At 61.9% G+C, this 102,579-nt stretch carries 83 protein-coding genes and 1 riboswitch (1 of these 84 only partly in view); of the genes, 46 read left to right on the top strand and 37 right to left on the bottom strand.

What is annotated here, in order from left to right; genetic code table 11:
• The first annotated feature begins 271 nt into the window (after positions 1 to 271).
• Genes PQQ52_RS12335 through PQQ52_RS12320 form a run of 4 tightly spaced genes read left to right on the top strand, consistent with a single transcriptional unit; the run spans position 272 to position 6,443 of the window.
• Complete coding sequence (locus tag PQQ52_RS12335) at positions 272 to 3,805, top strand: response regulator (protein WP_408211027.1); 3,534 nt, start codon at positions 272 to 274, stop codon at positions 3,803 to 3,805.
• Between the two features lie 18 nt (positions 3,806 to 3,823).
• The gene (locus PQQ52_RS12330) at positions 3,824 to 4,669 is read left to right on the top strand and encodes a CheR family methyltransferase (RefSeq protein WP_408211025.1); all 846 of its coding nucleotides are present in this window, start codon (positions 3,824 to 3,826) and stop codon (positions 4,667 to 4,669) included.
• A 10-nt stretch (positions 4,670 to 4,679) separates the two neighbouring features.
• Positions 4,680 to 5,306: a chemotaxis protein CheB gene (locus PQQ52_RS12325; protein ID WP_408211022.1), complete on the top strand. Its 627-nt coding sequence runs from the start codon at positions 4,680 to 4,682 to the stop codon at positions 5,304 to 5,306.
• A 9-nt stretch (positions 5,307 to 5,315) separates the two neighbouring features.
• Complete coding sequence (locus PQQ52_RS12320; protein ID WP_408211019.1) at positions 5,316 to 6,443, top strand: hybrid sensor histidine kinase/response regulator; 1,128 nt, start codon at positions 5,316 to 5,318, stop codon at positions 6,441 to 6,443.
• Positions 6,444 to 6,503: 60 nt separating this feature from the next.
• Here the strand turns inward: PQQ52_RS12320 and PQQ52_RS12315 are convergent, their stop codons facing one another.
• Together PQQ52_RS12315 and PQQ52_RS12310 are read right to left on the bottom strand one after the other, a co-directional pair.
• Positions 6,504 to 7,382 (bottom strand): alpha/beta fold hydrolase, encoded by an 879-nt coding sequence (locus PQQ52_RS12315; RefSeq protein WP_408211016.1) that lies wholly within the window; start codon positions 7,380 to 7,382, stop codon positions 6,504 to 6,506.
• 32 nt (positions 7,383 to 7,414) lie between these two features.
• Complete coding sequence (locus PQQ52_RS12310; RefSeq protein WP_408211013.1) at positions 7,415 to 8,641, bottom strand: MFS transporter; 1,227 nt, start codon at positions 8,639 to 8,641, stop codon at positions 7,415 to 7,417.
• Positions 8,642 to 8,748: 107 nt separating this feature from the next.
• On the opposite strand from PQQ52_RS12310, the gene PQQ52_RS12305 reads away from it, so the two are divergent.
• On the top strand, positions 8,749 to 9,639 hold the full coding sequence (locus tag PQQ52_RS12305) for a LysR family transcriptional regulator (RefSeq protein WP_408211010.1): 891 nt from the start codon (positions 8,749 to 8,751) through the stop codon (positions 9,637 to 9,639).
• A 143-nt stretch (positions 9,640 to 9,782) separates the two neighbouring features.
• Entirely contained in the window at positions 9,783 to 10,601 is an 819-nt protein-coding gene (locus PQQ52_RS12300) for a helix-turn-helix transcriptional regulator (protein WP_408211059.1), read from the top strand.
• 116 nt (positions 10,602 to 10,717) lie between these two features.
• Here PQQ52_RS12300 and PQQ52_RS12295 read toward each other — a convergent pair whose 3' ends face one another.
• Positions 10,718 to 11,659, bottom strand: coding sequence for a LysR family transcriptional regulator (locus tag PQQ52_RS12295; protein ID WP_408211007.1), 942 nt, complete (start codon positions 11,657 to 11,659; stop codon positions 10,718 to 10,720).
• 228 nt (positions 11,660 to 11,887) lie between these two features.
• Here PQQ52_RS12295 and PQQ52_RS12290 point away from each other — a divergent pair, with 228 nt between their 5' ends.
• The 3 genes from PQQ52_RS12290 (at position 11,888) to PQQ52_RS12280 (ending at position 14,985) form a co-directional block, all read left to right on the top strand.
• A complete protein-coding gene (locus PQQ52_RS12290) occupies positions 11,888 to 13,087 on the top strand; it encodes an amino acid aminotransferase (protein WP_408211004.1) in 1,200 nt (399 codons plus the stop codon).
• A gap of 58 nt (positions 13,088 to 13,145) precedes the next feature.
• Complete coding sequence (locus PQQ52_RS12285; protein WP_408211002.1) at positions 13,146 to 13,937, top strand: class II aldolase/adducin family protein; 792 nt, start codon at positions 13,146 to 13,148, stop codon at positions 13,935 to 13,937.
• A 64-nt stretch (positions 13,938 to 14,001) separates the two neighbouring features.
• Complete coding sequence (locus PQQ52_RS12280) at positions 14,002 to 14,985, top strand: 2-dehydropantoate 2-reductase (RefSeq protein WP_408210999.1); 984 nt, start codon at positions 14,002 to 14,004, stop codon at positions 14,983 to 14,985.
• A 104-nt stretch (positions 14,986 to 15,089) separates the two neighbouring features.
• On the opposite strand, the gene PQQ52_RS12275 is transcribed toward PQQ52_RS12280, so the two are convergent.
• From PQQ52_RS12275 to PQQ52_RS12260, 4 genes are all read right to left on the bottom strand, one after another.
• Positions 15,090 to 15,281, bottom strand: a complete 192-nt coding sequence (locus tag PQQ52_RS12275) for a hypothetical protein (protein ID WP_408210996.1) — start codon at positions 15,279 to 15,281, stop codon at positions 15,090 to 15,092.
• 19 nt (positions 15,282 to 15,300) lie between these two features.
• A complete protein-coding gene (locus PQQ52_RS12270; RefSeq protein WP_408210993.1) occupies positions 15,301 to 17,019 on the bottom strand; it encodes an FAD-dependent oxidoreductase in 1,719 nt (572 codons plus the stop codon).
• Between the two features lie 172 nt (positions 17,020 to 17,191).
• A complete protein-coding gene (locus PQQ52_RS12265) occupies positions 17,192 to 19,144 on the bottom strand; it encodes an AI-2E family transporter (RefSeq protein ID WP_408210990.1) in 1,953 nt (650 codons plus the stop codon).
• Positions 19,145 to 19,279: 135 nt separating this feature from the next.
• Positions 19,280 to 20,560 (bottom strand): DUF445 domain-containing protein, encoded by a 1,281-nt coding sequence (locus PQQ52_RS12260; RefSeq protein WP_408210987.1) that lies wholly within the window; start codon positions 20,558 to 20,560, stop codon positions 19,280 to 19,282.
• Positions 20,561 to 20,750: 190 nt separating this feature from the next.
• On the opposite strand from PQQ52_RS12260, the gene PQQ52_RS12255 reads away from it, so the two are divergent.
• Complete coding sequence (locus tag PQQ52_RS12255) at positions 20,751 to 21,893, top strand: metallophosphoesterase family protein (RefSeq protein WP_408210984.1); 1,143 nt, start codon at positions 20,751 to 20,753, stop codon at positions 21,891 to 21,893.
• Positions 21,890 to 24,514 carry an AAA family ATPase gene (locus PQQ52_RS12250; protein ID WP_408210981.1) on the top strand — a complete coding sequence of 875 codons (2,625 nt, stop codon included), beginning with the start codon at positions 21,890 to 21,892 and terminating at the stop codon, positions 24,512 to 24,514. Before PQQ52_RS12255 ends, PQQ52_RS12250 begins: the two co-directional genes overlap by 4 nt.
• A gap of 43 nt (positions 24,515 to 24,557) precedes the next feature.
• On the opposite strand, the gene cobJ is transcribed toward PQQ52_RS12250, so the two are convergent.
• From cobJ to PQQ52_RS12230, 4 genes are read right to left on the bottom strand one after another with little or no spacing between them, the layout of a single operon-like run.
• Positions 24,558 to 26,339, bottom strand: a complete 1,782-nt coding sequence (cobJ, locus tag PQQ52_RS12245) for a precorrin-3B C(17)-methyltransferase (RefSeq protein ID WP_408210978.1) — start codon at positions 26,337 to 26,339, stop codon at positions 24,558 to 24,560.
• Positions 26,336 to 27,067, bottom strand: a complete 732-nt coding sequence (locus PQQ52_RS12240) for a precorrin-2 C(20)-methyltransferase (protein WP_325044175.1) — start codon at positions 27,065 to 27,067, stop codon at positions 26,336 to 26,338. Before PQQ52_RS12240 ends, cobJ begins: the two co-directional genes overlap by 4 nt.
• Complete coding sequence (locus PQQ52_RS12235) at positions 27,068 to 27,694, bottom strand: precorrin-8X methylmutase (RefSeq protein WP_408210975.1); 627 nt, start codon at positions 27,692 to 27,694, stop codon at positions 27,068 to 27,070. It lies immediately after the preceding gene.
• A complete protein-coding gene (locus PQQ52_RS12230; protein WP_408210972.1) occupies positions 27,687 to 29,342 on the bottom strand; it encodes a ferredoxin-like domain-containing protein in 1,656 nt (551 codons plus the stop codon). The genes PQQ52_RS12235 and PQQ52_RS12230 overlap by 8 nt, the downstream gene beginning before the upstream one ends.
• Positions 29,343 to 29,425: 83 nt before the next feature.
• Positions 29,426 to 29,604: riboswitch (cobalamin riboswitch) on the bottom strand.
• Positions 29,605 to 29,688: 84 nt separating this feature from the next.
• On the opposite strand from PQQ52_RS12230, the gene cbiE reads away from it, so the two are divergent.
• Genes cbiE through cobM form a run of 4 tightly spaced genes read left to right on the top strand, consistent with a single transcriptional unit; the run spans position 29,689 to position 33,494 of the window.
• Positions 29,689 to 30,912, top strand: a complete 1,224-nt coding sequence (cbiE, locus tag PQQ52_RS12225; RefSeq protein WP_408210969.1) for a precorrin-6y C5,15-methyltransferase (decarboxylating) subunit CbiE — start codon at positions 29,689 to 29,691, stop codon at positions 30,910 to 30,912.
• Positions 30,912 to 32,000 carry a cobalt-precorrin-5B (C(1))-methyltransferase gene (locus tag PQQ52_RS12220; protein ID WP_408210966.1) on the top strand — a complete coding sequence of 363 codons (1,089 nt, stop codon included), beginning with the start codon at positions 30,912 to 30,914 and terminating at the stop codon, positions 31,998 to 32,000. The genes cbiE and PQQ52_RS12220 overlap by 1 nt, the downstream gene beginning before the upstream one ends.
• The gene (locus PQQ52_RS12215) at positions 31,997 to 32,719 is read left to right on the top strand and encodes a cobalt-precorrin-6A reductase (protein ID WP_408210963.1); all 723 of its coding nucleotides are present in this window, start codon (positions 31,997 to 31,999) and stop codon (positions 32,717 to 32,719) included. The genes PQQ52_RS12220 and PQQ52_RS12215 overlap by 4 nt, the downstream gene beginning before the upstream one ends.
• A gap of 46 nt (positions 32,720 to 32,765) precedes the next feature.
• Positions 32,766 to 33,494 carry a precorrin-4 C(11)-methyltransferase gene (cobM, locus tag PQQ52_RS12210; RefSeq protein WP_408210961.1) on the top strand — a complete coding sequence of 243 codons (729 nt, stop codon included), beginning with the start codon at positions 32,766 to 32,768 and terminating at the stop codon, positions 33,492 to 33,494.
• A 75-nt stretch (positions 33,495 to 33,569) separates the two neighbouring features.
• Here the strand turns inward: cobM and metE are convergent, their stop codons facing one another.
• Entirely contained in the window at positions 33,570 to 35,861 is a 2,292-nt protein-coding gene (gene metE / locus PQQ52_RS12205; protein WP_408210958.1) for a 5-methyltetrahydropteroyltriglutamate--homocysteine S-methyltransferase, read from the bottom strand.
• A gap of 135 nt (positions 35,862 to 35,996) precedes the next feature.
• On the opposite strand from metE, the gene PQQ52_RS12200 reads away from it, so the two are divergent.
• The gene (locus tag PQQ52_RS12200; RefSeq protein ID WP_408210956.1) at positions 35,997 to 36,914 is read left to right on the top strand and encodes a LysR family transcriptional regulator; all 918 of its coding nucleotides are present in this window, start codon (positions 35,997 to 35,999) and stop codon (positions 36,912 to 36,914) included.
• 53 nt (positions 36,915 to 36,967) lie between these two features.
• Here PQQ52_RS12200 and PQQ52_RS12195 read toward each other — a convergent pair whose 3' ends face one another.
• The gene (locus PQQ52_RS12195; RefSeq protein WP_408210954.1) at positions 36,968 to 38,083 is read right to left on the bottom strand and encodes a polyamine ABC transporter substrate-binding protein; all 1,116 of its coding nucleotides are present in this window, start codon (positions 38,081 to 38,083) and stop codon (positions 36,968 to 36,970) included.
• Between the two features lie 40 nt (positions 38,084 to 38,123).
• The gene (gene speB / locus PQQ52_RS12190) at positions 38,124 to 39,071 is read right to left on the bottom strand and encodes an agmatinase (protein ID WP_408211056.1); all 948 of its coding nucleotides are present in this window, start codon (positions 39,069 to 39,071) and stop codon (positions 38,124 to 38,126) included.
• Between the two features lie 230 nt (positions 39,072 to 39,301).
• On the opposite strand from speB, the gene PQQ52_RS12185 reads away from it, so the two are divergent.
• A complete protein-coding gene (locus PQQ52_RS12185; protein ID WP_408210952.1) occupies positions 39,302 to 40,189 on the top strand; it encodes a LysR substrate-binding domain-containing protein in 888 nt (295 codons plus the stop codon).
• A 25-nt stretch (positions 40,190 to 40,214) separates the two neighbouring features.
• On the opposite strand, the gene PQQ52_RS12180 is transcribed toward PQQ52_RS12185, so the two are convergent.
• A complete protein-coding gene (locus PQQ52_RS12180) occupies positions 40,215 to 41,762 on the bottom strand; it encodes a rhomboid family intramembrane serine protease (RefSeq protein ID WP_408210949.1) in 1,548 nt (515 codons plus the stop codon).
• Positions 41,763 to 41,949: 187 nt separating this feature from the next.
• Positions 41,950 to 43,443, bottom strand: coding sequence for an MDR family MFS transporter (locus PQQ52_RS12175; protein ID WP_408210947.1), 1,494 nt, complete (start codon positions 43,441 to 43,443; stop codon positions 41,950 to 41,952).
• Positions 43,444 to 43,667: 224 nt separating this feature from the next.
• On the opposite strand from PQQ52_RS12175, the gene PQQ52_RS12170 reads away from it, so the two are divergent.
• From PQQ52_RS12170 to PQQ52_RS12160, 3 genes are all read left to right on the top strand, one after another.
• Positions 43,668 to 43,928, top strand: a complete 261-nt coding sequence (locus tag PQQ52_RS12170) for a DUF1488 family protein (RefSeq protein WP_408210945.1) — start codon at positions 43,668 to 43,670, stop codon at positions 43,926 to 43,928.
• 319 nt (positions 43,929 to 44,247) lie between these two features.
• Complete coding sequence (locus tag PQQ52_RS12165) at positions 44,248 to 44,883, top strand: carbonic anhydrase (RefSeq protein ID WP_408210943.1); 636 nt, start codon at positions 44,248 to 44,250, stop codon at positions 44,881 to 44,883.
• 101 nt (positions 44,884 to 44,984) lie between these two features.
• Complete coding sequence (locus tag PQQ52_RS12160) at positions 44,985 to 45,668, top strand: type 1 glutamine amidotransferase domain-containing protein (RefSeq protein WP_408210940.1); 684 nt, start codon at positions 44,985 to 44,987, stop codon at positions 45,666 to 45,668.
• Between the two features lie 185 nt (positions 45,669 to 45,853).
• Here PQQ52_RS12160 and PQQ52_RS12155 read toward each other — a convergent pair whose 3' ends face one another.
• A complete protein-coding gene (locus PQQ52_RS12155) occupies positions 45,854 to 46,435 on the bottom strand; it encodes an alpha-ketoglutarate-dependent dioxygenase AlkB (protein WP_408210937.1) in 582 nt (193 codons plus the stop codon).
• Between the two features lie 99 nt (positions 46,436 to 46,534).
• Positions 46,535 to 47,590, bottom strand: a complete 1,056-nt coding sequence (locus PQQ52_RS12150; RefSeq protein WP_408210934.1) for a helix-turn-helix domain-containing protein — start codon at positions 47,588 to 47,590, stop codon at positions 46,535 to 46,537.
• Positions 47,591 to 47,943: 353 nt separating this feature from the next.
• Here PQQ52_RS12150 and PQQ52_RS12145 point away from each other — a divergent pair, with 353 nt between their 5' ends.
• Positions 47,944 to 49,920 (top strand): glycoside hydrolase family 3 protein, encoded by a 1,977-nt coding sequence (locus tag PQQ52_RS12145; protein ID WP_408210931.1) that lies wholly within the window; start codon positions 47,944 to 47,946, stop codon positions 49,918 to 49,920.
• 82 nt (positions 49,921 to 50,002) lie between these two features.
• Here PQQ52_RS12145 and treA read toward each other — a convergent pair whose 3' ends face one another.
• On the bottom strand, positions 50,003 to 51,670 hold the full coding sequence (treA, locus tag PQQ52_RS12140) for an alpha,alpha-trehalase TreA (protein ID WP_408210928.1): 1,668 nt from the start codon (positions 51,668 to 51,670) through the stop codon (positions 50,003 to 50,005).
• Positions 51,671 to 51,891: 221 nt separating this feature from the next.
• Positions 51,892 to 54,213 carry a PA14 domain-containing protein gene (locus PQQ52_RS12135; RefSeq protein WP_408210926.1) on the bottom strand — a complete coding sequence of 774 codons (2,322 nt, stop codon included), beginning with the start codon at positions 54,211 to 54,213 and terminating at the stop codon, positions 51,892 to 51,894.
• A 345-nt stretch (positions 54,214 to 54,558) separates the two neighbouring features.
• Here PQQ52_RS12135 and PQQ52_RS12130 point away from each other — a divergent pair, with 345 nt between their 5' ends.
• The 5 genes from PQQ52_RS12130 (at position 54,559) to PQQ52_RS12110 (ending at position 61,622) form a co-directional block, all read left to right on the top strand.
• Positions 54,559 to 55,458, top strand: a complete 900-nt coding sequence (locus tag PQQ52_RS12130) for a DMT family transporter (RefSeq protein ID WP_408210924.1) — start codon at positions 54,559 to 54,561, stop codon at positions 55,456 to 55,458.
• Between the two features lie 285 nt (positions 55,459 to 55,743).
• Positions 55,744 to 56,724 carry a hypothetical protein gene (locus PQQ52_RS12125; RefSeq protein WP_408210921.1) on the top strand — a complete coding sequence of 327 codons (981 nt, stop codon included), beginning with the start codon at positions 55,744 to 55,746 and terminating at the stop codon, positions 56,722 to 56,724.
• 480 nt (positions 56,725 to 57,204) lie between these two features.
• Entirely contained in the window at positions 57,205 to 58,350 is a 1,146-nt protein-coding gene (locus PQQ52_RS12120) for a porin (protein ID WP_408210918.1), read from the top strand.
• 312 nt (positions 58,351 to 58,662) lie between these two features.
• Entirely contained in the window at positions 58,663 to 59,817 is a 1,155-nt protein-coding gene (locus PQQ52_RS12115) for an epoxide hydrolase family protein (RefSeq protein ID WP_408210915.1), read from the top strand.
• A 449-nt stretch (positions 59,818 to 60,266) separates the two neighbouring features.
• Entirely contained in the window at positions 60,267 to 61,622 is a 1,356-nt protein-coding gene (locus PQQ52_RS12110; RefSeq protein ID WP_408211054.1) for a sigma-54 dependent transcriptional regulator, read from the top strand.
• A 186-nt stretch (positions 61,623 to 61,808) separates the two neighbouring features.
• Here PQQ52_RS12110 and PQQ52_RS12105 read toward each other — a convergent pair whose 3' ends face one another.
• Positions 61,809 to 61,931: a hypothetical protein gene (locus PQQ52_RS12105; RefSeq protein ID WP_408210913.1), complete on the bottom strand. Its 123-nt coding sequence runs from the start codon at positions 61,929 to 61,931 to the stop codon at positions 61,809 to 61,811.
• 73 nt (positions 61,932 to 62,004) lie between these two features.
• Between PQQ52_RS12105 and PQQ52_RS12100 the strand changes: the two genes are divergently transcribed.
• Positions 62,005 to 62,979, top strand: a complete 975-nt coding sequence (locus PQQ52_RS12100; RefSeq protein ID WP_408210910.1) for a hypothetical protein — start codon at positions 62,005 to 62,007, stop codon at positions 62,977 to 62,979.
• A gap of 39 nt (positions 62,980 to 63,018) precedes the next feature.
• Here PQQ52_RS12100 and PQQ52_RS12095 read toward each other — a convergent pair whose 3' ends face one another.
• Both PQQ52_RS12095 and PQQ52_RS12090 read right to left on the bottom strand, forming a co-directional pair.
• The gene (locus tag PQQ52_RS12095) at positions 63,019 to 63,786 is read right to left on the bottom strand and encodes a YkgJ family cysteine cluster protein (RefSeq protein ID WP_408210907.1); all 768 of its coding nucleotides are present in this window, start codon (positions 63,784 to 63,786) and stop codon (positions 63,019 to 63,021) included.
• 93 nt (positions 63,787 to 63,879) lie between these two features.
• Positions 63,880 to 64,791 carry a patatin-like phospholipase family protein gene (locus PQQ52_RS12090; protein WP_408210905.1) on the bottom strand — a complete coding sequence of 304 codons (912 nt, stop codon included), beginning with the start codon at positions 64,789 to 64,791 and terminating at the stop codon, positions 63,880 to 63,882.
• Positions 64,792 to 65,564: 773 nt separating this feature from the next.
• Here PQQ52_RS12090 and PQQ52_RS12085 point away from each other — a divergent pair.
• Positions 65,565 to 67,739, top strand: a complete 2,175-nt coding sequence (locus PQQ52_RS12085) for a M1 family metallopeptidase (protein WP_408210903.1) — start codon at positions 65,565 to 65,567, stop codon at positions 67,737 to 67,739.
• 172 nt (positions 67,740 to 67,911) lie between these two features.
• Here PQQ52_RS12085 and PQQ52_RS12080 read toward each other — a convergent pair whose 3' ends face one another.
• Together PQQ52_RS12080 and PQQ52_RS12075 are read right to left on the bottom strand one after the other, a co-directional pair.
• On the bottom strand, positions 67,912 to 68,646 hold the full coding sequence (locus PQQ52_RS12080; protein WP_408211052.1) for a hypothetical protein: 735 nt from the start codon (positions 68,644 to 68,646) through the stop codon (positions 67,912 to 67,914).
• Between the two features lie 105 nt (positions 68,647 to 68,751).
• Positions 68,752 to 68,940: a hypothetical protein gene (locus PQQ52_RS12075; RefSeq protein ID WP_408210900.1), complete on the bottom strand. Its 189-nt coding sequence runs from the start codon at positions 68,938 to 68,940 to the stop codon at positions 68,752 to 68,754.
• Positions 68,941 to 69,174: 234 nt separating this feature from the next.
• On the opposite strand from PQQ52_RS12075, the gene PQQ52_RS12070 reads away from it, so the two are divergent.
• The 3 genes from PQQ52_RS12070 to PQQ52_RS12060 all read left to right on the top strand — a co-directional run bounded on the left by PQQ52_RS12070 (position 69,175) and on the right by PQQ52_RS12060 (position 72,828).
• The gene (locus PQQ52_RS12070) at positions 69,175 to 70,143 is read left to right on the top strand and encodes a metallophosphoesterase family protein (RefSeq protein ID WP_408210897.1); all 969 of its coding nucleotides are present in this window, start codon (positions 69,175 to 69,177) and stop codon (positions 70,141 to 70,143) included.
• Positions 70,144 to 70,176: 33 nt separating this feature from the next.
• A complete protein-coding gene (locus PQQ52_RS12065) occupies positions 70,177 to 70,521 on the top strand; it encodes a cupredoxin domain-containing protein (protein ID WP_408210894.1) in 345 nt (114 codons plus the stop codon).
• Positions 70,522 to 71,682: 1,161 nt separating this feature from the next.
• Positions 71,683 to 72,828, top strand: a complete 1,146-nt coding sequence (locus PQQ52_RS12060) for a diguanylate cyclase (protein ID WP_408210892.1) — start codon at positions 71,683 to 71,685, stop codon at positions 72,826 to 72,828.
• Positions 72,829 to 72,837: 9 nt separating this feature from the next.
• On the opposite strand, the gene PQQ52_RS12055 is transcribed toward PQQ52_RS12060, so the two are convergent.
• Positions 72,838 to 73,035, bottom strand: coding sequence for a DUF1289 domain-containing protein (locus PQQ52_RS12055; RefSeq protein ID WP_408210890.1), 198 nt, complete (start codon positions 73,033 to 73,035; stop codon positions 72,838 to 72,840).
• Positions 73,036 to 73,236: 201 nt separating this feature from the next.
• On the opposite strand from PQQ52_RS12055, the gene PQQ52_RS12050 reads away from it, so the two are divergent.
• Positions 73,237 to 74,079: a phytochelatin synthase family protein gene (locus PQQ52_RS12050; RefSeq protein WP_408210888.1), complete on the top strand. Its 843-nt coding sequence runs from the start codon at positions 73,237 to 73,239 to the stop codon at positions 74,077 to 74,079.
• A gap of 104 nt (positions 74,080 to 74,183) precedes the next feature.
• Here the strand turns inward: PQQ52_RS12050 and PQQ52_RS12045 are convergent, their stop codons facing one another.
• Complete coding sequence (locus PQQ52_RS12045; protein ID WP_408210885.1) at positions 74,184 to 74,831, bottom strand: glutathione S-transferase family protein; 648 nt, start codon at positions 74,829 to 74,831, stop codon at positions 74,184 to 74,186.
• 20 nt (positions 74,832 to 74,851) lie between these two features.
• Positions 74,852 to 75,241, bottom strand: a complete 390-nt coding sequence (locus tag PQQ52_RS12040; RefSeq protein WP_408210883.1) for a VOC family protein — start codon at positions 75,239 to 75,241, stop codon at positions 74,852 to 74,854.
• A gap of 40 nt (positions 75,242 to 75,281) precedes the next feature.
• Here PQQ52_RS12040 and PQQ52_RS12035 point away from each other — a divergent pair, with 40 nt between their 5' ends.
• A complete protein-coding gene (locus tag PQQ52_RS12035) occupies positions 75,282 to 75,944 on the top strand; it encodes a BBE domain-containing protein (protein WP_408210880.1) in 663 nt (220 codons plus the stop codon).
• Positions 75,945 to 76,020: 76 nt separating this feature from the next.
• Here the strand turns inward: PQQ52_RS12035 and PQQ52_RS12030 are convergent, their stop codons facing one another.
• Positions 76,021 to 77,493: a sodium:solute symporter family protein gene (locus PQQ52_RS12030; RefSeq protein ID WP_408210877.1), complete on the bottom strand. Its 1,473-nt coding sequence runs from the start codon at positions 77,491 to 77,493 to the stop codon at positions 76,021 to 76,023.
• Positions 77,490 to 77,705 carry a DUF3311 domain-containing protein gene (locus PQQ52_RS12025; protein ID WP_408210875.1) on the bottom strand — a complete coding sequence of 72 codons (216 nt, stop codon included), beginning with the start codon at positions 77,703 to 77,705 and terminating at the stop codon, positions 77,490 to 77,492. The genes PQQ52_RS12030 and PQQ52_RS12025 overlap by 4 nt, the downstream gene beginning before the upstream one ends.
• Positions 77,706 to 78,057: 352 nt before the next feature.
• Here PQQ52_RS12025 and PQQ52_RS12020 point away from each other — a divergent pair, with 352 nt between their 5' ends.
• The 3 genes from PQQ52_RS12020 to PQQ52_RS12010 all read left to right on the top strand — a co-directional run bounded on the left by PQQ52_RS12020 (position 78,058) and on the right by PQQ52_RS12010 (position 80,511).
• Entirely contained in the window at positions 78,058 to 78,735 is a 678-nt protein-coding gene (locus tag PQQ52_RS12020) for a MarC family protein (protein ID WP_408211049.1), read from the top strand.
• A 75-nt stretch (positions 78,736 to 78,810) separates the two neighbouring features.
• A complete protein-coding gene (locus PQQ52_RS12015) occupies positions 78,811 to 79,644 on the top strand; it encodes a class II glutamine amidotransferase (protein WP_408210872.1) in 834 nt (277 codons plus the stop codon).
• Positions 79,645 to 79,650: 6 nt separating this feature from the next.
• Positions 79,651 to 80,511: an MBL fold metallo-hydrolase gene (locus PQQ52_RS12010; protein ID WP_408210870.1), complete on the top strand. Its 861-nt coding sequence runs from the start codon at positions 79,651 to 79,653 to the stop codon at positions 80,509 to 80,511.
• 4 nt (positions 80,512 to 80,515) lie between these two features.
• On the opposite strand, the gene PQQ52_RS12005 is transcribed toward PQQ52_RS12010, so the two are convergent.
• A complete protein-coding gene (locus PQQ52_RS12005; protein ID WP_408211047.1) occupies positions 80,516 to 82,258 on the bottom strand; it encodes a cobaltochelatase CobT-related protein in 1,743 nt (580 codons plus the stop codon).
• Between the two features lie 53 nt (positions 82,259 to 82,311).
• Positions 82,312 to 83,538, bottom strand: a complete 1,227-nt coding sequence (locus PQQ52_RS12000) for an AAA family ATPase (protein ID WP_408210867.1) — start codon at positions 83,536 to 83,538, stop codon at positions 82,312 to 82,314.
• Positions 83,539 to 84,030: 492 nt separating this feature from the next.
• Here PQQ52_RS12000 and PQQ52_RS11995 point away from each other — a divergent pair, with 492 nt between their 5' ends.
• The 4 genes from PQQ52_RS11995 to PQQ52_RS11980 all read left to right on the top strand — a co-directional run bounded on the left by PQQ52_RS11995 (position 84,031) and on the right by PQQ52_RS11980 (position 88,750).
• On the top strand, positions 84,031 to 85,137 hold the full coding sequence (locus PQQ52_RS11995) for a porin (RefSeq protein WP_494478223.1): 1,107 nt from the start codon (positions 84,031 to 84,033) through the stop codon (positions 85,135 to 85,137).
• 251 nt (positions 85,138 to 85,388) lie between these two features.
• A complete protein-coding gene (locus PQQ52_RS11990) occupies positions 85,389 to 85,838 on the top strand; it encodes a sugar dehydrogenase complex small subunit (protein ID WP_408211045.1) in 450 nt (149 codons plus the stop codon).
• Positions 85,839 to 85,841: 3 nt separating this feature from the next.
• Positions 85,842 to 87,452 carry a GMC family oxidoreductase gene (locus tag PQQ52_RS11985; protein WP_408210862.1) on the top strand — a complete coding sequence of 537 codons (1,611 nt, stop codon included), beginning with the start codon at positions 85,842 to 85,844 and terminating at the stop codon, positions 87,450 to 87,452.
• Between the two features lie 2 nt (positions 87,453 to 87,454).
• Positions 87,455 to 88,750 carry a cytochrome c gene (locus PQQ52_RS11980; RefSeq protein WP_408210859.1) on the top strand — a complete coding sequence of 432 codons (1,296 nt, stop codon included), beginning with the start codon at positions 87,455 to 87,457 and terminating at the stop codon, positions 88,748 to 88,750.
• Here PQQ52_RS11980 and PQQ52_RS11975 read toward each other — a convergent pair.
• Positions 88,747 to 91,062, bottom strand: a complete 2,316-nt coding sequence (locus PQQ52_RS11975; protein WP_408210856.1) for an FdhF/YdeP family oxidoreductase — start codon at positions 91,060 to 91,062, stop codon at positions 88,747 to 88,749. The genes PQQ52_RS11980 and PQQ52_RS11975 overlap by 4 nt on opposite strands.
• A 222-nt stretch (positions 91,063 to 91,284) precedes the next feature.
• Here PQQ52_RS11975 and PQQ52_RS11970 point away from each other — a divergent pair, with 222 nt between their 5' ends.
• A complete protein-coding gene (locus tag PQQ52_RS11970) occupies positions 91,285 to 91,530 on the top strand; it encodes a DUF6723 family protein (RefSeq protein ID WP_408210853.1) in 246 nt (81 codons plus the stop codon).
• Between the two features lie 109 nt (positions 91,531 to 91,639).
• On the opposite strand, the gene PQQ52_RS11965 is transcribed toward PQQ52_RS11970, so the two are convergent.
• A complete protein-coding gene (locus tag PQQ52_RS11965) occupies positions 91,640 to 91,876 on the bottom strand; it encodes a hypothetical protein (protein ID WP_408210850.1) in 237 nt (78 codons plus the stop codon).
• Positions 91,877 to 92,046: 170 nt separating this feature from the next.
• On the opposite strand from PQQ52_RS11965, the gene PQQ52_RS11960 reads away from it, so the two are divergent.
• The 3 genes from PQQ52_RS11960 (at position 92,047) to tkt (ending at position 95,402) form a co-directional block, all read left to right on the top strand.
• Positions 92,047 to 92,310, top strand: a complete 264-nt coding sequence (locus tag PQQ52_RS11960) for a hypothetical protein (protein WP_408210847.1) — start codon at positions 92,047 to 92,049, stop codon at positions 92,308 to 92,310.
• A 186-nt stretch (positions 92,311 to 92,496) separates the two neighbouring features.
• The gene (locus tag PQQ52_RS11955; RefSeq protein WP_408210844.1) at positions 92,497 to 93,051 is read left to right on the top strand and encodes a cupin domain-containing protein; all 555 of its coding nucleotides are present in this window, start codon (positions 92,497 to 92,499) and stop codon (positions 93,049 to 93,051) included.
• A gap of 266 nt (positions 93,052 to 93,317) precedes the next feature.
• On the top strand, positions 93,318 to 95,402 hold the full coding sequence (gene tkt / locus PQQ52_RS11950; protein ID WP_408210841.1) for a transketolase: 2,085 nt from the start codon (positions 93,318 to 93,320) through the stop codon (positions 95,400 to 95,402).
• Positions 95,403 to 95,511: 109 nt separating this feature from the next.
• On the opposite strand, the gene zapE is transcribed toward tkt, so the two are convergent.
• From zapE to PQQ52_RS11935, 3 genes are all read right to left on the bottom strand, one after another.
• The gene (gene zapE / locus PQQ52_RS11945) at positions 95,512 to 96,618 is read right to left on the bottom strand and encodes a cell division protein ZapE (RefSeq protein ID WP_408210838.1); all 1,107 of its coding nucleotides are present in this window, start codon (positions 96,616 to 96,618) and stop codon (positions 95,512 to 95,514) included.
• A gap of 90 nt (positions 96,619 to 96,708) precedes the next feature.
• Positions 96,709 to 99,039, bottom strand: coding sequence for a hybrid sensor histidine kinase/response regulator (locus PQQ52_RS11940; RefSeq protein WP_408210835.1), 2,331 nt, complete (start codon positions 99,037 to 99,039; stop codon positions 96,709 to 96,711).
• Positions 99,040 to 99,484: 445 nt separating this feature from the next.
• Positions 99,485 to 100,387, bottom strand: coding sequence for a YihY/virulence factor BrkB family protein (locus PQQ52_RS11935; RefSeq protein ID WP_408210832.1), 903 nt, complete (start codon positions 100,385 to 100,387; stop codon positions 99,485 to 99,487).
• Between the two features lie 170 nt (positions 100,388 to 100,557).
• Between PQQ52_RS11935 and PQQ52_RS11930 the strand changes: the two genes are divergently transcribed.
• Positions 100,558 to 101,592, top strand: a complete 1,035-nt coding sequence (locus PQQ52_RS11930; protein WP_408210829.1) for a ligase-associated DNA damage response exonuclease — start codon at positions 100,558 to 100,560, stop codon at positions 101,590 to 101,592.
• Positions 101,589 to 102,579, top strand: the 5' portion of a protein-coding gene (locus tag PQQ52_RS11925; RefSeq protein WP_408210826.1) for an ATP-dependent DNA ligase. It continues 686 nt past the right edge of the window; 991 of the gene's 1,677 nt are visible here — the first part of the coding sequence; the start codon lies at positions 101,589 to 101,591; its stop codon lies beyond the right edge, outside the window. The genes PQQ52_RS11930 and PQQ52_RS11925 overlap by 4 nt, the downstream gene beginning before the upstream one ends.

Raw genomic sequence — 102,579 nt, 5'->3', positions numbered from 1 at the left:
TCTTTGCTTATCTTTCTTTGCGGCGGCAAAGAAAGTAAGTGCCGCCCGCACAGGGGCAAACGCTAATAGACCACTAAGAAATCAGGCAAAGGCCAACGCCGCAGGAAAAACTCACAACCCAAGCCCAGCAAGGACCACAGCCCCCAAAACCTCAAAAAACCACCCTCATCCTGTATCATCACCACCAGCCGCCCAGCGACATAAAAAAACTGATACAAAAAACCGAAAAAAATTCCGAACCACCTCGCTTCCCGAGCCGAAGATAGAAAAAATGACCGCACCTCAGGCCGTCGATCAGAACCGTTTTCGCACCATCATCCGCCGCAACATCGCACTGCCTTTAGGCGTCGGCCTGGTGACGATGGTCATGTTCGTCGCATTGATCGCCTATCTGGTTTCGACCATGAACTGGGCGGAGCACTCCGAGCGCGTTATCGGTCAGGCGAATGAAATGCTGCGTCTCGCGGTCGATCGCGAATCGGCGATGCGCGGCTTCCTGATTACGGGTGACGAAAGCTTCCTCACGCCGTATGAAACCGGCGGTCCGAAATTCAAGGCGCAGATCGAAGCACTGCAGCAACTGGTCTCCGACAATCCTCCGCAAGTCGAAAAACTCAAGCAGATCGAAGCGATCCAGCAACGCTGGAGCAACTTCGCCGAGGGCATGATCGACGCGCGCCGCAGGAATCAGGACTTCGAAAAGGCGGTGGTGAGCGGTCGCGGCAAGATCGAATTTGACGAAACGCGCCGCGAATTCGGTGATTTTCTCGATGCCGAATTGCGCCTGCGGCAGGAGCGTGTCGAGGCGACGCGCCGCGTCACCATCACATTGGTCAGCGTATTCCTGCTCTTCAGCCTGAGCGTGAGCGGCCTGCTTGCATGGGCGGGGCGCCGCGAACTCATGGGACTGTCGTCCACCTACGATGGCGTGTTGCGCAAGCAGGCCGAACAGACCGACGCATTGCAGGGGCAAGTGTGGTTGCGCTCTGGCCAGCGCCTACTTGCTGAAAAGGTCGTCGGCCAGGTGACCCCGCAACTGGTCGGCCGTGCGATGCTTGACTTCCTCGCGCAATACCTCGATGCCGCCGTCGGTGCGCTCTACGTACGCGACAAACAGCACGGCACGTTGCGCCGCATCGCCGCCTATGGTTTCAGCCGCGAAAGCGAGCAGGCTGTCGCGCGCAATTTTGAAGAATCGGAAACGCTGATCGGGCAGGCGGCAGCCGCGCGTCGCACGCTAATTCTGCGCGACGTGCCGGACAACTACGTGCAAGTGGTTTCCGCCACAGGTAAAAGCGCGCCGAAGAATCTGCTGATCATGCCGATCGAAAACGACGGACAGGTCAACGGCGTCCTCGAACTGGGCTTTATCCGCCAACTGACAGAGCGAGATCAGGCGTTCATGGAACTGATCGGTAACAGCATGGGCGACTTCGTTGAAGCCGCGCTGTATCGCGAACGTCTGCAGGACGCGCTTGCCGAAACGCAACAGTTGAACGAAGAGCTTCAGGTTCAACAGGAAGAATTGCGCGTCTCCAACGAAGGCCTGGAAGAACGCGGCCGCGCGCTGATGGAGTCGCAGCGGCGCCTCGAAGCCCAGCAGGCTGAACTGGAGCAGACCAACGTACAGCTCGAGGAATATGCGCAGCGTCTCGAGCGGCAGAAGTCGGACCTGTTGCGCGCGCAGGACGATCTCGCTGCCAACGCGGCGCGCCTCGAGCAGTCGAGCCGCTACAAGTCCGAGTTCCTCGCGAACATGTCGCACGAATTGCGCACCCCGCTGAACAGTTCCCTGATTCTCGCGAAGCTGCTGCAGCAGAACCGCACCGGCAATCTCAGCGAAGAGCAGGTGCGCTATGCCGAGACGATTCACGCGTCGAATAGCGATTTGCTGGTGCTGATCAACGACATCCTCGATTTGTCGAAAGTCGAGGCCGGGCAGGTGACGGTCGAACCAGAAACGGTATCGGTCGACGCGACCCTGCAGTCGTTGCAGGAAATGTTCAAGCCGATGGCCGCCGCCAGGCATTTGAGCCTCGCCTTCGACCGTCTGCCGGGCACGCCCGACACATTCATCACCGACGGCCAGCGGGTGACGCAGATCCTGCGCAATCTGCTGTCGAACGCCGTCAAGTTCACCGAGCATGGCGAAGTGGCTCTGTCGGTCGCGCCGGCTGAAGGCAATATGCTGCGGTTCGACGTGCGCGATTCCGGCATCGGCATTGCTGCAGACAAGCTGGAAATGATCTTCGAAGCATTCCAGCAAGCCGACGGGTCCACCAGCCGCCAATACGGTGGCAGCGGTTTGGGCCTGTCCATTTCACGCGAATTTTCCCGTCTGCTAGGCGGCCGGATTACGGTATCGAGCGAGGTGGGCAAGGGCAGTGTGTTCACGCTCTGGCTGCCGCTCGACGCCGGGACGGCACTGGCGGGCAGGCAGGATGCGCGGACTCGGGCGCCCGTAGCCGTAGCGGCTTCGGTCCCGGCGGCGTCGGAGCCGCGGCTACGGCCACCCTTGAACAGCCCTCATCCGGCCGTCATAACTGCCGCCAATGGGCTGTCGGAAGGCAGAGCATCCGCCGCCACCAGCGGCCCGATTGCCGACGACCGCGACAACCGCACGCGTGCCGGCCGTCTGATCGTCGCCGTGGAAGACGATCTTGCCTTCGCCGAAATTCTGCGCGACCTGACGCACGAGCTCGATTTCGATTTCGTCCACGCGAGCAGCGCGGCCACCGGCCTCGCGCTGGTGCGCGACATGCGCCCGGCCGCGGTGCTGCTCGACGTCGGTTTGCCGGACCGCTCCGGCCTGACCGTGCTGGAGTGGCTCAAGAGCGATCCGCTCACGCGTCACATCCCGATTCATATCGTGTCGGCCACCGACCACGTCGACACGGCACTGCACCTGGGCGCCATCGGCTATACGCTCAAGCCGACCGCGCGTAGCACGATGGAAACCGCGATCCGCCGTCTCGAAGCGCGTCTGCAACAGCGCCTCAAACGCGTGCTGGTCATCGAGGACGATGCGCCGATGCGCGAAAGCATCCGCGCGCTGCTGCAGAGCGACAACACCGAGATCGTTGCGGTTGCAACCCTGGCGGACGCGTTCGAGTATCTGTCGAAATTCACCTTCGATTGCGTGGTGACCGACCTCGCGCTGCCCGACGGCACCGGCTACGATCTGCTCGAACGGCTTGCCGCGAACGCCGCGCATGCTGCGCTGCCGGTGATCGTCTACACCGGCCGCATGTTGTCAGACGAAGAAGAGCACCGCCTGCGCCGCTATTCGAAATCGATCATCATCAAAGGCGCGAAATCGCCCGAGCGCCTGCTCGATGAAGTCACGCTGTTCCTGCACAGTGTGGAGTCGTCGCTAGCGCCTGAGCAGCAGCGCATGCTGCGCACCGTGCGGCAGCGCGACAATGCCTTCGAGGGCCGCACCATCCTGCTGGCCGAAGACGATGTGCGCAATATTTTTGCGCTCTCGCACGTACTGGAACCGCTCGGTGCGCAACTGCAGATAGCGCGCAACGGACGCGAAGCGCTCGACGCGCTGGAGAACGGCCCTGAGGTGCATCTGATCCTGATGGATATCATGATGCCGGAGATGGACGGTTTGACCGCAATGGGCGAGATCCGCCGCAATCCGCGTTTTGCGCATCTGCCGATCATTGCGCTGACTGCCAAGGCAATGGCGAACGACCGCACCCGCTGCCTCGAAGCCGGCGCCGACGATTACGTTTCCAAGCCGATCGACGTGGACAAGCTGGTTTCGCTGTGCCGCGTGTGGCTGCGGCAACGGTAGTGGGGAAACAGGAACACGATGAGCCAGTCCGAGTTTGACGTGCCGCAGCGCATCAGCGATTTCGACATCGAGTTGAAACTGCTGCTGGAGGCGATTTACCTTAAATACCAGCACGATTTCCGGCACTACGCGATGTCGTCGCTGCGGCGCCGCCTTTCGCAGGCGCTCGATGAATTCGGACTGAGGTCGCTGTCGCAGTTGCAGGACCGCATCATGCGTAACGGCGACGAGTTTTCGCGCCTGTTCCAGTACCTGACGGTGCAGGTCAGCGACATGTTCCGCGATCCGTCATATTTCCTCGCTTTGCGCGAACATGTGCTGCCGCGTCTGCGTACCTATCCGTCGATCAAGGTGTGGGTGGCGGGATGCAGTACGGGCGAGGAATTGTGGTCGCTGAAAATCCTCTTCGATGAGGAGGGTTTGACCGAGCGTACGCTATTTTACGCGACCGACATCAGCCCTGATGCGCTGGCGCGCGCGGAGTCGGGCATCTACGCACTCGACCGGATTCAGGGTTTCACGCAGAATTATCTGGCGGCTGGTGGCAAGCGTTCGCTATCGGATTACTATCATGCGGCGTACGGCGGCGCGCGCTTCGCTGGTTCATTGAAGGACCGCGTCGTTTTCGCTGACCACAGCCTGTCCACCGACGAAGTCTTTCTGGAGGCGCACCTGGTGTCGTGCCGCAACGTACTGATCTATTTCGATCGCGGCTTGCAGGATCGCGCGCTGGGTCTGTTTGAAAACGCGCTCGTGCGGCGCGGTTTTCTTGGTTTGGGCAGCAAGGAAAGCTTGCGTTTTTCCCGTCACCACGAAGCGTTCGACGAGTTTCGTCCGAGCGAACGCATTTACCAGAAGCGCTAGCACGGACATCATGTCTCGCTCAATCGCCCAACCAGCCGTCGAGTCCCAGCCGGGTGCCGCCGAAGCACGCGGCTTCGAGCTCGTGGTGATCGGCGGCTCGGCCGGTGGCATCGAAGTATTGAACGTGCTGCTCAGCGCGCTACCCGCGAGCTTTGCGCCGGCGGTGATGATCGTCACCCACCTGCCGCCGGATTCGCCGAGCTATCTCGTGCACGCGTTCGCGCATCGTTGCGTGTTGCCCGTGCTCGAACCCGACGCGGGCGAGCGCATCATGCCGGGCCGCGTACATGTCGCGCCGCCTGGCTATCACATGCTGGTGGAAGTGGACCGCACCGTCGCGCTTTCGACCGACGCCGCCGTGCGTTTTTCGCGGCCGTCGATCGACGTGCTGTTCGAGTCCGCGGCCCCGGTATATGGCGAGCGTTTGCTGGCGATTCTGCTCTCGGGCGCCAACGACGACGGCGCAGAAGGCCTGAAGCATGTGCAGGCGCGAGGCGGTACCACATGGGTGCAGGTGCCCGATAGCGCCAGTTCTCCAGAAATGCCGCGTGCGGCGATCGAGCGCAGCGCGGCCGATCACATTTACTCCCCCGAAACTATGGCCCGGCGGCTTGCCGCATTGCCGGCCTCTCTCTGACCCGATGCCATGACGCATTCACCCGTGAAGATCCTGATCGTCGACGACATCGTCCACAACATTACCGCGCTCGAAGCCCTGCTGGCGCGGCCGGATCTTGCCGTGCTGGTAGCCGATTCGGGCACGGCGGCGCTCGATCTGCTGCTCAAGCACGAAGTGGCGCTGGCGATTCTCGACGTCAACATGCCAGGCATGAACGGCTTCGAACTGGCTGCCTTGATGCGCGGCAGCCCGCGGACTTCGCATGTGCCGATCATCTTTCTGACCGCTACGGCGCAGGATGCATCGCGCACGTTTCGCGGCTACGAGGCCGGCGCGGTCGATTTCCTTTACAAGCCATTCGACCCGCGGATTCTGCAATCGAAGGTCGATGTGTTCGTGCAGCTCGAGCAGCAGAAACGCCAGCTTGCGACACAGCTCGTGACGACGCGGCAGATGCTCGAAGCCAACGAAATGCTGATGGCGGTGCTGAGTCACGATTTGCGCACGCCGCTCGGCGCGGTGCTGGCGTCGGCAGAATATCTGATGCGTACGGCGGCCGATGAGCAATCGGTGACGGTAGCGACGCGTGTTAAAAATAGTTCGCTGCGCATGGCACGAATGGTCGATCAGTTGCTCAATCTTGCTCGCTTGCAAGGGGGGCGTTTGCCGTTACAGCCGCGCTCGATCGAATTGGCGAACTTGTGCAAATCGGTGATCGACGAGTTCGCTTCGCGAGAGAACGGCAAGCGGATCGTGTTTGCCAGCCGGGGGAATACCGCAGGTGCCTGGGATACGGATCTGATCTGGCAGGCGGTGTCGAATCTGGTCAGCAATGCGTTGCATCACGGTGCGCAGGGCGGGGATATCGGTGTGGAGGTGGATGGCGAATCCGTCGAGTCTGTGCGGTTGAAGGTCGCCAATCGCGGCACGATTCCTTCAGAGGTGTTTCCGCATCTGTTCAAGGCCTTTGGGCCAAATACCAGTGGTGCGCGGTCGCGGGAAGGGTTAGGGCTGGGCTTGCATATCGTGCAGGAGATTGCACGGATGCATGGGGGGAACGTCAGTGTCAGCTCTGACGAGCTTATCGGAACTGTTTTTACGATTGAATTGCCGAGAATGGTGACGTTGGTGCGCGGGTCCTTTACCGGGCGATAGTCGGTGTCTTCCGCGGTCGTTGCGCAGATAATCAGACCACCGCCCAAGGAGTAAAGCGGCTTAGCGCGCCAACCGCGCACCCAGAAACTGGACCATCAGCGCCGCAACCTGATCGACTGCTTCATCCAGCACGAAGTGCCCACCGTCAAGCAGATGCACTTCGGCGCCAGATACATTGCCGCGATACGCATGTGCGCCCTCCACCTCGAATGAGGGATCGTACTTCCCCCACAGTACGAGCAGGGCGGGCTGACGTTCTTCCAGATACCGCTGCCACAGCGGATATCGCTCGACATTCGTCCGATAGTCGTAGAAAAGCTCGGTCTGAATATCGATCCGGCCGGGCCGCGATAAAAACGCGAATTCATCCGTCCAGGTATCCGGATCGTAACGATCGACATTCGGACTGCGCCCAACATGCCGTAACCGCGTCGCCTCAAACGAGAGCAGATTTGCCCTTAGTGCCGCTTCATGCGCTGCGCGATCGTTCCAGAAGGCCTTACGTGTTTGCCATAGCGGACCGAGGCCTGCTTCGTGAGCAACGGCGTTTTGCACCACCAGGGCCTCGATTCGCTCAGGGTTTGAAAGTGCAAGCCGAAACCCCACCGGACCGCCGTAGTCCTGCATGACGAGCGTATAGCGTTTCAGTCCCAGTGCATCGGTGAAACGCGTCATCACCTCGGCGAGATGGTCGAATGTGTAGTGGAACGCGTCGGGCGAGGGTGCGCTACTGTGCCCGAAACCCGGGTAGTCCGGCGCGATCAGCCTGTAATTTTGCGCGAGCAGCGGCATCAGCGTCTCGTACATTCGCGACGACGACGGGAAACCGTGCAGCAACAGAATCACAGGCGCATCGCGTGGTCCCGCCTCGCGGTAGAAAATGTCGAGTCCGTCGATTTCGATGCGGCGATAGCGCATTCCGGTGCGTGTGGATGTCATGACCGTGCTCCTCCAGTCTTTCGTAAGTTCGTTCATGCGCCGCGCGAACTGTCACGTAAATGCAGGGCCGCTGCCGCGGCGAAAAAGCCCAGTGCCGCGATACATACACCCGGCCAGCCCCAATGCGCGAGCGCCGGCCCGGCGATGGTGGCGCCCACCGCACTGCCGATGAAAAAGAGTCCCGTATAGAGTCCGTTCACCCGGCCACGCGATTCGGGCGCAAGCAGATTGATCGCGCGCCGGCCGAGCGCCTGATCGGCAATGACGCCACCGTCGATAAAAAATGCTGCCACGGCGAGCATAGCGATCGATGCGGCGCGCGATACCCCCGACGTCAACGCGAATGCCGCCATCAGGGCGGCCGCGATGGCGACCGCGTGAGCGAGCATGCTGGCGGGCTTCGACCAGCCCCTGTCGCCGGCCCGGCCCGCTAACGGTGCGATGAACACGCTGCCGCCGCCGGCTAGCGCGAACAGTGCGATCGCGGTGCTGCTCAAGCCGAGCGGCGCGCGTGTCAGCACAATTGCGACGCTACTCCAGAACGCATTGAACCCGGCCATGAGCAGGGCTTGATATAGCGCCCGGCGGCGCAGCACGGGCTCATGCGCGACCAGGCGCGCCATCGACGCCAGTAACGCGGCATAGGGCGGCGCGCCGACAGGGCGAACATCCGGCAAACGCGGCACCACGGCAAGCGTGACAATGGCGAGCAGCAGGGCATCGGTGGCGTAAAACGCGCGCCAGCCGAATGCGCCGCCTATCACACTGGCGAGCGGTCGAGACAAAAGAATGCCGAGCATCAAACCGCTCATCACATTACCGACGACTTTGCCGCGCGAAGCCGGCGGCGCGAGCGATGCGGCCGCGGGCACCAGCATCTGCACGACGCTCGACGTCACGCCGACGGCGAACGAAGCCGCCAGAAACACGGGCGCCAGCGGCGCGATAGCGGCCAATACGAGACACGTGATCTGCGCCAACAACGTCGCCGCAATCAGGGGCCGATTGGGCAAGCGATCGATCAGCGGCACAAGTCCGACCAGGCCGGCCGCATAGCCGAGCAACGTCAATGCGGTGACGAGCGTGGTCCATGCGCCGAGATGCAGCGAGGTGTTGAGCGGGCCGATCAACGTTTGTGACGCATACAGGGGCAGCACAGCGACCGCGACCATCGCGGCGAACCGGGCGGTCGGAACGCTCTGTGCCGGCGGCGTAGCCGTTTGGGCAGTGCTCGGGCATTGAATCATGGGAGAGTCCATCGTCGGGCTGTCCATCAAGTGAAGTTGAATCGATGCTACTCTCACGTCAGACAAACACAATTCGCACTGAATTGGATACATCCTCACGAAAAACGGGAGAATCGGCGATGGATGCATTGCGCGATCTGGAAACTTTGGTGGCGATCGTCGAGGAGGGCAGTCTGACAAGCGCCGCGCGCCGGCTTGGCCGGTCGTTGCAGGCCGTCAGCCGGTCGCTGCAGGTGCTTGAGCGGGCCCACGGGTCAACCTTGATCGTGCGAACCACGCGCACTTCGCAGCCAAGCGCAGCCGGCATGCGCTTTTACGAACGCGTCAAAGGCGCGCTGACCGAACTGGAGCTGGCGCGCACGGAACTGGCCGAGGAAGCACACCGGCTCACCGGTCGATTGCTGATCAATGCGCCCACGCTGTTTGGACCGAAATTCATCGCGCCGCTTGCCGCGGAGTTTTTGCAGCGTCATCCGCAACTCGAGTTGTCGCTCGATCTGAGCGACGCGTATCGCGATCCGGTAGAGACGGGGGCGGACGTGACGATCCGCATTGGCGAAATGCCTGATTCACGGCTCGTGGCGCGACGGATCGGCACGCTTCGGCGAGTGGTGTTCGCCGCCTCGGCTTATCTTGCCGAGCACGGTAGACCGTCGCATCCGCGGGATCTGACGAGACATGATTGTGTCGTTCGAACCGGCGTGCCGCATCCAGGCCGTTGGGCGTTTACCTCGTCCGATGGACACGAGATTGCCGTGAACGTAGCAGGGCGCTTCGACAGCAATCAGGTCGCTGCGGTGAATGCGGGCGTGCTGGGCGGCATGGGAATAGGGGTCGCTGCTTTCTGGCAGATTCAGGAATGGGTCGAAGCAGGGAAGGTAGAGGTATTGCTGGCGGACTTTCAGCTTACGCCCTTGCCGTTGCATGCGATGTGGGCGAAGACGCGGCGCTTGCCACAGAGAACTCGGCTGCTGGTCGATTTCCTCGCTGTCAAACTGGGGACGCTGTAGTTTTTGGGTCCGCCGCAGGGTTTTCCGGGTGCCCTGACGGCGTGAGCGAGCTTTGCCATGAAAGCTGAGCGGCAGCAGATGTAATGCTTCATTGTGCTACGCTTGCCAGACCGAAAACCCCGTACCGTGACTCCACCATCATCATGCGTTCCTGGCGCATATCCACGCCGCCCCGCAGCGGGCACATCAACACGTCGCGTGTTACCGACCTCGTCATGTCGATCTCGCATGCCGACCCGGACGCGCTCGCCGCAAGCATTCTGAAAACTGTTGGCGACACGCTTCCTGTTTCGCAGTGCACGATCTTCGCTTACGAATTCGACGCGAGGCCGCGCACCGTCTCCGCCGCGGACCATCGCGGCGGCCGTTTTCTGCGTGACGTCGCCGACCGCTACGCCGCGCACTTTTATGCCCTCGACGGCAACCGCGCCATCGTCGGCGGCCCGCCAGCGAAACAGGCGCGCGAGGCATTAGTGCTGCATCAGCAGCAAAGCGTAGAAATCGAAAGCGAAGCCTATCGCGCCGCGTGCTACGCACAGCCCAACGTGTCCGACCGCCTATCGTTGCTGCTGCAACCTATGGAAAGCGTCTGGCTGTCGATCAATCTGTATCGCGATAGCGCCTACGGCATGTTCCAGCCAGGCGAACTTGAGCGCGTGGAAAGCGTGGCGCATCTGTTCGCGCACGCCGCGAAAAGCCATTACGCAATCAACGGGCAGCATCAGCAAGGTACGGCAGCCGCGATGCTGGCTCGTGTCAGACGTGCATGTCCGGCGCTTACGCCGCGCGAGATCGACGTGCTGCGCGGCGTGCTCGAAGGCGCAAGCGCCACCGAGATCGCCGAACAAATGGGCGTCAAGGCTGCGAGTGTGATTACGTATCAGAAACGCGCTTACGCGCGCCTGGGTATCTCGAGCCAGCGCCAGTTGTTCTCGCTATGTTTGCAGCCTGAACGGTCCTGATTCGACGCGCCGAAGTTGCGGCCGCAGATTCACCGCGGCGCAGCCAATGAGCATCCGAGGCTTAGTCGACGAACGGCCGAAACACGGTCGACGCATAATTCAGCTCGCACTGGAAATCACCCGCGCTTCGCCCGTGCATCGGCCTGCGTCTCACGATCCCAGCGCTTCAGCCACGGCATGATGAACTCCGCGAATCCGTCCGCGGGCGGCGACAGTGCACGCTCGGTCGAGCGATACACGCACACCTCGCGGATGGTTTCCGGATCGACGATCCGCTTCATCACCAGCCCGAAGGTTCGCGCGAGCGGCGCGACGTAGGCGGGCGCGAGGGTCACGGCAAGCCCCTGTGAAGCGAGACCGAACGCTGTAGTGACGTTGTCCACCACGTCCACGGGAATGATGCGCGCCTCCACCGGCAGATTAGCCAGCATCTGTTCGACTGCGCGTTCGTGATCGCGGCCGGTGGCGACAATCGGCACGTCGCGTAAATGCTGCCACTGCACGCGGCGCCGTGCGTTCAGCGGATGCGCCGGCGCGCACCACATCACCCACGGGCTTGCAAAGGCCGGATCGCAACGCACTCGTGTGCCGCTCTGGCGATCCGGGCCGATGGCGAGATCCACGTCGCCACTTTCCACGCGCTCCACCAGTTGTTCGACCACGGTGTCGCAAATGCGCACGACCACCTTCGGTTTGTCGCGTGCATATTCGGCGATGGCCGCCGGCAGCGCGGTCGCCGCGAGCACTAGCGGCGCGCCGACTCGCACGATGCCGGCCGCGCGATTGCGGATGTCGTCGGCGGATTGGGCCGCGGCGCGCACATAGCGCAACACGGATTCGGCGGACGAGAGAAAATCCTGCCCCGCGCTCGACAGATTGACGCGCCGCGTTGTACGGTCGAAGAGGCGAAAGCCCAGCTCCGTTTCCAGTTCGGCCAGCAACTGGCTGACCGCCGACGAGGTCAGCCCGAGCCGTTCCGCCGCCGCGCCGATACTGTGCAAATCGACGATGGCGAGAAACGCTTCGAATTGGCGAATGGTGACGCGTGTGAGTGGCATCAGGCGATTCTAAAGAAAAACTTACTAATCGTGAAAAATCGATTGATTGTATGTCGTGCGCCGTTGGCCGACACTTGTGCTGGTCGACGCGAAGCTGGAAACCCGCTTAGACTTCCGTCTCGTTCACGCGGCCACGATCAGGTTGCAGCAGCCCACCTCCAGGGTATACGTAGGCCACGGCGTAGACCACAGTTAAGCCCCATGCAGAGCCCCACTCAAGGAATTGCCATGTTCGACCACATTCCCGCCTATCCGGGCGACCCGATTCTGAGCCTGAACGAGGATTTTCAACTCGATCCGCGGCCCAACAAGGTCAATCTGAGCATCGGCATCTATTTCGACGACGCGGGCAAACTGCCGGTGATGGACGCCGTACGGCGCGCCGAAACCGCGTTGCTCGATTCGATCGGCCCGCGCTCCTATCTGCCGATGGCGGGCTTGCCGCTTTACCGCGACGCGGCACAAGCGCTGGTGTTTGGCGCGGACAACGAAGCGCGTGCAGCGGGCCGGATTGCGACGTTGCAAACAATAGGCGGCTCAGGTGCGCTGAAAGTCGGCGCGGATTTTCTGAAGCGCTATTTCCCGGCCTCACAGATCTGGATCAGCGATCCGAGTTGGGAAAACCATCGCGTGGTATTCGAAGGCGCGGGTCTCACGGTCAACACGTATCCGTATTACGACGAACACACCGGCGGCTTGCGTTTCGCCGACATGATCGACACGATCGGCCGCTTGCCGGAACAGAGCATCGTGCTGCTGCACGCGTGCTGCCACAACCCGACCGGCGTCGATCTGAGTCCGGCGCAATGGGCGGAGCTGGTGCCGGTATTGCAGCGCCGCAAACTGATTGCGTTTGTCGATATGGCGTATCAGGGTTTCGGCGCGGGTCTTGAGGAGGACGCCGCCTGCGTGCGCCTGCTGGCCGATGCGGGTGTGCCGCTGATTGCCGCCAATTCGTTCTCCAAGAATTTCTCGCTGTATGGCGAGCGGTGCGGCGCGTTGAACGTGGTGTGCAAGAGCAAGGAAGAGGCCGCGCGCGTACTCGGTCAATTGATGTCGACGGTGCGCGCCAACTACAGCAATCCGCCGACGCATGGCGCGCGCCTCGTGGCTAACGTGCTGTCGGACACGTCCTTGCGCGCTTTGTGGGAGGCGGAACTTGCTACCATGCGCGAACGGATTCTGGCCATGCGCGGCACGATTCACGAAGGCCTCGCAGGCCGCGTCGATGAAGTGATGCGAGCGCGTTACGTCGCGCAACGCGGCATGTTCACCTACACGGGTTTGAGCGAAGCCCAGGTCGAGCGTTTGCGCGGCGAATACGCGGTGTATGTGCTGCGGTCGGGGCGCATGTGTGTCGCCGGATTGAATGCGCGCAACGTTGACTATGTGGCGTCGTCGATCGCGGCGGTGGTGGCGGGCGCATAGCGGCCGTTACCCGCAACGTCGACCATAACGATAGCAAACGATAACAACGGAGACCCTGATGACGACTCTTGAAATGCAAGCCGTGACCCCGCCGAAGCGCGCCGCGATGCATCCCGACGAATGGCGGGCGCGCGTGCAACTGGCCGCGTGCTATCGCATCTTCGATATGCTCGGCTGGACCGAGATGATCTACAACCACATCACGTTGCGCGTGCCGGCGAGCGTCAGCGGCGGCGAGCGCCAGTTCCTGATCAATCCATTCGGTCTGCACTACAGCGAAGTGACGGCGAGCAATCTCGTGAAGATCGACGGGCAAGGGCGCGTGCTCGATAATTCGCCGTATCCGGTGAATCCCGCGGGTTTTGTCGTGCATGCGGCGATTCACGAAGGCTTGCCCGATGCGCACTGCGTGATGCACACGCATACTACGGCCGGCGTCGCAGTGGCCTGCCTGGAAGACGGCTTGCAGCAAACCAACTTCTATAGCGCGCAGTTGCACGACCGCATCGCGTATCACGACTTCGAAGGCATCACGGTGCATGCGGAAGAGGGGCCGCGTCTGCTCGAACACATCGGCAACAGGCAGGCGGTGATTTTGCGCAACCATGGCCTGCTTGCATGGGGCCACACGTTGCCGCAAACTTTCGCTGTTCTGTGGACACTCAACCGCGCGTGCGAAATCCAGATGGCCACGTTCTCGATGGGCCGCGCACGCGTGGTGCCGGAAGAGGTGGCGATCCGTTGCTCGCGCGACTCGTTGCAGTTCGATCCGCGTCACGGTGCGGGACAGGACGTGTTCGACGCGCTCGTGCGGCGGGTGGATCGCATTGACGCGAGCTACAAGGATTGACGCGAGGACTAACGCGAAAATCGAGGCAAAGATTGACCCGAGGATTAACGCAAGGATTGAAGCGATGAAAGTAGGAATCTACGGTGCAGGCGCAATCGGTGGCTGGATGGGGGTGAAGCTTGCACAGGCCGGCCACGACGTGAGCGTGGTGGCGCGCGGCGCGACGCTCAGCGCGTTGCAGCAGCACGGCTTGCGTCTGATCGAAGGCGGTGTAACGCACACCGTGAAGGTGAATGCGAGCGAGCAGCCGGCGGATCTCGGCGTACAGGACCTCGTCGTGGTGGCGGTCAAGGGCCCGGCGATGGCGTCGGTGGCTGCGCATATCGCGCCGCTGCTGAATCCGCAGACAATGGTGCTGACGGCAATGAATGGCGTGCCATGGTGGTTCTGCGACGGGCTCGGCCGCGATTTCGCCGGCAAGCGGTTGAAGTCGATCGATCCCGACGGTGCGATCGCCGCCGCGATTCCGACCGCGCAGACGGTGGGCTGCGTGGTGCATGCCAGCTGTCTGGTCGACTCGCCTGGTGTCATCAAGCATCATCAGGGCAACGGGCTGATCGTCGGCGAGGCGTCGGGGCAACCGAGCGAACGCGTCAAGGCGCTAACGGCTACGCTGGCCGCGGCCGGCTTCAATGCCTCGATGTCGGAACAGATTCAGCGCGACGTCTGGTACAAGCTGTGGGGCAACATGACAATGAATCCGATCAGCGCCATCACCGGCGCGACCACCGACCGGATACTCAGCGACGAACTGGTGCGCAACTTTGTCACAAGCATCATGCTGGAAGCGAAGGAGATCGGCGCGCGCTTTGGCATTCCGATCGAGCAGGCGCCGGCCGATCGCCACGAGGTCACGCTCAAACTCGGTGCGATGAAAACCTCGATGCTGCAGGACGTGCAAGCGGGCAAGGCAGTCGAACTCGACGCGCTGGTAGCCGCAGTGCGTGAACTGGGGCAACTGACCGATGTACCGACACCGTACACGGACGCGTTGCTCGGGCTCGCACGCCTGCATGCGAGCACGTTGGGCTTGTATCCGCGACAGTGAACGTTGCAGCGAAAAGGAGCCGCCCCGCGTTATCAACGGGGCGGCTTTTTTTGTCCTGTGTCTTACTTCTTTGTTCTTTGGCGTCGCGCCATACTTCTGCCGCGTTACGTAGCCACTGCGCAAGCGTGCGGCAGCTTCGCCGCGTCGATCAACGACAACGCTCGCTGCACGTCACCAAGTTCCGTCATGGAGAGCAGCGCAAGGCGAGCCAGATACAAGGGGGCTTGCGCTTCGCCTTCAGCGGTCAGCGTTTTGCAGAGCGTCGTGTAGACGAGGTCGAGTTCGCTATCGGTCATGGTTGGGGCTCCTCTTGCGTCAGTTCGTCAGGCAGGCCGTCACGGCGCTTTGCACGTTCGCCGCGCTGCCGCTGCGCCAGCGGGCGAGCACATGACCGTCCGGCCTGATCAGATAGACGGTACCCGGCGTCGCGTCGAGCATCTCGTGCAAGCAACCCTCTGGATCGACCACATAGGGGCAGGTGGCACGCGGCGCGCCGCCGGTCACCAGCGTGACCGCTTTGAACGGAATGCTGTGTTCGCCAAGCGCATGTTGCAATTGCTGCCATGCTTCGTCGTGCGCCAGGTCTGCGCCGAAGCGCAGTGCGGTGAAGCAGGGGCCAAGCAGATCGGTGAGGTGAATATCGATTGTCACACCGTCGCACCTGCGCTGAAGGCGGCACTCCGGCAGCACCGTGCCTGGGGCCGGGCCTGTGGCGAACGAGTCCGATGCCAGGTCTGCAACCTGATTAAGCGGTGACTGGGCATACGCAATCGCATGCGTCTGCCGCGGGTTGATCAGTGGCCGCACAGCAGGATGATGTTCGGCAAGTCCTAGCACTGCGTTACGCATCAGATCGAATGCGAACGAGGGCGGCGCCATGAACTCCGTGCTCTTCATCCCATAGCTCAGGTTTTCACGGGCCGCGAAAACGCGCTCGTCGCTGTAGCTATCGAGCAAGCGGTCCGACGCGATGCCGTTCACCACGCAACCGAGTTTCCAGCCGAGATTGTCGGCGTCGTCGATGCCGGAATTCGCGCCGCGCACGCCAAAAATCGGCACGAGATGCGCGGCATCGCCCGCGAACAGCACCGAACCGTGGCGGTAGCGTTCGAGCGTCAATGCGTTGGCCTTGTAGACGGTGATCCAGATCGGTGACCATTCGCCCGTTTCGCCCATGGAGTCGAGCACGCTCCGCACACGTGGCATCACGTTCTCCGGCTTGACCGCGGCCTCGGGATCTTCATCGTCGCGAAGCTGGTAGTCGATGCGCCAGACATTGTCGGGCTGCTTGTGCACCAGCACCGTCGAGCCGGGATTGGAGGGCGGATCGAAATAGGCGAGGCGCTCGGTGGCGCGCGCGCTCTTCAGTTCGATATCGACGATGACGTAGCGGCCCTCGTACGTCGTACCGGTGAGCTTGAGGCCGAGTGCCTCGCGAATCGTGCTGCGGCCGCCGTCGCACGCGACAACCCAATCCGCGCGCATTTTCCAATCCGTGTCGCCGGTGCGCAGGTCAAGTGTGGCGCCGGCCGTGCCGTTGCCGGTATGTTGTTCGATGCCGCTTACGCGGGTTTGCCAGCGGATTTCGATCAGATCGGCGTGCTGCTCCACTTCGTCGAGCAGAAACTGTTCGATCTGGTATTGCGCGATGTTGATCATCGGCGGCAGCGATTGCTCGTCGTCCTGATGCATGGCGAAGCGGAACACTTCGGCGTCGCGGTAGAAGCTGCGGCCGCCCGTCCATGGCAGGCCCTTTTGCAGGAAGCCATGCACCGCGCCCAGGCGTTTGAATATCTCCAGGCTGCGTCGTGAAATGCAGATCGCGCGGCTGCCGGTGCAGACGCCGTCGTCCGCTTCGATCAGCACGGAGCGCACCCCCTGGCGGGCCAGCGCGAGCGCCAGCGTCATGCCTACCGGACCGCCTCCGACGATCGCTACGGCGCGCCGTGCGGGGTCGCGCCCGTCGACTAGCGGCGGCACCACGCCCGGGTAGTGGCGAGGCGTGAACGGATAGGGTTTGAAGCTGCGGCTCATGCGTGTCTCCTGGATCTTCGATGCAGATGGATTGCCCGCCGGGGCGTGGACGCTCTTTGGAGGCGGTGCGAATCGACACATGAAGTATGAAGGAGGGGTGGCGCGCGGCTGTCCTCATTTTGGGTACGACGGGATGGGATTCCGGCCCGCCCAGCGGACCGAGCCGACCCGCCTAGTCCGCCCCAGCCGTATGCGAAGGCTGGCGTGTGTGCTGCAGGCTCGCTCCCACCTGACATTCCTCGATCATTGCGCGGAATGTCGGCGCCGCGTGCGAAGCGCCGGTCGCGCCCATCTCCGAGCCGCCTTCCGGCGCTCCGCCAACGCCGACCACTACCGTCGCCCTGGGCCGCCATTCCCGCGTGCGCCGCAGCATATTGCGCAGATACGGTGGCGACTCCGGCGCGTCGAGCGAGATGATGCAGATGATCGGTGCGTCCTTGAAGCTCGGTTCGTCGGCGTGCGCGCTGCGATAACCCGAGTGCGTGGCGATCATCGGCGCGAGCCCCTGGCGCCCGAGCAATTGCACGGCGATCGCGGCGGAAACCTCGTCGAATGCGCCGCGCCCAGGCACACACAGCACCGAGGTCTTTTCGGTTTCATGGCGCAACGGTGGGCGCGCCGAAATGTGGCTGTCGTGCCGCTCCGAAAGATCCGCGGACGCCGAGGCCAATTGCGCCTCGGCGGAGTCGCCCGGATCCGTGCGCGACAGGCGATCAGGCAGTCCGTCGGCGATTTCCAGGTTTTCCACAATGTCGACCAGCGCGTCATTGATGCGCGCCAACTGCTCAGGCATCAACACGCCGCGCATCGCATCGTTGCGCGCGAGCTTGAGGCCTTCCAGCGCGACGTTGTCGTAGTAATCGACCAGCGACATCTCGCGCAGCAGGCGCTCGGCCTGCACGATGGCTTCGTGCGGGTCGTCCGCCAGAAGGCGCTGATAAAAATTCTGCGCGGGCGTCAGCGCCGGCTGGTCGCCCAGCAGCACCGTGAGAAAGTTCAGACGGTCGGCGTAACGGCCCAGCGTGACCACGCACAACGTAAGCGGTGTGGACAGCACGAGGCCGATCGGCCCCCACAGCCAGCTCCAGAAAATCGCCGCCACCACCACCGCCAGCGGCGACAGCCCCGAACGATGACCGTACAATAGCGGTTCGGCAATCTGCCCGGCCACCACATCGACAACGATGAACAGGATCAGCGTATAGACCGCCATCGTCCATTGAGGCTGGATGGCGGCGGCGAGAAACACGGCAAGAATCGCGGCGATCCAGATGCCGATGTACGGCACGAAGCGCAGCAAGGCAGCAATCACGCCGAACAGCAGCGCGCCGGGCACGCCGATGATGGCCAGACCGATTGCAATGATCCCGCCCGCGCTGAGGTTCACACCCAGTTGCGCGACGAAGTAGCGGCTCAGACGTCCGGCGGCGTCGTTGATCGCGGTGGTGGTGCGGTGCAGGTCGCGCGAACCGAAAAGACTGATCAAACGGTCGCGCAGATCCTCGCGCTGCAACAAGATGAAAATCGTGACGACCAGCACGATGAAGGTGGTCTCAATCGGCGCGATCGCCGGCGACAGTGCGCGTTGCGCGAGTTGCATCGGCGTGGGCGACGGCTCGTGCACTTCGACGGGTGTCGGCACGGCGGGCGCATTGCGCGCCGCGCGTCCGGTGAGACGCGGCGGGGCCGGCTTGGTCGGCGCAACGCGCTGGAGTGTGGCGGCAGCGCGGCTCATCAGCGAATCGGCCCGGCCGACGGTTTTCTCTTGCACCGTCTCGATCTTTTGCTCGATCGCAACCTGATACTGCGGCAGATCGCCCGCCAGTTGCACCAGTTGCGCGCCGATCAACGCGCCAACGGCCAGCAAGGCGGCAAGGGCGAACAGCACGGCAATAAAGATCGATGGCAGTTGACCCATGTGCAAGCGCCGCAACGCCTGCACCAGCGGCGCGAGCAGAAAGCTGAGCAGCACGGAGAGCGTGATGGGGATCAACACTTCGCGGCCGAAGTAAAGCGCGCACACCACCACCACGCCCGTGATGATCGAGGCCAGGCCATGCAGACTGGGGGTGCCGGGCGGGTACACGCGGTTCGGCGTTCCGCGCGGCGGTAACGATATTTTCATGAGCACACTTCTCGATGTTGTGGCGCAGTCGCTTTTATTGAGGGCGCGCGTAGGGGGCGGCAGCAGTCAATGAAAGCGCGTGAGCAATTCATATGCCCGAATTGTAGGCGCTTTGACTCGCGAAAGACTTATCCCTCAGCCCATGTGCAAACGCAACAGCGCGAACAGCTGCGAGCTTGCATAGAGCAGCAAGCCAATAAAGCCGCCCACAATCGTTCCGTTGATGCGGATGTATTGCAAATCCTTACCGATATTCAGCTCGATTTGCCGTGACATTTCGCGCGCGTCCCAGTTCTTCACGGTATCGCTGATATGGCGCGTGAGGAACTGAGCGAAATCCGGCGCCATGGCGCGCGCCGCTTCTTCCAGGTGATCGTTCAGCGACTGGCGCAGCGCGGGATCGTGCGCCAGTTCGCGGCCGACCCATTGGCCCATCGCCATCACTCTCGCGTGCAGGGCCGAATCGCTGCTTTGCAGATCGCGTTTGAGCCATCCGCGCAATTCGCCCCACATGTCCTTCACATAGGTGCTGAGCGCTTCGCCTTCCACCAGGTAACGCTTCAGTTCCTCGCCTTTTTGCAGAAACGCCGGATCGCTCTTGAGTTTGACGATCAGCTTCTGCGCCGCGTCGTCGAATTTCTGCCGAAGCTGATGGGTTGGGTTCTCGCTGATCTGCTCGAGCATCCGGTTCACCGCGTTGGCGATCGCGTCCGCGCCTTTTTCACCGAGCCACGCCGACGGCAGGATCATCTCCATCTTGGGATATTCGCTCTTCACCCACTCGACGATGCGCTCGGCGATAAACTCGCGCGCCTGCGGTTCGCGCAGCAGCGCCACGACCTGTTCGATGCCGGCGTCGAGCAATTCCTGATGACGGCCGTCTTTGGTGAGCGTGTCGAGAATTGCACCCATCGATTGCGATAGATCGACTTTGGCGAGCACGTCGCGCAACGCGTCCTTGATGAAGACCTGGATGCGCACGTCGTCGGTCAATTCGAGAATACCGCCCGTCAGTTTGACGACGTAGTCGCCAAGACGGGCGGTATTGGCCGGCTTCGTCAGCCAGCCGGTGATACTTTGCGCCGGGTCGTGTTTCTGGATCAGGCCGACCAGCGACTGTACGTCCAGAAACTTGTCCTGCACGAACACCGCGAGGTTGTCGGCGATCTTGTGCTTGTTCTTCGGAATGATCGCGGTGTGCGCGGAGACGATTGGAATCGGCACGCGGCGAAACAGCGCGACCACGGCGAACCAGTCGGCCAGCGCGCCGACCATGGCGGCTTCGGCGACTGCCTTGATGCCGTCCACCCAGATGCCGCGCGGCATGAACGCGGTCACGACGAAAACACACGCGGCGGCCGCCAGCAGCAGTAACGGCGTGCGCTTGGCCTTTTTCAGTTCGGTCTCTTTGTTCATCGGCAGCAGGGCGGCGGGGTTCGATTAGATTGAAATGTTGCGGTGCGATTGGCGTGCTCACCTGGAAACGCGAGTGTAGCGCTGCTGTTCCAGCCGTGTGACACCGGTTTTGGACATTCGTTGGGCTGCCGGCGCGGTAACATCTACGGTTAGACTGCGAGTCGATGCAATTGAACGGAATGGAGGCACAGTGATCAGGTTTCTGCACACCGCGGATTGGCAGATAGGCACGCAATTCGGTCAGTTCGAACCGGACGAAGCCGCGCATCTCGCGGAGGCGCGCTTCGACACCGTGCGCCGGATCGCTGAGGAAGCGGCCGCGCGCAAGGTCGATGCCGTGCTGGTCGCCGGCGACGTATTCGACCTGCAGACCGTTTCGGACACGGTGATCCGCCGTTTGTTCGGCGCGCTGCAAGCGTTTTCCGGGCCGTGGATCATGCTGCCGGGCAATCACGATGCCGCGCTGGTCGAGAGTGTGTGGACCCGTGCGCAGCGCCTGAACTGCATTGCGCCGAACGTGCGGGTGGTACTCGAACCCGGTGTGGTGACGCTCGACGCCTGCCAGTGCGCTTTGCTCTGCGCGCCGCTCACACAACGTATCACTTACGACGACACCACGGGCTTCTTCGACACAACGCAGACGCCGGGCGGCTATCACCGCATCGGACTCGCGCATGGCAGCGTGAGCGGGATTCTGCAGGAGGGCATCGACTCGTCGAACCCGATTGCCCCGACACGTGCCGCGAGCGCGCGTCTGGACTATCTTGCGCTCGGCGACTGGCATGGTCATTTGCGCGTCGACGAGCGCACCTGGTACGCCGGCACGCATGAGCAGGACCGCTTCCGCGCCAACGATCCGGGCTTCATGCTCGACGTCACGCTGAGCGGGCCAGGCGCCGTGCCGGCAGTTGAGGCGGTGCGGGTGGGTAAATATCAATGGCATCGCTGGGAAGAGACGATCTCGGTGCCGACCGACGTGGATTCGCTCAAGATGCGCCTCGGCGCGTTAGGCAGTCACGACGTGCTGCGGGTTACCGTAAGCGGCACGACCGCACTGGCCGAGGCCGAAGCGATTCACGTCGCGGTGGAAGAGACCCGCGCGCGGGTGCGTGCGCTACGTGTCGATCTGAGCGGCCTGCAGGTGCTGCCCACCGCCGACGACCTCGCGGAACTCGGCGCGCAGAGCGGCTACCTGGCGAAGGTGGTGGCGCGATTGCGCGACCTGCAGGAGGATCCGCAGTCCGACCCGCAGCAGGTCAAGCGCGCGGCCGAGGCGTTATTGCTTCTGGCGCGTTTTCAACGTGAACTGCCGCGCGAAGCGAGGTCCGCATGAAGCTGGAAAGTATCGCGATTCAGGAGTTCAAGCAGTTCGCCGGACGGCTCGTGATCGACGATCTGCAACCGGGACTCAATCTCTTCACCGGCCCGAACGAGGCCGGCAAGAGCACGATCGCCGAAGCCGTGCGAGCGGTGTTCCTCGAACGCTACAAGGCTTCGCATCTGAAAGATCTGTTGCCGTGGGGCAAGGCGAGCGGGCAGCCATCGGTTGAAGTGACGTTCGATATGAACGGTACAGCGTGCAGGCTCTCGAAACAGTTCGTCACGCGGCAGCGCTGCGAGTTGAAGATCGGTCAGGCGGTGTTCGGCGAGGACGAAGCGGAAGACAAACTCGCCGCATTGCTCGGTTTTTCGCGTGCCGCGCGTGGGCCGCTGAAGGCCGAAAACGCCGGCGTTCCTGGTTTGTTGTGGGTGCAACAAGGCGGCACGCAGGAAGTGCGCGATTCCACCGGGCACGCGGCGCAGTATCTGCGCGATGCGCTTTCGCAACTCTCGGGCGGCAATGAATCCGCTGGCGAGGATGCGCTGATCTCGGCGGTGCAGCGCGAGCTTCGGCAATTGCTCACGGCGCGTACGCAGAAGTCCACCGGGCCGCTGGCCGAGGCGGAACAGACATTGACGGCGCTAATCGCGGAGCGTGACGAGCTCGAGCAGCAGCGTCAGCAGTTCGACGAGAATATCGGGCGTCTGGCCACGCAACAGGAAGCCTTCGACGAGGCGCAGCGTAAGCGCCCCTGGGAGGTTCACGAGCAGAAAGCCCTGCAGGCGCAAACGCGCGCCGATGCCGCGGCGGAACTCGAGCGTACGCTTCAGGGGCTCTCGCAGTCGCTGCAATTGAGCGAGGCCGAACTGGCGTTGTCCTTGCAACAGGAACAGGCGGCGAACGAACTGGAAGCGGCCGTTGCACGCGATCGGCAGCAACTCGACGCCACGCGGGTCAACGTGTCGGCGGTTCAGAACGAACATGCGCAGGCTCAGGCGAGCGTGGCGCAATTCGAGCAGGCGTACGCCGATGCCAGCCGCGCGCTCGAACTGGCGAACGCCGCGGTGACCGCGGGCGATCTGCGCAGTCAGATTGCGCTGCATGGCACCGAGAGCGAGCGGCTTGAAGCGGCTATCGCTGCCGCCGGCAAGGCAAACGAGGCCGTGCTGGAAGCGACGCGTGCCGCGGCGGCGGTCGAAATCGACGGCGCGCAATTGAAGCGGCTCCAATCGCTTGATGCTGAGTTGACTGTGTTGCGCGCGCGGACCGAGGCGGCGATGACACGTATCGAATACCGGTTGAATAGCGCGATCACCGTCGGCGATGCGAAGGTGAGCGGCGAGGGCGTGCTGCGGCTCGATGAGGAAAAGCTGATCGGCCTTGGCGAGCTCGGGGAATTGCGAGTCATTCCGGGCGTTTCCGATCTGTCGGCGCGATTGTCCGAGTTGGCGTCGCTCGAAACCCGGCATGCGCAGTTGTTGCAGACGCTGGGCGTGGCGTCGTTGGGTGAGGCCGAGGCCAGGCACGAGCAGTGGAAGGCGTTGGTCGCGCAGCAGAAAAGCCAGGCGAAGATTCTTGAGGTGCATGCGCCGCAGGGTAGCGACGCGTTGAGGGCTGCGCTGGCTTCGGCGGATGCGCGATTGCAATCCGCTAACGGACGGCTTGCGGCGTTGCCTGACGTCTCCGCCGCGCCACCGCTCGACGAGGCTCGCCGTAACGCCGATATTGCGCGAGATACATTGGAAGCCGCCAGAAAAGTACTAACGCAGACCGCGGAAAAAAAATCCACCGCCACGGCGACGACAGAATCGCTCGCCGCGCAATTGCAACGCAAGGAAGCGCAACTGGCCGACGAAGCGTTTTGCCGCAAGCGTGCGCAGTGGCAAACGAAAATCGTCGAACAGCGTGTGCAGGTCGAGGCGCTGAAGAGGCAGCGCGAAGGAAGAGCGCGCGAGCTGGACGCGGCGCGTCTCGACGACCCGGTGGCCGAAGCAAAGCGTTATCGCGCGTCGGCGGAGCTGGCGCGTAACGAACAGCACACGCGGCAACTGCGGATCGCTGAGTTGCGCAGTCAACTTGAGACGGTCGGCGCGTCTGGGCTCGGGGAACGTCTCGCCACAGTGAATGCTTCAGTCGAACAGGCTACGCGTCGCAAGGACGAACTCAGCTTGCGCGCGAGCGCTTTGAGTCTGCTCGACGAAGTGCTTGTCGACGAACGTGATGCAGCCGTGGCGCAACTGCGTGCGCCGCTAACGGAGCGGCTCGGGCACTATCTGAAGCGCATTTTCCCGCAGTCGACGATTGCACTCGGCGACGATCTGAGTCCCGCGACTTTGAATCGGTATGGGCGCGCGGATACGCTCGATGCGTTGAGCTTCGGCACGCGGGAGCAATTGGGCATTCTGACGCGGCTGGCGTATGCGGATCTGTTGAAGGCATCCGGCCGGCCGACTCTGCTGATGCTCGACGATGCGGCCGTGCATACCGATGCGGTGCGGCGCGACGCGATCAAGCGCGCGCTGATCGATGCGGCCACGCGGCATCAGATTCTGGTGTTCACGTGCCATCCGGAGCTGTGGGACGATCTGGGCGTGAGGCAGCGGGCGATTGAAGATTTGAAGGTCGCGGCCTAGCGAGCTTGCGACGCATTGAAAAAGGGCGAAGCGAGCAGAATGCTCACTCATACCACCGCGGCGTATAAACCCATTCACCACCGTCGACGCCGTTAGCAAACGCCCGCGTCGTCGACGATCCTACGATCACCATCGTCCGCATATCGACATCGGAAGAACGCAGTTCGCCGAGCGTGATCGTACGCAGCGAGCTGCCCGGTCTGCCGATGTCGCGTCCGAGCACGACTTTCGTGGCGGCGGTGCGGTGTTCGCGCACGATGTCCAGTGCCTTATCCAGTTGCCACGGCCGTGCGCGAGAGATGGGGTTGTAGAACGCCATCACCAGATCCGCTTCGGCCGCATGCCGGAGGCGCTTTTCGATAATGCTCCACGGTTTCAGATTGTCGGATAACGACAGCATGCAGAAGTCATGGCCCAACGGTGCGCCGGCTTGCGCCGCGGTGGCCATGGCCGCCGACACGCCCGGCACGATGGCGAGTTCGACCGCGCGCCAGTCTGCGTTCGTCGAACCGCCTTCTTCGAGCGCTTCAAGCACGGCAGCCGCCATCGCGAACACGCCGGGGTCGCCCGACGACACCATCACCACTGATCGTCCAGTGCTGGCGAGTTCGAATGCATGACGCGCACGCTGCATCTCTTCGCGATTGTCTGTACCGTGCACGCGTTGATCGGTGCGCAGGGGGCCGGCCATTTTCACGTAGGTTTCGTAGCCGAGGATATCAGTGGCTGCGTTCAGCGCTGTCCGGGCGGCGGGTACCATCAGGTCGGCATTGCCGGGGCCAAGGCCGATCACCGTCAGGCGGCCGCGTGCGCGGCCAATCGTGTCCGGGTCGATCGCCAACGCGGTTAACGCGAGCGCAACGCCCGCGTTTGCGTCGTCATGCAGCGTTTGGTAAGGAATACGCAGCGCGGCATGCAGCAAGTTGGCGGGTGGTTCGCCGTCTTCGGGACGCGTTTGTGTGAAACGCAGCGGCACGTTCAAATGCTTCGCGGCGTCGATCAGAGCCGGGTCGGGCATTCGATCGGCTGAAGCCAATAGTGCCGCTAGTGAAAGCGCGGCGAGCCCATGCGCGTCGAGCGCCTCGCGCACACGTGCTGCAATCTCTGCACCAGCACCAGCACCAGCACCAGCACCAGCACCAGCACCAGCACCAGCACCAGCCACCACCGCTGCCGTTGTAGCAGCACCCATCACCGCCGCCACCACACTCCGCGGATGAATCACTAACTCATCATCACGGCCATCCCAGGCACGCGGCGTCACGCGAATGGCCAAACGGGCCGATTCAGAGCGCGGCAGTTGCGCCTCGTCGAGCCACGGCGCTTCGCCTTCGATTCGCGTGCTTTCGCCCGCCAGCAGATCCGAAACAAAGCGCTTGCCTTGCGCTATATCCGCGAGCGCATAGCCTTCAGGTGGATTGAGCACGCATGTGCCGAAACGCAGTTCGCCGCTCGTCGTAATCGCCGGCGGCACAGCCAACGCAGCCGCAATTTCACGCGCCATCACGTTGACGCCTGCAAGTCCGCCAAGCAAGGGCACGACCGCGCTGCCATCCTCTGCGACGGCCAGCAAGGGCGGCTCGGTGCCCTTGTTCGACAACAGCGGCGCAACGCAACGAATTACGATCCCGGCGGCGCACAACGCGACAATCGGCGTGCCGCGTGCGTACAGATCACGCAGATGAGCGCCAAGCTCCGTATAAGAGACATCGGCTTCGACTCGCCCCTGCAAGGCGTGCACCTGGCAACCCGCATACAACGCCTGGATACGCCGTGCGGTCGCCAGCGCGCCCGCGCCGAGAATCACAATCGCGGGTGGCGTCATGCTTGCCATTTTTCCCCCGGCACGACGAGCAACGAAAAATACGGCGACGCCATCGGATCGACTTCGGCGAGCGGCACGATGCGCTGATTGCCCATCGTCGCACGTTCGACGTAAAGCGCGCGATGCGCGAGGCCTAGTTCGCCGAGCACACGCCGCACCTTATCGAAATTGCGGCCGAGTTTCATGATGACGGCAGCGTCCGCATCGGCGAGGCGCCGGCGCAATTCGTCTTCGGGCAATACGCCGGAAAGCACCGACAAACTCTGATTGCGATACACCAGCGGCGAACCGAGCACCGCTGCGCCGCCGAGCATCGAGCACACACCGGGCACGACTTCAGCTTCGAAGCGTGCCGCGAGGCGGTCGTGCAAATACATATACGAGCCATAGAAAAACGGATCGCCTTCGCAAATCACCGCGACGTCGCGGCCCGCATCGAGGTGACCGGCAACGATCTGCGCAGCGGTGTCGTAGAAGTCGGCGATGATCGCTTCATACGAAAGCGGCGGCTCGAGCGCTTCAGTCGTGACGGGATAGACGAGCGGCAGATGCTGCTGGGCGTCATGCAAATGCGCCTCGATGATGCTGAAGGCGTTGCCCTTCTTACCCTTCGCAACGAAATACGCGACCACGGGGGCCGCTTTCAGCAAACGCAGCGCTTTCAGCGTGATGAGTTCCGGGTCGCCGGGGCCGACGCCCAGTCCGAATAAACGTCCTTGCACAGTCATTTATTCGACCTCCGTTGCCAGCGCATTCACAGCGGCGGCGGCCATCGCACTGCCGCCGCGTCGGCCGTGAACCACGACATAGGGCACACCGCGGCTGTCTTGCGCAAGCAGCGCTTTCGATTCGGCCGCGCCGACAAATCCGACCGGAAAACCGAGAATCAGCGCGGGCTTCGGCGCACCGGCATCGAGCATGTCGAGCAGATGAAAGAGCGCGGTCGGCGCGTTGCCGATCACGACGACACTGCCGGCCAGATGCGGCCGCCACAGTTCGAGTGCGGCAGCCGAGCGTGTATTGCGGAGTTCACGGGCCAATCCAGGCACGTCCTCGCGCGTGAGCGTGCAGATCACTTCATTGTTCGCGGGTAGTCGGGCGCGTGTGATGCCTTGCGCCACCATGCCGGCGTCGCACAGGATTGGCGCGCCTTGTGCCAGCGCCATGCGCCCCGCGGTACCCGCGCCTTCAGAAAACTGAAGATCTTCGATGACGTCGACCATGCCGCATGCGTGGATCACACGCACCGCGAGTTTTTCGAGGTCGGCGGGAATACGCGAGAGATTGGCCTCCGCACGTATCGTCGCGAAGGATTGGCGATAGATTTCCTGACCGTCGCGAATGTAATCAAGCATCTGAAGGGCTCCGGGCCGGGTGTGCCGGGTATGCCGGGCGTGTCAAAAGGTCGAGCATGTCGGCGGCCTGTTCGATCGTGAGTTGGTGCGCGACACACGAGCCGAAATCCGGCTGGCCGTCGCGTCGATAAAGGTCGTAGATGCCGGGCGCCGCGGCCAGCAGCGTATATGGCGCGCAATGTGCGGCGGCGCATGAGCGCGGGCAGCCGCTCAGATGGACGTCGACGCCGGCGGGCAAACGATCCGCTAGACGCAGTGCGTCGGCTTTTGTATCGGCGAAGCTTTTTACGCAGCCTGTGGAACCGGCGCAGGCGATCAAGCGTGTAAGCGGCTGAGCGGGATCGCAGGCCAAGCCTAGCGTGTTCATTTCGGCGAGCACGGCGGGTGCGGCATTCGCAGCGACATCGGGCAGCAACACGCTTTGCCAGGGCGTCAGGTGTAGCGTGCCGTTGCCTTGCTGTCGCGAGAGCGTGGCGAGGCCGCGCAAGGTGATCGCATCGAGGCGTCCGAGCGGCGGTTGGCCGCCTACGTGCTGCATCCCCACCACGCGCTGTGCATGCGCGCCGAGCCGTAGCGTCGCATCGGCAGGCATGCCGCGTTGCCAGTTTGCGAGCGAGGTATCGCGCGACAGTGGGAAATCGACATACGCTTGAGCGTGCTGCAATAGCGCATCGATGGAATGCGTGGCAAGCAGATGACGCATGCGCGTGGCATCGGCGGCGGCCAGATCGAGGAACGTGTGCAGCAGTGCGCGGACTAGGTCTGTGACTTGCGCGGGGAGCACGGCGGCGACGGCGCCTGTGTCATTCGAGCGAGAATGCTCAGCGGAGCCATCCGTGTCGTTCGAGCCAGAATGCTCAGCGGGGCCATGCGAGTTGGGATGTTTGGCATGCTGGAATGCATCGGCATCGGCATCGGCATCGGCATCGGCATCGGCATCGGCATCGGCATTCGTCACTACAGGCGGACAACCCGCCAAACCAAACACAAACCGCACGCCGTCTTCAGCTTGCGTCGCCGCCAGCCAGACATCGTGCGGATGATCGAGCCTCGCAAGGCGCTCACCACCGTCCAGCAGCATCGCAAATTTCGGCGACAGCGCCGCGAAATGCGCTTCGGTCTGCAGCAAGGTGAGCAGTTCGGCGCAAAGTGGTCTCGTGTCGAACAACGCGAACGGATCGCGCCCGGCTGCAGGGCTGATCATGATGTTGCGCACGTCGTCGGCGGCGGACGCCCGTTGCAGACCCGAAGAAGCGTGCGGTGAGTCCACGGACCGTGCCGTTGAAGGCACCGCTTCGCCCGCTGTCAATTCGATAGATGAATTTGCTGCGCACGTCGTCGGCATCGGCCCGAGTCCCGCATCCACCAACGCCGCGATCAAGGCCGCCTCATGCCCGCTTCGCACGCCACGCACCTGCAGATTCGCGCGATTGGTCAACTCGACCACGCCGGCCGCATGCTGCTCACTCACGTCGGCAATCACCTGGGCCTGCGCCGCGCTCAGCTCGCCGCCGGGCAATTTGATCCGGCAAAGCCCACCGTCGCGCGCGCCGACGATGCGCAGCAGCCCCGGGCATGCCGAGGGCCGCAGCGCCTGGGCCGCGTCGGGCAAAGCAGTGGAGGGCGAAGCTTGATTCAAGACGGACACCGGGTTTAGCGTCGCGCGACGGCCCGAGCAAGCCGTAAGGCGGCATTGCTGCGGCATCGGTACACCCCGCCCGATGTAGGCTGGCACGAACAGTCTCGCCGGCAGGTCTCCTGGCTGGCAGGTCGTGGTCCGCCGCGGCCTTCCCGGTCGAACCAGTGGCGCGGAGCGCAGGCGGACTCGCTGCATACAGTTGCGGGGGCAGCCACAGTGGCACTGTGTTCCCTCTTCGGCCCCGAAGGGCACCGGCGGCTGTATTATGCCTTTTTTCGAACAGCACAACGAGGCTGGACGCTTTGATCGGCGTGGCACAGCGCAATATTTGAAGATAAAGAATGAGGATGGATGCATGCCGGCGTGGCTGACCGTAGTGGGCATAGGCGATGACGGCTTCGCCGGCTTGGGGAGGCCCGCGCGGCGCGCTTTGCTGGAAGCGTCGGTGGTCTACGGCGGCGAACGGCATCTGGCGATGCTGCCTGCGCGCCTCGCCGCGCGGCGTGAGCCATGGCCGCGACCGTTCGATCTCGCGCCTTTGCTGGCGGAGCGTACCGGGGCTGTGTGTGTGCTGGCGAGCGGCGATCCGATGCTGTTTGGCGTCGGCGCGACGCTGGCGCGGCAGTTACCGCCAGGCGAGTTGCGGGTGCTGCCCGCGCCTTCATCGTTGTCGCTGGCGGCCGCGCGGCTTGGCTGGCCGCTGCAGGATGTCGCGACAGTTTCGCTGGTCGGCCGGCCGTTGCCGACGCTGAATGTTCATTTGCACGACGGCGCGCGCGTCTTCGTGCTGAGTGCCGACGGACGCACGCCCGCAGCACTGGCCGAATTGTTGAATGCGCGTGGTTTCGGCGCGAGCCGGATGACCGTACTGGAGCATTTGGGCGGCGATCTGGAACGGCGCATCGACGGACGCGCTGACCAATGGTCGGCACAGGAAGTCGCGGCACTGAACCTGATTGCGCTCGAATGCCGTGCAACGGAAGGCGCCCCGCGTTTACCGCTGACCGCCGGTTTGCCCGACGACGCCTTTCGCCACGACGGTCAGTTGACCAAACGCGACGTCCGCGCGATCACGCTGGCGCGCCTCGCGCCGACGCCCGGTGAATTGCTGTGGGACGTGGGCGCGGGCAGCGGCTCGATTGGCATCGAATGGATGCGCGCGCATCCGACCTGCCGCGCGATCGCGATCGAAGGGCACACGGAGCGGCAGCGCTTCATCGAACACAATCGCGATGCGTTGGGCGTGCCGGGTTTGCAGCTGGTGGCCGGCCGCGCGCCCGATGCGCTGGAAGGATTGGCTGTGCCCGATGCCGTGTTCATCGGCGGCGGCGTGACGGTGCCAGGCGTGCTCGAGGCCTGCTGGGCACGTCTGCGCGACGGCGGGAGGCTGGTCGCCAATGCGGTCACGTTGCAAGGCGAAGCGGCACTCGCGGTGTGGCGGGAGCAACATGGCGGCACGTTGACCCGCATCGCGCTTGCCGACGCGCAACCGCTCGGCGGCTTCGATACGTGGCGCCAGGCGCTGTCGATCACGCTGCTGGATGTCACCAAGCCGGCCGGCTCACCCCCCGAACCCTGATGCGCGAAGAAACGCCCGAACAACCCGCGCCGCTGCGTAGCGGCTACACGACCGGCAGTTGCGCTACCGCGACGTCGCTCGCAGCCGCGCGCCTGTTGCTTGCGGGTATCGTCAGCGAGGTCGCGGAGATTGTGCTGCCGAAGGGCCAGCACGTGCCGATGCCGCTGGTGTTCTGCCGCCGGACCGCCGACGGCGCGGAAGCGGGCACCATCAAGGATGCCGGCGACGACCCGGACGTCACACACGGCGCGATCGTATTCGCCCGCGTGCGGCTCTGTGCCGAACCGGGCGTGATATTCCGTGCAGGGCCAGGCGTTGGCACGGTGACGCGCGCCGGCCTCACGCTGCCGGTCGGCGAACCGGCGATCAATCCCGTGCCGCGCAAGATGATGACCGAGCATCTGGCCGATCTCGCGGCCGAACACGGATACGCCGGCGGTTTCGACGTGACGATCGGCGTCGAGGGTGGCGAAGCGCTCGCGCTGAAAACGATGAACCCGCGCCTTGGCATTCTCGGCGGCTTGTCGATTCTCGGCACCACGGGCATCGTGCGGCCGTTCTCGTGCTCAGCTTATATCGCATCGATTCATCAGGGCATCGATGTCGCGCGTGCCAACGGTTATGTGCACCTCGCGGCCTGCACCGGCAACGCAAGCGAAGACGCGATGCGCGCGCATTACGGTCTGCCGGATATCGCGCTGATCGAAATGGGCGACTTCGTCGGCGCCGTGCTCAAGCATATGAAGCGCGCGCCGGTCGAGCGCCTGAGTGTGTGCGGCGGGTTCGGCAAACTCAGCAAGCTGGCAGCCGGGCACCTCGATCTGCATAGCCGGAATTCGAGCATCGATCTGGAGCGGCTTGCCACGTGGGCGGCCGAGTGTGGCGCTGACGATGCGTTGCAGGTGGCGATCCTCGCTGCCAACACAAGCCAGCAGGCCGTTGCATTGGCGCACGCGCAACACGTGCCGCTCGGCGATATCGTCTGCCGTCATGCACTCGCTGTCGCCCGCGATATCGTGCCGCCCCAGGTCGCGGTCGAAATGTTCGCCATCGACCGCCAGGGCAATCTGATCGGAGCCGCGCAATGACGCGGATCCTGCTGCTCGGCGGCACCGGCGACGCTTTGCGGATCGCAAGACAGCTCGGCCCTGAGCACGTGTACAGTCTCGCGGGCCTCGGCAAGGTGCCGGACGATCTGCCATGCCGGGTACGTGTAGGCGGCTTCGGGGGCCGCGAAGGCATGGCGCGCTATATCGAAGACGAACGTATTGGCCTCGTGATCGACGCGACACATCCGTACGCCGCGCAGATCAGCGCCAATGCCGCGAAAGCGAGCGGCGCCGCGCGCATACCGTGCTGGGCACTGCGTCGCGAGGAATGGCAGCCGCAAGCTGGCGACGACTGGCGCATGGTCGACGATTGGGCCGAGCTGGCAGCCGCGCTCGCTGCGTTCAAACGGCCACTGTTCACGCTCGGCCGCGAACCGCTCGCGCATCTCGACGAAATTCCGCCGCAGCAGTTCTGGACGGTACGTTGCCTCGACGCAAACGAATCTGGTCCACGTGCACGAATTCTGGCGGCACGCGGCCCGTTTACACTCGAAGGCGAGCGAACGTTGTTCAACGCGGAAGCATTCGATGTCGTCGTCAGTAAAAACAGCGGCGGCAGCGCCACCGAAGCAAAACTCGAAGTTGCGCGCGAACGCGACTTGCCGGTCATCATGCTGCGGCGCCCAGAACTCCCCGCAGTCGATCGCGAGTTTGCCAACGTGCCCGACTTGCTGGAAGCGTTACAGGTCATAGGTTAAATGGCGCATGCATGACATGCCGGCCAAACGAATCGTGGAGTGTTGAATGACGGTGTTTTTTATCGGCGCGGGTCCAGGCGACCCGGAACTGATCACGGTGAAAGGGCAGCGCCTCGTGCGAAGCTGCCCGGTGATCCTGTATGCCGGCTCGCTGGTGCCGGCTGCTGTGCTGGAAGGGCACAACGCGGAACAGGTCGTGAATACCGCCGAACTCGACCTCGATCAGATCGTCGCGTTACTCAAAGCAGCACACGACAAAGGTCAGGACGTGGCGCGCGTGCATTCCGGCGACCCGTCATTGTATGGCGCGATCGGCGAGCAGATCCGCAGACTTCGCGAGCTCGACATTGCCTACGCGATCGTGCCCGGTGTGACGGCGACCGCGGCATGCGCGGCAACGCTCGGCTGCGAACTCACGTTGCCCAATATTTCGCAGACGCTGATCCTCACGCGCTTTGCCAGCAAAACCACCATGCCGGAAGGCGAACAGCTCGCCGACCTCGCGAGACATCGCGCGACGATGGCGATTCACCTCGGCGTGCGTCATCTGGCACGCATCGTCGATGAATTGCGGCCGCACTACGGTGGGGATTGTCCGATCGCGGTGATCTATCGCGCAAGCTGGCCGGATGAAGAAAAAATCACGGGGACGCTCGACGATATCGTCGGCAAAGTGCGGTCCACTCATATCGAGCGGACCGCGCTGATTCTGGTGGGACAGGTGCTGGCTGCCGAAGGATTTGCTGAATCGACGTTGTACGCGAAAGGGGATTGAGCGGTAGACACCGGCAAGCGCATTCGTAAGTCGTTGGTTACGGATGAACGTTGCAGGCGGCGTCTCTTCAGCCGTTTATTCAGTCAATTCAAGCTGCTTCGCCGCCAGCTTCACCCGCAACGCCTTCGCGGCGCGCACCATATTCGTCAATGCTGCTTCCGTCTCCGGCCAGCCGCGCGTCTTCAGTCCGCAATCCGGATTGACCCACAGTCGCGCAGCCGGAATCACTTCGCATGCGCGCTCCAGCAGCCGCTGCATGGCTTCCGTGCTCGGCACGCGCGGCGAGTGGATATCGTAGACACCCGGACCGATTTCGTTCGGATACGCGAACGCACCGAAACCGTCGAGCAGTTCCATCGCTGAACGTGAGGTCTCGATCGTGATCACATCGGCGTCCATTGCGGCGATCGACGGCAGAATGTCGTTGAATTCCGAATAGCACATATGCGTGTGAATCTGCGTCTGATCCGCGACGCCCGCTGCCGAAATGCGGAACACGCGCGTTGCCCATTCCAGATACGCGGCCCAATCGGTTTTACGCAACGGCAAGCCTTCGCGGAAGGCCGGTTCGTCGATCTGGATGATGCGGATGCCGGCCTTTTCGAGGTCCACTACTTCATCGCGAATCGCGAGCGCAAGTTGCAACGCGGTGGTCGAGCGCGGCTGGTCGTCGCGTACGAAAGACCACTGCAGCATCGTCACCGGACCGGTCAACATGCCTTTCATCAAGCGATGCGTGAGCGATTGCGCGTAGCGGGTGGTTTCGACCGTCATCGGTTCAGGGCGATAGACGTCGCCGTAAATGATCGGCGGTTTCACGCAGCGCGAGCCGTAGCTCTGCACCCAGCCGTTTTCCGTGAACGCATAGCCCCACAACTGCTCGCCGAAATATTCGACCATGTCGTTGCGCTCGGCTTCGCCGTGCACGAGGACGTCGAGTCCCAGTTCTTCCTGTTTGCGCACGGCGATTTCGATTTCAGCGCGCATCCGCTGCAGATAGTCGAGCGCGCGCAGTTCGCCGCGTTTGTAGGCGGCACGCGCCTGACGGATGGCCGGCGTTTGCGGGAACGAACCGATCGTGGTGGTAGGCAGGAGCGGCAGGTCGAGCGCTGCGCGTTGCACGCGATTGCGTTCGGCGAAGGGGCTTTTACGCTCTGCCATCGCAGCGCTCACGGCGGCGACGCGTTTTTGGACCAGTGCATTGACGACCGCGCTCGAGTGGCGGCGCGCTTCCAGTGCGAGGTCCGCGGCGGCAAGCTTCGGTTCAGCCGCGCCAGGATTACGCAGGGCGAGAGCGATCGTGCCGACTTCATCGAGCTTTTCAGTTGCGAAGGCGAGCCAGGATTTCAGATCGGCATCAAGCTTTTTCTCCGCGTCGAGCGAAACGGGGACATGCAGCAACGAGCACGACGATGCGATCCACAAACGTTCGCCACGCTCCGCATGCAACGCCTGCAACGACTCGACGATATCGCCGAGATCCGCACGCCAGATATTGCGGCCGTCAATCACCCCTGCCGACAACACCGCGTGCGCGGGCAACGCGGCACGCCATGCATCGATCTGTTGCGGCGCACGCACCAGATCGATATGCACGCCGGCAACCGGCAGCCTGGCGACACGTTGCGCGTGGTCAGCGGCGGTTTCGAAGTACGTCGCGAGCAACACCTTGACGCCCGATGTGCCGAGCACCTCATACGCAGCGGAAAACGCGTCGAGCCATTCCGTCGGCAGATCGAGGCACAGCGCCGGTTCATCCAGCTGCACCCATTCGATGCCACGTTGCTTGAGCATCTCCAGAATGCGGCTGTAGCGGATCACGAGCTTCGGCAACAACGACAACCGGTCGAAGCCAGCCACGTGACTCTTCGACAACCACAGGTAGGTAATCGGCCCAATCAGCACCGGCTTGACCGGCAAATTTAGCGCGAGCGCTTCGTCGATCTCGTCGAACAGCCACTCGACGCCGCCGTTAAAGCTCGTATCCGGACCCAGCTCCGGCACGAGGTAGTGGTAGTTCGTATCGAACCACTTGGTCATTTCCATTGCAGGTTGCGCGTGGTTGCCGCGCGCGAGCTCGTAGTACCGACCGAGCGACAGCGTTTTCGGATCGAAGCCAAAGCGCGCGGGCAACGCGCCGAGCAGCGCGCTCAGATTGAGCATCTGATCGTAGTAGGCGAAATCGCCGACGGTGACGAAATCCAGTCCGGCGTCCTGCTGCAGCTGCCAATGGCGGGCGCGCAACGCCTTTGCGACGCCACGCAGACAGGTTTCGTCCGATTCGCCGCGCCAGAACGATTCCTGCGCGAATTTCAGTTCGCGTTGCGCGCCGATGCGCGGAAAGCCGGGGATGTGCGTGCGGGCCATGCGAATTCCTTTTGTGCGTTGTATGAATTGGCGCTCAGTGTGGAAGTCGCGCTATGATTCATCAAGCGACATGTTTTCACCAATGTATGAGCCAGATTCATATCCCCACCAATTCTTTCAGCGTGGAGCCGCGAGATGCTTGAGCTTCGCCACTTGCGTTCGCTGATCGCCATCGCCGACTCCGGCAAGCTGGTGGCGGCTGCCGAACGCGTTCATCTGAGTCAGTCCGCGCTGTCGCATCAGATCCGCGATATCGAGGCGCATTACGATATCTCGCTATTCGAACGCACCAAACAGGGTTTGCGTTTCACCGCCGCGGGCGAGCGGCTGCTGGCGCTCGGGCGCGAGACGATTGCCGCGGTGAGCGCGGCGGAGCGCGATCTCGTGCGTCTGAAGGGCGACACGCGCGGCGAATTGCGTATCGTGCTGGAATGCCATACCTGTTTCGACTGGCTGATGCCGGTCATGGACGAGTTCCGCCGGCGCTGGCCCGAAGTCGAAGTCGACCTGGTCGCGGGTTTTCATGCGGACCCACTGCGCCTGTTGAGCGATGGCAAGGCCGATGTGGTGATCGGTTCGAAGCCCGCCACCAAGCGCAGCCTGCATATCGCGCCGCTATTCCGCTTCGAAATTCTGGTGGTGATGGCCAACGAACACCGGTTACGGAATAAACGGCGCGTGGTATCGGACGATCTTCGCGAGGAGACGCTGATCACCTATCCTGTGCCAGAAACGCGTATCGATCTGATTCGCGAAGTGTTGGAGCCGGCCGGTATCAAGCTCGAGCGGCGCACGGCGGAGTTGACCATTGCGATCATGCAACTGGTGGCGAGCCGCCGCGGGATCGCGGCGTTGCCGAACTGGGGCGTGAAAAACTACGTCGACCACGACTACGTGCTGGCCAAACGTGTCGGCCCGCAGGGCTTATGGAGCGAGCTTTATGCGGTAGCCGCCAAAGGCTTCGCGAGCCGCCCTTATTTCGACGATTTCGTCAGGATCGTGCGCGATACGTGCGCGGCGCAGTTAGATGGAATCGAACTGCTCGCGGCATAGGGCCAAGCCATAACCTGGGCCGCCCCGTTGCACGCCCAGGCTCAGAGAACGTTCTATCCTCCAGTTTTCAACTGCGCCCACAGCCGGCCTTCCAGGCGCTTGATCGGGGCGGGCAGGGGCTTGAGCAGAAACAGCGTTTTCAGCACGGACTCAGGCGGATAGACGGTCGGATCGTTGAGAATTTCCGGCCGTACGAATTTGCGCGCGGCGGCATCCGCATTCGGATAGAACACGGCATTGGTGATCCCCGCATGAACCTCCGGGCGCTCGATGTAATTGATCCAGTCGAGCGCCGCTTCCGGATGCGGCGCATCTTTCGGGATCGCCATCATGTCGAACCAGACCGGCGCGCCGCCCTGAGGAATGAAGTATTTAACCTCGTAACTCTTGTTGGCCTCGCGCGCGCGATGGCTCGCCATCGACACGTCACCCGACCAGCTCAGCGCGAAACAGATGTCGTCGCCCGCGAGGTCGTTGATGTAACTCGTCGCATTGAACTGCGTGATATATGGGCGGATTTTCTTCAGCGCATCGTAGGCGGCCTGGTAGTCGGCTGGGTTCGTGCTGTTCGGGTCGCGGCCAAGGTAGTGCAGCGTGACCGCGAACACGTCGGTCGGCGCGTCGAGCACGGACACGCCGCAACTCTTCAGCTTGCTCAGATACTCGGGCTTGAACAGAATGTCCCAGCTATCGAGCGGCGCATCGTTGCCGAGAATCTTCTTGACCCGCGTGACGTTGTAGCCGAGTCCTGTGGTGCCCCACGCCCACGGCACTGCGTACTGATTGCCGGGGTCCGCATCGGCGACCAGCTTGAGCAGACTGCGGTCGAGGTTCACCAGATTCGGCAGTTTCGATTTGTCGAGCTTCTGATAAATGCCGGCCTCGATCTGCTTGGCAAGAAAGTTCGAGGTCGGCACCACGACGTCGTAGCCTGTCGAACCGGTCAGCAGTTTGGCCTGCAAGGTTTCGTCGCCGTCGTAGACGTCGTATTGCACGTGAATACCGGACTCTTTTTCAAAGTTCGGTACTGTGTCTTTCGCGATGTAGTCGGCCCAGTTGTAGAGATTGAGCTGCTTTTCGTCAGCGTGCGCGGTGGGGCAGAACGCGCAGGACAACAGCGCTGCCAGTAGCGGCGCAGCGAGCGTCGGTTTCATGACGGTGTGGGGCATGGTGGTCGTCCAGAAAGGTTTCAACAGATCAGTCGCGGCTTTACATGCGCTGATGGCGTTGCAGCTTCTGATTGCGCATCAGGCACAGCATGTCGGCAGCAAGGTGGGCCGCGGCGAGCGCGGTCACGTCGCTGTGGTCGTAGGGCGGCGAGACTTCCACCACGTCCGCGCCCACCAGATTCACGGGACCCAGTGCGCGAACGATTTCCAGCGCCTGCGCCGAACTCAGGCCGCCCGCCACGGGCGTGCCCGTGCCGGGTGCGAAGGCCGGATCGAGACAGTCGATGTCGAAGGTGAGGTAGGTGGGCGCATCGCCGACGATCGACAGCACTTCGTCGATGGTCGCCTGCGTGCCGTTGCGGTGGACCCACGGTGCGTCGAGAATGCGCACGCCCATGAAGTCATCGTTCCAGGTGCGAATGCCGACTTGCACCGAACGGGCGGGATCGATCAGCCCTTCGCGGATCGCTTTGTAGAACATCGTGCCGTGGTTCAGCGAATCGGGGTTGTCGTCCGGCCAGGTGTCGCAATGCGCGTCGAAATGAATCAGGCTCAGCGGCTTGCCGTACTTTTCAGCATGCGCGACCAGCAGCGGGTACGTAATGTAGTGATCACCGCCGAACGTCAGCATGCGGGTGCCGGTCGCGAGAATCTCGCGTGCGTGAGCGATGATCGCGTCGCGAATGCCGAGCGGGTTGTGGGCGTCGAACCAGCAGTCGCCGTAGTCGACCACGTTGAGATGATCGAACGGATCGATGCCCCACGGAAACGCGCCCAGATCGGCCAGTTGTACCGAGGCCGCGCGCATGCCCGCCGGACCGAAGCGCGTGCCGGGGCGGAAGGTGGTCGCGAGGTCGAGCGGAATGCCCGATACGGCGACATCGACGCCGGTGAGATTGCGCGTGTAGGGCCGGCGCATGAAGGACAGCACGCCGGCGTAGGTGGGCGCAGCGGGTTGCCCGGCTGCGTCAGCGCCGGCGGCAGGCATGGTGGCGGTGGGGTGCAAAGCGTTCAGGTTCTGGGTCATACAGGTCGATCCGGTCAGTTTCAATGAGCGCCGTCACACAAATATTTCTCATGTCTGCCGAAACAGCATGCAGGGTGTGGAGAGCAACTGGCGCTATCATTGCGGGGCAATATTCCGGCGAAAAGCGAAGAATCTTGCTGGAAGTATCGATATTTCTAATATCTTGCCGTGACTCTGGCTCTGACGATCCGATGCGTAGACTTCCCCCACTGCAGGCTTTGCTCGCATTCGACGCCGCCGCGCGCCTTGGCAGTTTCACGCGAGCCGCGCAGGAACTGGCGCTGACCCAATCGGCGATCAGCCATCAGATCCAGCAACTCGAGGAATGGACCGGCCAGCCGCTGTTCCGGCGGATTGGCCGCGGCGTCGCGTTGACGGCCGCCGGCGCGCTGTACGCGCAGACCGTGACAAGCGCGCTTTCCACGCTGGCCGACGGGCGTGATCGTATCGAGCCGTATGGCAATCCCGATTCGGTGATCCTCGTGTGTGCGCCGCAGTTTGCCTCCGGCTGGCTGATGCCGCGCATGCGGGCGTTTTCCGAGGCGTTGCCGAACCTCGAGATCTGGCTCGTGACCGGTGAAGAGGTCAACGAGATCGATCGCGTTGACGTCGATCTGGTGGTGTCGGCAAAGGAAATTCGCACGCCGGAAGTGGTGTGCGAGTTGCTGTTCGAAGAAGAAGCGGTCGCCATTTGCGGCCCCGAGACAGCACGCCGTCTGCGCTCCGCCTCATTTCCGGAGGTGCTGACGCAGGCGCCCCTGCTGGTTCACGAAGCGCGTGCCGAGTGGGCGCCGTGGTTGCCTGAGTTAAGGCGAGGCGGCTTGCGGACGCGGCGTGCGATGACCGTCAGCGATCCGCGCTTCCTCGTGGCGGCCGCCGAGCAGGAAGCGGGCATCGCGATGGTGTCCCGGCTCACCACTGGCGATGCATTGACGAGCGGGCGTGTCGAGATCTTGCCGCAGATACCGGGATTCGCCCTTGCGCCGCTCTGGTTGATGCGCTCGGCGCAGCCGGCGCGCTCCGCGGCGGTGGATGCGGTTTATGCGTGGATGATGAGGCTCTGCCGGGACGGCGATTGATATCGTCGGGATGGCTACGTGCGCGTCAGCGTGGCGGCCCGTTGGTCGCTGCGGCCAGCTTCCTGATCAGCGCTGCCTGTTCCACGGCATCCTGGCTGAGCGCATGGAGCGGCGCCAGTGTCGCCGAATCGAGATCTTGAGCACGCGTGAGCAGGAGGGCTGCGGCGCGGGCGAACCGGCGGTTGTCGTCGAAGAAGCGCAGCATCGCTTGCCGTAGCGCGGCGCGCCGTGAACCATCGGGCAGCCGCGTGTTCTCGACCGACGCATAGAGCGCGTCCCATTGGGGAACAATCTCCACGATGATCTTGTTGGAGACCGTGTCTTTTTCAATTTGCGAATGCATTTTCATGCGCTGCAATGCGGCGGTGGCCGCGATAGCGTGCTTCTCCTGCGGGTCTAATTCGACCAGCATTTTCGAAAATTGAAGCTCCTCGCGTTTAGCTTCACTGAAGTGCGTCAGCGGATAGGTGAAGGCGCCCAGTGTGATACCTGCCACCAGCCAGGACAGCAACGCACTTCTGAATGCGTACCGCTGACGCGCTTCGTTCGCGAGCGGTCTTGCCAGCAGTGCGCCGATCAGCAAACCGCCGGCCAGGCCGCCCAGGTGCGCGGCATTGTCGACGCCGCGATGCCTGAAGCCATCGAACAGGTTGACGAGAATGAACACCCACATCCAGCTACGATTGCGCGCGGCAATGGAAGCAGGGAATTCCTTGCGAAAGCGCAGCACGAAAATCAGCAGGCCGCCGGCGACGCCGAAGATGGCGCCGGATGCGCCGGCGCTGTCGATGGTCGGATGCGCGAGGACGCTTGCGATGCTGCCGGTCAGCCCGGCGAACAGGTAAAGCGCGAGGAATCGCATATTTCCGTAGAGCCGCTCCGTCAGGCGTCCCACCGCGAAAAGGGCGATCATGTTGAACGTTACGTGCGACAAGCCGAAATGCACGAACATCGATGTGATGAGCCGCCAGGGTTCGTCGGCGAGCGTATAGGGCCCGAAGTTCGTGCCCCAGTCGACGATCGCGTGAAGATCCACTTTCCTCACGCCGACAACGCCCGCAGCGTACATCGCAGCGAACACGATGACATTCAGCGCGATCAGCAGATACGTCACCCAGGTGAACGGCGTCAAGGCGGCGAGCCTGTCATTGAACGTGGTGAGGGCGATGCGCTCAGCTGCGAATGCAGGCGTCATTCGAGCCGGCAGCAATTCGACAATGCGCCGAATGTCTTCCTCACTGCGCGTCTTCAATACGACGTGCTCAATGCCGCCTGGCGCTCCATGCAGATCGAACGAAATGCGACGGCCGGCGAGTTTGATGTCGAAGATTTCTGCCCGCTGAAGGTATCGCCGCTCGGTGTCGGTCGCGCCGTGCAGGGTGATGTCATCTTTTGAAAACGACAGTTCGCCGTTGATGCTGCGTGCATAGCGGATCGCGGAAAAAAAGCCTCGCCTGCCGGAAGGTTTGATGGAGTAGTGCACGCCGAACGTCTGCGTGTTGTCCCAATCAGCAAAAAAGGGGGTTCCCGAAGCGTGGCCTGGCGCTGTCAGGATGGGTTCCACACGATCCATACAATCCCCTTTCTCTCTCTATTTTTTTGGTGTGCGCCTTTCCGGCGTCGCGTCATTCTGATTGTAGTATTGAACGCCGAGCGTGCGTTGAGTGCGCATGGATCGCGATGTGGTCCATGCGCAGACGGCTCAACGGGCGCTCGACTTTTTCGCGGCCGCATTACCGGCGGGCGGCTCGTCGCGAAGCTTAGTCCTCAAGCGGTGAAAACGCTTCAAGCGGTACCGTCTTCGCCGGACCGATATTGATTGGCGGCACGAAGCCCAGCAGCACGACCACAAAGATCGCAATCGCAAAGATCGAGATGAAGGTCAGATGCAGCGACTGATGCAATACCATGCGGACCATGTCGCTGTCGGCGAGACTCGCCGCCTGATTCTGCAGCAGCGCTTTTAGCTGATCCGAGGTGACCGCGGCGACGCCCTTCGAGTGACTGAGCCCGAAGTTGAGCACCGCGCCGAACAGCGTCGCGCCGAGCGTGCTGCCGAGATTGCGCGAAAAGAGATTCGACGCGGTGGCGCTGCCGCGTTCGTCCATCTTGACGATCTCCTGGATCAGCACCAGCGAACTGACGCTCGACGTGCCCATGCCGAAGCCCATGATGAGCGAACCGAAGGCCGCGACGAGCGGCGAGCCACCGGGTTCCAGGAACAGCAGCAGCACCGCGCCGATCGGCACGAATGCACTGCCGCCGATCAGAATGCGCCGCAAGCCGAGGCGGTGAAATGTTTTCGCCGCGAGCGTCGCGCCCGCCGGCCAGCCCACCATCATCATGGTGAGCGCAAGACCGGCGACCACGGGCGAGCGATGCAGCACGCCCTGAACATACATCGGCAGGAAGGTCGTGGCACCCATCAGGATCATGCCGGACAGCACGGTTGCAGCATTGCACGCGGCGATCGGCCGGCGGCTCCAGAGCGCGAACGAGATCATCGGCTCAGCCGCGCGGCGCTCCTGAAACACGAACAACACCAGGGACACCATGAAGGCAGCGCCCGCGAGCGATGCCTTGGCGATGTCCTCGTCGCCCGCGTAGGTCAGCGCCATCATGAGTGCCGCGATCGCCGCCATGAACAACGCCGCGCCCGCGAAGTCGATCGACGGACGCGTATGCCGCTCCGATTCGCGCAGGAACGCAATGAAGCCGGCAGCGGACGCAAGGCCGATCGGCACGTTCATCCAGAAGATCCACGCCCACGAGAGGTTGTGAATGATGAAGCCGCCCACCATCGGCCCGACCACCGCGGAAATGGCCCATACGCTGGCAAGATAGCCTTGTACCTTGCCGCGTTCGCGCGCCGGGTAGAGATCGGCGACGATGGTCAGCGTGGCCGGCTGGATCGCGCCCGCGCCGATGCCCTGAATCAGGCGGAACGCGATCATCGCGGGCATCGACCAGGCGAAGCCGGCCAGCACCGAGCCGAGCAGAAAGATCGCGATGCCGGTGAGCATGACCGGCTTGCGTCCATACAGGTCGGTGAGCTTGCCGAAGACCACAGTCATCGCGGTTTGCGTGAGCAGGAACGACGAAAAGACCCAGCTATACAGATGCAGATCGCCGAGTTGCGAGACGATCTGCGGCATGGCGGTGGAAACGATGGTGGCTTCGATGGCGACCATCGCCATCGAAGCCATGACTGCGGCAATGACTAAAGGACGCGACGATTGCGGGCTGCGGGACATGGGGCGGGTAGTATTAGTATGTTGGAGGCGTCTGGCGGCGTGACAGGTGACCTGCACGCCGTGACGCATAAGCGCGGCCGCCCGAAGGCGGCCGAACTCAAGTATGCACCTTGTGGAGAATGTGCGCTGAGCGCGAGCCGATATGGCGAAGCTGAAGCGGCGTAAAAGCAGCTTGGCACAGCCTTTGCGCGCTCGATGGTACTTTCGACAAATGGAGGGTCATTATGAGGATCGAATTCACCGGACGCCGTGAAGTGGTGGCAGCGGCGCGCGTAGCCTTCGAAGCTAATGTGGATGGGGCTGACGTCTGGTGCAGCGTGTCGCTAGACGCGCTGAACGACCATTTCGGCAACGGGGGGCCATCGGCCCACAATCTGGTCGGTACTTTCGAGGCAAATCGCGCGCGGATTGAAAATGCAACGCGGCGGGTTCTCGAGAAAAACGGGGGACAGTCCGTGGAACTCGAAACCGGGGATTTCAATTGAGGCACTAGCGGCCCAATTCTTGATATAGGAGCCAAGGTCCGGCATCTGGGCGCCGGGCCCGCTCCGATAGCTTTCCCCTGCGCATGGGCGTGGACGCCGAGGCGATGTACCAGCACGCCAACGGCCAGGCTACAGTGCCTTCATCGTCTTCATGGTCTTCATCAATCGACGACGATCCGATCGAGCGCTCTATCTGGAAGAAGCACCGGCCTGCTCGATCAGGAAGCGACCTCGGTCGGCTACGGTATAGTCGCGCGAACCGATCGCAGACACGCCTCAGCTTGCCGCAGGCTGAGGCCTTGATTATCCGGAGAACGTCGTGCAGGAAATCATAGAAGGATTCATCCGCTTTCAACGCGAAGTCTTCCCGCAGCAGAGCGCATTGTTCAAACGTTTATCGGTTTCGCAAAGTCCGAGCACGCTGTTCGTGACCTGCTCGGATAGCCGTGTTGTTCCCGAGTTGCTGACACAAGTGGAGCCCGGCGCGCTGTTCGTGATCCGCAACGCGGGCAACATCGTGCCGTCTTACGGCCCGGAGCCGGGCGGGGTATCCGCTACCGTCGAGTATGCGGTGGCGGTACTGGGCGTGCGCGATATCGTGATTTGCGGTCACTCCAATTGCGGGGCGATGACAGCGATCTGCACCTGCATGAACCTCGACCATCTGCCGGCCGTGGCGGGTTGGCTTCGTCACGCTGACGCCGCGAAAGCGGTTCACGCGTCGCGAACTTACGCGTCAGACGTGGAACGCCTCGACGCATTGGTCAAAGACAATGTGATTGCTCAGCTCGCGAACATTCGCACTCATCCGTCGGTGGCCGTAGGCCTCGCGAACAAAACACTGCGATTGCACGGCTGGATTTTCAACATCGAAAGTGGTGTGATGCTTGCGCTCGATGGACACACGGGGAATTTTTTGCCTTTGACGGACAACCCCGAAATTTACGCTGTCTAGCGCTGCGTTCCCGATAGCCACCTATACTGCCAGAACACCAGAAGCCGCCGACACCGCTTGACGGCCTGGTGCAACGCGAATCGAATCCACACGAGGTTGCCATGAAGATTCTGGTGGTACTGACTTCACATGACGAACTCGGCAATACAGGCCGGAAAACCGGCTTCTGGCTCGAGGAGTTTGCCGCGCCGTATTACGTGTTCAAGGATGCCGGCGTCGAGATGACACTCGCTTCGCCCAAAGGCGGCCAGCCGCCGCTCGACCCGAAGAGCGACGACCCCGACGCGCAGACCGACGCAACCCGGCGATTCAGAAAGGATCCGGACGCGCAAGCCGCGTTGGCGATTACCGCGAAGCTTTCCACCGTGTCGGCGGCGAACTATGACGCAGTGTTCTATCCCGGCGGTCACGGACCGCTGTGGGATCTCGCCGAGGACCCACATTCCATTGCCCTGATCGAAGCGCTCTATGCCGGCGGAAAGCCCGTCGGCGCGGTATGCCATGCGCCCGGCGTGCTGCGTCATGCAAAGGGGCCGGACGAGACGCCACTCGTGCGCGATAAACCCGTTACCGGCTTTGCCAATTCCGAAGAAGCGGCAGTCGGGCTCACGGACGTCGTGCCTTTCCTCGTCGAAGACATGTTGAAGAAGAACGGCGCCAGGTATTCGAAGGGGCCGGATTGGCAGTCGCATGTGGTGGTCGCGGGCAATCTGATTACGGGGCAGAATCCCGCGTCGTCGGAAGCCGCGGCCGAAGCGCTGCTCGCGAAACTCGGCGTGACGTGAGGGGGCGGAGCGGGATCGGCAGATCGACCGGGACGCGGTCTTGAAGGTCGCGGACTATGCGAAACATACTGGCCGCTTTCTTATCATCAGCACGTTGCTTGCACACTCGCAGCAGTGTGCGCGCGAATGGTGTCGACCAGGAAGCGCGTACAGAAACGGCCTCAAAAACGGACTCAGTAGCAGCCTCAGCCGGCAAAGCAGCGAAACGCGAGGCTGATACGCGGCTCGGTCACACCGGCCACCTTGGGAATGCCGTGCTCATGCGTGAACTGCGAGGCGTAGCTCATGACGATGCAACTGCCTGGCTCCAGTTCCACATGCACGATTCGGCCGGAACCCGCCTTCGGCCGGATCGACATGCGGCGGCCCACGCCCAGCGAGACGATGGCAATCGGCAGAGCGGGTAACAGTTTTTCCGTCTTGTCACCGTGGAGCGCGACGCTGTCATTGCCGTCGCGATAGAGATTGAGGCCGACGCGATTGAACGGCACGCCGAGCAGCGAGCGGACGGTTTCGAATGCTTCGCCTAGCGGCGCGGGCAGATCCTCGGATTCACGTGCGAAGGTGGCGAGCAGACGTGGCACCGCCACTTCCCGCTCATACATCATGCGCTGCTGGCTCATCCAGCCGATGTTTTCAAGTGCCTGCTCGAACCACTCTTGCGCGGCCTGGGCCGGGATCGACTCGGGCAAATAACGAATTCCGCCTTCCTCGTCATGGATGAGGGACACAGGCTCGGGTGCGAATAAGCCTTGCTGATGCGCCATACATTCCAACTGTGGAGTAGCGATAGCCCGGCAGGAGCGCAGGGCTGCTCATGTCGGCCATTATACTGTGTTTTTATACAGTGTTTGCTTGTGCGCCTGCTATCCCGACTGCGCGCGACGGCGAAACGCCAGCGGCGGGATCTCATGGCGGGTACGAAAGAACCGCGTGAAAGCGCTCTGCGACGAGAAGCCGAGTTGTTCGCTGATGTGCGCAAGACCCAAGCGGGTTTCGCTCAGCAATCGGCATGCTTCCTTGAACTTGACACGGGATTCGAGTTCGGTGAAATGCAGGCCCTCCGCCTGCAACTGGCGGCGCAGCGTCCACCGTGAGGTATTGAGCCGCTCGCATATTTGCGCGAGCAACGAGGATGACGTATGCCGCTCGTCGGACGTGTCGATGATGATTTCGCTGATCAGGTTCTCGACGCTGTTCGAGAACAGATGGCCTCGCTTGATTTGCAGCAGTTCCCGTTGAGCCTGCTGCTGCAGAAACGGCGCCAGCGTGCCGTTGTACTGTGGGAATGGCACGTCTAGTTGGGCGGCGGCGAACTGCAGCCGGTTCGCATCGGCGCCATACCGGATTTCGGCGCCGAAGAACTCACTGGAATCTTGAGATCCGGGCAATCTGCGGCCCATTAACGAAACCTGAAATACCGTGCGTCGCGCCATGTCATAAGCGCGGATCAGGCCGGCAAGCACCTGAAAGTTGGCGAGTGCCTGAAAGCCGTCGGCTGGGGCGAACTCGGCAATGTAGTCGAACCGGGCGAGTTCGGACGTCTCTTTGTAGCAGAGAAAATCGAACTCGCCGATGAGCGGGCGATACGTGTGAAATGACTCGATAGCTTCACGCAGCGTGCGTGCATTGAGGCACAGGTTGCCCAGCACCGGAAAATCCGGGAAAAAAGTCTGCAGGCCGTCCGGGATCACGCGGGAAGGCGAGCTCACAGCCGCCATCAACTCCACGACGCGCCGATGCCGCGCGCCATCGATGCGGCCGTTTCGATCGATCAGATCCTGCGTGCTGATGCCGGTGCGGGCAGTGAAAAGCTGCGGCGATACACCGGCACGCTCAGCCGCATCCATGGCGAAAACAGCAATGCGATTGGAGACAGTACGGCTGTTGCCGCTAAAGCGCACCTGCATTTTGGATGACATGTAGTTTACGAAAACATTCCTTACAGAATGATGCGCAGAGATGTTCGCCGACACCATCAGGAATTGCCACTACTTGCCAGTTGCCCGCAGAGCATGGCGCCATGCGGCTTTCCAAGGAGCAGGGTGATTCAGGGCGCATGCGCCAGGCGGAATTCGAAGGGCTTTGATGCGTCGCATCATGTGTCGTGCTCCACGAGGATAAAACCTGCACCCGGCAGTAAAACGGGTACCGGACTGGGTCGGTAGAGTGACGCACGGCTGTTGGTCTGGCCGTTCAAAAGCGGGCAAAACGAATCAAATCCCAGGAGACATTGATGCACATTTTTTCAGGGCCTGTTTTTCGCAGATCGGCATTGACGGCGTCCAGCGCCGCGCTCGCGCTAGGCCTCGCCGCTTGCGGGAACAACGACAAACTCGATGCACCCGTCGCGCAGAAGGACTTCGGTTATACGACGCTCAACCTCATTTCTAAAGACGGCCTCAAGTTCAAGGACATGAACAGGAGCGGTCAGCTCGAGCCGTACGAAGACTGGCGTCTAAGCGCCGACGTACGCGCGCGCGATCTGGTGAGCCGATTGACGCTCGCCGAAAAAGCCGGCCTTATGATGCACGGCACCGCGCCTGTGTTGAACGATACGACGGGCTCAGGCACCGGCACGGCCTACGATATGGCCGCTTTGAAGACGCAGATCAACGACCACAGCATCAGCACGTACATTACGCGCATGAGCGGTGATGCCAACACGATGGCCAGCCAGTACAACCAGATTCAGACCCTGGCGGAGCAATCGCGGCTCGGTATTCCGGTGTCGATCAGCACGGACCCGCGTAATCACTTTCAATATGTGCTGGGCGCGAGCGCCGGCGACAGCGGCTTTTCGAAGTGGCCCGAAACGCTCGGTTTCGCCGCGATTGGCGACGCGAACCTGACACGCAAGTTCGGCGACATCGCGCGCCAGGAGTATCGCGCCGTCGGCATTACCGTGGCGCTCTCGCCGCAGGCCGATCTGGCGACTGAGCCGCGTTGGGCTCGCATCAACGGCACCTTCGGCGAAGATGCGGATTTGACGAAGTCGCAGGTGCAGGCCTATATCGAGGGGTTTCAGGGCGGCAGCAACGGCATCCAGGCGAATAGCGTGATTGCTGTGGTCAAGCATTGGGCCGGCTATGGCGCGCAGAAATCCGGTTTCGACAGCCATAACTACTATGGCCGCTATGCGACCTATCCGGGCAACAATTTCGCCTATCACCTGAAGCCTTTTGAAGGCGCCTTCGCCGCTAACGTTGGTTCCGTGATGCCGACTTATTCCGAGCCGGACGGACCCGTGAGCATCGACGGCATTGCCCTGGAACAGGTCGGCGCCGCCTATGACAAACCGCTGCTGACCGATCTGCTGCGAGGCAAGTACGGCTTCAAAGGCGTGATCGTGTCGGACTGGCTGATTGCCTCGGACTGCGACGCCAACTGCATGAACGGCACGTCCTCCGGCGCGCCCTCGTTTGTCGGACTGGGCATGCCGTGGGGCATGGAAACCGCTACCCGTCAGCAGCGTTTCGTGAGAGCAGTCAACGCCGGTGTCGACCAGTTCGGCGGCGAAGACGATCCAAGCTTTCTCATTCAGGCCGTGAATCAGGGGCAATTGACGCAAGCGCGCCTCGATGATTCGGCGTACCGGATCCTCTTGCAGAAATTCCAGCAAGGCTTGTTCGATCATCCTTATGTCGATGCGAACCAGGCGAGCACGGTGGTGGGCAATGCGGATTTCCAGGCGCAAGCGCTCGACGCGCAACGTCGTTCCATGGTGCTGCTGCAAAACAACGGCAAACTGCTGCCCATGACGGCAGCGGGGAAGAAAGTCTGGCTGTACGGTGTCGATCCGGCCGTCGCGCAGAAATATGGCTACCAGGTTGTCGATACGCCGCAAGCCGCGGACGTGGCGATCCTGCGCGTGAGCACGCCGTACGAAACGCTGCATCCGAACTATATGTTCGGCTCGATGCAGCATGAAGGCAGCCTGGCGTTCGTCGACGGCAACAAGGACTATGAGGCGATCAAGCAGGCCGCTAATGCGCCGAAGTCGATCGTGTCGGTGTACATGGACCGCCCGGCGATTCTCACCAACGTCCAGGATAAAGCAACCGCCATCCTCGCTAATTTCGGCGCAAGCGATGCCGCGCTATTCGACGTGTTGACCGGCAAAGGCCAACCACAAGGCAAACTGCCGTTCGAGTTGCCTTCGTCGATGGCCGAGGTCACCGCGCAACTGGAAGACGTGCCGCACGATACGGCGCATCCGTTGTATCCGTTCGGATATGGCCTGACGTATTGAGGCGCTCGGTAAAGCGAGGCGCACACGTCATTTGATGCTGACGTGTGCGCCTCGCTTCATCCAGATGCACTTCACGACATGCCTATTCGCCAGGGCTATACAGATCGAGTAGCTTGAGTGTCACCCCGTTGGTCCATCCAAAGCCGTCCTGCAACGGATACTCGCCACCGCCGCCACCTCCGGTGCCCGCGCCTTCAACCACGTACTTTTCGACCAGCTTCTTCTCCGACGCATAAACGCCTTTCACGTCGGCCAGAAAGCGTGTGCCGATCTGCTGCGCGAGCGCATCCTGACCGTAGCGTTTCAGGCCTTCGATCGCGACCCAGTGCAGCGGCGCCCAGCCGTTCGGTGCATCCCATTGCTGCGTGGTGTTGTAGGTGGTGGTCGCAAGGCCGCCGGGTTGCAGCAGGATGGACTGCACCTGCTGGGCCGTTTTTTGCGCGCGTTCCGGCCACGCGGCGCCGACCCACAACGGAAACACCATCGCCGCGGTTTTGTTGTCACGCGGTTTCGCAAGCACCCAGTCGTAATCGCCGTAGTAGCCGTTCGCATTCCACAAGTACCGGTTGATACCGAGCGCCCGTTTCGCGGCGCGCTCGGCGAACTCGCCGACACAACGGAAATCGCGTGTCTCGCCGCAGCCTTTTGCGATGGTGATTTCAAGGTGGAACATGAGGCTGTTCAGATCGACCGGGATGATCGACGTGGTACGCACCGTCGCGAGTGTCATGTTGTCGCCGAACCAGCGGGAGCTGAAATCCCAGCCGCTCTCGGCGGTCGCCCGCAATTCGCGGTAGACCTCGTTCGGATTGCGGCCGGTGGCTTGTTGCGCCGTTTGAATGTCCTCCAGATAAGACTCGTCACGGGGCGTATCGAGTTCATCCCAGTAACGGTTGAGTACCGTGCGATCCGGCATCACGACCACATTACGCGTCGCCTGGCCGGGTTGCGTCGTAGTTTCCCCTTGCATCCAGTACGCATACTCCTTGCGCAAGGCCGGCAAATACTTCTGATAGACGCCACGGCCCTCGAGCTTCGCCGCCAGCGCCACCATGTACGAGAAGAACGGTGGTTGGGAGCGGTCCAGATAGTAGGTTCGATTGCCGTTTGGAATGTGACCGAACGTATCGATTTCATACGCGAAGTTGTCGAGCATGTTGTCGACGAGATCTTCATGGCCCGATTCCTGCAAACCCAGCATCGTGAAATACGTGTCCCAGTAGTAGCCCTCGCGGAAGCGGCCCCCCGGCACGACATACGGCTTCGGTAACGGAATCAGCGAACTGTTCGCCGGCGCGCTCGTGGTGGTGCGGGTGAGGGCAGGCCACAGCCAGTTGATGTGCTCGCGCAGCGTCTGATTCGCGGGCGGTGTGATGACAGGCTCGCTCGGCGGCGTGAAGTACTGGTTGACGAAGTTCGCTAGCGAAAAGCCGGGATTGTTCTTCTGTTGTTCGTACAGTTGCACGATCGCGGCAGGATCGGCGTTTGGCGTTGCGTCGACGAAAGTCTTTTGATCCGGATAGATCTGGGCGGTTTGCACGGCCACGAATAGATCGCCGTATAGCTTGTCGGGAGCGGGAGGAAGTGTGCCGCCGACCTGAGTGTCAGCATGACACACACCGATGAGACTGGTGAGGAAGACGAAGCTGGAAACGGCGGTTGCTTTTCTTAAACTGGAAGCCCCCGCCAACGGGGGAAATGTCAGCCGACGGGCGAGGCCGATACTGTGTAATTGCGATGACACAATCATGTCTCCTCCTGAGGAATGGACAACAGGATTGGTCTGCCTCACGCCCTTTTTCTTCTCATGATTGCTGGGGCGCAGGTAGCATCGCATAAAACGGAGGGAGGTTCAAATTATGCGCAGGGAATGCGCCGAGGCGCACGGCACAAGCCGATGGAATGCGCTAAACCCGCCAGTCGGCAGCGTCCACACTGCCGACTGGCTAATCAGGGTTCTTTAAGTCTCCTTCAGTTCGACGTCACGAGCGAATCCGACGGCACGATCCTCAGTGCCCCAGGATTCCGCGCCGCGGGGCTCGACCACGACAGGTGCATGCTTGCCGGACCCGTACCATGCACATACTCGACCTTGATCGAGGCGCGCTGCTTCGCGGAGAGCCAGGTCGTGCCGCTTACGGTGGCTAGCGTCGAGGTCTTCTTGTTGATGACCCGCACCCCGTTGATCCAGAGTCGCGCAACGTTATCGCTATTGATCGAGAACGTGTAGAGCCCTGTTTGCGCCGCCTGAATCGCGCCGGTCCATCGCACGCCATAGCCGGTCGCGTTGATGCCCGCGGAGGCATCAGGCGAATCGGTGCCACGCTCGGTGTTCAGGTCGAAGTCGATCAATGGCGTGACCGACGTCTTGACCGGCGCGCTGTTGAAGGTCGGATCGTTGTAGTAGCCGACCTGCAGCACCGGCAGCTTCACATCGAATCCCCCCGTCAAAGCCTGCGTTTCCGACGTCTGCCATGGGTGACCGTCCGGATAGATCGTCCCCTGGAAGGGCGTTGCGGGTTCGACAGTGGCAGGCGCGCTCGGTACCTGGCCCCAATGGAAGCGCGTATTGGTGCGGCCGATCATCAATTCCCACACAACAAAGCCCGTCGTGCCGCCGTAGTTCGACACAATGCCCGGCATCGTCTGTCCCGTCGTGCCAGGGAAGCCGCGTTGCAGCGTTTCGGAATTCAACGCGCTGACATTGCTGCCGTTCGCCGGACCCGTGTACGGGTTGCCGTACGGGTGGAACGCATAGAAGTCCGAGAAATACGAGCCTTCGTCCTCCTGCACTTGCGGCGAATTGATCGGCTGCGTGGCACCCGCATTCAGAATCGCGATGCGTGCATCGTTCATCATCACGGCGCGCGTTTGCTGCAACGAGCCGTTGCCACTACAACCCGGTTCGTTCATGGGTTCCCAGAAAATGATGCGGGGGTCGTTGCGGTGAGGCGCGACGAAGTCGGTGATGTAGCTCGCGAGACTCTGCTTATAGGTGATGCTGGCATTGGCCGCCGTCGATTGGAAATACGCCTGTTCAACCGGCGTTCCGGGCGACTGCACCCATTGGCTGTTATGCACCCCCCAGACCGGCGCCGGCTGCGGACCATATGCGGGCGTGGGATTCCAGCAGTCGTCGTAGAAGATCGGCGAGACCTTGATGCCATGCCGCGCGGCGATCTTCAGCAGATTTTCGAACTTGCTCAGGAATGCGACGCGATCGTTCGCCCACACGAGGTAGTGCAGATACACGGCAATGGTGTTCATGCCGTACGTCTGCGCGTAAGTCAGCTCACGATTGACGATCTCGGGGTCGTAGTTCTCCCAGAAGTCGATCGCGTTCACCGCGCTGGACGGTGTGTAGACCGCACCGACAACCTTGGAAAAATCGAAGGAGGGAGACGTGACGGTCGGATACGTATGGATCGTGATATTGCTGAAGGTGGCGCCGACGCCGAATCGCCGCAGCCCGAAGCTGCCTGACTGGAACGCGGCGGGGAGCGCATTGGTGGCGTCGTTGACGCTGATCACGCGCTGACCGTCGAAGTCGACGGTAATGGCCGTGCCGCTCGTCGTGACCTTCAGGTGGTGCGTGCTGCCGCCCACGACCGTGCTCATCGGATACGCGATGAAGTTCGTCCAGTTGTTGTTTTCCCGGCCGACCTGCAGTACGTGCGAACCGGTATCGAGGCCGATGTAATAACCGGTCAGGCTATCGGGGCCGCCTGCTGTGGGGTTGGTCGTGCGGACGATAAAGCCGGCGTTCGCGGCGCCGTTGCCCACGGGTGCGCTCACCGTCACGTCCGCTTCGTACGATGCAGTGGCATACGTGCTTGCAAGCGCCACCGTTTTGTCGCCGGCGCCCGTGGCGTTGGTTGCCGGCGGGGGAATCGTGATGGTCGAACTGCTCGTGCCGGGCTGCCAGCCTTGTGTCGATCCAGGCGCGAGGTAGCTCGTGAAGTCGCCGAAGTTGAGGTTCGTGGTGGAAACCGGCGTGGGCGGGGGCGGCGGCGTGTAAGGCGGAAGGTTGAGGGTGGGGTCTGCGATCACCAGTGGCGGTGTCGTCGTTTTCATCCCCAGCGGGATCGTCTTCGCGGCCTTGAACTCGGCTTCAACGTTGGCGGTATCCGCCGAGGCCGCGGCGGATACCGCTGCTGAGGCCGCCGATGCTGCCGCGGAGGAATCGACTGCCGTGATCTGCTTGTTCGCCGACGCAGCCACGTCCGGCGAACCGTCATTGCCGCCGCACGCGCCCAGCATGGCGAGCGCTGCCAGCACAAAGTAATTGCGCACCTGTATCTCCTGATGTCCCCGCTTAATTGATGGTCATAATTATTATTAAATCTACATGTGGCTGTAGACAGTATCTCTAGGCCCCATGGATGCGGAAATCGCTATGAATAATATTATTAGTTGGCAAGACCTGTATCGGTACTTACCCGATAGGGCGCGAAAGAGAGGTAGGGAGCGAGGTCGGGAGCCGGAACGCGTGCCGGCGCCATACGCAATGGATGTCCGCGGTTATTCCACGCGATAGCACGTGGAGCAGCAGGCATAATCCGTTTTCCGATTACGCCCCCCTTTCATCGGCGGCGGAACCAAAGCGACGCGTTGCTTTACGCGCTCTCAGGAAAACTCATGCCGCCCATCACCGTTGTCCGGAATGGAGCCGTGCCGCTACGCAGCGTCGCGCTAATTCTGGTTTCGATGTTCTGCTTCGCGCTCGTCGATGCTCTGGCGAAATCTGTCGCGCTCGCCTATCCGGCCAATGAAGTGACGTTCTTCCGCATGGTGTTCGGCTTATTGCCTGCCGTGGCCGTTTGCCTGCGCGGCAAACCGCTTATCGAGCGTCTCAAACATATGGATGTGCGTGGGCAGACCTTGCGCTCGCTGACGTTGCTCGGCGCCTCGGGGCTGTTCTTTGCGGGGCTCCCCTATGTGCCGCTCAGCGAAGCGGTGGCGATCGTTTACTCGGAGACCTTGCTGGTCATCGTTCTTGCGCCGCTGCTTCTGAAGGAAACGCTCAAGCCGCGCGATGCGCTGGCCGCCGCGGTCGGCTTTGTCGGCGTACTTTTCGTGGTGCGGCCGGATGGTTCGCATTCGAGTTGGCTGGGTCCGGTCCTGCTGATCTCGAGTGCGTTTTTCGGCGCGTTATCGATCATTCAGATCAAGCGGATTCGCGCCACCGACGATTCGGGCACCACGGTGTTGTATTTCACGGTGGTCGGCACGATCGTTACCAGTGCATCGCTATTTTTCGCGTGGCGCACCCCTTCGATCGAAGCACTCGTGGTGATGGCATTGCTCGGCGGGTTCGCCACGGCAGGGCAGTTGCTGATGACGATGGCGTTCCGACAGGCCGACGCCGGCGCGCTCGCGCCGTATAACTACACCAGCATCGTATGGGCTGCGTTATTCGGCTATATCGTGTGGGGCGAGTCCATCGGCAGCATGTCGCTGTTCGGGATTGCGTTGATTGTCGGAAGCTCGATTGCGGTTGCCGTGCGCGGCAAGCAGACTGAAGGGCCGCTCGTGTAAGCACATGTGGGTTCGGCGGATGTGAGCCCACTTGCACTGCTTCGCAGTTCCAACAATCGTCGTAGGAAAGACTGGCCAGCAAGCTGGCCTTTTCGGACAACACGCCTACGCGAGCGGACGAATCGAAGTTTCGAGACTATAAATAGCAGATAGGACGCATCCAGCTTGCAGCCATCCTCGTACGTGACTGTGCCGGCCCGAACTCGCGGTCGTTGCGGCGGCATCTATTGATTCGCAGCGAACCCTCTGATGAATTCGGGCACGTTGGCGATATCGCAAACGCACATGTCCACGATCGGAGAGGGAGACGTCATGGTTAGCGAACTCAGGAAGATAGTTCTCACGAGCCTTTTTGTCGGCGCGGTTGCGATCGCAGCTTATATTTCGCAGTCAGGCAAAAGCTGGTTGTCGGCGGACGAACTCGGCCTGGAGAGCGACAACGCGTCGGCTCACCTCACACGCGGCGACACGATGACCGGCTCGGTGAGTTCCGGACCGGTTGTTGCCCGCAGTGATTCAGCCAAAGCCATTGCAAGCAACCTTCAGGCGGCGCGCAATAGTCTGCAGCGCAACGATCTGCTCGCCGCGCAGGCGCAACTGGACGCGGTGCGTTCGGCACATCGGAACGACGATCAGGTTCTCGCGCTGCAAAGAGAAGCGGAGGCGCGCGCGGAGCAGGCGCAGCGCGCGCCGGCGGCTACGCATGGGGAAGCGTCGGCGCGGCAACGGTGGAAATCGGCGCGATTGTTGTCGCCGTCTTCAGGGAAAAACGGCCGCCCTCACGACAGCACCACTGCGATGCGCGAACACGGGAGCCATGCATCTCCCAGTTACGCGAAGACCCTGCATGCGCCTGAAATCGCGCTAGCCGCTGTTGGCACCGGTAGTAGCACCTCGGGCGGGCGAACGCGTGGCGCGGGTGCATCTGTTGTTGCTAACGCCGCATCGTCTGGTCCGGCTGCAGTGAACGTAGCGTCGAATGTAGCCAGCGCGCCTGCTGAATCACAGCAGACACAGCCCGCATTGGCGCGGCCGCCAAGCCAGCAAGCCGAGTTGACCGCGCAAGTTGCCCCAGTGCAATCGCCACCTCAGCTCGCCCCCTCCGCCGGCATCGTAGCGAAATCCGAGGGTGGCCCCAAAACACGCGCACAGGTACGCGCGGAAATTGCGCGCGCCCGTGCCGATGGCAGTCTTCCCGCATTCGGCAATCCGGACCCGGCCGGACCCGGCGGCGCACCGAGCCTGACCAGAGCGAATCATCTTTGAAGACGCGCAAGCCACCACCTGGATAACGTCGACGAGTCCGACATCCTGTTTGCCCGGCGTGAGTGGAGGGCCATTTAAAGTTAAATCTAAAATCGACAATGACTATTTTCAATTACCGCAATAATCGGCGGAATACGTTTATTTATCTGGCAGGTTATTCCAATTAATTTCCATGGAAATTAATTGGAATAATAAATTGATCAATACGAGTTGTTGAAGTAGAAGCGCCGTGCTATTCTGCGCCGGCTTGATTCTCCGAGAGCAGCATTAAATCAGGCACTTGGGGCGTACTCGCGAGAGGAGTGCGCCCCATTTAATTTTCAGCGGCAAGCCAGCTACCCGGCGAAATGATTGGAAATATAAAAGTCGATGACGTCGCATAAACGCAACGTCAGTAATTAACTGAAAAACAGTCTTTCGTTTAGTGGGATATTCTCGGCCGCTCAATAGCATTCGCTATTTGAGTCAGGAGAGAAATCAATGAATAAATTCGTATTGTCGGGCTTCTCGCTCGCGCTCATCGGTGCCGCCGGTGCCGCTCACGCACAAAACTCGGTCACGCTGTATGGCCTGATCGACACAGGTCTGACCTACACCAGCAATTCGGGTGGCAGCGGCAACATCCAGCAAGCCAGCGGCATGCTGAACGGCAACCGTTGGGGCCTGCGCGGTTCGGAAGACCTGGGCAACGGCCTGAAGGCGATCTTCGTGCTGGAAAACGGCTTCAATCTCTCGAACGGCAAGCTGGGTCAGAATGGTCTTGAGTTCGGCCGTCAGGCATACGTGGGTCTGTCGAGCGATCAGTTCGGTTCAGTCACGCTGGGTCGCCAGTACGACAGCGTGGTCGACTATCTCGCCCCGCTCGCATTGAACGGCACGCAATATGGCGGCACGCTCGCATCGCACCCGTACGACAACGACAATCTGAACAACTCGATGCGTATCAACAACTCGGTCAAGTTCCAGAGCGTCGACTACGGCGGCTTCAAGTTCGGCGCGCTATACGGCTTCTCGAATGCAGCGGGCAGCTTCGCGGACAGCCGTGCCTACAGCGTCGGCGCATCGTACGCATTCGGCGGCCTGAAGTTCGCGGCAGGCTACCTGCAACTGACCGGTGCCGGCTCGTCCACTAACACAAGCGGCGCCGTGCCATCAGGCGACTCGACGTTCACCGCAAGCCGTCAGCGCACCTACGGCGCGGGTGTGAACTATGCGTTCGGCGCGGCCAACGTCGGTCTCGTGTTCACACAGACGCAATTGAACAATGCAACGTCGATCGGATCGTCCGCGTCGGGCACGACGAGCGGATTCGCACTGACGGGCGGCAGCGCGCGCTTCACGAACTATGAACTGAACGCACGTTACGCATTCACGCCGGCATGGACGGTGTCGGGCGCGTACACGTACACCGATGCCAGTCTGAACGGCGTGAGCCCGAAGTACCAGCAGATCACGCTGCAGACCGACTACGCACTGTCCAAACGTACCGACGTGTATGTTGAAGCGGCATATCAGCATGTCGGCAGCGTGGGCAACTCGGGCATCACGGCGGATATCGTCGGTGTGAGCGCCTCGGCGACCGACTCGCAGGTGGTCGGCACGGTGGGTATCCGTCACCGTTTCTAAGCGGCCGGTGTCCGCAACAAGCTGTGAAGAAGCCCGCATCCAGCGGGCTTTTTTATTCGGTGCGGTGTGTGGACTCGGGACATAGGTGACGGGTGTATCGGAACATGGGTAACACGTCCAGGGACGTTGTTTCGACGGGTCTTCGCCACACAAAACGTGAAATGCGCTCTTTGTGTACCATGCAGATTGCTTCACGCGCTCCGTGACCGCCCTGTGCCCGCTTCGTGACTTCGCTCCCGCTGAATCGCCGTGATCAGCGCTGTCGAATTCAAGGTGCCCGTTATCCCCATGCCTTGTGCCGGATGAACTGACATGCAGATAGAGCCGTTTCAGATTGCCGTGCCGGATGCTGACATAGACGATCTTCGCCGGCGCATTCTCGCGACACGTTGGGCACCGGCAACCCCTTCGCCCGCCTGGCAGCAAGGCGTCGATTCCGCCTGGCTGCGCGAACTCGCGCAGTACTGGACCGAACATTTCGATTGGCGCGAGGCCGAGCGCCGGTTGAATCTGCAACCGCAATGCGTTGCGGAGGTCGAGGGGCAACGTGTGCACTTCGTGCATCGGCGCGGCGTCGGCCCGACGTGTTATCCGCTCGTGATCACGCATGGCTGGCCAGGATCGTTCTTCGAGTTCCACGCACTGCTCGACCGGCTATGCGACCCGGCCGCGTTCGGCTGCGATCCGGCCGATGCGTTCGACGTCGTCGTTCCATCGCTGCCCGGTTTCGGGTTCTCGCAGGCGCCGATAGCGCCCGGCACGTCCGCGTTTCAGGTGGCGGACCTGTGGGCTTCACTGATGCGTGGCCTCGGTTATGAGCGTTTCGGCGCCCAGGGCGGCGATCTGGGCGCGGGCGTTTCGATCGCGCTCGCGGCGCGGCATCACCAGCTTGTCGACGGCATTCATCTCAACTTCTTGCCGAGCTCATACGAGCCAGCAAGCGGCGCGGCGCAGACACCGCTCACGCCTGCAGAAGAAACCTATCTGCGGGAGAAGAATGAATGGGCCGCGCTCGAAGGCGGCTACGCCCACGTGCACGCTACGAAGCCACAGACCGTGGCGGCGTCGCTAAACGATTCGCCGGTCGGGCTCGCTGCATGGATTGGCGAGAAGTTTCGCGCGTGGAGCGATTGCGACGGCGATATCGAGCGCGTGTTCTCGAAAGACGAATTGCTCACCAATATTTCGCTCTACTGGCACACGCAGAGTATCGGCCCGGCGATGCAGATGTATTGGGAAAACCGGCTGCAGCCGATGCGCTTCGCCGAGGGGCAACGCGTCGTGCCGCCTGTGGGATTCGCGCATTTTCCCAAGGAGATCAATCACCCACCGCGCTCGTGGCTCGAACGAACCTTCAATGTCGTGCAATGGTCCGACATGCCGAGCGGTGGCCATTTCGCTGCGATGGAAAAACCGGATCTGCTGGCTGCCGAGATTCGCAAGTTTTTCAGAAAGTTGAGGCGTTAGGCGCGTCGACCCGACCGACTGTGCCGGCGCACGCCGCATCGGTTCGATATTGATGCCGATGCGCCTCGTGCCTCGAATTATGCCTGCTGCATGGCCGAATTCAGCGTACGCGCCCGGTTGGCCGCCTCAACAATAAATGTGTCTGGACGGTATTGCTGGCGTCATGGCGGACTCAATCATCAAATATAGTCAGCAGTTCACTGCGGCGGCCGCGCAGCCGCGTATGATCGACGGTCGTTATCGCATCGGGTATCTCGCGAGCCTGCGTTGACAGCGCCGTCGACTCGCCGGCATTCGGTGCACGATGAATGGCAGTTTCCCGTACGCGTCTGATTCGTGAGGACAGACATCCGCATGCTTGGGGCAACAGAAACAACGCAGCAACGAGGGCCCTGAGTGCAATACGTCTCAGGGAAGGCTCTGCGGAACAATAAAAAACAATGCACAAAATGAAGGCCATTACGCGGCGTGTTATCTACTTCACGCGCGATCCTTCGCCAGCGCTACTGGCGAGCTTCGAGGAGCGCGACTGGACGGTTGAGGTCATCGGGTCGGTTCGTGACGTGCGGCAAGCCGTACGTGACGGCTCGCTCGCGGCCGGACTGGTCGATCTGTCGAGCGTGTTCGATGCTCGCGACATCGCCGCGCTGGAAACCTGCCTTGCGATGCCGAACATCGGATGGGTCGCGATCACCGCGGCGCCGGAGCTCGATGACGCCGTCGTGCGCAGGTTGGTGCGCGATTACTGCTTCGATTACGTGACGCTGCCCGCCGCGAACGCCAGGATTGTCGATACGGTAGGCCATGCCTGCGGCATGATCTCGCTCGGCGAGCCCGTATTCGTCGATACGTCCACGGCCGAAGGCGAGATGATCGGCACGTGCGAGGCCATGCTCGCGTTATTCCGCTCGATCCGCAAAGTCGCGGCAAACGACGCGCCCGTCTTCGTCTCCGGCGAATCCGGTACCGGCAAGGAGCTGACCGCCGCGGCGATTCACGCGCACTCGCCGCGTCGTAACCAGCCGTTCGTTGCCATCAACTGTGGTGCGATTCCGCCGCATCTGTTGCAGTCGGAGTTGTTCGGCTATGAGCGCGGCGCGTTCACGGGCGCGAATCAACGCAAAATAGGGCGTGTTGAAGCCGCTCACGGCGGTACCGTGTTTCTCGATGAAATTGGCGATCTGCCGTTCGAGAGTCAGTCGGGCCTGTTGCGTTTCCTGCAGGAAAATACCATCGACCGCCTGGGCGGCAACGGTTCGATCGACGTCGACGTGCGCATCATCTCAGCCACTCACGTCGATATGGAGGCCGCCATTGAAGACGGGCGCTTCCGTGCGGACCTGTATCACCGCTTGTGCGTACTGCGAATCGACGAGCCGCCACTTCGCGCGCGCGGCAAGGACATCGAACTGCTCGCGCTGTACACGCTGGACCGCTACAGGAAAGATGCGAGCCGCCGGCTGTACGGTTTTTCTCCCGACGCGATCGCGGCACTGCATCAGTACGACTGGCCCGGCAACGTGCGGGAACTGATCAACCGGGTTCGTCGCGCCATTGTGATGTCGGAGGGGCGCACGATTACCGCGGACGATCTCGAACTGTCGGGTTACGTCGCGATCACGCCCGTGACGCTCGCGCAAGCACGCGAAACGGCGGAGCGGCAGGCCATCGAGCTCGCGCTGCTGCGGCATCGCGGGCGCCCCGGCGACGCCGCGCGCGAGCTCAGCATTTCACGCGCGACGCTGTACCGTTTGCTCAGCTCGCACGGCATGCGATACGGAGAAGACAGCGCAGCCGAAAATTGACGCGAAAATCGTGTGCGGCGGTCAGGTAACTTGTTCACTCAAATGTCAAAAAGACCGTTGATGTCGCGTACTTTCGACCGGCCGAAAGCGGATTGACGGCCCCGGCGTTCTGTCTCGCTGACTTTTGGCGGAAAGGCAATGCAAGGACGTGAAACGATAGGTCATACCTGATCTCTGCGCCCCGGTTTATTCGACACCATCGCCGCAGATCAGCTCACCCGGCTCGAGCGTGACGCCATAAAGGCGCGAGCCGCGGCACGACGGCTGCGCACCTTGCGCGGGCTTCTGGCTTGCCCCACAAAAGGACATGTGGATCGATCCGCGAACGATAACGGCAGCGCTGGAAAAAGCGAACCGTCTCTCACGCCTGGTGAGGAGCACCGTGAATCTTTTTCCTTGCACGCTGGTTTATGTGGATGTCGATGCGCGTCCGGGTCCCAACTCGACGAATCGCGATCCGCTGTCCTATGTGAGTCAGGCGGTCTGCCTGAACAACAGCTTGCGGCAGGTCGGCATGCCGGCGCTGACCATCATGACCAATGCGCCCGCACTGGTCGCGCAACGGCTCGACAGTATGGCCACGGCGCATCGGCCCACGCTGGTGACATTGAATGCAACGATCGAATTGCCGAAGAACACGCCGTTCTACGCCGCTCATTTCAAGCTGGATCTGATGGACCAGGTGGCCGATTCGCTGCCCGCCGACACGATGCTCCTGCTGCTCGACGCCGACATGGTCGCGTTGCTTCCGCTCGAGCGCAATCTGATCGAGCGCTGCGCTGAAGCCGGGATTGGTGCGTTCGATATTTCGGACCAGGTATTTCCGCCGTACGGCAGCGAGCAGGTCGTCGCGGATCTGGAAATCGTGGCAGGCAAGCGGCTCAGAAATCCGCGCTGGTACGGCGGCGAGTTTCTTCTGGCGACGCCCGCTGCATTGCGCCGGTTAGTGCCGCGCGCACGTGCCAGTTACGCGCGCTATATCAGCGAAAGCGGACGCGTGAAGCATCACGGCGACGAAGCGTTCATTTCCGCGGCGCTCAATGCACTGGTCGATGAAGGGCAGGGGCTGATCGAGGTGGGCGCCTATCAGGCGGTTGGCCGTCATTGGCCCGGCAATAATTATCGGGACATGCGCTGGTTTCGCTGCTGTTCGTTCGTTCATCTGCCTGGCGGCAAGGCGTTGTTCGAAAAGGAGGCGCGTTTTGCCGAATTTGCGCCGGATCGTTTCTGGCGCCGTATGCGCGTGGCGCATCTGCGTGGCCGCGTGCGTCACGCGCTGAAACGCATCGCCCGGTTGCTGAGTGTGGAACGTCTCGCCACGCTGTCTGCTTACGCCGCGCGTAGTGTGAAGAGTTAGGCGCTTGCGCGGCCCGAGCGGTCGCCGACGGTTTTACCTCTATGAAGGCGGGAAAAAACCGTGATAGCGCGAATTGCCGGTTGCGGTGCTCTCAGCGAGATGGCCGGTTGCGCCCACCGACAGAAGCGTTTCAACGGTGGCGGCGCGATTCGAAACGAATGTCCACTGCGGAGCGGTTTCCTGCGATTTAGAGGACGCGTGAATCTGGCGCAGCGCAGTCAGCAGCGCGTCGCTATCCGGCGAATACATGACAAAGCCTTCGTTCGCGAGCGCCGCATCGTTCAATCCCAGTTCGAGGCATACCTGCATCCGCAGCGGCGCCTCGAGCTGGTTCGCGCGACGCGACTGCCCGATCAGTTCGACGGTCGTCGCGTCGACAAGAATGCCCTGCCTTTGCAGCGGTTCGCCCTGCCATGCTTCTGAAGGACATCCCTTGTTTTCAGGCACTAACTCGACGAACGGATTGATTTCGGCGGGATAGATCCGGCACACCAGCGGCCGTTGTTCATAGATGCCGCAGCGCATGTCGGGGTGCAGATTGGGACATGCTCCGCCGAATGCCGCGGCAAGCACGATCGAGACGCGGACCGGCAGGCTCCCGCTCATTGCCGGTGAAGAGCGCGCCCGTTTGTATTCAGCTTGCGCATTGCCGGGCTCGGGTTCGACGGGCCACGGTATGGCCTCGCAGATGAGTTCCATTTGCCCGCCGCGCTCCAGCCACGCGATTGCCTCGGCAATCGTCAGCGCCAGGCGCAAGTCGTGGCAGCATTTGCCGCATGAGGTACACCCGAAATCGACGTCATCCACCCTGATTTCCTGTTTAAAAATGTCAGCGTTGTTGTTAGTCGCCGCAGATCCGAAGTTCTGACAGGGATCCGTAAAAAAAGTGGGCGACGGCCTTCATTGTGCCGTATGCGAATACTCGCGCAATTCCCCAGCGATGAAAGCGTGTCCGAGACCGCCGTCATCGAGCCAGGCACGTGTTGTCTCGGCGGCAAGGGCGATCAGGCGAGCGCATTGCGTGTAGTCGTAAGGGGAAATGTTGAGCGGACAAACCGGGGGCGTCACGAAGAGATCGACTCGGGTGGCGTAGAACTCCAGATCTCGAACGAGCTGGCGTGCAATGACGAGCGTGAGCGCGTGCGTGGCTTGAGCGATCGCACTGGTCGGCGGTGCGTCGAGCGGGCAGGCGAAAACCGCGGGCAGAACGATAATTCGGGTCGCGCCAAGCGCCACTGCCACCGATATCGGCGTGTTATCGGCGACGCCGCCATCGACAAGATCCCTGCCGTCGATTCGTACGGACGGAAACACCCCGGGAATCGCCGCGCTAGCCAACACGGCGTCTACCACCGGACCGGACGATATGACGACCTCGTTACCCAAAAGCAGATCGGTAGCGACAATGTGCAAGGGCAACACTGCTTGCTCCACGCGCGTGTATGAGAGATTCTTTTCGAGCAGAAGACGCAGCGCCGTCGCCTCGACGAGATGCGTACGGCGCCCCAGCACCATGTCGAGCAACCCGAACATCGAGAACGGCATGATGTCCTGGCGGCGTACCCGGCACCACAACGCCTCGAGCAGGGCCACACCGTCACGCGTTGGATTTCCCGCGAAATAGGCGGCATTAATCGCCCCCGCGGATGCGCCGACGACGAAATCAGGACGCTCGCCGCGATTGACCAGTTCCCGCAGCATGCCGACTTCGATCGCGCCCAGACTGCCGCCGGCGGAAAACACGAACGCGGTGAGCGGGGCGCGCGGCGCGTCGGCCTGCAGATTGGATAGTGTGGAATGAGTCGATGGCATGTCGGCCTCCCATTCATACTGTACGCCTTACCAGCGCAGCAGGCGCGGCTCGAACACAGCGCCGGTTCCAGATCGGGTGTGGCGAGCATTTTGGGGCGTCGTCGTTCTATACGCCGCTCAACTCGATGCCGATTTGTGGTCATTTCAATTCGATAGCAGCTCGTAGCGCGTCATTGCGATGAATGGCCGAGCAATCGCATGTTTATTTATTTTTCGAACTCACCGGCTAGTTAATTTCAGAAGCGCGTTGGCCATCTTCACACCCCGTATCACACCCCGTATCACACCCCGCACTGCAATAAAATAAAATTTCTCGTAGGTATGCACGGCCATTCCGCTTTTAGAGTATGAGATCTGTCGTTTACTTCATGCATTCGATCTGCATACATCATCAGCTATCGAAAGAAAGATTGTGAAAGGAAGTTGACACGATAACGTTTGGCAATCTAGGCTACGCACTGTCGCAAAAAACTGATCTGATTCCCGTCCACCTGCATGGAGACGCAGGTACGCCACTGCTTTGTCCATCAATCAGGCGATAGCGCGAAAACGTAAGGCGATGGCACACGTCGTCGCCGTTTAGAAAGAATTGTAATAATTAAGTTGCGTAATTATAAAATCAGCCACAAGTGCTGAGGCAGTAACACGTCCATATATTCTCGCTAGCAATCCGGCGCTAGTGCGGGAGACCTTTTTCGCTGAAAAGAAGAGAAACACAGCTTAAGCACTCAACGCACTTTCTTTATGCCGATTTTGTCAGTCGAGGATTAACAATGCGTATAAATTTCCGATTGCAGATACAGTGCCTCGCGTTAGCCGGAATAATGGTTCTGGCTGGCTGCGGCGGTTCAGACGGCTCGGCATCACTTTCGAGCAAGTCAGCCCAGACGCCCGCTGCGGCCTCCGAAGTGGCGCTCGCGCCGCCCACGGCGCCGATCGTTGCGGACACATCGATCAACAAGAGCGTGCCGCCGGTCGAACTACCCGACACGGTCACGCCGATCAACTACAAGCTGTGGTTCCGGCCGAATCCGGCACTCTCTTCATTCGACGGTCGCGCGGACGTCCAGATCAAGGTGCTGAAGGCTGTCAATGCGATCACGATTGCCGGACACCGCATCAAGTTCACGAACGGCACCATTACGCTACAGCCAGGCAACATCCAGCTGATCGCCACGCCGCAAGATGACGGCGATTTCTACCAGCTCCGGCCGGTGAGCGGGCAGATCGCCGCCGGCAACTACTCGCTGCACATGGAGTGGAGCGGCATCATCAACTTCAAGACCTATGACGATCCGGTTGCCAAGACCGGCGGCAGTTGCGGCGACGATCCCTATCCGGGTTGCTCCGCGGCGGAGGGCGTGTTCCGTGTCGACCTGAAGTCGACCGATGGCACGACGAGCGGTGCGATTCTCACGCAAGGTGAATCGAACCTCGCGCGGCAATGGTTCCCCGGCTGGGACGAACCGGCTTTCCGGCCCACCTATGAGGTGAGCGCGGAAGTCCCGCAGAATTGGAACGTCGTGTCGAACGCGGCAGAGAAGCCCGCGGTCAACGTGGACAGCGGCTACAAGCTGGTGTCGTTCGAAAAGACGCCGCCGATGCCTTCGTATCTGCTCTTCTTCGGCGGCGGCCAGTTCGACATTCTCGAAGACGACTTCTCGAGCCCGCTGCCGGACGGCAAAGGTCTGCATCTGCGCATTTTCACGCCACCCGGCATGCGTGACTGGGCGAAACCGGCCATGCAGCAGACCAAGCAGGCGCTCGATTACTACTATCGCTACACCGGTATTCCGTTGCCGCTCACCAAGTTCGATACGATCGCCGCGAACGACGCGTTCAAGGAGCAAAAGGACCTGAACTTCGGCGGAATGGAAAACTGGGGCGCGATTCTGGAATTCGCCGACGACATTCTGCCGGCGCCGGGCACCACCATGTCCGACTATGGCGTGACGGTTCTGACGCATGAAGCCGCGCACCAATGGTTCGGCGATCTGGTTACGCTCGACTGGTGGGACGACGTGTGGTTGAACGAATCGTTCGCGACGTTCTTCGAAAACAAGACCAAGGTGCGCTTCTTCCCGGACCGCTTCAGCTGGGTCGACGACGTGAAGAACAAGTACGCGGTGATCAACGCCGATCTGAAATCCACTGCGTTCCCGGTGCAGCCGAACTTCAACGGCTGGGCGTCGAACGACTTCGTGCTGAGCGCGAGCGCCTTTACATACGACAAAGGCGGCCACGTCCTGAAGATGCTGGAGAATTATCTCGGCGAGGACGTGTTGCGCAAGGGGCTGCAGTCGTACCTGGCCGACTATTCGCTCGGCAACGGCACGCCGAAGCGTTTGTGGGACGAACTGGCCAAGGCGAGCGGCGAGCCGATGGTCGCGATTGGCGACAGTTTCGTGCGGCAAACCGGCGTACCTTTGATCTCACTCGACACCCAGTGCGATCTGACGACCAATCAGACCGTGGTCACGCTGAAGCAGTCGCCTTTCCCGAACCAGAACCAGTATCCCGGCACGCAATGGACCATTCCGTTGACGCTCGCCTATGGCGACGGCCTGACATCGCGCAAGACGATTGCGATGAAGGACGTGCAAACGCAGGTGCGTCTGAATGGCTGTTCCGCCGTGCTCGCGGATCCGAGCGGTCTCGACTACTACGTGACGAACTACAGCAACAACGCGTGGAGTCAGTTGCTGGCGCAGGGTAACGCGCTGAAGGATCCGGTTTTGCTGACCAGTCTGCAACTCGAGGCCAAGCTGCTGGTGAAGAACGGTCTGGCGGATCCGTCGCGTGCAACCAGTATTGGTTCGCTGAGCCCAACTGCCGCGCCGCTTGCACGTCAGATGTTGATGACGGCGCCGACGACGCAGTCGCTGCGTCCGACGATCCGGTATCAAGGCAAGTTCAAGCTGAAGCCACAAGCGCAGCAGGCGCAGTAAGCCCGGTAAGCTGGATAAGACGGCGTCGAGCCGTCGTAAAGGGCAGGGCCGTGGTCCGCATCCTCCGCGATGCGGACCACGGCACGGCTACATGCATCGGCTGCCCGCGCCGCAACCGCTGATCATTCAGCAAAGTCTCAACTGGAACGATGAGATTGACGCAGCTGTTGGATCATGCCGAACGCGGTCGTCGCTCCAGCCAATTTCGCAACAGCCCCGCCAGAAGCGCGCTGACGAGCACGGCAAGGTAAAGCGTGACGAGACTGTGGCGCCACGTATCGAGCGTAAGCCGGTGCGCCAGCAGTTTCGAATCAGGCGCAGGGAGGACCGCATGCATTGCTACGACAGCTTGCTTCATCCTTAGAAAACCCACAGCGGAAAGCAAGGGCAAACCAATGAGCAGGGCAAGCAGTGCGGGCCTCGCGCGTTGCATCGCCGGATAGTGACGCAATCGAAACCACACGCCGAGGCAGCCATGGATCCAGCCTGGCGCTAGCAGTGCGAGCTGCAGACCCTGCGTGCCGCTCGCGATCAGCGCTATCACGATCCGCTCGTAGTTCGGCTCGAACCCATACAGCGACGCCGCGAGGCGCGTCGCGACCGCATGCCGGATCAGCAACAGAGGCAGGCTGAGTCCGGCCCAGAGCCGGATCCATTCGGCGGGTGGGAGCGACCAGTGACGACGCCCGTAAATCGTGCGCACAGCCAGCGCGAAATGCAGAAGGGCCGAACCGTACAACAGGATCGTGCCGGGCACGCTATGCCAGATCCATAGCGCGAGCGTGAGTCCGCGTCCGGCAAGATCGAGCGACCAGATGCCGAGCGCATGATTGACGAGGTGCAAAAATAGATAAATGAGCAGCACCACGCCCGATCCGAGTTGCAGGTGGCGCAGAACGGGCTGCAATTCCGGTCGCACATTACCCTCCCGTCAATTCGTATGCTGCGGGACACGGCCTGGAAGACCGCAGGCGGGCCGCGTCAAGCACGCAGCCGGGCCGGCGCGGCCTTCTCACGCTCTGCGTGCGGGCGTGGCGGTGCGCTTCTGGTATCCACGCTGTTGTACCGCACCTTGCACCGCTTCTGCAAATCGCTGTAAGGCGGATAGCGAGCCGCACACGCTCTGGTATTCCTCGAGGCCAATCCTGCCGTCGAGGATGACCGCCATGCCCGAGGCACGGGCCATGTCGATGATGTCCATGTTCGTTACTCCTTTCAGGTTCTCTCATCTGCAAGACCGCCGCCGTGGCGCGGTTATTCCCATTTACGCTGGCGTCAGTCATAGGGGTCCACCCGGCCGGATTCGTTAACCCGTGCGCTAATTTCCTGTTCCTGGAATAAAACCGGTGGTGCGGCAGTCTTCCTGATGAACCGAGTCGTGAGGCCCGCCGGATGATCCCGCGGTTCGCCTGCGAATCCTTATCGTGAGGTCAACATGTCGTCACACCATTCATCCGATTCTGCATTCAACCCTGCATTTAGCCCGTCACGCCGCGGGGCGCTGAGATGTCTCGCCTTCGGGGGAGTCGGCACGGTCTTCGTTCTTGCCGGCGGCATTCTCACGCCGGTGGAACTGGCCCTCGCGGCCGACGCGAAATCATCCTCGGCGTCCATGGGTATACCGCTTTTCCTGCAGATCAGCGATTCACATATCGGCTTCAATAAGGAAGCCAACCCGGACGTCGCCGGCACGCTCAAGCAGACGATCGACTACGTCAACGCCATGCCGGTCAAGCCTGCGCTGACCATCCACACGGGCGACATTACGCATCTCTCCAAGCCGGCGGAGTTCGATCTGGCGGCGCAGTTGATGTCGGGCCTGAATATCACGGAACTCCACACCGTGCCGGGCGAGCACGACGTAACGGACGGCCCCGGCACCGAATACTTCAGCCGCTTCGGTAAGGCGTCGGACAACAAAGGCTATTACAGCTTCGACCACAACGGCGTGCACTTCGTCGCGCTCGTCAACGTGATGCATTTCAAACCTAACGGCCTGGGTGGACTCGGCGACGATCAACTCGCCTGGCTGGAAAACGACCTGAAGGGCCGCTCGTCCAGCACGCCGATCGTTGTCTTTGCACACATGCCGATGTGGACGATCTACGAGCCGTGGGGGTGGGGCACGGGCGATGCCGGTCAGGCCATGAGCTATCTGAAGCGCTTTGGTTCGGTAACCGTTCTGAACGGCCATATTCATCAGATCGTATCGAAGGTCGAAGGCAATATCACCTTCCATACCGCGCGTTCAACAGCCTATCCGCAGCCGACCGCCGGCAATGGCCCCGGTCCTGGGCCATTGACAGTTGCGAGCGACCAGCTCCCAAAGATGCTCGGCGTAACCAGCATCAAGATCGCACATCATCCGCTCAAAGCGACGCTTGCCGATACGACGCTCGTTTGATTTCAGAATTTTTTCTCTAGCAGGAGATCAGTTATGCAAACTAAAATTATTCGCCGCACACTCTGTGTGCTGCTCGGGAGTTCGGCGCTCATCGCGGCGTCGGCCGGATTCTCCGTTGCGCGGGCGGAGACGCCCAACGCCGTGGTCATCAAGAACTTCATGTTTTCGCCGATGGCGCTGACCGTCAAAGCCGGCTCTACGGTGACCTGGAAAAATCTCGACGGTGAACCGCATACGGTGGTGAACGACGCGGGCATGTTCCGTTCCGCCGCGCTCGATCAGAACGACACGTATCAGTTCAAGTTCGACAAACCGGGTGTGTACAAGGTGTTTTGCGGCATCCACCCAAATATGAAAGAAACGATCACCGTGCAATAGGCGCCGGATTCCGGATTCAGTAGGGGGCGCCATGCGCCCCTACTGAGCACGCATGGCGTTTTAAGCGATAGCCACAAATCGGCGTTTCATATTGGCGTGCTTATTGCATCGTAGAGAGCCGCAGCGCATGGTCGAATCGCCGCCCTCCAGCCAAACGCAGGAGCGGCCGGCCCCCGCGCGTTGCACGACCCGTAGATGTACACGGCGTTGAATCTTTTACCTGCTTTACCTGTTTTATCGACGCACAGCAGGCTCGCCAAGCTGGCGTTTAAAGCGCAGCATCATCGTATTGCCGCTACCCGGCGTAGCGGGACACATGCTTCCAACAACTCCAGATCGACTGCCGCTGAATCGTGCGATTAATGTCTGCCGAAATGTCAGACGTAAGGATTCCGGAGAGTATTGCGATGTTCAACGAGACCGACTTGCCAAAATCCGCCGTAGAGAATCCAGAGGCTGGCTTCGACGCCGGCATTGAGCCTTCGGCCGCGGCACCGCCCGTGCGATTCGGACGTCTTGTGCTATGTGTCGCTACGGCAAGCGCGCTCGCTTTTGGCGTAGTGGGGACGGTAGCGTATGGCGTCTGGTTCAACCACGATCAACAAGCGTATGCCGACGCCATGGCCGGCGCGCGGCAGGCGCTCGGCACCGCTGCGTCTGCGGCTATTGGCCCGGCGTCGGCGAAATCGACGGCACCGCCAAAGGCGGCAATTTTCGCGGCAGCGCCACGATCGGCGACCACAACGGCCGCGCCCGCACGAACAGCTTCCGGCATGCAAGCACCTGTCGCTGCGACGGTGACAACGGCAACGCAGACGACGTCAGATCCACCGGCAACCGCACAAACGCAGGCAACAGCGGCAGCATCGGACGGAGAAGAAGGAAGTAAACAGGCCTCGTGGTCCGGCCCGGTTACGCAACGTGCGACACCTGCGGCTAGCCAAACCAGCATCGCCGCCGCCCCCGCCGCAACCGCGCCTTCTGCCCCTGCCGCTCAGCGCGCTGCACACCCATCCCAGCAATTGGCGTCCAGCCGCCCCGGCAAAGACGCGCGTCTCGCCCAGCAGGATCGTAGATATTCTTCGACCGCGAATTCCAGACACAAGGGCAGTCTGTTCGCCCGCATGAGTTCGTTCTTTCGTCGCGTCAGCTATCGCCAGCATGGCACCGGAAGCCAGCAAGCCACCTATTCCCATCCCTGAGCGGATTCGCATCCAGCGCGCCGTTCGCGGGCGGGCCTTCGCGATCCGCTTCAGGCCGGGCCCGGCCGCGATCGCCGCTGCCTCGCTGGTTTGTCTGCTGATTGGTCTTCTATATCTTGTGTTGCAGATCAGAACGATTTTGTCCGATCAATTGAAGCAGGAATATGCGGGATTGGTTCTCGAAGCGGTTGAACGGGCGGAAAGCGCCCGGAGCGTGCTCGGCATCTGGCAGCAACTGCCCGACGCCACAGTGACTAGAGCGACTGGGTATCTGCACGCGCGAACTGAACTCACCCAGCGCCTTACGTCGCTTGCGGCGCTCGTGAACGCGAGTCCGACGGCGGCGCCGCATCTGCCTTCCTCTTCGCTTGCACCCGACGCCGATCTGCGCGACGCGGATGCGCTGCTCAGTGACGTATCGACGTATTGGCGAGCGCAGCGCGACTTTGACAGTGCCGACGTACGCGTGCGGATTGCCTACGTTGCGCGCACGCTCATCGCGTCGGCGGCATTGCTGTTCTGCATGCTGATCACCGCGCTGGGAATGTATGCCAAACGGAATCGTCAGCTGGCAGGCCTGTCGCACGAATTCGAGCACGCGGCGCTGCATGACGCGATGACTGGCTTGCCGAACCGGCGCAAGCTGTTTGCCGCGCTCGAAGCGGCGGCGACGAAATCGCCCGCTGCCGCGGCCTCTTGCAAACTTGCCGTGCTGTATGTCGATCTGGATGGATTCAAGCAGGTCAACGACTCGCTCGGCCACCGCGTCGGGGATGAATTTCTGATCGCGGTTTCGAAACGCTTTCGCGAGTCAGTGCGCAAAGTCGATGTCGTCGCCCGGATCGGCGGCGATGAATTCGCCGTCCTCGTTCGAGAATTCTCGACGAAGGCAGAGCTTGGCGAAATCGCCCGGCGGCTCATTGCCTGCGTGGTTCAAACGGACAAGGAGATGGGGGTTGGACTGGTTCGCGCCAGCATCGGCATCGCCAGTTTTCCGGATCCTGTCGGCGACTACGATCGCCTCGTGGCCGCAGCCGACGAAGCGATGTATCAGGTCAAGCGCAGCGGCAAGAACAGTTATGCGTTCGCCGACCGCGCGAGCTGACTGGCGCCTTTACGAGGTTTGCGTCTCTTGCGACTCGGGTTTCACCTTCGCCTTGCGGCGCGTGGCGTCATTGATGACCTGATGACGGCGATGGTCGGTCATGTTTTTCCATTCGCGAATCTCGTCCCGGGTTCGCAGACATCCAATGCAGAAGCCCGTTTTGCCGTCGATTTCGCAGATGTCGATGCAGGGTGATTCAATTGCCATGTTCAGGCCATCAGTTCCGTTGATTGACTTCGACGGTGACGTGCAACGGGTCGAATGAACAGCCGTTCAATTCGCCTGACGTCTGATCGCACTTTCACGCGCCGACTTATTTCGTGTTAAAAAATCGAAGCTTGCCGATGTGGGATGCCATGCATCGGCACGGTCGAGGTTGTTCCGAATCTATCCCCAGCGGAAGGGTTAATGTCCAGATATTCGTTGATGCGTGGCATGGAGCGCATAAGCCGGCCTGAGTGGATCGCTATTGTGCTGACGGCAGCACTGACGGCTTGCGCACCGCTGCCACCGGTTGCAAATCAGGCCGCGGATCAAAGCTTGCATCAGGATTCGCTGCAACAAGGCACCGCGTCGGGCGCGGCACGCCCGGCCGACGGGCCGCTGCCCGTTCCTCCGAACCTCATTGCGTTGACACAACCGGCCGGCCAGAAGCGGTTGATGAGCACCGCCCATAACCAGTCGTACTGGCCGCTCTCGGAGTACTTCGAAACGCAGCGCAACGAAGCCTACTGTTCAGTCGCGACCTCGGTGATGGCGCTCAATGCTTTGGGCATCCAGCGCCCCGAGTCGACGCAGTATCCGGATTTCCCATACTTCTCGCAACAGGATTTCTTCCGCAGCGTCGATCCGCAGGTTGCCAACGCCGCGCGGGTATCGAAGGAGGGCATGACGCTCGACCAGCTCAGCTCAGCCCTAAGCGCGTTTCCCGTCGAGGTGACGAAATTCCACGCCGGCGATCTGACGCTCGGTCAGTTTCGTGATCTGATTCGCGAAACAACGGGCCACAGCGACCGTTTTGCGTTATTGAACTTCAGGCGGGTGGAGATAGGCGAAACAGGCGGCGGCCACTGGTCGCCACTTGCCGCATACGACGCCGCAAGCGATAGCGCACTGCTGCTCGATGTTGCGCGCTACAAGTATCCGGCGGTGTGGGTGCCGGTCACCCAACTGTATGCAGGAGCCCTGGCGGTCGATAACGTGAGCGGACTTTCACGCGGTATTGTGATCGTCGGCACGCGCGCGAACTAACTGGCTAGCGGCTTCTAAGCGGTTTCAAGACCGTTTCAAGGCCGTTACCACGACCAGTCGGCTCGGCCGGCCACTGCCCCGGCCGCCAATGGGTCAAGCGCGCGTCAATCGTCCTGGTTGCGCCATTCGGTGAGCCCTTCTCGCGTATTCAAGTCAATGAACGAGGGCAGGGCGCGCAGCCCGCGGATATAGCGCGCGAGATTCGGCCAGCCGAGTGCGGGGCGCGGCATATTGCGTGTCCAGCGCATCACCACGACCGCGAGGAAATCGGCGGTGCTGAGCTTGCCACCGAACAGATAGTCACGTCCGTCGGCGAGATCTGCGTCGAGCCGATCACAGGCTTCCTCGATGCGCCGCTGCGCGAGCGCCCGGACGCCTTCGGCGCCGGCAGGATCGCCGTCGACATCCGCGTAAAACCAGTCGCGCATGGCGGGCAGCAGCGTGTTGGCCAGATAGACCATGAACTCCAGCCACGCCGCGCGATCGGCGGAGCCTGGCGCAGGTGCCAGGACGGTTTCAGGATGCCGCTCGGCCAGCAGCATGAGCAACGCGGCCGACTCGTGGCGCGGCGTGCCGTCGACCACTAGCGTGGGAACGCGTCCTGATGGATTGAGCCGGAGATATTCAGGGTCTCGCTGATTGCCGGCGTCGATGTCGATCAGCTGGGCGTCGAACGGAATGCCCATTTCTATCATCATCCAGTGAACTGCCATGCTTGCCGCGCCCGGCGAGTAGTAAAGAAGGTAGCTCATTCATTCTCTCCACATGCTTTTCATCCCCACGCAGCATTTTGCAAAACGATCCGATAACCGTCGGGGTCCTCAAATGTTTTCCCTAGCCGATCCCAGTACGGATTTTCCGATTCGCACGGCAGGACGCCAAGCGCCTGAATCCGTTCGACCGCAGCAAGCCATTCGTGGTGTTCGGGTAGATAGAGCACGAGAAGATGCTCGGTGGTCGGCGCTCGCTCGACCACGACGCCGTGCTGGTGTGTGAACTCGATGTGCCAGGGGCATTGGCGCCGCCCCAGCACGATACCGTCGAAACCCTCGTGGTTTTCGAAGCGGGCGAGAACCTCGAAGCCTAGTCCCTGGGTATAGAAATCGGCGAGCTTGCGCAGATCGTTGGTTGGACGAGCGACTCGGAGAACGGGTGACTGCATCGGCGGCTCGACGTGTGAGGTGCGTGCCGCAGAGCATAGCGTGAAAGCAGGAAAAAGGGCTGGCGCCCAAGGCGATCAACCCTTTCAACCGCTATACAGAATCCTGCTTGAAGTCCCGCGGACAGACCGTCTGCGACTCATACCACTACGAAAACTCGTGTCTGGTCGAGCATTCGGCAACGGCCCTATGCTGCGAATGTCAGATGGCCGGTTTCAGCGCGGCGACGGGCGTCTGATCGATGCATTATTCGAGAGCACTCGCCAATGGACGGTTTCGTTTCACTTCAACAAAGGACTCGCGGGCGCCCCCGCTGACGCATTGAGCGCGACCAGAGACACGCCGATGAACCCGGCGGTCCTGAATGCTTTTGCACTGGCGATCATTGCTGGCGAGGGCGCGCCGGCCTTTCCCGGCATGTCAGGCCACGAACCGGACGAAGCAAAGGGACGGCGCTATGCAGCGCGAATCGCGCAGGCCGCGCAGACGTTACGCACCGTCGTCCCCGACGCGGGGACGTACTTATCCGAGAGCAATTTCTTCGAAGCCAACTGGCAGCGGGCGAACTGGGGAAGCAACTACGCCCCGCTTGTGGCCGTGAAGCGCAAATACGATCCCGACGGCTTGTTCTTCGTTCATCACGGAGTGAACTCGGACGCGTGGAGCGCCGACGGCTTCTTAAGGGTGAAAGACGCAAACAGTTGAGTTGCGCCTTTCACCCCCAAACGGGACCGGACGTTTTTCACGCCCACACGGCGTTCCGCAAAACGATCCGATAGCCTCAATGCACCGGCGCGTGAGTCGGCTCGACCGACCTCGGTTGCGTCGCAGCGCTCACCGCGGCAAAAACAATGATGTTCACGGCCAACGCCAGGAAGCCGATATTGACGTCCTTCAGCGCGTCAGGCAAAAACGGCATCAACTGCGCGACACTCAGATGCAGAGTGGTCGTCAGGGCCACCACCGCGACGCCCGCCAGAATCCCGCAAAATGCGCCGTACTTGGTTGCCCGGTTACGCCGCAGCAAACTGCAGATCACCGCTGGAAACAGCTGGGTCACGAAGCTGTAGCCCATCAGCAGCAACGCCACGATGGTCTCGCCGCCGTGCAGCGTAAAACCTACGGCTACCAGCGCCACCACCGGCACGAGGAAGCGCGCGAGCTTGGTCACCGTCGCATCCGACGCATTGCGGTTCACCATGCCGCGATACACGTCGTTGGCGAGCAGCGTGGACGCCGACGTCAGAATCATCGATCCCGGCACCAGCGCCGTCAGAATCCCCGCTCCGCCGATCACGCCGACGAACCACGGGTCGAAAGTCTGCAACGACAGGCGGAACAGCGACAGGTCGATGTCGCCACCCTTCAGGCCGGGCACCTTCAGCGTCGCCGCAAAGCCCACGAAGAACACGAACAGCAGAATGAGCTGGTACAGCGGCAGCACCATCGCATTGCGACGGAAGATACGCTCGTCCTTCGCCGTGTAGATCGAACCGAATGTATGCGGCCACATGAAGAAGCCCAGTGCGGTCAGGAGCACGGTCGACTGGAACCAGGTCACGCTCGAACCCTTGGCCGGGAAGGTCAGGAACCCGGGGCGCGCGGCATCGATGGCATGGAACATCGCGCCGAAGCCGCCGTAGTAGTGCAGCGGCAAATAGATGCCGAGGAACAGCACGATCGCCAGAATCAGCATATCTTTCACGACCGAATTCCACGCGGAACCGCGCACGCCCGAGACGATCACGTAAGCCGTCACCACCGCGGCGCCGATCCAGATGGCGGCCGTCGAAGAAATCGCGCCATACGAGGCCGTTGCGACGATGATGCCGAGCCCCTTGAGTTGCAGCACGAGATAGGGGATCAGCGCGGCGACGCCGACCAGCGCGACGAGCGTGCCGAGCGCCGGGCTGTCGTACTTGCGCGCGAAGAAGTGTGGCTGCGAGACGAGGCGGTGATTTTTCGCATAGCGCCAGATGGGCGGCAGCATCCAGTACGAGAGGATGTAAGCGAGTGTGCCGTAGGCAAGAATGTAGTAGACCGGCGCGCCCTTTCCATAAGCAAAGCCGCTGCCGCCGAGGAAGGTGAAGGTCGTGTAGATCTCGCCCGCCATGAGCAGGAACACGAACGCGGTGCCGAAACTGCGACCGCCCACGGTCCACTGTTCGAGACTCATATCGTGGCCGCGCCGCGCGCGCACCCCCAGGTACAGCGCAAATAGCGTAATCGCCGCAATGATGACGAGTGCGCTCATGATCGGGCCTCCTCGCCGTCCGCGGCGAGCTGACGGTTGGTCGGGTCCAGACGGTAAATGACCGCCATGATGATCGAACTGAGTACCACCCACATGACGATCCAGGCCAGCACAAATGGCATGCCGAGCACCAGCGGCTCGACACGATTCACAAACGGGACGCCGAGCAGAATGCCGACGAACGGCAGCGCAGCAAGTACACGAAGCAACATGGGGAGCAACTCCTCGAACCGGTAAGTACGTCTCGTTGAAAGTGCAGCTTCGCTGAGGACTTTATGCCTGATGCTTTGACTACGTAAAGTAAGTCAAAAAAGTGTAGGCTTTCCGAAAGTTGCGCGCACATCTTTTTTGGCCGCTCTGCTGCAGTGCAACGCCGCGCGCGGCTTGCATCGCCCCCTTTTTTACCAATTTGCGTGCCGCGCCGCGATATCATCTGACCCACGCAACTTGAGCATCAATCTGGACAGGCCGAAGACGTCCAGCACTTCAACTCAGCGCGGCGCATCGGCGGGCAGTCAGTCGAACAACCCGCCCGGCCGAGCCGCTGCCCGAAACGGATCGCATATGGTCGAAAGTCTGATCTCGGATATCCTCTTTGGCTTCACCGGGCTGATCAGCATCATCAACCCAATCGGCATGGCGTTCGTCTTTCTCGACCGGACAGCATCGCTCACCACGGAAGACCGCACCGCGCTCGCCAAGAAAATCGCCTTCAACGTCATGTGCGTGATGCTTGTCGCCTTCTTTGTCGGCACCCCGATTCTTCATTTCTTCGGCATCTCCATGGAGGCCTTGCGTATTGGCGGGGGGCTTGCGGTTGCCGTCGGCGGCTGGCAAATGCTCAACGCGCCCGACACGCAACCGGCCGAGCAGCCGGCCGTCAAACGCGTGGATTCGGATAACGCCATGTCGAAGGCGTTCTTCCCGCTCACTATTCCCCTCACTACCGGGCCGGGTTCGATCGCCACCGCGATCGCGCTGACCGCGAATCGCACACATAAGCTCTCGGCCTTTGTGCTGTCGAGCATCGCGTCGGTCGTGATCTCGATCCTGGTGGCTGCAACCGTCTACCTGATCTACAGCCGGGCCGTGGTTTTCGCCAAGTATCTCGGCGTGGACGGCACCAAGGTTGCGATGCGCGTCTCGTCGTTTCTGCTGCTGTGCATCGGCGTGCAAATTATCCTGACCGGTTTTTCAGAGTTCCTGATACCGATTGCCCAGATGCAACCCGTGGTCAAATAGCGAACGGCGGCGCGCGGGCCTATTCGAGGCTGGGCGAGGTTCGTCAGACATCTCGTTGCGACAGGAGGAAAACGCATGTGCCGCTGGCTCGCTTATACCGGCAACCCGCTTCAACTCGAAACGGTGCTGTTCAACGCCAAACACTCGTTGATTGACCAGAGCCTGCATTCGCAGCTCGGCCAGACCACCACGAACGGCGACGGCTTCGGCATCGGCTGGTACGGCCATCCCACCGACATCCCGTTTCGCTACCGCAGCATCCAGCCCGCCTGGAGCGACCGCAACCTGCGCGAGGCCGCGCGGGCCATTCGCGCGCCGCTGTTCGTCGCGCATGTGCGCGCGGCCACCGACACACCGTCGCAGGAAACCAACTGTCATCCGTTCCGCTATGGCCGCTGGCTGTTTATGCATAACGGGCTGGTGCGCAACTATCCAGCGGTACGGCGCGATCTGATGCTGGCGATCGATCCGGAGTTGTTTCCATCGGTCGAAGGCTCGACGGATTCCGAAGTGCTGTTTTTCCTGGCGCTCACCTTCGGTCTCGAACTGGCGCCGGTGACCGCGATCGAGCGGATGGTGGGTTTTGTCGAGGATGTCGGCCGCAAACACGGTATCGACGAAGCGCTGAACATGACGGTCTGCGCAACCGACGGCGAGCAGGTCATCGCGGTTCGCTATTCGAGCGAAGGGCAATCGCGCTCGCTCTTCCACAGCACCTCGTTCCGGCATCTGCACGAACTGTATCCGGACGACTCGCGCATCACGGCGGCTGGCGAGGACGCGTTTCTCGTGTTGTCGGAGCCGCTGGCGGATTTGCCCGGCTGGTGGGAAGAGATTCCGGAGAGCACGGCCGTGGTCGCGCGGGGCGGCGGGATCGAGCAGTATTCATTCAAGCCCAAATTGGTGTAACGCGCCATGACGCCTCAAATAGAAGCTTTTTACGATCCGGCGACCGGCACGTTTACCTATGTGGTGTATGCGTCCGAAGGCTCGGCGTGCGCCGTGATCGATCCGGTGCTCGACTACGATCCGAAATCCGGGCACACGTCGACCGATTCAGCCGAACGCGTTGTCGCTTTCGTCAGGCAACATGGATTGCGCGTCGAATGGTTGCTGGAGACGCATGCCCATGCCGATCACGTTTCGGCGGCGCCTTATCTGAAAGAGGCGTTGGGCGGCAAGATTGCGATTGGCGAAAGCATCCGTATCGTCCAGGCCGCATTCAAGCGCATCTTCAATCTTGGCGAAGACATGCATGCCGACGGCCGCCAGTTCGATCATCTGTTCGCGTCCGGCGAGCGTTTCAGCATTGGCGAACTGAGCGGGGAAGCGCTGCACGTGCCCGGCCATACGCCGGCGGATATGGCCTATTGGATTGGCGACGCCGTGTTTGTCGGCGATACGCTCTTCATGCCGGACGTTGGCTCGGCGCGCTGCGATTTTCCGGGCGGCGATGCGCATACCTTATATGCCTCGGTTCACACACTGCTCGCGTTACCGCCGGAGACACGGCTGTGCATGTGCCACGACTACCCGCCGCCGTCACGCGAGCCGAACTGGCAGACCACCGTTGCGGAGCAGCGCCACAGCAATATTCATCTGCACGACGGCGTGACGCAGGAGACTTTTGTCGCCATGCGCACCGCGCGTGATCGCACGCTCGGCATGCCGACGCTGATTCTGCCGGCGATCCAACTCAATATCCGCGCGGGCATGCCGCCTGAGCCGGAAGCGAACGGCGTGCGCTATCTGAAGATTCCGTTGAATGCGTTTTGATGCGCTAGCGCGTGAGCAGCATCGAACTCAACACCGAGAACACCGTCGAGGGCAATTCGGCAAGGCGGCTCACCACCACGTTGTGCGGATAGAAGTCCTCGACCGCATCGGTCAGCACGCCGATCCCCACCAGTTCGATGCCGCGTTTCTGGATCGCCGCGACGCGTTCACGCAGATCGTGGCGCAACACTTGCGGATCGCCGTCGCCGGTTGACGGATAGCCGTCTGAAAACACGATCAGGATGCGCCGCTCGGCCTGATGATCGGCGAGCCGCGTCGCGGCCCAGGCCAGCGCCTCGCCGTCCGGGTTCTCGTGGCCACAATCGATTCTGGCGATCCCGCTCAGATCCGTGGCGCCAAAGCGTTTGTAGACCTTCAGATCGAGCCGCTCGACAAAGCGGTTATAGCGCCGCACATCCGCGCCGGCCGCCAGTTGCCGTTCATAGAGTTGCTTCATGGGCACGAACTCGAGCGAGCAATAGCCAAGTACCTCGCAGTCGAACGACAACTGCGTCAGCGCATCGCACAATGCCGTGGCGCACAGACGCGCGAGTTCGATCTTGCGCCCGGCCATGGAACCGCTGCGGTCGATCAGCAAGGTCACGGCGACGTCGCGTCCTTTGGCTGCCCGCTGCGTGCGAAACGGCGTGCGGTAGCCGGGCGAGGTGGCGAGCTTCGCCAGTGCGGTGCGGTCGATCTCCCCGCGTTCCTGTTCGCGGCGCCAACGGGTGCGTTCGTCGGCGCTCAGCGCGCGTTCGAGCTTTTCCTTGAGCGGCGCGGTATCCGCCCGTGCCTGCGCGCGAAGCTCGCGCCACGTCGCGCTATCGCCCTGGCCGGTGACGTCGGTGATTTCGTCGAATTCGGTGGCGAGCGGAATCGATAGCCGCGCGCGGACGCTTTCTGACGCCGCACCGGTTTCGCCTTCGGAACGTGCCGACGACTGCTGCGCATCGGCCACCGATTGCCCCATGCCCACCGCATTCTCCGCCTGGGCGCCGCCACTTTTATCCGACGGCGGCGAAGCCGCGTTGTCCTGGTCGGGCAGGGCCGTGTCTTCATCATTGAGCGGCGCCGATGAAAAAGCGGCGGTTTCCGTATCGATGTCTTCAACCGGATCGGCGGTGAACACCATACTGTTGACATCGCCCGCCGACAAAGCCCGCACGCGTGCCACCAACGCCTGTGCTGCCGCGATGCTATGCGCGCTCGAGCGGCTTCCGCGCGCCTCGTCGAGCAGATCCTGCGAGGCGTGCAGTGCGGCCAGCAGTGAATGAATCGCTTCGGTTCGTGTCGGCTGTTCGTCCCACAGTGCGCGCTCTACCAGCCAGACCAGCCGCTCGCGCCAATGCAGCTTCGGCCAACGCTGCCGCGCCTGTTCGGCGGCATGCACACGCAGCTTGCCGATAAACCAGCGCGCGCCCGGATACTCGTCGAGCAGTTGCGCACAGACGCGGCGGTCCTCGATGACCTGCGCGAGATTCGCCGCAACGCCGGCAGGCAGCGCGTCCATCTGCGCGAGCGACGAATGCTTGGCGCGCGCCACCAGCAGATCCAGATAACCGATCAGCACGTCACGCTCGACGCCGCCGCTCAGTTCATAGTCGGGAATGACGATGCGGCCCGGTTCGACCCGCGGACCATCCGGACTGAACGCGACTGTCACGCCGTATTGCCCGGTCAGCACACGCGCTACCTTGCTGAGCGTGGATTCGAACGCGAAGCCTTGCGTGTCGCGCGTTGCGTGCATGGCGCTCATGGTGCGGGTTGGACTCGATGTGCTCGATATGATCATTGGCCGCTTCAGGCGGCCGGCGCGATGTGATGGCGAACAATGCCGCGAATCAGCGCGGCATCTTCGGGACTGACCTTGGCGTAAATCGCAGGACCGGCGGCGCGTTCGGGGTCGCCGGTGCGCAGCATCAGTTCGGCCCAGTCGAGGAGACGCCGCGTGGAGAACGCGCTCGACAGGTCTTCGCGGGCGAACGCCGCGCGGCAGTCGGCGGCAATCGCGGCGAGGGTGGTCGCGAGCGCACGTGTCATATGCGGGGCGAGCGTGCGCATCAGCACGTCGGTTTCTTCGGCGGGCGTCAGATAATCCAGCATGTAGACGCGCCAGCGATCGAGAAACGCTTCGTTCATCAGATTCGCGCCCTGATACAGATGGCGGAACTGGCTCATCGCGCCGACCGCATTGGCCGCGGCAAAGAGCCGAAACGCCGGATGCGGCGCGACGATCTCATTGCCTTTCTCTTTCAGCACGAGGCGGCCGTGCGGTTCGAGCACGGCGGTGAGGGCGGCGAGAATGGACGGTTCGGCGAAATCGATTTCGTCGACGATCAGCCACAAGCCTTCGCGCATCGCGGTGGGCAGCACGCCGTCCACCCAGATCGTTTCGCCGCCCTTGACCGTCCAGAAACCGACGAAATCGCCGACTGTGGTTTGCCCATTCATGTTCGAGCGCAACACGCCGTGATGCGAGCGCGCGGCGACCTGTTCGATCAAACTGGTCTTGCCGGCGCCGGTGTGCCCGATCAGCATGACGCGCCGGTTCTCCACGATATCTTCGACAATGTCGTTAAAGCGCTCGGAGAACAGGTAGGCCGGATTGAGGCGTGGCACGAGCGGATTGTCCACGCCGCACGGTACGTCGACATGGCCGATGCGCACGGTTTCGCCCGCGCCCTCTACCGGCAGGCGGCGCCTCGCCGCCGAGGCCCGCGCCGCGACGCGCTGCAACTCCGGCATGAAGGCCACCCGTTCTGCCGCACCCGCTTCGTCGGCGGCATCGGGTGTATCGATCGCAAAGCCTTCGCGGCGCCACTTCTTCAACTTCGCGCGCAGGTTTTCGGCGTCGACCACCAGATCGATATCGACCGAACCGGTGCCGTTGCCTTCATCCACCCCATGCTCGAGGCGGTAGTTTTCCGGCCGGTCCGCCACGCTGACGCGCCACCATTCCGCGCCGGTTTCGGTCGCGCGTTGGTAAAGCCCAAGGTTTTCGTCTTCGGTGAGTTCGGGCGCGTTCATGGCAAGTGGCAAATGATGAATGGTCAGATAACAAATAATGCGTTTCGATTTGGCTGAGGCCGAATGACCGACTATCTTATCGTGAGTACCTTTCGATCTCCCCGGCAGGGATCTCTTTTGGTACGCGTCGATTCGATTGCTGATTTCAATGCTGAGTGTGCTGGTAGCAAAAGTTTATTGCGTCAAACGGATAGGCTATGAAGCGTCGATCCCCTATAGTGCGTGCGCGAAGCGTGTAGTTTTACAACATCCCCTTGGCAAGCTGGTTCAACCCGGCGCAATGCTGGCAGAACCCTGCCGGCACAACCCGGTATGCGCAACAGGTCATGCCCATACCGTTCAACTGTCTGCGCGAGACCCGCTGACGCAGCGCGTGCCGCTGGTCCGCGGCCCGCCAGCAGGTTGAGCCGCAGTGTGACACGGCGAGTAGTTTTTGTTCATCGGCAGGTGGCTTTGCCCACCATTTCGACAGAAGAAACTCACGGCAAAACAATGAGACTACATACAAAATTAATGACCGCCCTGGCGGTCGCGAGTCCCCTGGCATACGGTCAAACCAGTGTGGAGTTATATGGCCGTCTCGACGGCGGCGTGGAGTATCTGAATCACATCAACAACGGCGCGGGCGGCACTTCGAGCCGCTGGAGTGCTGAAGGCGGCGATTGGGGCACCAGTATGCTGGGCCTCAAAGGCAATGAAGATCTGGGCGGCGGCCTCAATGCGATCTTCAACCTGGAAACCGGTCTGCAAATCATGAACGGCACGACCAGTGGCGGACGGTTGTGGTCGCGGCGCGCGTTCGTCGGCCTGAAGAGCGACCAGTGGGGCACGCTGCAAGCCGGGCGCAATCTGTTCATTGACAGCGACGGTGTGTGGGAATTCGACCCGTTCGTGCAGCAGGCATTTTCGTCGGCTTCGCTCGTGCGCGGGCGCAACTGGCAGCAGACCAGCAATAACGTCGAGTATCACAGCCCGGTGTTGGGGGGCTTCGACGTGCAGGCGCAATACGCCTTCGGCAATCAGCCGGGTGCGTTCAACAGTGGTGCGACCGGTGAGTTTGGCCACTCCGACGGCATCATGCTGACGTATCACTCGCCGCTTTTCGACGTGCGCGGCATCTATGATGAACTGCGCGATAGCAACGGCCGCTTCAGCAATATCTTCCAGGCCTCGCGTGAATATTTCGTCGGCGCGAATGTGCATTTCGACGCGGTGAAGATTCAGGGTGCCTATACGCATTACTCGGCGCCGGATTCGCCGGTGGGTGTGGCCGACAGCGCCGATCACTACTGGCTCGGCGCCACGTACAACATCCAGCCGCGCTGGGCCGTGACCGGGGGCGGCTACTACATCAGGGTCGGTGACGGTGGCGGCGATGCCTCGCACGATCCATCCGGCCATGCCATGATGTATGCGCTCGGCACGACTTATAACCTGTCGAAGCGTACCTTCCTGTACGGCACGGTGGCCTATGTCAGCAACAGCAGCAACGCGAATTTTTCGCTTGAAGCGTCGCCGCGCGATGCCGCCAATAACACGAGTCCGCTCGCGGGCGAATCGCAAACCGGCGCGTATGTCGGGATGATGCATCAGTTCTAACCCGGCTTTGGCGCTGCATTCAGCACAACCGGCTGCATCGTCGGCAAGACCGCTGGCCGCATGAAAGCATCACAACGAGCGGCACGGCCGGCGTCGCCCCTCTCTCCGCAATACGCGCAGTGCCCGCAATACCCATACGTATAAAACGCCTCACAAGGGAAGAACAACAATTGACTCCACAAGACTCTCACGACGAGTCCCTTAAGGGGACTTCCTTCGGCGCACATGCCGCGAGCGACGAGCCGTCCACCGTGACGCGCCGCCGCTGGCTGCAAGGCGCGTTCGCATTGACGATAGCCGGTCTGACAGGTTCGCTCGCGCTCAGGGCATTGGCCGACGACTCGGCCGCCGCGCCGATCGACGCCTTCATGACGTTGTCGCAATCGTTGACAGCCCGATCCGCTCTCGATCGCAACGTCGGCACGCGCTTGCTGGCCGCGTTGCAGCAGTCCTCGCCCGATCTCGCGCTGCAGTTGCCGAAGCTGGCCGGCGCGCTTGCAGCCGGTTCCGCCGATGCCGCGCAACAGGCGCTCGCGCTGAAGATCATGGAAGGCTGGTATCTCGGCACGGTGGACAACCAGGTCATCACGTATGAACAGGCGTTGATGTACGACGTGGTGTCCGACACGCTGATCATCCGTTCGTACTGCCCCAACAAGCCCGGTTTCTGGGCCGCCAAACCCATCGAAAGGCAAACTTAAGCAATGGCCGACACACAACAAGCCGATATCGTCGTCGTCGGGTCGGGCGTCGCGGGCGCGATCGTCGCGCATCAAATGGCCCTCGCCGGCAAGTCCGTGATCCTGCTCGAAGCAGGGCCGCGCATGCCGCGTTGGGAGATCGTCGAGCGTTTTCGCAATCAGTTCGACAAGTCCGACAATTCGGCGCCGTACCCGTCGAGCGCATGGGCGCCGCATCCGGAATACGGGCCGCCGAACAACTATCTGATTCTGAAAGGCGAGCACAAATTCAACTCGCAGTACATTCGCGCGGTGGGCGGGACGACGTGGCACTGGGCCGCGTCCGCATGGCGCTTCATGCCGAACGACTTCCGCATGAAGACCACCTATGGCGTGGGCCGCGACTGGCCGATGGGGTACGAAGAACTGGAGCCGTACTACCAGCGCGCCGAAGAAGAACTCGGCGTGTGGGGCCCGACGGACGAAGAACTCGGTTCGCCGCGCAGCCAGCCGTACCCGATGGCACCGCTGCCGCTGTCGTATAACGAGCAAACCATCAAGGGCAAGCTCAACGCGTTCGACTCGCGCTATCACGTCGTGACCGAACCGGTCGCGCGGAACAGCCGTCCGTATGATGGCCGCCCGACCTGTTGCGGCAACAACAACTGCATGCCGATCTGCCCGATTGGCGCGATGTACAACGGCATCGTGCACGTTGAAAAAGCGGAGCAGGCCGGCGCGAAACTGATTGATAACGCGGTCGTCTACAAGCTCGAAGTCGGTGCGAACAAGCGCATCACCGCCGCGCTGTATAAAGATCCGCAGGGCAACGAGCATCGCGTGGAAGGCAAATATTTCGTGCTCGCCGCGAACGGTATCGAAACGCCGAAGATCATGCTCATGTCCACCAGCCACGATTTCCCGAACGGCGTGGGCAATAGCTCCGACATGGTGGGCCGCAATCTGATGGATCACCCGGGCACGGGCGTCACGTTCTACGCGGACGAAAAACTCTGGCCGGGCCGCGGTCCGCAGGAAATGACCTCGCTAATCGGCTTTCGCGACGGTGCGTTTCGCGCGAACGAAGCCGCCAAGAAGATCCACTTGTCGAACCTGTCGCGCATCGATCAGGAAACGGCGAAGATTTTCAAGCAGGGCAAGCTGATCAAACCGGCCGACCTGGACGCGCAGATTCGCGACCGTTCGGCGCGCTTTGTCGAATTCGACTGCTTCCACGAAATCCTGCCGCAGCCGCAAAACCGCATCGTGCCGAGCAAGACGGAAGTCGATGCGATCGGCATTCCGCGCCCGGAGATTACCTACGCGATCGACGACTACGTGAAGCGCGGCGCAGTCCATACGAAAGAGGTCTACGCGAACGCAGCGAAAGTGCTGGGCGGCACGGAGATCGAGTATCAGGACGAGTTCGCCCCAAACAACCACATCACGGGCGCGACCATCATGGGCGGCGACCCGCGCGATTCGGTGGTCGACAAGCATTGCCGGACCTTCGATCACCCGAACCTGTTCATCTCCAGCAGCGCGACGATGCCGACGGTGGGCACCGTCAACGTAACGCTGACCATTGCCGCGCTTGCACTTCGCATGGCCGACCAGTTGAAGAAGGAAGTTTGAACGTGCTGAAAAAGACCTTTTTCTGGCTGCTGGCCGGTGCATTGGCATTGCCCGTCCTGGCGCAGGCCGACGATTCTGCCGGCGCGGTGAGCAGCAACGACACCGCGTTGATCAAGCGAGGTGAATATCTCGCCACGGCGGGCGATTGCATGGCCTGTCATAGCACCGTCAAGGGCAAGCCGTTTGCGGGCGGCTTGCCGCTGAAAGTGCCGATGCTCGGCACGATCTATTCGAGCAACATCACGCCGGACCCGCAAACGGGTATCGGCGCGTGGTCGCTCGAGGACTTCGACCGTGCGGTGCGCAATGGCGTCTCAAAGGACGGCCATCACCTCTATCCAGCCATGCCGTACGTGTCCTACGCGAAGCTTGGCGACGATGACATGAAGGCGTTATATGCCTACTTCCGCTACGGCGTTGCGCCCGTGAATCAGGCTGCGCGCGAGAGCGACATTCCGTGGCCGCTCAACATGCGCTGGCCGCTGACCGCATGGAACTGGGTGTTCCTGAAGAACGGGCCCTATCGGGACAAGCCGAGCCAGAGCGTCGAGTGGAATCGCGGTGCGTATCTCGTGCAAGGCCTCGCGCATTGCAGCACCTGCCACACGCCGCGCGGCTTCGCGATGCAGGAGAAGGCGCTCGACGAAACCGGCAGCGGCTTCCTCGGCGGCTCAGTGCTGGCGGGTTGGGATGGCTACAACATCACGTCGTCGGCCAATAGCGGCATTGGCGGCTGGAGCCACGCGCAGCTCGTGCAGTATCTGCAAACGGGTAGCGTGCCGGGCGTCGCGCAAGCGGCCGGTCCGATGGGCGAAGCCGTCGAGCACAGCTTTTCGAAGATGACCGGCGCGGATATCGATGCGATCGCCACCTATGTGCGCACGGTGCCGGCGGTAAACGACAGCAGTTCGCAGCCCCGCAACGCCTGGGGCAAGCCGTCGACTGACGTTACGCGTTTGCGCGGCGTTGCACTGAGCGACGGTACGCTCGATCCGGCGCGCCTGTATCTTGGCAACTGTGCGACCTGCCACCAGGCGCAAGGCAAGGGCACGCCAGATGGGTATTATCCGCCGCTGCTGCACAACTCGACGGTGGGGGCGTCCAATCCGGGCAACCTCGTGCAGGTGATCTTGCATGGCTTGCATCGCAAAACCGCGGGCAACGATGTCGGCATGCCGGCATTCGCCACGCAGTTGAACGATGCGCAGGTTGCCGCGCTCACCAACTATGTGACCACGCAGTTCGGCAATCCGGCGGCCACGCGGGTGAGCGACAAGGACGTTGCGAAGCTGCGTTAAGCCGATTTTCGCAAGCGGACCGGAATCGACTTCGACGCGGGTACCAGACTCGATTTCGCGTGATGCGAAAGTGGAATCAGCCGGTTGCATTCCGGGTAGTAGCCCATGATGCAACCTCGTGGAATATCGAAGGCATGCACCCGCATGCCTTCGACTTCGCGCGCCACGCCATCGTTAGACACGGTCGAGATGCACACTGCGTCGCCCTCCGTGAAACCAAGACGCGTCAGGTCGTCCTGATGCATCAGCAGCACTTCGCGCGTGCCGTACACGCCGCGAAAACGGTCGTCGAGCGTATAGACGGTAGTGTTGAACTGGCTGTCGCCGCGCGTCGTCATCAGACGCAGCACGTCGGGCCCGATGGCCGGCATGTCCGCGTCTTCATCGAGCGTATCGGGCACGATGAAATTGGCCTTGCCGCTTTCCGTCTTCCATTTGCGCTCACATGCCGGCAATGGCCGGTGAAAACCGCCGGGCTGCCTGAAGCGCTGGTTGAAATCGCGAAACTGCTCGGGATAAGTGCGTTCGATCGCGTCGCGCACGCGTGCATAGTCGCCGACCCATGCATCCCAATCCACCTTCGGGTTGCCGGGCAGCAGCGCCGTGGCGATACCGGCGACGATCGCCGGTTCCGACAGCAACATGTCGCCGGCGGGTTCGGCCAACCCATGGGAGCCGTGCACACAAGCCGTGCTGTCTTCGACACTGACCCACTGTTCACCGCTTGCCTGGCGGTCGATTTCGATGCGTCCAAGACACGGCAGCAAATACGCCACCTCGCCGTGCAGCAGGTGGCTGCGGTTGAGCTTGGTGGCGATCTGTACCGTCAGCCTCAGTCGCCGCCACGCCGGATCCATCACGTGATGATCGGGTATCGCCACCTGAAAATTACCGCCCAGGCCAATGAACGCTTTAACTTTGCCGTCGAGCACGCCCTGGCAAGCTTCGACGGTGCTCATGCCTTTCTCGCGCGGCGGCTCGAAACCATAGAGTTCTTTCAGCTTGTCGAGTGGCGCGAGTTCGGGCTTTTCGGTCATGCCGACCGTGCGCTGTCCTTGCACATTCGAATGCCCCCGAATCGGGCAGATGCCGGCGCCGGGCCGGCCGATATTACCGCGCAGTAGCAGTAGATTCGACAACATCTGCACGTTGTGCACGCCGCTTCGGTGCTGGGTGATACCCATGCCGTACAGCACCATCGCCGCGTTGGCTTGCGCATAGACGCGTGCCGCCGCTTCGAGCGCCGCACGTGTGAGTTGCGAATGGTGCTCGATTTCCTCCCACGTTATGGCGCGCATGGACTCGGCGAACGCTTCGAAGCCGTGCGTATGTTCGGCGATGAAGGCCGCGTCGAGCACCCGTTGCGTGCCGTCGCGCTGCGCCTCGTCGTCCCATTCGATCAGCAGTTTGCAGAGTCCGGCAATCGCGGCCGCATCGCCGCCGATCTTCACCTGATGGTATTGCGTGCTGATCCGCGTTTCGCCCGGCGTCAGCATGTCGACTGGCGATTGCGGATTGGCGAAACTGACGAGGCCGCGCTCCCTGATCGGATTGAAGGTGATGATCTGTACGCCGCGCTTACGCGCGTCCTGCAACTGATGCAGCATGCGCGGCGCATTCGTGCCGGTGTTGTGGCCGAAGAACAGCATGCAATCCGTGTGTTCGAAGTCTTCGAGTTGCACGGTGCCGACCGGTGCGCCGATGGTCTTCGGCAAGCCGACCGAGGTGCTTTCGTGACACATGTTCGAGCTGTCGGGCAGATTGTTGGTGCCGTACATGCGGGCAAGCAGGGCATACATATACGACGTTTCCAGCGACGCACGGCCCGACGCATAAAACACCGCTTCATTCGGATCCAGCGCTTGCAGTTCTCTCGCGATTTCCGCGAATGCGTGTTGCCACGTAGTGGGTACGTAACGATCCGTAGCAGCGTCCCATCGCATCGGCGCGGTCAACCGTCCGCGCGATTCCAGTTCGTGGCCGCTCCACGATTGAAGCTCGCTCACGGTGTGGTCGGCAAAGAAGTCGGCGCCGATCCGCTTGCTGGTGATTTCCCACGCAGTGGCTTTCGCGCCGTTTTCGCAAAACTCGAACAGGTGCGGGTCTGCCGGTTTGGCCCATGAACAGCTCACGCACGCAAAGCCGTCCGCCTTGTTCTGATGCGACAGGATGCGGCTGCCGTTCACCATGACATGTTCCTGTACAAGGATCGACGCCACCGCCTTGATCGACCCCCAGCCGCCTGCAGCGTTGCGATAGGGCTTGATGGGGGCGATGTCCGTCGTGTGCTCGGTGATCTCGTCGGTACTCATACTGGCTCCTCGCGGCTGGACCGGTGGTCTTCCCGGTGCATAGGGCGCGCGCAATTCCCGGACCAGTGTCTTAATTTGCGCTTACAGCGTGCCACGCCAATCCCCGCGGCGCGTGGAACAGGTATTGCTCGACGTCGGCACGCGCTCGCTGCCATTACGGCATCCAACGACGCAATACACCGGAATTGACGCACTCAAGATGCAGGGATGAGGAAAATACACATGGCGCGACATAAGGCCGACGTTGCTGACGACGACTTCGAGATTTACGCCAGCTATCACGGAACAGGCGATGGCCGTTACGTAGGTGGACTGAAGGTCATCAGAAAAGCTGACAGGAGGATTCTGTTTCCCTTCGACGGCGCACCCGAGATTGGCCCCTACGCGACCGCCGACGAGGCACGCCGGGCCGCGATTGATTACGGCCGGGAGATTGTGGCCGCTGACCGCGCGGCCCCGGAGAAGTGACGCCGGCCAGGGAGGGCCTGGCGCTATCCGGCGCTGTATCTAATACCGCTGTGCCGCTGTGCGCCCGGCAGCACGGGGAGCGGCAAAGCTTCGATATAACGCGCGCGGCTCAAGGCATGCCGCCGAGCGAAGGCGAAATGGTGCTGCCGCGGCCCGGATCGTCCGGATGCTGATCCGGCGGCGTGGGATGCACCGACACCGGTGGATGGTTGCGATAGCAGCTATCGATCGACGTATCGGCCAGGCAACGCTCGAAAGCGTCGGCGTCGGTCTTCTGCGAGAACGCGTACAGAGTGCGTTCAACTTGCACTTCGGTATCCGATACACGAATGGTCGTGATCGTCATGACGTTCTCCTTTTTACAAAAATTGGTCCAGATCTAATGGTCCAGACTTCAGCATGGGTGCCGCAACGGCCATGCCTACGCGCGGCTGCTGAGCCGCGGAGCCACCGTTATCGCGGAGAGGGACCGATTGTTGCTGCACCAACGGGATAGCCGATTTCAAGGAGAGCATCATGCCGGACAGTGAATCCGCCGAAGGCCGCAACGCAGCACACCAGGCAACGGAAACGAAACCGCGCAGCAAACCGAGCGGAACCCACTATGTCGAGCCCAGTCCGCTCGGCATCGAGCCGGTCGAACAGACCGGAGTGGACGCGCAAACGAACCCTCAGCGTTCAAGCGAGCGTCCGAAGCAAACCGCCGAAGTGCCGCTGGGCACCGGTACGCACGCAGAGCCACCGGGCGCAGGCGGACGCGAGTCGCAAGAGAAGAAGTGATGTGTGGCGTGCCCGGTCAACGCGGGTTGTCGACTGAAGCGGCACGTTACACAGGCATCGGCGGGTGATTGAACCGCACGTGAACCGCACACGCCGAAGTGCACGCACGGTCTCGACACGGAAATATCGTCATACGTTTGTGAGCCCGGCGTGCCCGGCGAGCACCGTGAAGCACAGGAGCAGACCATGTACAACGATTCGAAGCACGGATTCGACGCGGCTCAGACCGGGTACGAGGCATTCATGCTGGAGCCACACGAATGGGTGCCGAACAGCCGCACGTTGCCAGTGATCATTTACCGGGAAGCACTCGCGCCGGACAGCGGTGACCTTGCCGCGGCGTTCGAGATCCTGTTCGAAGGCAACGAGTGGCCTCCGCAATGGCGCGACGGGATTTTCGATTACCACCATTTCCATGCGACCGCGCACGAAGTGCTCGGTGTCACGGACGGTTCGGCCGAGGTGATTGTCGGCGGTCCGGGCGGCAGGGTGGTGAACCTATCCGCGGGCGATGCCTTGCTGCTGCCCGCGGGCACCGGCCATTGCCTGCAATCGTTCGCGCGCCACTTTCAGGTGGTCGGGGGGTATCCGGCCGGCCAGCAATGGGACATCCGCCGCGAAGCGCTGACACCAGCCGAGCAGGCGGCCATGGAGGCCTTGCCGTTCCCCGCCATGGATCCGATCGACGGCAAGCGTGGGCCCCTAATCGAACACTGGCTGCACGCGGCGCAACCGCAATGAATGCGATGTTGTTGCTCCCGCCTTTGTAGCCACGTTGCCTGCGCAAGACCGCAAGCCGCTTGAAAGAACCGTCTCCGATCATCTGTACAACACGGCGCCGGATGTAACGCGCCGTGCAGATTTGCGCGCATCGGCGCATCATCGTTGAGTCTGGCTGCGGTTCCTCATGCGTCGTTCCACGCGCTTCACTACGAACACCGATCGCCGACCACGCCAACACCGTGCGTCCTGGCGATGTCTCCAACCGCCGAACAAGGAGTGTTCTCATGCAAAACGATCCCGCCCGCGATCAGCTGTGCATCAACACGATTCGCACGCTATCGATGGACGCTGTGCAAAAGGCCAATTCCGGTCACCCCGGTACGCCAATGGCACTGGCACCCGTCGCCTATCATCTGTGGCAAAACCACCTTCGCTATGATCCGGACGAGCCGTTGTGGCCGAATCGCGACCGCTTCGTGCTTTCGGTGGGGCATGCGTCGATGCTGTTGTACTCGCTGCTGCATCTGGCGAACGTCAAAGCCGTGGACGACGACGGCAAGCCGACCGGTTCGCCCGCCCTCTCGCTCGACGATATCGAACATTTCCGTCAGCTCGGCAGCAAGACGCCGGGTCACCCCGAATACCGCATGACCACCGGTGTGGAAACGACCACCGGGCCGCTCGGGCAGGGGCTGGGCAATAGCGTCGGCATGGCGATGGCGGCACGCTGGTACGAGAGCCACTTCAACAAACCCGATGCGCCGCTGTTCGATTACCGCGTCTATGCGTTATGCGGTGACGGCGACATGATGGAAGGCATCTCGCACGAAGCAGCGTCGCTCGCCGGGCATCTGCAGTTGTCGAATCTGACCTGGATCTACGACAGCAACCGCGTGACGATCGAAGGCCACACCGACCTCGCCTATAGCGACGACGTGGAGACCCGCTTCCGCGGTTACAACTGGCACACCCTGCATGTGAACGACGCGAACGACGCCGCGGCGCTGGAAGCCGCATTTGTCGAAGCGAAAAGCATCACGGACCGGCCGACGCTGATCGTGGTTCATAGCATCATCGGTTGGGGCGCGCCGCATAAGCAGGACACCTCCGCCGCGCATGGCGAACCGCTCGGCGTCGAAGAAGTGGCGCTCGCCAAGAAAGCCTATGGCTGGCCCGAAGACAAATTCTTCTATGTCCCGGACGGCGTGCATGAGCGCTTCGCAGAGGGTATCGGCGCACGCGGCAAGGCGGCGCGCGAGGAATGGCAGGGCAGGTACGATGCGTACAACAAGAAATACCCGGAACTGTCGCGTGAGTTTGCCCAGATCGAAGCGCACGAATTGCCTGAGGGCTGGGACAGTGACATTCCCACGTTCGATGCCGACCCGAAGGGCGTCGCCTCGCGCGAATCGTCGGGCAAGGTGCTCAACGCGATTGCCGCACGCGTGCCCTGGATGATCGGCGGTGCGGCCGATCTTTCTCCCTCCACCAAGACCAATCTGAAATTCGAAGGCGCAGGCAGCTTCGAACACGATAACTATGGCGGTTGCAACTTGCACTTCGGGATTCGCGAGCACGGCATGGGCGCCGCCGTAAACGGCCTCGCGTTGTCGAACTTGCGGCCGTTTGGTTCGACCTTCCTGATTTTCAGCGACTACATGAAGCCGCCGATCCGGCTCTCGGCGATCATGGAAGTGCCGTCCATCTACGTGTTCACGCACGATTCGATTGGCGTCGGCGAAGATGGTCCGACTCATCAGCCGATCGAGCAACTGGCCTCGCTGAGGGGCGTGCCGGGGTTGACCGTGCTGCGCCCGGGCGACGCGAACGAAGTCGCCGAGGTCTGGCGTGTGGCGATGTCGGACCCGCGGCGGCCCTCGTGCATCGTCGTGTCGCGTCAGGCGTTGCCGACCTTGGATCGCACGCGCTATGCGTCGGCCAAGGGCGTGCAGAAGGGCGCGTATGTGCTCGCCGATGCACCCGACGGGCAGAAGCCCGAGGTGATTCTGCTCGCCACGGGCAGCGAACTGTCGCTGTGCGTCGACGTCTACGAGAAGCTCAAGAGCGAAGGAATCGCAGCGCGGGTGGTGTCGATGCCGTCGTGGGATCTCTTCGAGCGTCAGGACGAGGCCTATCAGGACTCGGTGCTGCCACCCGACGTGGATGCGCGCGTGGCGGTCGAACAGGCGGCAACGCTAGGCTGGGATCGCTATGTCGGGCGGCTCGGCGCGCAGGTGGTGATGCATACGTTCGGCGCGTCCGCGCCACTCTCCGACCTGAAGAAGAAGTTCGGCTTCACGCCCGAGCATGTGTATGACGCGGCGAAGCAGCAGATCGCGCGGGTGAAGGCGAAGCGCAGCCAGAAGTAAGGCGTATTCGCGGTCAAGGCGCCATCAGTAGTGAAGAAGCCGGCAGCGTAAAGTTCGCCGGCTTTTTTATTGGCCTCAGTGCTTTATCGTTCAGAAATGCACGCCGCCGTCACGACTGGGCGGCCGTCTGAGACGCCGTCATTTCAGCCCTGTCCGCCGTGCCGTCGAGCGTGCTGCGATAGCCACGCGATTGCATTTCGGCGAGCCGGCTGAGCGTTCTCGACAGATCGTGCGCGCCCTCGAGTCCGTTTAACGCCGCTGCGATCGGCTGATCGGACGCAATGAACAGCGCGCATTTGCGGTCGTAGAAGATATCGACGAGCCATATGAACCGCTGCAGCGTATGGGACTTCGCAAGCCACCCGGTGTGCACCTGATCGAGAATCAGACCGTGCCATTGCTCGGCCAGGTCCAGATAATCAAGGTGCGAGCGGCTCGCCACGCACAGGTTTTCGAAGTCCGCCCATAGCAAAGCGGCACCCGCGGCGCGTGCAGCGAGCGGCCGGCCTGCTGCGCTGACGGTGGCGGGCTCCAGTGTCTCGCTGCCTTCGTAGCGCATAAAAATGTGCAGGAGCGCGTCGCGGGTTGCCGCGTCGAGCGGCGCGAGAAAATGCGGGAGCACCGCTTCTTCGCCGCCGAAACGGTAATCGCGTGCGCCGTCAAAGTGAATCACAGTGAAGCAACGTTTGATCTGCTCGATCGTCGGCAGGAAACGCTCGTGAAACTCCGGGTCGGACAGCAGGGCGTCGGGTGCGTAGTTAGAGGTCAGCACGACGCGCGTGCCCTGGCTGATCGCAATGTCGAGAAAGCGGCCCAACAGGAATGCGTCGGCGATATCGTGCACATGAAATTCGTCGAAGCACAGTAGCTCCACGCCGTCGAGCCATTGTCTCGAGACTGACCCAAGCCGATCGTCGCCACGTGGCTCGCTCACCAGACGCCGGTTCATCTCACGTAGAAATTCGTGAAAATGCAGGCGCCGCTTCCGGCAGCTCGCCAGTTCGAACACCGTATCGACCATCAGACTTTTGCCGCGGCCCGGCAGGCCGTGGCAATAGACACCCTGATGTGGAAGCGCAATGCCGGACCTGGCGCGTCGCCCGTTAGCGTTGGCTCCAGATAGCGCGACGAGCGCCGCAATTGCGTCGCGCTGAGTTGCATCGGCAACGATGTCGCGTACGGCGAGCGCGCTGACGACCTGAGCTTCATCAAGCATGGAGTGAAGTCTCCGCTCGTGGCAAGCGTATGTCGTGCAGGACGGCGGTGAGGGCCGAAGTCGTGTCGGTGAGCATGTTGAGCTGAGTACTTAATCCCGTTGCCGGCTCAACACGCGCTGCAATTCGCGCGGATCGACCGGCTTGGTGAAATGATGGTCGAAGCCGGCCTCTTCGGCGGTTTGCTTGTCCTGCTGTTGGCCCCAACCGGTGACGGCGATCAGCAGAATGCCGGCGTCGTGATGATCGTGGCGAATACGGCGCGCCACTTCGTAGCCGTTCAGACGCGGCAAACCGATGTCGAGAATCACCGCCTGCGGCATGAAATCGCCGATCAGTTGCAGCCCGGCGATGCCGTCGCCGGCCGTGCGCACCTCGTGGCCTTCGAGCTCGAGCACCATGGCAAGGCTATCGGCGGCGTCCGCATTGTCGTCGACGATCACGACGCGTAAGCCCGCCGTGTGCAGCACTTCGGACGGCGCGCTATTCGACGGCATCGCGGGGGTTTTCGATAACGGCAGGCGGATCACGAATTCGCTGCCGCTGCCAGGACCGCTGCTGAACGCGGCGACCGTGCCACCGTGAAGTTCGGCGAGGCCACGCACCAGCGCGAGACCGATGCCGAGGCCGCCTTGTGAGCGCTCCAGTGCCGGTGCGAGTTGCGAGAACATTTCGAACACGCTGTCCAGATGCTCGCGCGGAATACCAATGCCTGAATCGTGTACGACGATCACGGCTTCATCGCCTTCGCGTTCCGCCGCGAGCGAAATGCTGCCGCCGGGCGGTGTGTACTTGGCGGCGTTGTTCAGCAGGTTCAGGATCATCTGCGACAGGCGCGTGGGGTCGGCGTCGAGGTAGAGCGGCTCGCGCGGCAACGTCACGCTCAGATGATGCGCCGACGCCTGCACGGTGGGTTGCGCCGCCTCCATGGCGGACTGCATCGCGCGCGCGAGTTCGAGCCGCTGCTTGCGCAATTCGAGCTTGCCCTGTGTGATGCGCGAGACTTCCAGCAGATCGTCGACCAGATGCGTCATGTGTTGCAGTTGCCGGTCGAACACGTCGCGAGACCAGCTCAGTTGCGAGTCGGCGAATTCCTTCAGACGCAGGATTTCGAGCACATTGCGCATTGGCGCGAGCGGATTGCGCAGTTCATGCGCGAGCGTGGCGAGAAATTCGTCCTTGCGGCGATCGGCCTTTGAGAGTTCAAGATTCAGACGCTGCAATTGCTGTTCGGCCCGCCTGCGCCCGGTGATGTCGCGACTCACGCAGACTGCGCCGTAGGTGTCGCCTCGCGCGTTCGCCAAGGGTTTGACCACCGTTTCACAGACGCCGCGTGTGCCGTCGCGCCGCACGAAAGTCAATTCGCTGCGCCACGTGCCGTCGGAGGCGAGGGCGGCAAGCACTTCGCGGCGCACGCGCAATGCATCTTCCGGTGGGTGAAACATCGCGATCGGCTTGCCGAGAATTTCGCGCAGGCGATAACCGAGCATGCGCTCGCCACCGGCGTTGAAATCGGTGATGTTGCCTCTCAAGTCGGTGATGACAATGGCGTCGCTCAGGTGCTCGAAAATTGCTGCCTGGCGTAGCAGCACCGTTTGCGCGTCCTTGCGCTCGGTGATGTCTATGCCGAGGCCATAGATCGTTAGCGGTTCGCCGTGGGGGTTGTAGGTGGCGCGGCCGCGGCCTTCCATCCAGCACCAGTCGCCACTTGCATGCAGGAAGCGGAATTCGGCGACATAGTCGTCGCTGCTTGCTACTGCGTGATTGACCGCCTCGTTAAGCGCGATCAGGTCGCCGGGATGAATCAGTTCGAAAAAGCCACCGGGCATTTTCGCAAACCGTCCCTCGGCGTAGCCCGCGAGCGCTTCCAGTTCGCGGCTCCACCAGAATTTGCCCGATTTCGGCTCGTGCGACCACGCACCCATGCGCGCGCCGCGCATGGCGAGGCTCAACACGTCGCGGCTTTCCTGCAATTCCCTCTGCGCGAGTTGATGCGCGGCGACTGAAGCCTCGGCGTTGCGGCGCGCAAGCAGCAGCTCCTGCTCATACTTGTGACGATCCTCGACGATCAGCACGGCCACTTCGAGGTAGCGGCTTTCGCCATGATGGCGGCGCACGGCATTGAGCAGCATCGGCACCATGCGGCCGTCCCGATGCACCATGTTCAATTTGATCTCGGCCACCGAATCCTGCATTTGCAGCAACGGCACCCAGTGCGTGTCATAGAAGGCTTTGCCGCGGGCGGTCAGCAGATCCTGAATGTGCCTGGTCTCAGCGAGCTCTGCCGCGCTATAGCCGAGCCAGCCGCAGAAGGTCGCGTTCACGCGCAGGATCCGGCCATCGGGGGTGGTCACGAGCAAGCCGCAGGCGGCATGCTCGAACAAGGCATCGGAGGACGGCAACGGACGGTGCGTGCTTTGCATCGCTTTACCGGCTCATCGGCTCGAGGGCGGGCCATATGCACTGATCGCAATCAAAGCACCGCGTCAGCATCATGGTCCGCTTGCCGCTACTGGAAATTGTTGCATTGTTGCCCTGGCTGATGCTCATCGTCGAGTCCTTTGGCCTGTTGAGATCAGCGGCGAATACGCCGGGTCCGGCATCATAGGGGAATGTTACCGCAGTCTCGTCACCAGACCGGGCCTGCGCGGTGTAAGGACGTCGTTATCTGTTCTGCCGGCACACCCGGTTCGCTTCGACGAGCGTGGCCCGGCTGAGTTCCATTGGAGGGATCAAGCAGCTCGCGCAAGGCGCTAATCATGCGACATGCATGCGCACGAGACGCTTGACGAAGCACGAGGCGTTGGCATTCGGGCCGGTCCTGAGGGAGAGAGCAGGGCGTTTTTCTTATCTTGCGGGGCAAGGGGCTCACACCGTTTTGATTTCTCGCGGCGGCGCCTCAGCCGGATCGAGTCCGAATCGTTCGTATTGCGAAATCACCTGCGCGCCGAACAGGAGCAGGGTGGCGAGCCACTCCAGGCTGAACAGGATCACGATCGCCATAGTGAGCGATCCATACACCACACTCACCTGGGACAGCGTTGCAAAATACCAGACCAGCACATGGCGCGTAATCTCCCACAGCACGGCGGCCACAATTCCGCCGAACAGCGCGTGTTTGAGGGACGGTCGCCCAACCGGCATGACCATATAGATCGACGTCAGCACGAAAATCTCGCCCGCGAGGCCGAGCAGATACAACACGACGCGTGACAATCCCTGCAGTGAAACATGAAGACCGAACAGATCGATGCCCTCGGCACCGACGGCCTCCAACCCGCTCGATACAAATGTCACGATCAACAATCCAATGCCGAGAAAGAGAATGTAGCAATAGGGCAGCAGTGCGGAGAGCAAAAAATGCCGCCGCCGCACCACCACGCGGTGCACGAAGATCAATGACATCGCATTCTCGAGCACCGTGAATGCGAGCGAGCTGAAAAAAATCATCGTCAGCAACAGAACCCAGCCGATCACCGCGCGATGCGCCAGAAAATTGGCCAGTTCACGTACCAGCGCAGTGGATTGCCCCGGCACCAGCCACTGCAACAGATGCGCCAGCGCCGCCAGCAGAACGTGCTGCGGCACGAGCCGTGATAACACGATCACGATCAGAATCATCAGCGGCACAATCGACAATAACGCGTAATAAGCGACCGCCCCCGCGAGCAGCAAGCCCTGGTTCGCGCGGAACGCTTTCAGCGTCTGCAGGATAAAGGTGCCGGGATGTTTCGCGACATACAGCGCGTGCTCATCGATGATGGTTGGCATGGCTCCTCACGTTGCACGTAATACACGTAACCGGAAAGCAGCTGGTTTTAGCGCTTACCCTATATCCCAAGCAAGAACGCAGCCACCCCGGGAGGCATATGACATGCATGAGCCGTCGCAACGGGAACGCAGTTTGCTTTGCATCGATGCAGAATAGCTATCAAATCACAATGAACCACGCGACTGATCAAGCCGAACACCCTGACCTCGTGGTCGCACGCCCGGAGGGTTTGTATTGCCCATCAGGCGATTTCTACATCGACCCATGGCAACCGGTTGAGCGCGCCGTGATCACGCACGCGCATTCCGACCACGCGCGCCTTGGCCATCGGCACTATCTCGCGTCGAAGGCGGGCGCGAACGTGCTGCTTTCGCGGCTCGCCGGCATTACGCTGCAAACGCTCGCGTACGGCGAACGGCTCGATATTGGCGGCACGACGGTTTCGCTCCATCCCGCGGGGCACGTGCTGGGTTCGTCGCAAGTCAGGATCGAGCACAAGGGCCGCGTGTGGGTCGCCTCCGGCGATTACAAGCTCGATCCCGATCCAACCTGCGACGCCTTCGAGCCGGTGCGCTGCGACACCTTCGTTACCGAATCGACCTTTGGTTTGCCGATCTATCGGTGGGATACGCCGCAAACGGTATTCGACGGCGTCGATTCATGGTGGCGTCATAACGCGGCCGAAGGGCGTGCGTCGGTGCTGTTCTGCTATGCGTTCGGTAAGGCGCAACGCGTACTGGCAAGTGTCGATGCGGGGATCGGGCCGATCTTCTGCCATGGTGCGGTAGAGCCGCTCAATCGAGCCTATCGGGACGCCGGCGTGCGCTTGCCGCCGGTGCGCCCCGTCAGTGAAATACCCCCGAAAGATAAAGCGGTTTTCAGGCAGGCGTTGATCGTGGCGCCGCCGTCGGCGCAAGGCAGCGCGTGGCTGAAACGTTTCGGCGACTATAGCGATGCGTTCGCTTCGGGATGGATGCGTCTGCGCGGCGCGCGGCGCAGACGCGGCGTGGATCGCGGCTTCGTGCTGTCGGATCACGCGGATTGGCCCAGCCTGCAAACCGCCATTCAGGCGACCGGGGCTAAACGCGTCATTGTTACGCATGGTTCGGTCGAGCCGATGGTGCGTTGGCTGCGCGAACAAGGCCTCGAGGCGGGTGCGTTTGAAACGCAATACGGCGACGACAACGCAGCGGGCGAGACATGAAACGCTTTGCCGCCCTCTATACCGCGCTCGACGCGACGACCTCCACGCATGACAAACTCGAAGCGCTCACCCGCTATTTCGCCGCCGCCGATCCTGAGGACGCCGCATGGGCGTCGTACTTTCTCGCCGGCGGCAAGCCGCGTCAATCGGTGCCGACGCGCCTCCTGAGCGAAATCGCCCGTGAACGCGCCGGCCTGCCGGAGTGGTTATTCGACGAGTCGTATCACGCGGTCGGCGATCTGGCCGAAACCATCGCGCATATCCTGCCGCCCGCGCAACGCAGCACCGAACTTGGCCTCACGCAATGGATCGAGCAACGCGTGCTGCCGCTGCGCGGTCTGGCGCCGGCAGAATTGCGGGTGCGTTTGCTCAGCTATTGGGACGAACTCGATTGGGGCGGCCGCTTTCTGCTGACCAAACTGATCGGCGGCGGCTTTCGGGTTGGCGTTGCGCGGCAACTGGTGGTGCGGGCATTGGCGTCAGTAGCGGGTGTCGATCATAAGCGGATCGCGCAGCGCATGATCGGCTGGACCGACTCGCAACAGAAGCCGGATGCGGCGCGGTATCTGCGTTTGATCGCGCCCGAGCCAGGCGGTGAAGATGCGCAATCCACCCAGCAAACCCATGACAGCGATCGCGGCTTACCTTATCCGTTCTTTCTCGCCCATCCCTTGCAGGCCGATCCAGCAACGCTCGGCGAGCCGTCGAATTGGCAGATCGAGTGGAAATGGGACGGCATTCGCGCGCAATTGGTGAAACGCGACGGGCGTGTGTGGCTGTGGTCACGCGGCGAGGATCTGATTACGGAGCGCTTCCCCGAGGTTGCGGCACTCGGTGAAGCGCTGTCCGACGGCTTCGTGATCGACGGCGAAATTCTCGCGTGGGAGCCGGGCGCCCCAGCGCCGTTGCCGTTCGCGCGGCTGCAACCACGAATCGCCCGCAAAACCTTGACCAAAAAAATCCTCGCGGATTCGCCCGCCACGCTGC

The sequence above is a fragment of the Paraburkholderia sediminicola genome (assembly GCF_046030555.1).
Lineage (GTDB): Bacteria > Pseudomonadota > Gammaproteobacteria > Burkholderiales > Burkholderiaceae > Paraburkholderia > Paraburkholderia sediminicola_E.
Note: the sequence above shows the minus strand (reverse complement) of the source record. Positions and strands in the feature narration are given on the sequence as shown.

What these genes read in the sequence shown, in the direction of transcription:
- tkt (WP_408210841.1), top strand. Translation starts at nt 93,318, where the DNA reads ATGCAAAACGATCCCGCCCGCGATCAGCTGTGCATCAACACGATTCGC.
- PQQ52_RS11930 (WP_408210829.1), top strand. Translation starts at nt 100,558, where the DNA reads ATGAACCACGCGACTGATCAAGCCGAACACCCTGACCTCGTGGTCGCA.
- PQQ52_RS12070 (WP_408210897.1), top strand. Translation starts at nt 69,175, where the DNA reads ATGTCGTCACACCATTCATCCGATTCTGCATTCAACCCTGCATTTAGC.
- PQQ52_RS11975 (WP_408210856.1), bottom strand. Translation starts at nt 91,062, where the DNA reads ATGAGTACCGACGAGATCACCGAGCACACGACGGACATCGCCCCCATC.
- PQQ52_RS12260 (WP_408210987.1), bottom strand. Translation starts at nt 20,560, where the DNA reads ATGAACAAAGAGACCGAACTGAAAAAGGCCAAGCGCACGCCGTTACTG.
- PQQ52_RS12215 (WP_408210963.1), top strand. Translation starts at nt 31,997, where the DNA reads ATGACGCGGATCCTGCTGCTCGGCGGCACCGGCGACGCTTTGCGGATC.
- PQQ52_RS12315 (WP_408211016.1), bottom strand. Translation starts at nt 7,382, where the DNA reads ATGACATCCACACGCACCGGAATGCGCTATCGCCGCATCGAAATCGAC.
- PQQ52_RS12120 (WP_408210918.1), top strand. Translation starts at nt 57,205, where the DNA reads ATGAATAAATTCGTATTGTCGGGCTTCTCGCTCGCGCTCATCGGTGCC.
- PQQ52_RS12325 (WP_408211022.1), top strand. Translation starts at nt 4,680, where the DNA reads ATGTCTCGCTCAATCGCCCAACCAGCCGTCGAGTCCCAGCCGGGTGCC.
- PQQ52_RS12265 (WP_408210990.1), bottom strand. Translation starts at nt 19,144, where the DNA reads ATGAAAATATCGTTACCGCCGCGCGGAACGCCGAACCGCGTGTACCCG.
- metE (WP_408210958.1), bottom strand. Translation starts at nt 35,861, where the DNA reads ATGGCCCGCACGCACATCCCCGGCTTTCCGCGCATCGGCGCGCAACGC.
- PQQ52_RS12060 (WP_408210892.1), top strand. Translation starts at nt 71,683, where the DNA reads ATGGCACCGGAAGCCAGCAAGCCACCTATTCCCATCCCTGAGCGGATT.
- PQQ52_RS12150 (WP_408210934.1), bottom strand. Translation starts at nt 47,590, where the DNA reads ATGTCATCCAAAATGCAGGTGCGCTTTAGCGGCAACAGCCGTACTGTC.
- PQQ52_RS12115 (WP_408210915.1), top strand. Translation starts at nt 58,663, where the DNA reads ATGCAGATAGAGCCGTTTCAGATTGCCGTGCCGGATGCTGACATAGAC.
- PQQ52_RS12275 (WP_408210996.1), bottom strand. Translation starts at nt 15,281, where the DNA reads ATGACCGATAGCGAACTCGACCTCGTCTACACGACGCTCTGCAAAACG.
- PQQ52_RS11940 (WP_408210835.1), bottom strand. Translation starts at nt 99,039, where the DNA reads ATGCAAAGCACGCACCGTCCGTTGCCGTCCTCCGATGCCTTGTTCGAG.
- PQQ52_RS12020 (WP_408211049.1), top strand. Translation starts at nt 78,058, where the DNA reads ATGGTCGAAAGTCTGATCTCGGATATCCTCTTTGGCTTCACCGGGCTG.
- zapE (WP_408210838.1), bottom strand. Translation starts at nt 96,618, where the DNA reads ATGCTTGATGAAGCTCAGGTCGTCAGCGCGCTCGCCGTACGCGACATC.
- PQQ52_RS12200 (WP_408210956.1), top strand. Translation starts at nt 35,997, where the DNA reads ATGCTTGAGCTTCGCCACTTGCGTTCGCTGATCGCCATCGCCGACTCC.
- PQQ52_RS12240 (WP_325044175.1), bottom strand. Translation starts at nt 27,067, where the DNA reads ATGACTGTGCAAGGACGTTTATTCGGACTGGGCGTCGGCCCCGGCGAC.
- PQQ52_RS12220 (WP_408210966.1), top strand. Translation starts at nt 30,912, where the DNA reads ATGCGCGAAGAAACGCCCGAACAACCCGCGCCGCTGCGTAGCGGCTAC.
- PQQ52_RS12130 (WP_408210924.1), top strand. Translation starts at nt 54,559, where the DNA reads ATGCCGCCCATCACCGTTGTCCGGAATGGAGCCGTGCCGCTACGCAGC.
- PQQ52_RS11970 (WP_408210853.1), top strand. Translation starts at nt 91,285, where the DNA reads ATGGCGCGACATAAGGCCGACGTTGCTGACGACGACTTCGAGATTTAC.
- PQQ52_RS12030 (WP_408210877.1), bottom strand. Translation starts at nt 77,493, where the DNA reads ATGAGCGCACTCGTCATCATTGCGGCGATTACGCTATTTGCGCTGTAC.
- PQQ52_RS12065 (WP_408210894.1), top strand. Translation starts at nt 70,177, where the DNA reads ATGCAAACTAAAATTATTCGCCGCACACTCTGTGTGCTGCTCGGGAGT.
- PQQ52_RS12320 (WP_408211019.1), top strand. Translation starts at nt 5,316, where the DNA reads ATGACGCATTCACCCGTGAAGATCCTGATCGTCGACGACATCGTCCAC.
- PQQ52_RS12055 (WP_408210890.1), bottom strand. Translation starts at nt 73,035, where the DNA reads ATGGCAATTGAATCACCCTGCATCGACATCTGCGAAATCGACGGCAAA.
- PQQ52_RS12125 (WP_408210921.1), top strand. Translation starts at nt 55,744, where the DNA reads ATGTCCACGATCGGAGAGGGAGACGTCATGGTTAGCGAACTCAGGAAG.
- PQQ52_RS12195 (WP_408210954.1), bottom strand. Translation starts at nt 38,083, where the DNA reads ATGCCCCACACCGTCATGAAACCGACGCTCGCTGCGCCGCTACTGGCA.
- PQQ52_RS12270 (WP_408210993.1), bottom strand. Translation starts at nt 17,019, where the DNA reads ATGAGCCGCAGCTTCAAACCCTATCCGTTCACGCCTCGCCACTACCCG.
- PQQ52_RS12310 (WP_408211013.1), bottom strand. Translation starts at nt 8,641, where the DNA reads ATGGACTCTCCCATGATTCAATGCCCGAGCACTGCCCAAACGGCTACG.
- PQQ52_RS12285 (WP_408211002.1), top strand. Translation starts at nt 13,146, where the DNA reads ATGACGACTCTTGAAATGCAAGCCGTGACCCCGCCGAAGCGCGCCGCG.
- PQQ52_RS11995 (WP_494478223.1), top strand. Translation starts at nt 84,031, where the DNA reads ATGAGACTACATACAAAATTAATGACCGCCCTGGCGGTCGCGAGTCCC.
- PQQ52_RS12295 (WP_408211007.1), bottom strand. Translation starts at nt 11,659, where the DNA reads ATGCCACTCACACGCGTCACCATTCGCCAATTCGAAGCGTTTCTCGCC.
- PQQ52_RS12290 (WP_408211004.1), top strand. Translation starts at nt 11,888, where the DNA reads ATGTTCGACCACATTCCCGCCTATCCGGGCGACCCGATTCTGAGCCTG.
- PQQ52_RS12300 (WP_408211059.1), top strand. Translation starts at nt 9,783, where the DNA reads ATGCGTTCCTGGCGCATATCCACGCCGCCCCGCAGCGGGCACATCAAC.
- PQQ52_RS12250 (WP_408210981.1), top strand. Translation starts at nt 21,890, where the DNA reads ATGAAGCTGGAAAGTATCGCGATTCAGGAGTTCAAGCAGTTCGCCGGA.
- speB (WP_408211056.1), bottom strand. Translation starts at nt 39,071, where the DNA reads ATGCCTGCCGCCGGCGCTGACGCAGCCGGGCAACCCGCTGCGCCCACC.
- PQQ52_RS12005 (WP_408211047.1), bottom strand. Translation starts at nt 82,258, where the DNA reads ATGCACGCAACGCGCGACACGCAAGGCTTCGCGTTCGAATCCACGCTC.
- PQQ52_RS12160 (WP_408210940.1), top strand. Translation starts at nt 44,985, where the DNA reads ATGAAGATTCTGGTGGTACTGACTTCACATGACGAACTCGGCAATACA.
- PQQ52_RS12180 (WP_408210949.1), bottom strand. Translation starts at nt 41,762, where the DNA reads ATGGATCGTGTGGAACCCATCCTGACAGCGCCAGGCCACGCTTCGGGA.
- PQQ52_RS12105 (WP_408210913.1), bottom strand. Translation starts at nt 61,931, where the DNA reads ATGTCCTTTTGTGGGGCAAGCCAGAAGCCCGCGCAAGGTGCGCAGCCG.
- cobM (WP_408210961.1), top strand. Translation starts at nt 32,766, where the DNA reads ATGACGGTGTTTTTTATCGGCGCGGGTCCAGGCGACCCGGAACTGATC.
- treA (WP_408210928.1), bottom strand. Translation starts at nt 51,670, where the DNA reads ATGATTGTGTCATCGCAATTACACAGTATCGGCCTCGCCCGTCGGCTG.
- PQQ52_RS12330 (WP_408211025.1), top strand. Translation starts at nt 3,824, where the DNA reads ATGAGCCAGTCCGAGTTTGACGTGCCGCAGCGCATCAGCGATTTCGAC.
- PQQ52_RS11965 (WP_408210850.1), bottom strand. Translation starts at nt 91,876, where the DNA reads ATGACGATCACGACCATTCGTGTATCGGATACCGAAGTGCAAGTTGAA.
- PQQ52_RS12175 (WP_408210947.1), bottom strand. Translation starts at nt 43,443, where the DNA reads ATGTCCCGCAGCCCGCAATCGTCGCGTCCTTTAGTCATTGCCGCAGTC.
- PQQ52_RS12305 (WP_408211010.1), top strand. Translation starts at nt 8,749, where the DNA reads ATGGATGCATTGCGCGATCTGGAAACTTTGGTGGCGATCGTCGAGGAG.
- PQQ52_RS12040 (WP_408210883.1), bottom strand. Translation starts at nt 75,241, where the DNA reads ATGCAGTCACCCGTTCTCCGAGTCGCTCGTCCAACCAACGATCTGCGC.
- PQQ52_RS12075 (WP_408210900.1), bottom strand. Translation starts at nt 68,940, where the DNA reads ATGGACATCATCGACATGGCCCGTGCCTCGGGCATGGCGGTCATCCTC.
- PQQ52_RS12090 (WP_408210905.1), bottom strand. Translation starts at nt 64,791, where the DNA reads ATGCCATCGACTCATTCCACACTATCCAATCTGCAGGCCGACGCGCCG.
- PQQ52_RS12050 (WP_408210888.1), top strand. Translation starts at nt 73,237, where the DNA reads ATGTCCAGATATTCGTTGATGCGTGGCATGGAGCGCATAAGCCGGCCT.
- PQQ52_RS12185 (WP_408210952.1), top strand. Translation starts at nt 39,302, where the DNA reads ATGCGTAGACTTCCCCCACTGCAGGCTTTGCTCGCATTCGACGCCGCC.
- cbiE (WP_408210969.1), top strand. Translation starts at nt 29,689, where the DNA reads ATGCCGGCGTGGCTGACCGTAGTGGGCATAGGCGATGACGGCTTCGCC.
- PQQ52_RS12000 (WP_408210867.1), bottom strand. Translation starts at nt 83,538, where the DNA reads ATGAACGCGCCCGAACTCACCGAAGACGAAAACCTTGGGCTTTACCAA.
- PQQ52_RS12280 (WP_408210999.1), top strand. Translation starts at nt 14,002, where the DNA reads ATGAAAGTAGGAATCTACGGTGCAGGCGCAATCGGTGGCTGGATGGGG.
- PQQ52_RS11935 (WP_408210832.1), bottom strand. Translation starts at nt 100,387, where the DNA reads ATGCCAACCATCATCGATGAGCACGCGCTGTATGTCGCGAAACATCCC.
- cobJ (WP_408210978.1), bottom strand. Translation starts at nt 26,339, where the DNA reads ATGACGCCACCCGCGATTGTGATTCTCGGCGCGGGCGCGCTGGCGACC.
- PQQ52_RS12025 (WP_408210875.1), bottom strand. Translation starts at nt 77,705, where the DNA reads ATGTTGCTTCGTGTACTTGCTGCGCTGCCGTTCGTCGGCATTCTGCTC.
- PQQ52_RS12110 (WP_408211054.1), top strand. Translation starts at nt 60,267, where the DNA reads ATGAAGGCCATTACGCGGCGTGTTATCTACTTCACGCGCGATCCTTCG.
- PQQ52_RS12045 (WP_408210885.1), bottom strand. Translation starts at nt 74,831, where the DNA reads ATGAGCTACCTTCTTTACTACTCGCCGGGCGCGGCAAGCATGGCAGTT.
- PQQ52_RS12010 (WP_408210870.1), top strand. Translation starts at nt 79,651, where the DNA reads ATGACGCCTCAAATAGAAGCTTTTTACGATCCGGCGACCGGCACGTTT.
- PQQ52_RS12170 (WP_408210945.1), top strand. Translation starts at nt 43,668, where the DNA reads ATGAGGATCGAATTCACCGGACGCCGTGAAGTGGTGGCAGCGGCGCGC.
- PQQ52_RS11960 (WP_408210847.1), top strand. Translation starts at nt 92,047, where the DNA reads ATGCCGGACAGTGAATCCGCCGAAGGCCGCAACGCAGCACACCAGGCA.
- PQQ52_RS12335 (WP_408211027.1), top strand. Translation starts at nt 272, where the DNA reads ATGACCGCACCTCAGGCCGTCGATCAGAACCGTTTTCGCACCATCATC.
- PQQ52_RS11955 (WP_408210844.1), top strand. Translation starts at nt 92,497, where the DNA reads ATGTACAACGATTCGAAGCACGGATTCGACGCGGCTCAGACCGGGTAC.
- PQQ52_RS11985 (WP_408210862.1), top strand. Translation starts at nt 85,842, where the DNA reads ATGGCCGACACACAACAAGCCGATATCGTCGTCGTCGGGTCGGGCGTC.
- PQQ52_RS12015 (WP_408210872.1), top strand. Translation starts at nt 78,811, where the DNA reads ATGTGCCGCTGGCTCGCTTATACCGGCAACCCGCTTCAACTCGAAACG.
- PQQ52_RS12085 (WP_408210903.1), top strand. Translation starts at nt 65,565, where the DNA reads ATGCGTATAAATTTCCGATTGCAGATACAGTGCCTCGCGTTAGCCGGA.
- PQQ52_RS12235 (WP_408210975.1), bottom strand. Translation starts at nt 27,694, where the DNA reads ATGCTTGATTACATTCGCGACGGTCAGGAAATCTATCGCCAATCCTTC.
- PQQ52_RS12155 (WP_408210937.1), bottom strand. Translation starts at nt 46,435, where the DNA reads ATGGCGCATCAGCAAGGCTTATTCGCACCCGAGCCTGTGTCCCTCATC.